Origin of the sequence: Maribrevibacterium harenarium (assembly GCF_006385675.1) — a bacterium.
GTDB lineage: Bacteria > Pseudomonadota > Gammaproteobacteria > Pseudomonadales > Marinomonadaceae > Marinomonas > Marinomonas harenarium.
On sequence record NZ_VFRR01000002.1, the window covers coordinates 113,925 to 203,701 of the forward strand.

The following is an 89,777-nucleotide window of genomic DNA, read 5'->3' on the forward strand; positions in this document are numbered from 1 at the left end:
GCTCTAATAAATAGCGAGAGCGCAAGTGCATACGTGAAGCGAGCTTCTTATCAAAAATAAAGCGTGTTGAGGTGGCAAATGAGCGTGCCAGTCCTGCTGCTAGGCGTACTTCGAAAAAACTGTCCTGCTGCTGTTTGGCAAAGCGCGCGGCAAAGCGATAGATGCGTTGAGCGGCGTCCATCATCAGGGAGCGGGTTCTGCCAGCTAGGGTTTGCAAACGATAAATAGAGACCATCAATACCGAGATATCTTGCACATAGTCAAAATAGCTGGAGCGATGTAAATCTATGAAATAAATGCGTTTTTCACTTTTATCGTAGATCAAATTATCGACGTTAAAATCACCATGAATCAAAACAGAGAACGGTGCTTGCCAGCGGCTCTCACGCCTCGCCACCTGTTCCATCAGTTCTTCAAAGCCTGCACAGCGATGTTGGCAAATAGTTAACACAGGTGTAAAAAACTCGGGATGAATGCGCCGACTATCTGGTAGGCGTTTTGCTAATTGCTGCATGAACTTGGCTTGGCTGCGCTCTTTGGTCAAAGTGGCTTGCCAGGTGCGTTCAAGAGTTTTGAACAGGGCTTTAAGGGCTTGCTGTACCCCAGCTTCATTGCCTTCTAGTAACAACGTTTCCAACGTCTTACCAGGGATATGTTCGATCAGTAGGGAGGATTGCCCATCACCGGGGGAGGCTTGTGCAAGCACATCTGGCGCAAGTGTTGGATCCACGCCTCGCCAGTGATTTACACCGGCCACTTCTTCAGTAATTTTATCGTGGGCGCCTTCTTTGTAGACGGCTAATACCTGCTGCCCATCGCTGTTTTTATGACTAATCGCCGCAATGGCGCTGCCGGAGCGAGTTAGCGCGAGACGACGAACTTTGAGATCGTCCAAATCATAATTGAGTGTCGCGGCGCTGCGGCGTAGATGGTCGTAGTTGTCGAGAGTAGCCACATGACCAAGATCGGTTTTGATTAAGCTTTCCCCAACCACCGCAAGCTGCTCTACCAAGCGTTTTAATGCGCTATTAATTAAAACGGATGCCAGTAAAACCCCATTGTCTATATCCTGTTTATGCTCAAGCGTTGTTTCTTGTACCTCGTTACAAAGGTTGATTAACTTTTGCGTTCGTCGCCCCAGTTTGATCCCTATGCGTCGTGGGTACTCCCCTAGCCCCACTTTGATGAGGTCTAGGGCACGGAGTATGCGGCGTATCAGTTTGCGGGCTGAGGTAGTTGCGGGGTGTTGGTAGTCCTGCTCTAAGGTGGCGTCGGCGATACCATCAAAACAAATTTGTGTCATGCGTGCTAAGTCGGCTCCCAGTTGACGCAATGTCGTAATACGCTGGGCGAAGGGGGTATTTGGCTTGCGCCTTTCTAATAACTGGGCGCACTGTAGATCGAGCTTTTCTTGCAAGGTACGGACATAGCCTTGGCGGCCACGAATACGGGGTAGCACCCCAGCCGAACTTCTTGTCAAAAAAAGTTCAACAAGCTGACAGTGCGTTTCCACTTCATTCAAGAGAAAATACAACGGTTCCTGAAGGCTGTGGTGGGGCTGAGGCAGCGACATGTTTTCCTTACCTTATGTTATGGTCTTCCACTATACCGAACAGATTGGCTCACAAGATGACAAATAGGTGACAGTCTGATGACGACCAATACGCAAAAGGACACCCCGATGACGCTTGACGCAACCACCCGTGAAACCCTGATCGCTATTGTGCGCGAAGCCGGCCGCGATATCGTGATGCCCTATTTTCGCCAGCTGGAAGGGCAACAGGTTCAGCAAAAAAGTGCACCGACCGACTTGGTCACCATAGCAGATCAGGCTTGTGAACGACAAATCAGTGCACGGATTGCTGCAGCATTTCCTGATTGGGTGATTGTTGGCGAAGAAGCGGTGGCAGCACAGCCAGAACATCTACAAGCCATCGCCAGTGCCGATATTTGCATCATTATCGATCCGATTGACGGCACTTGGAATTATGCCAACGGCCTGTCGAATTTCGGCACCATTCTCGCCGTAGTCGTAAAAGGGGAAACCCAGTTTGGCTTACTCTACGACCCCGATCACGATGACTGGGTTTACGCCCATAAAGCTCAAGGGGCCTATTTTCAACGCCCCGGCCAAGCACCAATCAAGCTACAGATTACCCCAGAAACGGATTTAAAAAGCCTAGTAGGTATCTTGTCATTACATGGATTTAAGGGAGAGCAGCAGCGCCATTTGGCATTGAGTGCGCCGTTATTCCAGCGCTTTCTGAGTTTGTCTTCTTGTCACGCCTACCGCCAAATTGCCCTAGGAATATTCCATTTCAATCTTAACTACCAACTCATGCCTTGGGATCATGCTGCGGGCGTGCTAGTACTACAAGAAGCTGGTGGTGTTGCCCGTACTTTAACCGGTGAGGACTATCACCCGATGCTCCATGATGGGCAGCTATTAGCAGCCCAATCAGAAGCCCAATGGCAGCAGTTGGCTAAGTTATTGAATCCCCGATAAAACATGAAAACTCTCTAATGCCCCAAAATGTCGCAGCTAAGACATAAAAGTGGGCGTTTTTTGAAAACCTATCATTTTTCATCATGGCATCCTTCTGTCTTATGTTCGACTTAAGAAAAAGACCCTTCCAGCAGATTAATCGTATTTAGTGGGTGTTAGTAGCACACTCTACTGCGATTGACCATATGGCCAAAGTAGGGGGTTTACCGCTTGCGACAGGGGCAATATTCACGCTGTTTACAAAAAAATATAATCCCGCGAACGTGTTGGCAATTTCGCCAAAATAGACAATTTATTGCGAGAAAATGATGAAAATAGGTATCCCTAAGGAAATCGAAGAGGGAGAACTGCGCGTCGCCATGACGCCCGCTGTGGCCGCTCGGGTCAAACAGCTGGGCTTTGACATCGCGGTCGAAAGCGGTGCCGGTGAGCCGGCTTCCTTCTCAGATGACGATTACCGTGCGGTAGGTGTAGAGGTGACCTCGGACACCAAATCCCTATGGCATGATTCTGACATCCTAGTGAAAGTGCGCCCACCTGTGGCGCACCCTGAATTAGGCTTTTACGGTATAGAACTGCTGCAAGAGCATCAAACTCTAATCAGTTTGCTGCACCCAGCCCAGAACAAAGCCAAATTAGATGAATTGGCCGCCCGTGGAACGAATGCCATCGCATTGGATGCGGTGCCACGTATTTCCCGTGCCCAAAAAATGGACGTGCTAAGTTCCATGGCCAACATCGCAGGCTACCGTGCAGTGGTAGAGGCAGCACAACACTTTGGTCGTTTCTTCACCGGTCAAATCACCGCCGCGGGTAAAGTTGACCCTGCTAAAGTGCTGGTGATCGGAGCGGGTGTAGCTGGTCTTGCTGCCATCGGTGCCGCTAAAGGCATGGGCGCAATCGTACGTGCTTTTGATACCCGTCTTGAGGTAAAGGAACAGGTTGCCAGTATGGACGCCGAGTTCCTTGAGCTTAATTTCGCTGGCGAAGACGGCAGTGGCGAAGGCGGTTACGCCAAAACCATGAGTGCGGAATTTATTGCCGCAGAAATGGCCCTATTTGCTGAGCAAGCCAAAGAAGTGGACATCATCATCACCACTGCTCTGATCCCAGGTAAAGAAGCCCCTGAGCTGATCACCGAAGAAATGGTGAAATCCATGAAACCAGGTAGCGTGATCGTGGACTTGGCAGCAGAATCTGGCGGTAACTGCCGTCTATCTGAAGCCAATAAAGTGATCAAGGCTCATGGTGTTACCATCATTGGTTACACCAACTTGCCAAGCCGTATGGCGGCCCAAGCGAGCCAGTTGTTTGGTACTAACATCTACCATTTGTTGACCGAGCTTTGTCCGAACAAAGACGGTGTTATCGACATCAATATGGAAGATGAAGTGATCCGTGGTGCAACGGTGGTGAAAGAAGGCAACATTACTTGGCCGCCACCAGCGCCTCGTTTGTCAGCAGCACCAAAAACAGACGTTAGCGAGCCGATCAAAACTCACAAAGACATAGAAAAAGAAGCAAAACAGCCGAGTGCGTTTGGCTTCCTTGTTCCTGTGTTGTTGATTGGAGCAGTGCTACTAGGTATTGGCTCTGTTGCACCAGCCGAGTTTATGGGTCACTTGACCGTATTCGTGCTGTCTTGTTTTGTTGGCTACATGGTGGTTTGGGGCGTCAGCCACTCGCTGCATACACCTTTGATGTCGGTGACGAATGCGATTTCTAGCATCATCATCATCGGTGCCCTCACCCAGATTTCCGGTGAGAGTCTCGGTGTATCCATTTTGGCGGCGTTAGCCGTGTTTATCACCAGTATCAATATCGTGGGTGGCTTCGCCGTGACTCACCGTATGCTGAAAATGTTCCGTAAATAGGAGAAGCGCTCATGACTTTTGGAATAATGACAGCCTCCTATATCGGAGCCAGCGCCCTGTTTATCTTGGCGTTGGGTGGCTTGAGCCACCAAGAAAGTGCCCGCCGCGGTAACATTTACGGCATCTTGGGTATGGCGTTGGCGATGGTGGTGACCATTGCTGGTGCGGTGAACGACAACTACCTGTTGCTTGGCTTGGGTCTTATCCCTGGTGCCATCATTGGTTATGTGTTGGCTAAACGCGTCGAAATGACCTCCATGCCGGAGCTAGTAGCGATACTGCATAGCTTAGTTGGCTTGGCCGCGGTATTCGTTGGCTTTGCTAATGCATACGGTCACGCTGAGTTTGACTCGTTAGTGGCGCAACGCATTCACGATGTAGAAACCTCTTTGGGTATCTTTATCGGTGCGGTGACCTTTACCGGCTCTTTGGTAGCTTACTTGAAACTAAGCGGCAAAGTAGACGGTAAACCGCTACAACTACCGGGTCGCCATGTCTTAAACTCCGCCATCGTGTTGGTGTCCTTGTACCTAATCGTGGAATTTGCAGCAGCAGGTGCCACTGACGGTATGACCTACCTATGGATCATCACGGTCTTGGCATTGGTATTCGGTGCTCACCTGGTGGTTGCCATCGGTGGTGCTGACATGCCGGTCGTTGTTTCTATGTTGAACTCCTACTCCGGTTGGGCAGCAGCGGCCATGGGCTTTATGCTAGGTAATGACTTGCTAATCGTAGTAGGTGCCTTGGTAGGCTCTTCCGGTGCGATCCTTTCCTACATCATGTGTCGCGCCATGAACCGTAAGTTCTTGAACGTAATCCTAGGCGGTATCGGTACCAAGAAAGTAGCGAGCAATGGCCCGGTAGCGGAAATCGAAGGCGAGATCGTCGAGATTCAAGCGGAAGAAGCAGCCAATGCCTTGCTAGCCGCGAAGGAAGTCATGATCCTACCAGGTTACGGTATGGCGGTGGCGCAAGCGCAGCACACGGTATACGAAATCACCAAGAAACTGCGTGAAAAAGGCGTCAACGTACGCTTTGGTATTCACCCGGTAGCGGGTCGTATGCCGGGGCACATGAACGTACTGCTTGCCGAGGCGAAAGTTCCTTACGATATCGTGTATGAAATGGACGAAATTAACGATGACTTCCCGAAAGTGGACGTGTCGATCGTTATCGGAGCCAACGACATCGTGAACCCTGCGGCTAATGAAGTCCCTGACAGCCCAATCGCGGGCATGCCAGTACTCGAACCGTGGAAAGGTAAACAAACCATCGTCCTCAAACGTGGCATGAGCCGTGGTTACGCCGGTGTTGAAAACCCATTGTTCTACAAAGAAAATACTCGCATGTTGTTTGGTGATGCCAAGCAAAGTGTGGATGCGTTGTTGAAATACATCTCTGAATAAGACTTCGCCCTTGGGTGAAGGAATACAAAAGGGCGCCGCGGCGCCCTTTTTAGTTGCCGTCTAATTGCGCGTCAATGATTATCCGTTTCCCTAAATCCGTTAAACGGTATTTTTGATGTCGCCGCTATTCCGACTGAAAACTGCCTTCTGCGGTTTGCAGTACAAAGGGCACGCCGGTGGCGCGGATGTAGTCGAGGGCGTTTGTGCCTTGGAGTTGGGTGAAGGTGGCGAGCATACCCGCTTGGATACAGTCATGGCCGATGACGGTGACGGACAGTGGCGCTGCGGTTATGGGGTAGCCAGTATGTGGGTTGAGGATGTGTCCGTAGCGTTTGCCTTGGTGTTTGATATGACGCTTAGTATCGCCGGAGGTGGCAACGGCACCATTGGCTAGGGTGATATGGCTGTGTTCACCGCCGTCGGTGTCCGCTTGTTCGATAGCGATGCGCCAAGGAGTTGTAGCGAGCTGTCCACAGCGTACCGCGATATCACCGCCGAGATTGACCAGCAAGCGATAGGTTTCGCTATTGGCAACCCCTTCGAGTAGCTGGCTCATGGCCCGCTCCACAGCGTATTCTTTACCGAGCCCCCCGAAGTCTAGCTCTATGCCGTTGGGTAGCATTAGGGTGCTTTGCTCAGGCAGCCATTGCAGACGCTGCCAGCCAATATAAGGCAACAGTTCTTCTACTTGGCTTTTTTCTGGAAACACATTCTGTCCATTAAAACGCCAGCACTGACGCAGTATACCCGAGGTGATATCGAACAAACCGTCAGAAAGCTGCCAAGCTTGATTAGCGAACAGCAACAGGCGCTGGGTTTCCGCGTCCACGTTCTGAGGCTGCCCACGTTGTTGGTGGAGCTTTGCCCACGTGTTGTCGGCTTCATAGCGGCTGTATTTATGTTCAATGCGCCACGCTTCCGTGATGGCGTTCGCGATCAAGGTTAGTTGCTCGGGGAGCGGCACTGCAATATCCGACAATAGGATTTCACAGGGGCTTGCCATGCAATCAAAGCGAGCCCGTAATATACCACTTTGTTCCCTCACCACCCGAGGCACTGGGTGCCGAGGGTATGTGGGGAGTATACCTTCCAATGAAAGTAGCCTATCGCTCACAATCTTGTTCCTATGATTGTCCGATAAATTAAAAATAATAGCCTACCGTGAGCATATAAGCCTGCATGCTAGGGTACAGATTTTGGCTAGTTAGCTTGCCAAAGCCATTGTCCCCTTTGCTAGTTTGCTCATACAGTGAGACCTTGCCATACAGCTCATTGCCAGAGGCAAACTTATAGCCTACCCGCAACGAGTAGGTCAGCGTATCCAGCTCTCCTAAACGATAATCCGCCGTAGCATAGGAGACGCTCTGGTAGTTGGTATTGGTCAGGTAGCGACGGTAAAAGTCCGCAGCGCTTTGCGTATACCAACGCACTCCTGGCTCAAAGTACAGGTGTTCAAAGCGTAGTCGGTACTTGGTATCTACCGTATGGGATTGAATACCCCAGTCGTCCCACATGTAGCGATAGCTAATGTTGAAGATATCTCGATTATCAAACTGATGTTTTGTCTGCCAGTACAGCGACTGCTTGACCCGGGAGTCGGGGCGCTTTTCGTAAACATACAGATTGCTACTATTGAGCTGGTAATTACCACCGTAATTGCTTCCAGCGGTGGTGTCGATCACGCTGAGAAATTTATAGGGATCGGTTAGATAGCCGGAGCTGTAGCTGAGTCCATAGTTGAATTGCATCAGCGTCTGACGATTTAATATCTGGGTGATGCCGACCATGCCATCAACTAGCAATTTGGTTTTGCCGTCATCCCCTTCACCGCCTTCGTGATCATCATCGTCATGATCACTATCTTCTCCATGGTCGTCATCGTCATCATCGCTATAGTTATTGGTGGTACTGATATCGCTAAGTCCTGTTGGTGCCCCACCTTCAGGGGAAACAATATCTAACCCCAAGCTAGTTGCGAGAGTAAGCGTGGTATTTTTTTGATCGAAATAACGGGACAAAGAGCCGTTACCGGAAAACGAGGCATAATCATGCTCCACTGAGCCATAGCCACCCAAAGAGTAGGCCCAATCCCGATCAATCGGTGCTACCCAATTCACCGACAAGGCTCCTCGGGTATCTTTGAAGCTAGGATCCAAGGGAGTGGTATTGGCGGCACTGGTGTACCCCGCTTGCCCAGAAGGTCGGGTAAAGGTTTGGGCAGTGGTGCTCGGAGTGGCGCCATTGGGTGATGCACCGGTAAGGGTATCCCCCACGACTTTGATCGACAAGGAGGTTTCAGAATCGATCTCTTGCTTGGCGCTAATAACTGGCTCGATGGCAGAAACGCGACCATCACTTTCTTGATAAAGCAAAGTCGCTACATCGAAGCTCCAGTCCGCGCTGGCGTTTTGGGCTGTTAAAGCACAACTAGCAGCAGCCAGTAGTGCCGCCACATCCTTCGGTGAGCGTTTGGAATTAGTTACAGCCACAGCCACCTCCTCCAAACCCTTGCCCGCCGGAGCTGGCTTCTTTAGAGAAGAAAATATGGTCATCGAGCCCCACTTCTACCCCATCACTGATCAGATTCATTTCTTCTTGGGCGAGCAAATCACGCTCCCAAGGTTTGACGCCGAGGTCACTACAGCCAGTGAGAAGTGCCGAGCTGAGTGCTAAGAAAGCCAGGAATTTCATAGGGTTACTCCGCTAGCAGGGCCTGAATGGCGGCTTCATAGTCATCAGTATCTTGCTGTCGAAACCCCACATGGGTCGCTCTAATGCGCCCTTGTCGGTCGAGTAAATAACTGGTCGGCATACCAATGACGCCAAACGCCTCCGGCATAGAGAAGTTCGTATCTAGCAATACAGTGAAGTTAGCGGGGAAATCATTAAGAAATGGGGTAACCAATGCGGCATCTTGGTCAAGGTTCACAGCGACTACCTTGAATCCTTGGTCTTGATACTTACGCTCCATTTGGTTCATCCAAGGAAACGACTCGCGGCACGGGCCACACCAAGAAGCCCAGAAGTCCAGCAACACGACTGTACCCCGAAAATCGCTCAGCTTGGCACTGTCACCCGCGACTGTTGGAAGTGACAGATTGGCGTTGGGGGCGGGTTCACTTTGACTTGCCGGAGTAAGGTTGGCGGCGGAAACACTCAAACTGGAACATATGGCCAGCATGGTAAAGGCGGTGCGAAGCCTAGAAAATGGGGACATAAAAACCTCCGGTTAGACAAAGTGACGAGTTATCACGATCAGGCTAGATACTCTTTCTTAACGGTTAATTAAGCGCTATTCAAAGAATATTAGTCGATTTTCGAGGTGGGTTATTTCCCTCCAAGCTAAGAATTCATTAAGACAGGGGGGCTCTAATCGGTCGAATTATTCGTCAAATAGTGGGGATGCCGATGAAACTTCTTTTTGCGTGGATTGGTGGCTGGCTAGTAATGTTAATGGCTAACAATGCTACTGCCGCTTTTCTACCTGCCAATGAGGCGTTCCAGCTCAGCCATTCTCAAACCCGATTGGAATGGACGATAGCACCGGGTTATTACCTATACCAAGAACGTATAGCGGTTTTGGATGGCGATAAAGCCCAGTTGCCATTGGTTTGGGAGACCTCAGCAGAGAGTAAAGATGACCCGAATTTTGGTCTAGTGCAGGTCTTTCACCAACGTGCCGCAGCACAAATTGACCTGAACAAGGCGACTCTGGCTTTTCCGGCAACGGTAAAAGTGCGTTACCAAGGTTGTGCCGATGAGGGCTTGTGTTACCCACCCCAGACGGTCACTTTGACCTTAACCGAGCCATCTACCCTAGAGATATCAGAAACTGTAGCTCCATCTCAAGAACAGGCACAAACCGGTGCGGTACAACCCAGCAAAGAGCGACTTTGGTGGACATTAGCTTCTTTCTTTGTGCTCGGGGTGGGGTTGTCGTTGACCCCCTGTGTACTGCCGATGATCCCGATTTTGCTCAGTATTATCACCGGTGGCAAAACCGCACCGACTCGCCGCCAGAGCTTTCTGTTGGCGTTGGCTTATGTACTGGGAATGTCGCTGGCTTACAGTGCTGCTGGCGTGTTAGTCGGCTTATTTGGTGCTCAGCTAAATCTGCAAGCGGCAACGCAATCTCCGTTGATTCTGAGCATTTTTGCGGGGTTATTTGTGTTTTTGGCACTGCCCATGTTTGGCGTCTTTAATCTGGATTTACCTTCTGGGCTGAAAAACAAGCTGAGCAATGTGGGCAGCAATAGTTCGGCTCCTTTAGTGGGTGCGGCAGTAATGGGAGCGATCTCGGCGATTGTGGTTTCCCCTTGTGTTACCGCACCGATGGCGGGAGCATTGCTGTACATCAGTACCACGGGAGATGCCTTGGTCGGTGGTTTGACCTTGTTTGCCTTGAGTTTAGGGATGGGCGTGCCACTGTTACTACTTGGTGCTGGCGGTAGTCGCCTGTTACCCAAAGCAGGAATGTGGATGGAGTTGGTGAAACATACTTTTGGCTTTGTGTTATTGGGTATCGCTTGGCTACTAATCACACGTCTGCTTCCTGCCCAAATCAGTGTGATGGGTTGGGGGGTATTACTGTTGGTTTATGTGGTACAAATCTGGCCAGAGGATTTAGCCACTACCGGAAAACGCATTGGCCGAGCCGTTGCCCTGCTGCTGGGTTTGTATGGATCGAGCTTACTGTTGTCTGCTCTGGCAGGTGCGCCGAGTTTGGTCACGCCATTAGGCTTTCTCACAGGTGGCGGTAATAGCCAAGTCGCGAATCAAGAGTTAACCGCGTCACTGTTTCATCGCACCGCGGACACGGCTGTGATTCAGCAGGCGATTGAGGCTCAACGTCTAGGTGGCAACCCGTTGGTGATAGATATCTATGCCGACTGGTGTACCAGCTGTCAGGAACTCGAACATCAAGTATTTAACACACCGGAGGCGCTTGCCTACCAAGGCAAAATCACCTTCTTACAGCTAGATATCACCGCCAACAGCCCTGAACATCAGGCTTTTCTACAGCGTCACAATCTCTTCGGTCCACCGAGCTTGTTGTTCTTCAATGGGGATACCCAACCAAAGGATAGCTTTCAAGGGGATATCCCCCGTGACCAGTTTCTTTCAAGGTTACAGGGGATGGTTCGTTAAAAACACTCTGGTGCTTGAGGTGGATTGTATTGCTCGGCATCAGACGCATCGGTTTCCGGGGTGCCCCATTGGCGGGTCAGGGGTAATACTCCTGACCAAACTGGCCAATCTTTATCTGCCTCATCATCTACCGGAGCGCCCTGGCGGACTTTGGCGCTGGCTTCATCGATTTTGATGCGCACCAAGGCCGTGGCATTAACCTCTGTAGCTGTCATGGGGCGCAGTTGATCCCAACGATTTGGGCAAAATTTGTCGACAAACAGCTTAAAATGACGGGCTTTTTCATCAAAGTCAGTAATTTCTTCGGCAATACCGAACAGTGTCACCGAGCGGTAATTCACCGAGTGATTAAAGGCTGATCGTGCCAATACTAAACCATCTAGCGCACAAATATTGATACATACCTTTTCCTCCGACTTAGCGGCACCATGGGCATTACGGGCTTTGCCGTGACCGTGCCAGTAAAGGTAATCTCCCTCGCGCCAGTGGCAGGTAGGGGTGACAAACACTTGCCCATTCACTTGCTGTCCAATATGGCACAGCATGGTTTCATCAATAATTTTGTGTACGGTTGTCTGATCATACAGGGCCCGTTTTGCTCCCCGTTTTACGGTACTGGTAGAAGTTTGTAGTGATGCGCTCATGGGTGGCTCCATTTAGTGTGGCGGCTAGCTTGAGTATCGAGCCAGTGTAGGTAATATTGGTTTTATAAAAAATGGCCAGATTTGTAAAAAATAACCAGTCCAGATTATGGCGGTAGCGCTTTTTTTGAGGTGATGATGTCGGCAGTGGGTCAGTTTGTGTGGAGCTTGGACGACGCAGCGGTAGATCGCACTGGTAAAAGGATTCCCCGTTTTCAGCAGCTGTATCAGCAAGTTTGCCAAGGGGTTGTCTCTGGTCGTCTACCGGTTGGCTGTCGCCTGCCGTCTAGCCGGGTATTGGCCCAAGAATTGGGCGTGTCCCGCAGTGTCGTAGTGCAAGCCTACGATCAACTGCTTGCAGAAGGCGTACTCATCAGTGTGGCGAAAACAGGCTTATATGTTGCCGACGGCCAGCCAATGGCCAAAGTGGCGCCGACGAAACTTCAAACTAACAAACCTGTCCCCCATACTAAGCTATGCCAATTCGACTCGGGTGCGGATGTTCAGATGTTCCCCAAACGGGAATGGGCTGCCAGTATGCGCCGGGCTTGGTTAAACCCCGCTTCGAGTGTGTTGACTGGGGAAGCTACCGGTGGATACGAGCCACTGCAGCGTGCCCTCAGCCAGTATTTACTCCAACTGCGCGGCCTGGAATGCGCCCCAGAGCAAGTATTTATCGTGGCTGGGAATCGCGATGCGCTCGCATTACTGCAACATACCTTGCAAAGAAGCGTGGCCCATTGGTGTATCGAAGACCCGTGTTACCCTCCGATACGAGCAAGCTTTGCCCAGCATCTTACCTTACCCATCGATACGGAAGGTGCACGACCACCGACTGGTTCCAGATGGGCGGCGGTACTTACTCCTTGTCGCCAATACCCATTGGGAATGGCTTATTCCTCCCTTCGGCGGGAGTTATGGCTTAACGCTTTAGCCGCTGAACAAGGCTTTATTATCGAAGACGATTACGACAACGAGTTTATTTACCATGGTAAGCCGCAAGTGCCTTGGTATCAGGTGGCGGCCTTGCGGGGCGTGGCTCAAGAGCGCATCTTTTATGTAGGTAGCTTATCGAAGGTGCTATTTCGTGGTCTGCGCCTAGGTTTTGTCGTGGTGCCCAAGTCTTGGGTAAGCCGGGTGGCCATGAGCCAACAACAGCTCGGTAACGCGGCTTCGTTGCCCTTACAACCGGTGGTAGCGGATTTTATTGAAACAGGCGCTTTTTACCGTCATTTAAATCGTATGCGACGCCACTATCTGCAAAAGCGGGACTACTTATTAGCGTTGCTAGAGCAGCACCTTGCCCCTTGGTTTACCTGGGAACGCCCCAGTGGTGGTATGCACTGCCTGATTTATCTGAAAAACGAATACGCCATCGAGTCGAGGCAAAAGGCTCTGCACCAATACGCTCAGCATCAAGGACTGCATTTATCCTGGTTGGCAGATCACTTCTCCTTGCCGGGGGAGCACCCAAAAGGCCTAGTGCTGGGCTTTACCGCCCCAAGCACCGAGGAGCTAGAGCAATGGGTTAAGCTGCTGGCGAAGGGCATGATAATTGCCTAAATCCAATTTTCTAGGCGTAATGCCGTAACTCGCTCAAATTCCCGAGTGTTGTTCGTGACGAGAATGAGACTTTCACTTCTCGCATGTCCAGCTATGTGTAAATCATTTACTCCTATTGGAGTGCCTTTGCGCTCCAATTCTGCTCGTATTTCACCGTAGTGTGCTGCGGCTTTTTGGCTATATTCCAGCACTTCTAACCTAGATACAAAATCCTCTACCTGTTGAAGATTGTGTTCCGGTTTGGAGCTTTTTTCTACACCATGAAGCAGCTCTGCAAGAGTGATTGAGCTGATACACATTTGCCCAGCATGTAAATTAAATACCCGTAAAGCTTCAATGGGACGACGCTTGATGACATAGATAACGATATTGGTATCAAGCATATATTTCAGCATTAAAAGGATTCCCTTTCTTGTTGATATTGTGATGATCTTTCCTCCATGAAGTCATCTGTCACTCTATCATCACTGAGAAAAAAACTGTCCCAAGTATTTTCCATTGGCGACAGAATCCGATCCTGCCCCACCACACGAACATTGACCTTTTTCACCTCATCGGGAAATCGAGAATCGGCTGGTAACCGAACTGCTTGAGTACGATTATTAACGAAAATAGAACCTACTGACATAGACGTCTCCTTAAGCTATATACATAAAGTATATAGCATGTTCTGAGGGGAGCGCTAGTTTGATTATTAACCTAATTCTGCTTATCCGTGAAACTTATTCGACTCACCAAGTGATTCAAATAGGCTGTTTAATTGCATCATCACATGAGTCGAATACTAGGCAGGCACTTGCTGGGTAATGCAGTGCAAGTTACCGCCGCCTAATAGGATTTCCCGAGCGGGAATGCCTTCTAGGCGATATTCTGGAAAAGCTTGAGCTAAGACAGCCGCTGCCGCACCATCTGTCTTGGCATCTAGTAATGGGTAAAACACTACTCCATTGCAGATTAAAAAATTGGCGTAGGAAGCCGCTAAGCGTTCACCAGCACGACGAACCATGCCGACGCTATCCTGTTGCTTCAATGGGTTATGGTTTGCTATTTGTACCCCATTTGCTTCCTCGGCAGTTAAATATAACGGTCCCGGCATGGGTAATTCGTGGACTTTCAGCGCTCGGCCTTGGGCGTCCTTTGTGGTGTGAAGGATTTCTAGTGCCGTTTGACTAATGGCGTACTGTGGATCGTTCAGGTCGTCACAGACGGTGAGCAGTACTTCGCCGGGGCGGGCAATATGCAATAGGTTATCTATATGGCCGTTGGTTTCATCGTTGTACAGCCCCTCCGGTAGCCATATCACCTGTTGAACTCCGAGATACTGTTGTAAATAGGCTTCGATTTGAGCCTGGTTCAAATGGGGGTTGCGGCTTGGGTGCAGCAGGCATTCGCCAGTGGTATAGACGGTGCCCTCCCCATCGCAATGGATGGAGCCACCTTCTAATATGAATGGCGCATCGTATTGCTGGAAACCGTGAAACTCTGCAATACGGGTGGCAACTTGCTCGTCATCAGACCAGTCATCATACAGGCCGTCCAACTCTCCGCCCCAAGCGTTGAACTGCCAATTCACAGCCCGGCGTTCGCCAGCTTGGTTTGTCACCATAGTCGGTGCGGTATCCCGTAACCAAGCATCGTTATAGGCCATGGGAACGAGTTCAATACGCCCTTGGGACAATGCGCTTTGATCCAGTTGGGTTTTGGCATTCTCGACTTCACTGGGCAAGATTGCCACTTTTACCGCCACAACCTCAGCAAGTTTGTCGATAAAGTAGGAAAATGCCTGCTGCGCGGGTTGCGCATTATGGCGCCAGTTATCGGGGCGTACCGGCCAGGCGATCCATACAGCTTGTTGAGCGGCATGTTCGCCCGGCATAGCGAATCCGTCCTGCTTTGGGGTGGTGAGAATGGTCATTAGCGATTCCCCTATTTGCCCGTCATTGACTGCAATGGGCCATAGTGCTCTGGGCGACGATCGCGGAATAACCCCCAGCATTGGCGTTGTTTGGCAATGGCTTCTAAATCGAAGCTATGCACAAGAATTTCTTCCTGGCGACGGCTGGCTTGCCAGATTAGCTCCCCTCGCTCATCGCAGATAAACGAAGAACCAAAGAAATCGAGGGATAAATCTCGATGTAGGGCTTTTTCGCTACCAATACGGTTAGAAGCGACTACTGGAATCACGTTGCTGGCAGCGTGACCGCGCATGGCGTTCGTCCAATGGGGCATGCTGTCCCAGTCTGGCTGGCTTGGCTCAGAGCCAATGGCGGTTGGGAACAGCAATATATCTGCCCCCATGAGCGCCATGGCGCGGGCAGTTTCAGGGAACCACTGATCCCAGCAAATCCCCACCCCCACTTTACCAAAACGGGTCTGCCAAACCTTGAAGCCCGTATCGCCGGGGCTGAAATAGTACTTTTCTAAATAGCCGTCACTTTCCGGAATGTGGGTTTTGCGGTAGACGCCAAGCAGTTCCCCACCCGCATCAATCATCGCCACGGAATTAAAACGCACCACACCGGCTTGCTCAAACCAGCTAAAGGGCAGCACCACATTTAATTCTTTGGCGAGGGCCTGAAAGCGGGCGAAGGCGGTATTTTCTTCGAGGGTAGTGGCGAGATCCAAATGGGATTCATGTACTTCGATACAGAAATAAGGAGTTTCAAACAACTCTTGAATCAAAATGATGTTAGCGCCTTTGGCAGCAGCAGAGCGAATCAGCTCTTCCGCTTTGGCGAGGTTAGCGGCTTTGTCCCAAGAACAGGCCATTTGAGTAGCAGCGACGGTTACAGTAGTCATAGATATATCCAAATATCAGTCAGGTGCCAAGACATTGTGGTTGGCTGTCGTTATTGGGAGGGATAATACCCTGTGACTCTAAAAACGGTATACCCCCACGGGGGTATGGTCGGCTACTATCAAGTAGACTACCTTTGACTTATCCAACCCTCTGATGGAAACAGTCTCTAACAGCCAAGAGCCCAAGCCGGAAACGAGCGGAGAACCGATTATGAAAACCAAAGCCGAGTGGCAAGCCCTACGGGATACCCTCACCTTCCCAAATCAAGCCTACATCAATGGGGCATTTGTCCCCGCTATTAGTGGTGACACTTTCCCTTGCATTAATCCCGCCGATGAAAGTCTGCTGGCCCAAGTGGCAAGCTGTGACGTGGCCGATGTGGATAATGCAGTAAAAGCAGCCACAGCTAGCTTCAAAAAGGGTGAATGGTCACAGATGGCCCCCGGTAAACGTAAACGTATCCTGCAAAACTGGGCTGACCTGCTGGAGCAACATCAAGATGAATTAGCTCTAATCGACACCTTGGATATGGGCAAATCCATTAGCGAGATGGTCAATATCGATGTGCCTGATTCCATTGATTGCTTGCGTTGGTCTGCAGAATGCATCGACAAGCTGTATGGGGAAATCGCCCCAACGAACCCCAAGAATTTGGCGTTGATTACCCGGGAGCCATTGGGTGTGGTGGCTATCATCACCCCTTGGAACTACCCCCTAATGATGGTGATGTGGAAGATTGCTCCGGCGTTGGCAGCGGGTAATAGCATCATCTTGAAACCGTCGGAAAAGTCCCCCCTAAGTGCATTGCGTATTGCAGAGCTCGCGACCCAAGCTGGGGTGCCGGATGGGGTGTTCAACGTGTTACCTGGCTTTGGCCATACGGCTGGCAAAGCCCTCGCCTTGCACCATGGCATCGGCACCTTGGCATTCACTGGTTCTAGTCGTGTGGCGGGCTTGTTAATGCAATACGCCGGGCAGTCTAATATGAAACGGGTCTGGCTCGAAGCTGGTGGTAAATCCCCGTGTTTAGTATTCGAAGACTGTGCAGATATCAAAGCCGCTGCTCGCGGTGCGGCCTCGGCTATTTTCACCAATCAAGGGGAAGTCTGCATTGCTTGCTCGCGCCTATATGTACAAAGCAGTATCAAAGACGAGTTTATGGCAGCACTGCTAGAGGCCGCTAAAACTTATGTGCCTGGCGATCCGCTCGATCCTGCTACTAAAATGGGGCCCTTAGTGGACAAAGCTCAGCTGGATACGGTCACTCGCTTTATTGAAAGCGCTATCGCCGATGGTGCACAACTGGCCTTGGGCGGTGTTCCAGAATATCAAGCAGGCAAAGGCTTCTACGCCAAGCCAACGATTTTCACCGAGGCCTCCCACGAGATGACCTTCGTGCAAGAAGAAATCTTCGGCCCAGTGTTGGCGGTAATGACGTTCGATACAGAAGAGCAAGCAATTGCCCTAGCCAATGATTCGAAATATGGCCTTGGTGCCAGTATTTGGACGGATAACCTCTCCCGCGCTCACCGAGTAAGCCGCCAGTTAGAAACTGGCATGGTATGGGTGAATACCTGGGGGGATGGGGATACCACGGTACCATTTGGTGGGGTGAAGGCCTCCGGCAATGGCCGTGATAAATCTTGGCACGCCTTAGAAAAATACACGGAAATTAAAAACACTTGGATTCGTTTGGGTTAAGCCTTGCCCAAACTAGTAACCACCCACCGAGGGTGAAGGAGTAACACCATGACGTTCCCGACACATGCAAATTCCTACTACGCGGCTTCTGCCAATGATAAGGCAGAGCGCCCGGTATTCAGTGGCGCTGCGGTTTGTGATGTCTGTATTATTGGCGCAGGTTTTACCGGTATTTCCACCGCACTAAGTTTGGTGGAACAAGGTAAAAGTGTCATCGTGCTAGAAGGTAGTCGCATCGGTTTTGGTGCGTCGGGGCGCAACGGTGGGCAAATTGTAAATAGCTTCAATCGGGACATTGACTACATCACCAAACATTATGGTGCCGAGATTGGCCGTAAGATGGCGGCCATGGCGTTCTCCGGTTCGGAGCTGATACGCCGTCGTATTGAGCAATACAACATCGACTGCGACTTGAAAAATGGTAACGTCTTTGCAGCCTGTAATACCAAGCAATTCAATGAGTTAAAAGAGAAAAAGCGCCTGTGGGAAGCCAATGGACACCAAAGCTTACAGCTGTTGGATCAGGACGGCATCAAGGCCTTTATTGGCAGTGATCGCTATGTGGGTGGTTTATTCGACCCCCTTGGTGGACACATTCAGCCTTTGAATCTGGTATTGGGTCAAGCTCAAGCGGTGGAAGCTCAGGGCGGCAAAATTTACGAGGCTTCTAAAGTCGTGCGTATCGAACATGGTACGCCAGTAAAAGTCGTGACAGAAAATGGTGGCACGGTGACGGCAGAGAAGCTGGTGGTCGCTGGTAACGCCTATGTGTTCGGGCTATTACCAGAGGTAGAGAGTCAAGCCATGCCCTGTGGTACCCAAGTGATTGCCACCGAGCCTTTAGCCCTTGAACTACAACAAAAACTGTTGCCAAAAGATACCTGTGTAGAAGACTGTAACTATTTACTAGACTATTACCGCTTGTCGGGTGACGGTCGATTAATTTATGGCGGCGGCACCACTTATGGTGCCCGTGATCCTGGCAAGATTGAGTCGATTATCGTACCTAAGATGTTGAAAACCTTCCCATTCCTCAAAGATGTGAAAGTGGACTACGCTTGGACCGGTAACTTCTTGTTAACCCTCATGCGTATGCCCCAAGTTGGAAAAATCGGCAACAACGTCTACTACTCCCAAGGTTACTCGGGTCATGGGGTGACCAATGCTCACTTGATGGGGGAGATCCTTGGTGAAGCCCTGATGGGCAATACCGAACGCTTTGACGTATTCGCTGCCTTGCGCCATTTCCCGTTCCCCGGCGGGCGCCTGTTCCGCGTGCCCTATACCGCTGTTGGCGCGGCTTATTACAGTATGCGCGACAAGTTAGGTATCTGATACTGGTCGAAATGCGCTTTTACCTGAGCCATCGGTGGGTAAATTGAGCGGTACACTATCCCCAAGCCAGTAAGCATAGGTGGTGTGCTCTTCCCAGTAATCGCCGGTGACGCCGTGAACAAACACGGTGAGCCCTTGGCGGTGCTGTTCTAACCAAGGAATGAAGTGGTCAAAGTCTGCTTTGGTAAAGCTGACTTGGCAGCTCCAGCGAGGGTGTGGCCCTACGAGCTTTTCGTGAAAGCGGCCCACGGGTAACGCAAGCTCTTGGCGGATCTGGTGGCACAATTGTGCTGCCAGATCACGGCTATCGACATCAAAATAAATGTGCGCATGATAAAGCTCATGCTGATTTATCGGGCGTTTCGATGGTGACATTTACACCTCTTGGGTAAGTGGCTGTAGATACCAGACCACATCTTGGGCCGCGGCGAGGCCACGCATACCACCAGGGATGTCTTCTCGTAGCAACTCCCGCAAGTGATAGGCAGCATCATAATGGCGGGCGACTTCATCGGCGCGTACCGAAAATGGTGGGCCTTGTACTAATTCTTGATCATATTCAAAGGTCAGCAATAATTGCGGTGCCATTTGCGTCAGAGTCATCAGGTGGTCGGTATATTGAGTGCGCAAAGATTCCGGTAGGGCTACCAATGCCGCACGGTCATAAACCGCATCGATAGGACCCAAATCTGCCGCGGTAAGAGCAAAAAAATCCCCTTGGTATACCGTAAGATCCTCATATTGGTAGCAGTTTAGCTCACCACATTGGCGGATTTTCGGTGTCACGCCTAATTCCTCAAACAGCTCGGTTACAGCAATCGGGCTGAGTTCAACGCCAATCACCCCGTGGCCTTGCGCTAGCAACCAGTGCATATCCAAAGACTTACCGCATAAAGGAACGAACACACGGCTGCCCGGTGCTAGGTTAAGAGTAGTTAGGTGTTCTCTCAGGGCGTCATTCACCTCAGCTTGGTGGAAGCCAATGTGTTTGTTTTCCCATTTGTTATGCCAAAAATCTGCGTCCACAAGGAATCCTCTGTTGTCTTTATTCTTAGGGGGCGGTTTTATTCCATTATAAAGGGTTTGCTAATGGATGTGGGCTGCAATCTCTGCTGGCTACTATTGGTTTTCGCGATATGCTCTCGGTGAATGACCAAAGCATCGCTTAAATTGGCTTCGGAAGTGACCGAGATTTTGATAACCAACAGTATTTGCCACTTGCTCTAACGTTCCAGTGCTGTGATGTAGTAGCCAAGCAGCCCGTTCAAGTCGCATTTTCTGGAAATAGGCCGAGGCGGTAAGCTGGAATTGCTGGAGAAATTTTCTATCTAACTGCCGGCGACTGATGCCGATACGGCGACTCACTAACTCCATATCCAAACTGTGGCCAAGCCCCTCACTTAGCAAAATGAGCGCCCGATAAACATGGCGGTCGGTTACGCTGGACTGTTGCTGCCACGGGGTAAATTCCAATGGATTACGGCGCTCCGATACCATCATATCCGCCAAACCTTTGCTGGCTTGCATGGGGTTCATAGTGTGCGCCAGTAAATATTCCGCCAGCTCAATTGCTCCCGTACCGCCACAGGCTGTGGTGATATTGCCATCGGTAACAAATAGTCCCTGCTCCTGCACCTGTACTTTGGGAAACAATTGCTTGAGCTGTGTTTGATGACGCCAATGTAGCATCGCCCGCTTCCCTGTTAAGAAGCCGCAAGCGGCCAGCGTAAAAACCGCATTGTCGATGGCAACCACATGGGTGTTGCGGTGGATTAACGGTTGTAATACAGGCAGCAGCTTAGGGGCGACTGTCAGGGCGGACTCACTGGTACGGCCACCAAACAGCACGACAAAATCAGCCTGACTTAGATCTAGGTCTGGGGTTAGCACTGGAATATCAATACAAGCCCCGCTACTGGCATAGAGTGGTTCATCGAGTAGCTTGCAGGAGTGCCATGTGCAATAGCGCTGGCGGCTGCGGTCATCATCGTCGGCACTGAAACGAAGTTTGTCGGTAAAGCCTGCATAAGGCAGTAACGTCACTTCGGGGAGCAAGAGTAAAACAAAATGCGGTGTCGTCATGATGTCTAAATACAGGCTAAAAATGTCTACTTAGGCTATCAAGAGTTTCACCCAAAGACACTAGCATAGAGCCATCTTTTTGTTGGGGTATGATAATGGATTTTGAACATTGGTTGGCTCTATTCGCTACTTGCGTCGCCTTGGCGGTGAGCCCAGGCCCTAGCTCTACCTATGCCTTGAGCACCTCTATTCGATATGGGCATCGGGCCGGTGTACGCGCCGTTATCGGTAGTGCGACAGGTTTCGCTAGTTTGATTTTTATCGCATTGGTTGGTTTAACCGCACTGGTCGCCACCCTGCCTTGGTTTATCTTGGGGCTAAAGATAGCAGGTGCCATTTACCTACTCTGGCTGGCAGTAAGCCTCTGGCGCCATGCCAAATTCCATAATGAGCCAGCAACGGGTATAAACCAGTGGCACAATACCAAGAAGCAGGCATCCACTCTGGTGCGTGGTTTTTTGATTGCTTTTTCAAACCCTAAAGTCGTGTTGTTTTGGTTGGCTTTTATTCCCTCCATCTTGCTAGTGGAGCAACTCGACGCATGGGATATTGTCATCGTGATTGCCACTTTTGCACTGGTGGAAGCCATCGCCGAATTGCTGTTGGTATGGCTTGGCGCCCGCGCCCAGCGTTATTTACAAAAGCATATGGCACTGATTGATCGGCTCAGTGCCGTGATCTTCACTATCTTTGCGATGATTTTGCTAACCACTTAGCGGTTTAGTTGCCAGATCCATGTGTCAGTCTGAAATGAATCGACTGTGTCGTCGTCTGCTCTCACGATCCCGTCGGCATCTGACAACCCATGGGGCTCGCTCCCCCATAGAATCGCTGAGGATTTCCATCATTGATATCGGAGCGACAAACATGTCTGATTTTATTACCGTTTTGCGTGAAACTTGCCCTACTCCAGTGGTAGATGCGACCAAATGGACCCGTATCGGCGGCGAGCCACACACGGTGAACCTAAACGCTTACCAATCTGCTGATGGCAGCAAAATCATGGGGACTTGGATCTGCACCCCAGGAAAATTTGAAGTGAACTACGACAAGTGGGAATTCTGCCACTTCTTGGAAGGATACTGCATCATCACCCCAGAAGGCGAAGAGCCAAAACACCTAAAAGGTGGCGATGTATTCGTTATCGAACCAGGTATGAAAGGGACTTGGGAAGTGGTTGAAACCGTTCGTAAGTACTTTGTATTTGCTTAATTTTTAGCTTATCCCTCGATTACAGGGGGTAGGTATCAAGTAGTAAAAGCTGGCGGCCGTATATTCGCGGTAGCCAGCTTTTTTTGTTGCTATCGTTGATTTTCAAGTCCATGCCATACCCTAAGGATAATGATGGTCTTGCAATGCAGAGAATAACGAACAATATATTTACCAAAAACAATATCACGAATTTCATCCGGTACTGGTGACATTTGAACCGGAGTGCCCATTTGAGGGAAGTCCAACAACAGTTCGATGCGAGTAACTAGTTCTGTCGCTATTCTTTTCGCTGATATTGGATTGTGAACTGCAATAAACTCTCTCAAGCGCTGTAAATCTTCAATAGCGTCAGCGGTATAGATGAGCTTCACTTATTAGACCTCGGAGCATCCAGTTCTTTTTCCGAGCCCCAGCTATTTAACCAATCGTGTACCTCAATGGCATCCACTAGCTTGCCGTTAGCTGCTGATTCCATTGCGTCCAAGGTTTGCCTCCAGCGTTCCTGCTCTAACTCCTGTTTGTCGATATATTCTGCTAGAGCTTGGCTGATAACCCAACCTTTGCTGCGCTGTAGCCTGCTTGCGATTGCCTCTAACTGCTGTTCAATATCAGCTTGTAAGCGAACAGTTGTAACACCCATAACAACACCCCAAAATTGAAAAAAACAATGTATTACATTGTAGTTAGCTAGGGTCTGAATAGCAATTTGGGGCTCTCAGCAAGGAGCCTGATGCTGAGATTAAGACAAGAGATCTGTCACTTATGTTGTAAGTGTTGCAAGAACAGGTTGAAGATATCCGCTTGGGAGGAGGTGCCGAGGCGGGTATGGATGTTTTTGCGGTGTACTTTTACGGTCTCGGCGCTGATACCTAGGTCATTGGCGATCGCTTTGGAGGAAAAGCCGCGCAGTAGCAGCCCGACGATTTCCCGTTCGCGCTCGGTGAGGCGGTCGGCGGCGAAGCTATCCAATGCTTGTCCCATGGCTTCCAAATTGTCTTCTTGCGTTTTCTCCCCAGTCCATCTCTGTCCTTGCAGTTGCCAAAACTGCTGTACTAGGGCTTCTAGCATGACGAAGAAGCGTTTCAATTGGTTTAGCTCTCGCTGACGGATTGGGCCACTGACTTGGTTGCGCCCTAGGGAAATGGCGCAGGTTTCTGTAGATGACAAGGGGATTAAGAGATTGGTCTCCTCCACTAAGCCAAAGTCTCGGTAACAGGTTTGGTAGTACTCGGTTTGTTCAAACTGGTCTGGCGCTAGTTGGGCGAGTCGGTATACCCCTTGGCAGGTGCCAGTTTCGATAGCGTTAAAAATAGGGTCCAAGACATAAGCATGGGCAAGATAGAAGCGTAAGGTGCTACTTTGCTCCGCTGGGTCTTGAGGGTGCAACAAAATGGGGCGTTTTCGAGGCCGGTAAATCACTACTACTATGGTGTCGAAGTCGCACCAAGTTGCCAGTACCGTTTCTAAGGCTCCTAGAAAACTGAGCTCCGTGATTTGGCGGGTTAGCGTTGCTAAGTCCTGCAATTCTGTTGTTGTGATGGTTGCCACACCCTACTCCTTTCCCCGTAATGGCGCTAAGTTGGCTTATAGCTTGCATTGTTTGTACCACAAGAACCGAATAATGTTTCGCTTTTTTGACGGTTAGCGTATATATATTTAGAAGTGCATACAGCAAACCGCTGGTATGTGGTGCTCAATTCAGTCAATCGACCACATCATTCTCGCACGTTTTTTGTTAGACACATGGTAGCCCCATGTGCAGCTCGGTGGGAGCAACCCACAGTGAAAGGGGCATTTTTATGTCGGACGCATTAACACAACACAATACAGAATTTGATTTATTCATCACGGATTTAAACGGTAATTTGCGGGGTAAACGTATCCCAGCCAGTGGCCTGAAACATGTTATGGAAGAAGGGGTTAAACTGCCTCGTTCGGTAATTGGTTTCGATAACTGGGGGGACGACGTACTCGACAACGGGTTGGTCTTTGAAACCGGTGATAGCGACGGTATTTGCTTCCCGGTACACAGCGCGCCGATCCCCGTGCCTTGGGCAGAAACCCCACGGGCGCAGCTATTGGCGATGATGTATGACGCCACCGATGGTTCACCGTTTTACCCAGATCCGCGCCAACTTCTGTGCAGTATTGTCGCCCGCTATAAAGAGAAAGGTTGGACGCCGGTTGTCGCTACGGAGTTGGAATTTTACCTGTTAGACGGGGAATCAGAAGCCAAGCGCCGTCCAACTCAGCCGGTCGTCAACGAGGGTAATGGTCGCCGCCTGAGTATGACGGACTGTTATTCCATCGAAGAAATGGATGGTCTAGAAAGCTTCTTTGCCGAAGTGCGTAAAGACTGTGAGGTTCAGGGCATCCCGGCAGATACTATCGTTTCGGAATTAGGTCCCGGTCAGTTTGAAATCAACATGAAGCACACCGCTAATGCGGTCGAAGCAGCGGATCATGCCATCATGTTTAAGCGCTTGATCAAAGGAGTTGCCCGGCGCCACGACTTCGGCGCTACCTTTATGGCGAAGCCTTATCCGAGAAAGAGTGGCAGCGGCTTCCATGTGCATTTCTCATTGCTCGATGAGCAAGGCAATAACGTTTTCAACGATGGCACCGATGAAGGCTCCTCTTTATTACAAAATGCTGTGGCTGGCTTGTTGGCCCATATGGCGGATTGTATGTTGGTGTTTGCGCCCCATATGAACTCTTACCGTCGTTTCCAAAATGGTGCCCACGCACCGACTTATGCCAGCTGGGGCTATGAAAACCGCACGGTTGCGGTACGTATTCCAGAAAGTGACGAAGACGCTCGTCGTATTGAACATCGAGTCGCTGGTGCAGATGCAAACCCTTATCTGGTTTTAGCCGTAGTATTGGCAGCTGCTTTGCATGGATTAGAAGCCGAATTGACGCCACCAGAGCCGATTACTGGGGATGCTTATGCGGCTGCTGAGGATTACGAACCGCTACCAAATCGTTGGGAATTAGCGACGGAAAGCTTCTTGGAAAGTGGCTTTTTGAATGAGTATTTAGGCCCAGAGTTTGTGCGCGTGTTTGGCGCGGCGAAACTGCAAGAACAACAGAAAATTTACGGTCGTATTTCTGATGTGGAGTATGAAGCGTATTTATAAAAAAATTGTTTACCGAAACCCCATCTCAGTATACAAATCGCAACTATTGATTTGCCACTGAGGTGGTGCCTCTAGGAGAGCCCTTAAATGAAACGTACTGCTTTGAGTTTGTGTGTTGCCGGTGTTTTTGGATGGTCTTCTTTAGCTGCGGCGGAAGACGTAGTAAACGTATACAACTGGTCGGATTATATTTCCGAAGGTGCCCTAGAGCAGTTCACTGCCGAGACGGGTATTAAGGTGAACTACGATGTCTACGATTCGAACGAAGCCTTGGAAGCTAAGTTAATGGCGGGTGGTTCTGGCTACGATGTGGTGATGCCATCGAACTCCTTCTTTGAACGTCAGGTAAAAGCGGGCGTATTCCAGAAGATCGATAAGAGCAAGTTAGCCAATATTGGGAATGTGGATGCCACCTTGGCATCGCAAATTGCCTTGCATGATGCAGGTAACCAACACAACGTACCGTACGCTTGGGGCACCATTGGCATCGGTTACAATACTAAGATGATCGAAGAGCGTCTAGGCACAGCCGATGTGGATTCTTGGGATCTGCTATTCAAGCCAGAAATCGCAGCCAAGCTGAAAGATTGTGGTATTGCGGTTTTAGACTCACCAGCGGAAGTCATGTCAGTGGTGAACAACTACCTTGGCCAAGATCCGAACTCGGAAGATACCAAAGTATTAGAAGCGTCAGCTGAGCTGCTTAAGGGCACCCGCGACAACATCAAATACTTCCACTCTAGCCAGTACATTGGCGATCTTGCCAATGGTGATGTGTGTGTTGCAGTTGGCTACAACGGCGATATTTTGCAATCTCAGGCCCGTGCGGAAGAAGCAGATAACGGCGTTGATATTCGTTACGTGATTCCAAACGAAGGTACTCTAGTTTGGTTTGACTTGATGGGTATTCCAGCGGATGCACCTCATCCAGAGGCAGCTCACAAGTTCATCGACTTCATCTTGAAGCCAGAAATCGCTGCCGCTATCTCTAACTATGTTTGGTACGCTGTGCCAAATACTGCTGCTGAGCCTTTATTAGACCCAGAAGTGGCTGAAAACAAAGGGGTTTACCCAACGCAGGAAGTAAAAGAGAAACTTTACGTGCAAGTGGCACATACTGCCCGTTTTGACCGTTCACTTACCCGTGCTTGGACAAACATCAAGACTGGTCGTTAACAGACCGGATTTGGGTATGAGCTGGCGGAGTGTTATGCTTCGTCAGCTCCACGTAACATTTTTTGCTAAGGTTGGGGCATGACGGACACCACTACTGCACAAGACGCTTCCCTCGCATTGCCAAGTTGGCGCCAAAAAGACGCCAAGCCACTGGTTCAAATCGAAGAAATTACCAAACAGTTTGGTGACTTTCGCGCGGTTGATGCGGTTTCCCTAGATATTTACGAAAACGAATTATTCTGTTTGCTGGGCGGCTCTGGCTCCGGCAAAAGTACCCTGTTACGTATGCTTGCTGGGTTCGAAACCCCAACTTCTGGGCGGATTCTAATTGACGGGGTGGATATGTCCCATATTCCGCCCTGGGAACGTCCGGTTAATATGATGTTCCAAAGTTATGCCCTGTTTCCCCACTTAACAGTCGAAGATAACGTTGCCTTTGGTTTGCGCCGAGAAGGGGTCAAAGGCGCCGAATTAAAACGCCGTGTGAGTGGTATTTTAGACATGGTGCAGCTGGGTCATTTGGCGCGCCGCAAACCTAATCAGCTGTCTGGTGGTCAACGTCAGCGGGTGGCCCTTGCCCGAGCGGTGGTGAAACAGCCGAAGCTGTTGTTATTGGACGAACCCCTTGGCGCGTTGGACAAAAAACTGCGGGAAGAGACCCAGTTTGAATTGATGCGTTTGCAAGAAGAGCTAGGCATTACCTTTATGGTGGTGACCCATGACCAAGAAGAAGCTATGACCCTAGCGACCCGTATCGGGGTAATGAACCAAGGCATCATTGTCCAAACCGCCGAGCCCCATGATGTTTATGAATACCCTAACAGTCGCTTTGTGGCCCAGTTCATCGGTAACGTGAACCTATTTGATGGGGTGGTCATGGAGGACGAAATTGACCGGGTAACGATTCAATGTGATGCCATCGAAGGCTTGGTAGAGATTGGTCATGGTATTAGCTGTGCACCAAACCAAGAAGTAGCCGTCGCGATTCGCCCCGAGAAAATTCGTTTAAGTCGTGAAGCTCCAGAGCAAACTACCAACCTTGCCAAAGGTATGGTGCTGGATATTGCTTATATGGGCAGCCAGTCTATTTTCCGTATTCGCTTGAACTCTGGCCAAGAAGTGCGTGTTACCCAGCCGAATATGTCGCGGGATACCAGTAACCGCATTATGTGGGATGAGCAGGTCTATCTTGCTTGGGATGCCTACAGCTGTGTGGTACTCACGTCATGATGGGGGCTAACGAATCCATCGTCCAGCCTCGTCGTTCGTTGCTGAGTCGCTTCGGCGAACTGCGTCTCGGGCGCACCGCCGTGATCTTGATCCCCATGCTATGGTTAGCGGCATTTTTCTTTATTCCATTTTTGGTGGTGTTCAAAATCTCCTTAGCGGAGGCAGCTATAGCGGTGCCGCCCTACTCCCCATTATGGGAGTGGGATGGCGACAATGCGTTTGGCACCTTGCGTATCAACTTTGGCAATTATCTGTTTTTGTTTGAATCACGCTTTTACTTGGATGCGTATTTAAGCTCTATCAAGATCGCTGCGATATCAACCTTGATTACGCTCGTTGTTGGCTTTCCGATGGCCTATTTGATCGCCAAAAGTCAATCGACGATGCGTACACTGCTACTGGCACTGGTGATTTTGCCGTTCTGGACGTCGTTCCTACTGCGTGTTTATGCCTGGATGGCGCTGCTAAAGAAAAATGGCCCGGTGAATGAAGTGCTGATGGCGCTGGGTGTGATTGATCAACCGTTGCAGATTCTACAGACCGATTTTGCAGTGTATCTCGGCATTGTGTACACCTATCTGCCATTTATGATTTTGCCCCTATACACCACATTGGAAAAAATGGACTTGAGCCTAATTGAGGCCGCTCAAGACCTAGGTGCCAAGCCCTATCAGTCGTTCTTCTTAGTTACACTGCCTCTAGCTGTGCCAGGGATTATCGCTGGCTGCTTGTTGGTATTTATCCCGGCCGTGGGTGAGTTCGTGATACCGGCGCTGCTTGGAGCCTCTGATACCCTAATGATAGGTCGCGTGTTGTGGGATGAATTCTTCCTCAACCGGGATTGGCCGTTGGCATCATCGGTGGCGATTATCATGCTGATCGTGTTGGTTGGCCCGATTATGTTTATGCGCAGCCGCAATAAGGAGGCCATGTAATGAAAGGTACCTCTTGGACATTGCGGCTTAGCGCCGGGGCCGGATTTGTATTTTTATACGCCCCCATCATTGCCTTGATCATCTACAGCTTTAACGAATCCAAACTGGTGACCGTTTGGGGAGGCTGGTCGATCAAATGGTATGTGGAGTTATTCCAAAACGAGCAAATCATGTCGGCAGCTTGGGTAAGTCTCAAGATTGCCTTTATTTCGGCGACGTTGGCCGCAGTTTTGGGGACGTTGGCCGGTTTTGTATTAAGTCGCTTCGGGCGCTTTCGCGGCAAAACCATGTTGGCGGGCTGGGTGACAGCCCCTCTAGTCATGCCGGAGGTCATCACGGGTTTATCCCTGTTGTTGCTATTCGTTGCCATGGAAAATATGTTTGGCTGGCCGGCAGGACGTGGCTTAACCACCATCGTAATTGCCCATACCACTTTCTGTTTGGCCTATGTGGCAGTGGTGGTGCAGTCCCGTTTAGCCACCTTGGACGACACCTTAGAAGAAGCGGCAATGGACTTGGGGGCGAAGCCCGTCACCCTGTTTTTCCTGATTACTTTGCCACTGATTGCCCCAGCTATTTTGGCCGGTTGGTTGTTGGCCTTCACCTTATCCCTTGATGATCTGGTGATTGCGAGCTTCGTCTCTGGGCCGGGGAACAGTACGTTGCCAATGGTGATTTTCTCTAAAGTACGTCTTGGCGTGACGCCAGAGATCAATGCACTGGCAACACTGATGATCGGCATTGTGATGATTGCGGTGATCGCGGCGGTATTTTTAATGCGCCGTCAACAGAAGCAAGTTGCTCAAGAAGATTAAGGAGCAGAACGGATGATGAAAATCGGCTTGTTAGCGGCGGGTGTCACCCCTGATGCGTTGCAACCCCAATACCCAACCTACGCGCAAATGTTTGCCTTGCAGCTGCAAGCCTACGAGGCCAGCTTTGAGTTTGTCACCTACGATGTACGCTTGGGGGAATTTCCGGCCTCCAGTAGTGACTGTGATGCTTGGCTGATTACCGGCTCCAAAGCCGATGCTTACGGTGACGAGGATTGGATTTTGCGCCTCTGTGACCTGATTCAAGACATCGACCGCAACGGCCAAGTATTAGTGGGTATTTGCTTTGGTCATCAGATCATTGCTCGGGCGTTGGGCGGCAAAGTAGAGAAATACCAAGGGGGCTGGGGTGTTGGCGTTCATCAATACCAAGTACAGCAAACCATCCCAACCTTACCGCAAACCCAGACCCTGTCCCTGTGTGCCTTCCATCAGGATCAAGTGGTTGAAAAGCCCGCTAAGCTCACCACCTTCCTTAGCAGCCCTTTCTGCCAACATGCCGGGCTGGTTTACGCCGATAAAATCCTCACCTTCCAAGGGCACCCAGAGTTTTCTAAGCAATACGAAGGGGACTTGTTGCAGCTCTATGCGGGAGTTACCGTACCGGATGACATTGTCGCCAAAGCGCAACAGTCTCTAGTGGAAAACAGCATTGATTCACCGCAGCTCATGGCGTGGATTGCGCAGTTTCTGAAAGGCACTCACTGATATCTTCAGCTAGTCCCGATCTTTGGGGCTGGCTTGTCTCACTTTTTTCCTTATGGTAGGGAATTTCACCCTTTTGGGTGAAGAACGACTCGACCAATCCGCTTACTCTCCTTATTTGATGCTTTGACCTGCCCCTTTCATCAACTAAAGGAAGATGACCATGATAAGAATGTTACTTGTCTCTGCTGCTGTGAGTGCAGTAGGGGCCTTCTCAACTCTCAGTTATGCAGAGGAAGTGTTTGACCCAAGTTCCGTCCCTTGTGCGCTATCCGCTGGTGATTTTAAAAAAATGTACGTTGGCACCATCGGAGATTACGAATGGAAAAAGGGACTGGCTCAAGTCAGCAAAAGCACCGGTTTTTATGATGTGCACAACATTACTCCTAACGGCAGCAATGCTTGTCAGGTGGAATTACAGCAACATCAATGCCTGACCCTATTTTTAGATGAGAATTGGGAAGATAAGTTTGGCACCAACTCTGGGGAGTTTAGTTGCGTCAATCTACGTACAGGGGAAGCCATCGCTGCTGGGGATTTAGCCTATCAAAATAGCGTGCAAGAGCGCATGATCAAGATGCGTTGCCCCCATGGGTCCGAGATATCAGACTGTAGCAATGATTCGAACAGCAAGCGTGGTAACGACTTCCGCGCCCAAGTGCTAGCACCGAATAATTGGGAAATGGAGTCGGTCTGCGCGGGGCATATTCGCGAGCCGCGTTACTTTAGCGGTGGCAAAGTCGGAGACCGAGCTTTGTGCGCAATTACCAATCAACAGGGGGAAGCCCTTTACAAGGTGATTATTCCGATGGAATACGCCCACAATCAGCCGCTCAAAAAACTCGATGGGGAAACGGTTTCCTATCGACCCAAAGCGGTGCAGGTCGACATGAGTGACCAAGGGGCGAAAGATGCTCTCTTTATGCCCGAAACAGCACTGGAAAGTATGGTAGAAGGCACACCAGAAGAAGTGCTCGCCATTACGTTGCGTTGTACTTCACGTATGTTCACCCTGATGGAACAAAGCGGCGAGGCAGAGGACAAGATTGAACAAGTGCGCCGCATCACGGCCGAGCGCATCAGCCAGTGGGGAAGCCAACGTAGCGTTGTTATTCCTGGCACCGAAGGGGCTGATCAAGCAGAACGTTTGTATCAATTAGCCGGGAACCACGCCCAGCGTTATGGTAACGTTGAAGGCCCAGCTGGACTAAAAGCCGATACGCAAAGCTGCATTCCGTTGTATCAGCAAACCGGCTTATTTTAACGCAGAGCATACGGCTCGTTGGCACAGCGGGCCGTTTGCAAGAGGGAAAACACTCGGGTATGAAGCCTAACTCACCATCTCAGTTTCTTAAAAGTCACCCCTTAGCCGGGCAAATTCGGCGCGAATTGCACCAGACTTTTATTCAGGAAATGGTATCACGCATGCCATTTTCGTTTCTGACGTTGATGGCCATTGGTTATTTTTTTAATGACGCCAATTCGCTTAGCGTGATGTCTATTTGGAGTGGCTTTGCCGGTTTAGTTGGGCTTGTCTCTTTCTTCGTGCTACGGCGTCACAAGCGCTTTTTAGACTCTCATGATGAATATACCTATGAGAGTTATCAACGCTGGCGCATGGCGGTCTATGGCATCGCTATTCTATGGGGCTCCCTATACAGCTCCGTGCCTTTGTTGTTTTTCCCAAATGCTAACGAGGTGGAAATCATCACCGTGGTGATTGTGTTGATCCTCAATGCGTCCATTCCCTCTATGACCAAGGGGAATGACCCTTGGGTCTACATCTTGTTTGTCGTTCCGGTATTTTCCTGTTTTACCTGGCAAATTTACCATTTGGGGGTAGAGCAATATTGGCTGCTTACCATCATGGTGCCTATCGCTTGCGCCAGTTTGGTATTGTTCAGTCTGATGACCCATAAAGACCAGATGGAGCATACAGCGTTGCGGATCCTCTACAAAGAATCCGAGTTAAAAGCGGTAAAAGCCAATCTAGAAAAAACGCGCTTTCTGGCGGCGGCCAGTCATGATTTACGCCAGCCTATGCAGGCAACAAGTTTGTATTTAGGTGCCATCCAGCCGGGACAAGTCAAAGGTGATGGTCAAATCTTGGTAAATAAAGCGAAGCAAGCCGCCATCAGTGGCAATCGCTTGTTAGACAAGCTGCTGGATATTTCAGCATTAGACGGCAACGGTGTACGGCCCAATATCCAAGCCCTATCTGTCCTGCCCATATTACAGAATTTAGCTGACGATTATGCGCTATTGGCTCAATCCAAGGGACTGCTTTTCGACGTGGATAAAGTGGATGTAAGGGCCTGCTTTGACGAGGAGTTTCTCACGGAAATACTACAAAACCTACTGTCTAATGCTTTCAAATTTACTGAGCAAGGCTGCATCAAAGTTCGCTGTGATGTACAGGAAAACGAGCTCAATATTCACGTCCAAGACACCGGTATAGGGATGAGTAAGGTCAGTCAAATCCATATTTTTGATGAGTTTTACCAAGTCCAGCAAGACGGAGCGCAGCAAGAAATTGGTATGGGGTTGGGGTTATCCATTGTGAAGCGTTTATGTGTTCTGCAAAACCTAGAAATCAGACTTGAATCTACAGTAGGCAAAGGAACGACCTTTACCCTAACTTTGCCTTTAGCGCCCTAAATAGGGAGGGGAATTTAAAGCAAATTCAATTCTTTAGCTTTGAGCAAGCAGTCGGTGCGGCTACTAGCGCCGAGTTTTTCGTACATCATACGGATATGGGTTTTGATGGTGTTCTCACTTAAACACAGCGTGTCTGCTACTTGTTTAGTGGTAGCCCCTTTTTCTAGTAGTTCTAAAATCGAGTATTGGCGTTCTGTAAGCAAAAGTTTTTGCTGTTCAAACTGGGCTAATTGCTTGGCATAGCGCGGCGTACACACCCAATCTTCACCATGTAAAATGCGGTCAGCAAAGCTCAAAATGTCCATCGCTTCCGATTCTTTGGTGATGTAGCCACGCACACCTAACTTGCGTAAAGCATCCGCTTGCTGTGGCTGGAAAATTGCCGAGCAAATCATGATTTTCTCAGCGCCCGCTTGGGTGAGGTGTTGAAACAAGTCGGTGCAACTAGTCTCTGGTATCTGTAGATCGAGAATCACCAGTTCGTACTCTTGGTGTCCAAGTCGAGCAATGACATCGGTTGCGGTGATGGCAATATCGACATTTAGTCCTGGACGTAACATGGACAAGGTGATCGCTAATGCATCGGCAAACATGGCATGGTCATCGACAACAAGCCAATTTCCGTTATAGGTATTCATGGGACGGGAAACATCCTTTTATTGATTGTTCCGAATATAAGGAAAAATTAATGGACGTCTAAATACTAGCCATAACATGTCCATGTGGCTATAAAAAAAATGAATCCATTTTCGAGCTAAGAATTAAGATGGTGGGAAAGCAAGCAGGCCAACATCCGCTTTAAGTCCTCTAAGGTAGCGTTGGAGCGGCGTGGGTTCTGGTTGACGATCACCAAAAAGCTACTGTGAGTGATTTCCAGATAGTGGCGAGCGATACGCTCCCGCTCCCGCGGGTGTTTGTCGATACCAAGGCGCTTAAACGCTTTGGCCATTTGGCTAATGACCAGCTCGTCATGGGTTTCATCTAGCTCTCGCAATTCCGGTACGGAAAACATGGCCTGAACCAAGGGTAAAATGGCCTTTTGCTGGCGATAGGTACGCAGGTTCAAGGCAACAGCTTTGTCGATAAAGTCCTCTAGGGGCATCGCTTCCAAAGGCCAAGTATGAATTTCAGCCATGACTTCGGCGATGCTATCCAGCCATTGTTTGCCCATGGCATAGAGAATGGCGTGTTTATTCGGGAAGTAGTGATACAAGGCACCGACAGATATGCCTACTTCTTTGGCAATTAGCGCCGTATTCATGTCGGCCAGCCCCATGGTCACCAAGAGCTCGCTCGTGACATCCAAGATTTCCTGGGTACGCTTTTTCGAACGTGACTGTACCGGGGCACTACGGGGTGCCGTGGGTTGCATGGTTTTCTTGTTGCCAGCTGCGCTCATATGGTGCTACCTGAAATAGTCTCTCTACCTAATGGTAAGTGATCGGTAGTAGTGCCTCTAAAGTGAGGTCAAGCATAGCACAGCCGTTAGGGGAGTCTATCTAGCATGGCGTAATAGAGCATGCCGGCGACTAAACCGGGCCAGCGCAGTAACGTGCCGCCGGGGAAGTCTCGCATCGGGATGTGTGCAAACACATCCATTTTTTCCATCGAGCCTTGCACGGCTTTGGCAAAGATTGCTCCAGCGTAGGTCGCCAGTGCCACCCCATGGCCAGAGTAGCCTTGGGCAACAAACAGGTTCGCCGAGTCGCGACGAATATCTGGCATACGGTTGAGGGTGATGGCAAGTGTGCCACCCCAAGCGTAATCGATCTTATAGTCGGCGAGCTCGGGGTACACCTCAGCCATATGGAGCTGGACAAAGCGGGCAATATCTTTGGGGAAGTTAGGGGAATAGTTTTCTCCGCCGCCCCATAACATGCGTCTATCTTCCGATAGGCGGAAATAGTTCACCACAAATTTGCTATCGGCCACGGCGACTCGATTGGGGTTGATACGGTCGGCGACTTCTTGCGGCAGTGGTTCAGTGGCAATAATAAAGTTATTGATCGGCATAATACGCCGTGCCGACGGCTGATGTAGCTTGCCCAAATACCCATTACAGGCCAGTAAAATCGCCTTGCAGCGCACTTTGCCATGGGCAGTAGTGACGCTTGGCGTTGCTCCATCTTCATAGCTAAGTACCGGGGAATGTTCAAATAGCTGGGCCCCGTGACCGCTTGCCGCTTGCGCCATACCTAGGACAAAGTTCAGGGGATGAACGTGGGCCCCGTCACGAAACAGCAGGCCCCCTTGATAGTAATCGTTACCTAACTGCTCTGTCATTTGTGGTGCATCTAGGTAGTCGACCGCATCATAGTTCAGTACTTGGTGGTGATAGTCCGCTTCCTCTTGCATGGCTTTGGCATGCTTAGCTTTATTGGCGGCATGCAGTACGCCAGGGGTGAGATGACAGTCGATTTGATAACGGGTTACCAGTTGTTTTACCAGTTCGACCGCATCCACCGAGCTTTGCCATAACTGATCGGCACAGTCTTTGCCTACCATTGGGATAAGCTCGTCGTGACCTTTATTATGTCCGGGGCACATCTGCCCACCGTTACGCCCTGATGCCCCCCAGCCAATCTGGTGCGCTTCGAGCAAGACAACCCGGTAGCCCGCTTCCGCTAAATGCAATGCGGCACTGACTCCGGTAAAGCCACCGCCAACGATACAAATATCGGTGTCACAATCCCCCGATAAACTAGGCAAGGCTGGGAATGGGATGGCACTGGCGGCATAGTAAGAGGGCGCGTGGTCTGTCAAAATCATCGTCCTCGCAGACTGGTGGGCGAAAAAACGGTCATCCGCTAATCAATAGTTGATTTTGTGGCCTGACTAAAATATGGTCATAAACCGAACATTTATTCGGATTAGTGCAAAGCATAAACAATTCTATCACCAGCGCAACCCGATATTGGCACAAAATGACCTATCACAGTAACAAGGTGAGTTATGACGGAACTTGAGGCGTTTTTTAGAGAACACGGTATTACCGAAGTGGAGTCCACGTTGCCGGACATGACAGGTAACGCCCGCGGTAAGTTCTACCCGACGTACAAATTCTTAGCAGAGCGCTCGGGGCGCATTCCAGAAACCATTCTGGTACAAAGCGTTACCGGCGATTGGGCGGATAATCACTATGATTTAGTGGACGCCAGCGACCGAGATATGATTTTAAAACCCGATCCAAATACAGTGCGCTTGGTGCCGTGGGCGGAAGAACCTACCGCTCAGATTATTAACGATTGCTACAACACCGCAGGCGAGCCACATCCATTGGCGAGCCGCAATATCTTGCGTCATATTCTGTCTTTGTATGAAAAAGAGGGACTAAAACCCATTATTGCGCCGGAAGTGGAGTTCTACCTCATTCAACCGGACACGGATCCCGACTATGAATTGAAGCCTGCCGCTGGGCGCTCCGGCAAACGGGAAACGTCCCGCCGCTCCTACAGTATTGATGCGGTGAACGAGTTTAACGGCATTATTGATACGGTCTACAGTTACTGTGAAGCTCAGAGCTTAGACGTGGACACCCTGATTCATGAATCGGGCGCCGCTCAGATGGAAATTAACTTTATCCACGGGGACCCCCTCGATCTGGCGGATCAAGTGTTTGTGTTCAAACGAACGCTGCGGGAAGCGGCCATGAAGCACGGTATCTACGCCACCTTTATGGCGAAGCCCATGAAGGACGAGCCGGGCAGCGCTATGCACATCCACCAAAGCCTAGTGAATGCGGAAACCGGTGCCAATGTGTTCAACGACAATGGACAGCCGAGTGAAATGTTCTATCACTACTTGGGTGGTTTACAACATTACACGCCCAATGCCATTAGTTTCTTCGCGCCAAACGTCAATTCCTACCGTCGTTTCTCCCCAGAAATGGCCGCGCCGATCAATATGAAGTGGGGCTTCGATAACCGCACCGCGGGCTTGCGCATTCCGTATTCCGTGCCAGAGGCAACGCGCATCGAGAACCGTTTCCCTGGTGCCGATTGCAACCCTTACTTGGCAATTGCGGCGACTTTAGCCTGCGGCTATTTGGGTATTAAGGAGAAGCTACGTCCTACTGAACCTACGGAAGGCAAAGAGCCGCCATCGGAATATCAGGAAGTGGAAATTGCCCGAACGCTGGAAGAGGGGCTACGCTTGTTAGAAGACTGTGATCCCCTTAGAGAAATCATGGGTGAGCACTTTGTGCGCGCCTTTGTGGGCGTAAAACGCAGTGAATTTGAAACCTTTAACCGGGTGATCAGCTCTTGGGAGCGTGAGCACCTGTTGCTCAATGTTTAACTCAAGTTGTAACGAGGTGACGACGGCTGACTCAGCCGCCTGATGAATGTATTTAACCCAAAAAGGAAGCGAACGATGACGATGAAAATGGCATCCCTAAAGCGTGTCTTGCCACTGGCAACGGTAGCTTGTGCAGTGAGTTTGGCAACATCCGGTGTGATGGCACAAACACTGAAATTCTACAATTGGTCGGATTATATCGCCGAGGACACCATCGACCGTTTTGAAGCCGAAACTGGCATTGAAGTGGTGGAAGATGTGTTCGACTCTAACGAAGTGTTAGAGGCCAAACTGCTTGCCGGTAACTCTGGCTACGATTTGGTAGTGCCAACCGCTTCCTTTATGGGTCGACAAATTCAGGCCGGGGTGTTTGACCCGCTGGATAAAAGCAAGTTACCAAACTTGAAACACATTGACCCTGAGTTGCTGTCCTATTTGGAAAATCTTGATCCCGGTAATACCCATGGAGTGCCGTACCTATGGGGTACTACAGGCATTGGTTATAACGTGGACAAGGTCAAAGAGGTCCTTGGCGAAGATGCGCCAGTGAATAGCTGGGATCTAGTGTTAAAAGTTGAAAACATGGAAAAGCTGGCCTCCTGTGGCGTCATGTTCCTCGATTCCCCAGATGAGCTTTACCCGCTGACCCTCAACTACCTGGGCAAAGACCCCAACAGCCGTGATGCCAAAGACTATGCCCTGACCAGTGAAGGGGTGCAACTACTGAAAAGTGTGCGTCCTTATGTTAGCCAGTTCCACTCCTCTCAATACATTAGCGCTCTTGCGAATGGCGAAATTTGTGTCGCTATCGGCTGGTCCGGCGACATCATCCAAGCCCAAGACCGTGCTATCGAAGCGGATAATGGCGTGAACATCGAATACAGCATTCCTGAGGAAGGCACGCAGGTATGGTTTGACATGCTGGCCATCCCCAAAGATGCCCAAAACAAAGACGCAGCCCATCAGTTTATCAACTTCCTGCTACGTCCTGATGTAATCGCCGACATCTCCAACTACGTGGCCTACGCCAATCCGAACTTGGATGCTATGGAACTACAAGACGAGGAGATTCAAACCAACGCGGGAATTTACCCATCGGCGGAGGTGCGCAAAAAACTCTTCGTGCAAAAACTACGTGCTCTGCGTACCGAACGTTTAATGGTGCGCCTGTGGACGGATATCAAAACCGGTCGCTAATTGCGCTAGCAAAATCTCTATCCAGCCCCGCGCTGGATAGAGACCTCTACTGACTCCCCGCTCATTTTTGGTGAAGAGCTCTAAAGTTCTTTGTCCCCGCTGCAACGGACTATCCCAATCACGCTGTTGCGATTAAACTTGCGCCACTTTTTAAAACACCAACCGTCCAATTGAAAGGAGTGGCACCATGTCACAATTTGAAAACGTAACCCTAGTGAAAGCCGCCAACATCTACTTTGACGGTAAAGTGACTAGCCGCACCGTGCTCTTCGCCGACGGCACACGCAAAACCTTGGGCATCATGATGCCTGGCGACTACGAATTCGGCACCGAAGCGGCTGAGCTAATGGAAATCATGGCCGGTGAAATGGACATCCTATTGGCTGGCGAAAGCGAATGGCAAACCATCAAAGGCGGCGAGTCCTTCAACGTACCAGCGAACTCCTCCTTCAAACTGCAAGTGAAAACCGTAGCGGATTACTGCTGTTCTTACCTGTAATTTATCTATCTCGGTTAGACCATAGAACCGATCCAGTTCACGGGGATTGGCGTATATGTCCTTGTTAATTGTTTAACAAGGACATTCCCATGCGTAGTTTTTTTTGGCTAGTAAGCAGCCTTATTCTTCTCACTGGCTGTACCACGGCACCGAAAGGCATCACGCCGATTACGGATTTCGAATTGTCTCGCTACCTTGGCACTTGGTATGAAATTGCCCGGCTCGATCACAGCTTTGAGAGAGGTCTCGCGCAAGTAAGCGCTAACTATAGTCTGCGTGAAGACGGTGGGGTGAAGGTGATTAACCGCGGCTTCAACGTCGCGGAGCAAGAGTGGGAGCAAGCCGAGGGTAAAGCCTACTTTGTGAAAGATCCGACTACTGGTCATTTAAAAGTGAGTTTCTTTGGCCCATTTTATGGGGCTTACGTCATTTTTGATTTAGATAGCGACTACCAACAAGCCTATGTTGCCGGGCCAGATCGATCCTACCTTTGGTATCTATCCCGTACCCCCATCGTGTCTGACGAAGACAAACAACGATTTTTGACGAGAGTAAAAGCCGAGGGCTTTGATACCAAGGAATTGATCTTTGTTGAGCAAACACCCCCCTAGTTTTTCACTTACTTCCCAACAGAAAATACGGTCCTTAGAACCTCACTTTGCCAATTAAAGTAAGGGTTGTAGGTCAGTCGAGCATGGACTTTGCCTTCCTCCTGATAACCCCAAGCGGAATACCAAAGCTCCGCACCATTTTCACAAGCTGCTGTTTGCGCCTCGTCTTGGCTGTTCCGGCAAATCTTCACGCTACCATCGCGCCCATACAAAGGGTTATCCGGCGCAAAGAGTACGCCCATATGGGAAAACTGGCTGATACGTTCTTCCGGTAAATAGTCGGATTTCACCAGTATACGCTCTGATTGCTGAACACCTTCTGGCAACTGCCCATACCAAATCAGGCGACTGCTTGGGTGGGGGAATTGGGTTTGAAAAACCTCCAAGAGATAGCCAGTGTCCAGTACGGAATCATGTTCAGACACCACCATCAATACCGGTCGATGTAAGGGCTGCTCCAGCAACTGTTGGGCGAGAGCGCTAGTTCGATGATATTGGGCAAAGCCATTGGTGGGCATGTTCATATAGCGCACGGGGGCAGGTAGTGTTTTACGCGCTTCGGGGTCGAGCAACCATGGCTTGAATGGCGCCAGTAATGGTGTAACCCATTGCAATGGCACACTGCTTTTAAAGCCGGGGGAAAATAGCGCCAGTCCAGCCACCTCTGGATGCTGTACCGCGTATTCCAAAATCAAATTGGCACCAGTCGAAAAGCCACCAAGGTAAATCGGCCCATCCACATCGGATTGCAAGGCTTGGGCTTGTTGATGCACCACGGCCAGCCAGTCCTCTGCTTTGACATCCAGCATATCCGCCGGTGTGGTGCCATGCCCCGGCAACAATATGGATCGGGCGAGGAAGCCTTGTTGTGCGAGCTCTGCGCCTAAATCGTGAAATGACCAAGGCGAATCCCCCAGTCCATGCATCAGCAAAATACCTTTGCTTGGCTTTTGCTGGTCATTGTGTCCTGTGGGCAGCCACTGCTGAGGCGCATTCCATAACACTTCATCGGACTTATTGGGTGACTCGGGGCGGCCGATTTGTAACTGTTTGATGGTGTCAGCTTGGTAGTTGGCGAATGCCACGGACGTGACCGGCTCAGAACGGGGCTCCAAAGACGAACAACCGCTTAACAGAGTGATGAATACACTTGTTACCACACCAACGAAGACACTACGGATCATAGGTTTTCCCTAATATTGCAGTTAATTACCAGGACCATCAGTATGCCTACTTGGGGATAGGATGAAACCGCTCAGCACAAGCGAAGTGCCGGTTGCAGAAAAATTCCTACTTTGTGATTTTACGCAGGAGTCATGAATATGGTTCAAGCGTAATTGGGGATGGTGTTGTCGAAGGGCTATTGGCTGCGTGCCCAAGTCGTCTACGATACTGAAGTCGCAGAGGAAGCACTGGCGGAGCAATTGCAACAAATTCGTCCTTGGCACGCTATGAAAGGAGCGAATTGACCGGGTTGAATATCCTGCTGGATGGAATCGTAAAATGTTCATGCAGCTAATAGCGTCACTTATTCTTCTTTAAATGTCGTATTTCCCTGCCTAGTAATTGGGTTCTGTCGCTAGAATAAAGTTCTTTTATGATTCCTTAGGAGTGCATCGTGGGCGATTCGGCAAAGTGGGTCTTTAGTATTCTGGCGATTGCGTTGACCTTTATCGGTTTTGTGCCCTATATGGTGTCGATTGTACGCGGCAAGACCCGTCCCCATGTCTTTTCTTGGGTAATCTGGGGGATTACCACGTCGATTATCTTTTTTGCCCAGCTTGAGGCCGACGGTGGAATTGGTGCTTGGCCCATTGGCGTATCCGGTGGCATTACTATCATTGTGGCCTTGTTGGCTTATTTAAATCGTGGGGATAACAGCATCACACGAGCCGATTGGCTATTTTTGCTGACGGCGCTTGCTTCCTTGCCCCTTTGGTATGTGACCCAAGACCCCACTACGGCGGTAGTGATTCTCACCACAGTGGATATGATTGGTTTTGGCCCTACCTTTCGGAAAGCCTATTACTTCCCTCGGGAAGAGAATGCGGTGTTTTTCTCTATGTTTGCGGTACGTAACTTCTTTGCTTTGTTGGCGCTAGAAAGCTACTCCTTAGCGACTATGTTGTTTCCGCTGGCGGTGAGCGTGGCTTGTACCAGCTTGTTGATTTTGCTCTTGGTACGTCGTCAGCAGTTGTCTCTGTCCCAATAAAACGCGATTTTCTTGCCCCATGTCAGTGCGTTTCAGATGATCTTGCCCGTCCGAAGGGCTTTTTGTTCGTCTCCTTTCAATATTGTGTCGTTTTTAGCCAACTGAAAATTCGTACAAGCGCCTATCGTGCAAGGTGCGTATTTCGAACAATAACAAACAGGACATCTCAACATGAGTAATAAAACTAACCGCGGTGTGGTCTACCAAGGTCCGGGCAAAGTAGAAGTTCAAGCCATTGCTTATCCTGAATTAGCATTGGGTAACCGCAAATGTGACCACGGTGTCATTTTGCAAGTAATCACCACCAACATCTGTGGTAGTGACCAGCACATGGTGCGTGGTCGTACGACTGCACCAGAAGGTTTGGTTCTAGGTCACGAAATCACCGGTCTAGTTATCGAAACTGGCCGTGATGTTGAGTTCATCAAAGTGGGTGACGTGGTTTCTGTACCATTCAACATCGCTTGTGGTCGCTGCCGTAACTGTAAAGAAGGCAAAACTGGTATCTGTTTGAACGTTAACCCAGCACGTCCAGGTGCGGCTTACGGTTACGTTGATATGGGTGGCTGGGTAGGCGGTCAAGCTGAGTACGTAATGGTGCCATACGCTGACTTCAACCTATTGAAATTCCCTGATTCTGAACAAGCAATGGAAAAAATTCAGGATCTAACACTGCTTTCTGACATTCTACCAACCGGTTTCCACGGCTGTGTCACCGCAGGTGTAGGCCCAGGTAGCACCGTATACATCGCTGGTGCTGGCCCAGTTGGTCTAGCGGCAGCAGCGTCTGCTCACCTATTGGGTGCGGCTTGTGTCATCGTTGGCGACATGATCTCTGACCGTCTTGAACAAGCTCGTTCATTTGGCTGTGAAACGATTGACCTACGTGAAGAAGGCTCAATGGAAGATAAGCTAGAAGCGATCCTTGGCGACCGTGAAGTTGACTGTTTCGTTGACTGTGTAGGCTTCGAAGCACATGCTTGTGGCTGTAACTCTCACGTAGAAGCACCAGCAACCGTATTGAACTCTGCCATGACTATCACTCGTGCGGGTGGTCAGATCGGTATCCCAGGTCTATATGTAACAGAAGACCCAGGTGCAGTTGACGAAAACGCGAAGCAAGGTGCTCTAAGCATGCGCTTTGGCTTGGGTTGGGCGAAGTCTCACTCATTCCATACGGGTCAGTGTCCAGTGATGAAGTACCACCGCGCTCTGATGCAAGCGATCCTATTCGATAAGCTTGAAATCGCTAAAGCGGTTAACGTACAAATGATTGGTCTTGATCAAGCTCCAGAAGGTTATGCTGACTTTGATGGTGGTGCGGCGAAGAAATTCGTTATCGACCCACACAACATGGTTAAAGCCTAATACCTGCCAGGTGCCGGAGTCATTCCGGCACCTTCTACCTTCCTTTGCCTAAATGATCACTCCTTGTCTTCTTGTTCCCCATTAGGATATTTGGAGGGTGAGCATTGAAACGCTCTGCGAAATTGCTTGTTAAAGTTTGACACGTCGTTGAAGCCACAGTTGTAAGCGATAGTGGAAACCCTTTCTCCGTCTCCCCCTGTTTGTCGTTGCGCCAGTAACTGACAGGCCATTTCTAGTCTTCTGGTAAGTAAGTAGTTCGTCGGCGTGGTGTTGATAATGGCAAACGCCCGTTGTAGGTGACGAATAGAAACATTTAAGTATTCAGCTACCCCATGGATGGTCAAATTGGGGTTCAAAAAATGCTGATCTATGTAAGCCATACCGCGTTTCAGTAACTGAGCACCATGGACATCGGCTTCAATATGTTTGGCGCTATCTTGGCTGTTACGTTCGTATAGCATGGAGCCGATCAGGCCAAAGATGGCTTCTTTCAGATAATGGCTTTGGGGCACGTTTTCTCGTACTTGAAAGGCTTTTGACAAGATGGCGGATACGGCAATTGAGCTATGATCTTCTTTCGGCAGAAAGATTCCCCCGCGGGCGAGCTTATCAAAGCGTTGTAGCATTTCTTGGCGAGGTAAGTGAACCGATACTTGGCGACTAAAACGTCCGAAAAAGGAAAACTCAGACGCGTAAGCGCTATCGATCAGGATCATATCCCCAGGCATGAGAATGCGAGCGCAGTCGTGTTGATTCATCAGGGCTTGCCCCTCTTCTTGAATAATCAAAAAGAAGTTATCGCCTTCATCTTGTGCCAATTCTTTCTTGGTGCGACGAATCGAGTTGAGGTCTTTGGCCACATGAGCTACTTCAAGATCTGCCAAATACTCGTGCTTGATTAGGCCTGTTATGTCCTGAGTATGACTGCGTGGCTCAATTTGAAAGGCACCGCAGATTTCATGTAGGTCTGCTTCAAAGTGCTCGACGGTTAATGTGCAAGACGGGATTTTAACCAACATCTCTATGCCTCCAAATGTGCATATAACGTGCTCAAAATATAGTGCCGATCGGCTTTTTTGTCGCTTAACACCAAGAAATTTGCCGTCATCTACCAAGTTTTGGGTATGAAAAACTATTTAATATGTTAACTATTCTAGTTCAACAATAACAATAAAAACCGAGCCTATCATGACTTGTAAGTTATGGATGACTGCAGCAGTACTCATGCAGCGCTGGTTTTTGCGAAAAGAGCAAATTTCACAGGCGATTGATAGCTAACACAGCGTTAGGTGCGATTGATCTGTGTAGTGTTCAACATGGGAGCAAAACAATAATGAAAAAAACAATTCTAGCTAGCTTAGTTGCAGTGGGTGCGATCAGTGCCACCAGTGGTGTTTATGCCAGTGATGCGGTTTGTGGTCTAAACAATGGTCAACCTGCGACCGGTAAACCAATTAAAGTTGGGGGCATTTTTGGTAATGCGGCTCCTGGCGACTTCTCTTCTGCGACAGATGCTGCCGCGGCCTACTTCAAATGTGTTAACGACAATGGTGGTATCCAAGGTCGTCCTATCCAATACATGGTCGAAAACGACCAATGGAACCCTGAGCTTGCGGCTCAAGCGGCAGCCAAACTCGTAAAAGACGAAAACGTGGTCGCGATGGTGGGTAACGCTTCTTTCGTTGAAATGAGCGTCAACGCCCCCCTATATGCCCAGAGCAATATCATGGCCATGGCGTCTGGTTGTGCCGCTTCTGAGTGTTTTGAAAGCTCTAACATAGTTTCAACGAACCAAGGTCCATTGCCGTCTTCCGTTGGTGCGGCAATGTACGCGGTGGAAGAGCTTGGCGCGACGAACGTTTCTTGTATCGGTATGGCGATCCCATCCGTTGGAAACTGGTCTTGCGGCGCGGCGAAAGACTACATGGAATCAAAAGGTCTATCTGGCTCTTACGTGCTACTGAATCCCGCTTCTCCGGATGTGAACTCTGCTCTATTAGAAGCGATTTCTTCTGGCGCTGACTCCATCTTGGTTAACCTACCTGCCGGTTTGGCGATTGCCTTCTTGGGCGCAGCAGAGGAGCAAGGTTTGGCGGATGGCTACACTTGGACTTCCTCTACTCCACTATACGATGCTTCTGTTCCAGGTGCCTTGGGCGAATACTGGGAAGGCAAAATGTTTATCAGTGCTGAGCTAACCACTATCGATGGTGACGGTGCCGATAACCAAAACTGGTTGAAAGTGATGGATAGCTACGCCAACCCACAAGACCCTCGTGATACTTTCTCTCAATCTGGTTACCTATCTGCGAAATACTTCGTGGAAACGCTAAACAAAATGGATCCAGCGAAGTTAGATGACCGTGCTGCGGTGACCGAAGCGATTCAAAACATCAATGGTTATACCTCTGACCTAACCTGCGGCCCTTACTACGTGGGCAAAGCAGATCGTCATATGCCAAACCATGCCGGTATCATGGTGGGCTTGAAAGATGGCGCCTTCCACGTCGTACGTGACTGCTTCGAGTATGAAGGTCCTTACTTCGAGCCCCTAAAAGCGGCTGAGAAGAAACTAGGTCTACGTTAATACTCCCCTCTAATCAGCCCGGCCACTTGGCTGGGCTGACCGTTATAAAGAAGTAAAAACATGGTGAAACGTACTACAAACCTTGTGGTAGCGCTGGCACTGATGGTGGCGGTATGCGCCTATCTTGCCTGGGGTAAACCTACCAATGTTGTGGGCTTGTTCGTCGTCTCTGGGATGGCGGTTGGGTCTTTGTATGCCCTTGGCGGCATTGGTCTGGTGGTGTTATACCGAGCGACCGGTGTATTGAACTTATCGAATGGTGCCATCGGCGCACTTGGGGTGATGTTTGCCTGGCAATTACAGCAATGGGACGTGCCACATGTGGCCACCTGGATTGTTGGTATTCTCACCACCACGGCTCTGGCTTTGATCTATGGGCGTTTGATTGCGCCGGGCTTGGCCTGGCGTGACCCGGTGGTAAAAGCGGTTGCCACGCTAGGCTATGCCCTGATTATCTTGGGCATGACGGCCTTTCTTTGGGAAGACGATGTGCGCAAGTTTGCGCTACCAAGCGACAAAATCGCATACATGATTTTGGGAATGCGGGTGACATTGACCCGACTGATTGTGATCTTGGCAGCGATTGGCATTGTGGTCGCGGTATGGTTCTACCTAAGTCGTACCCGAACCGGTCTAAATATGCGGGCACTGGCGGATAATCGGGACATTTCTGCCTTGATCGGCATTCCAATTGTTAAGACAGAAACCATCGCTTGGGGTATCTCTGGCTTAATCGCGGGTTTTACCGGCTTGATGTTTGGTGACCTTGTCCGTCTTGAGCCATTCGTCATCACCTTTATGGTGATCCCCGCTATTTCTGCGGCTATCTGTGGTCAGCTTAAGAATCTTGGCGTGGTGTTAGTCGCCGGGATCTGTATTGGTGTGATTGAGTCCCTGTTGACCCTTCATCCGTTCCTTAAATCTGTGCGCCCAATGGCGCCATTTGTGATCGCCATTTTAGTGTTGGTTTGGCTCCAGCGCGGTCGCATGAATTACTTTGCGGGGAATTGACATGAAGATGACGGTTTCTGCTCGCGTTGGCTTAATACTCGCGGCGCTTGCCTTTGTATTCTTACCAATGGTGTTGGGTGGGCAATGGATTAAGATCCTAATTTCCACCGGCTGTTTTATTATTGCCGCTTCCGGTGTGGCATTTATGTACTCGCGCTTGGGCATGGTATCCCTAGGCCAAGTGGCGTTGATGGGGGTAGGCGGGTGGGTCATGCTACGTATGAACCACGCGTTTCATTTACCATTTGAAGTGAATTTGGCGGTTGCTGGTGCGGTAACCTTGATGTTCGGTTGGCTACTAGCGATGCCGGCGCTGCGTATGCGCGGCTTGTATCTGGCCCTGATTACACTGATGGCAGCCGGTGGCTTAGAGGTTATTTTCTCCACATTCCGCTTTCCCAATGGCGGCGAAGGCTTTTGGGGTGTAATGCCTTCGGTTGCGGCACCGTTCCAGCGTCCGCTTTTGGCAACCGAAGACAGTGACTACTTGCGTTACATAATCTTCTGGATTGTGGCGGCGTTCTTGATTATCGAAATGCACATGCGTACTGCCCCAGGCCGTGCTTGGGCGATGATTCGCCGTTCCGAAGCAGCTGCTTACTCCTCTGGTGTCAATGTCGTTTATTACAAGGCGTGGGCGTTTGGTTTAGCCGGCTTTCTGGCAGGGATCAGTGGTGGGCTATTGGCGGGTGGTTTGGGGCTGCTTGACCCTGCGACGTTCCGCGCATCGGAATCCATTATGCTATTTGCATTGATGGTGGTGGGCGGCTCCCGCGGTTGGTTGGGCGTCATCATTGCCGGTATCTTATACCGTGTCGTGCCAGCATTGTTTAATGACTGGACCATTGATGCAGATTTGGCCTTGGTGATCTTTGGGGCGGCGTTATTGCACGCCATTATCACCGCACCGAACGGACTTTCCGGTCAGTTGCTTGACCTTATTGCCAAACTGAGTAAACGCACATGATTAAGCTAGATAATATTTGCGTCCAATTCGGGGGCGTCAAGGCATTAGACAATATCAACGCTGAGTTTTCTCAGCCGATCTCTGGCATTATCGGCCCCAATGGCGCCGGTAAAACCACCACCATGAACTCCGTTTCTGGGTTCCTAGATTACCAAGGCACCATCAGTTGGAACGGGGAAGTGATTGACGGCTTAAACCCCTTTAAACGCACCCGCTGGGGCTTACGACGCTCATTTCAGAAAGAGCAAATTGCCGATGATCTTACGGTGATTGATAACCTCAAAGCGTTGATCGACAACCTAGGAATCAAGGGGAGCCAGCGCAAACAAGACCTAGAATGGGCCATTGAGTCCATGGGCATCTCGGCGTTGGCCTACCGGGAAGCAGCCACCTTGAATACCTATGAGCGCCGCTTGACTGATTTGGCGCGTTGTATTTTGGGGAACCCTAAAATTGTTATGCTGGATGAGCCATGCGGTGGTCTCCAGCAAGATGAAACTGAGCGCCTTGGGGATTTGATTTTGAAAATCCCACAACTTACCAGAGCAAATACCTTGGTGATCGACCACGACGTGGATTTGATCGCGCGTATCTGTGCTGAAACCCTAGTGCTGGATTTTGGCAAGCCGATCGCCTTTGGTAAGACGCGGGAGGTATTGGCCAACCCGAAAGTAAAAGCAGCCTACCTAGGTGTGGAGGAAGTGGCATGAGCAGTCTGAATGTCAGCAATATTACTGTCTCCATCGGTGGTAAAGCCTATGTGAAAAATGTGTCCTTATCGGTAGAGCCGGGTAAAGTGACCGCGATTCTTGGTGCCAATGGGGCGGGGAAATCCGAGTTAGTGCTGGCTATTGCCGGTATGTTAGGTGTGGAGTCTGGTGAAATTACGGTTGCTGGTAAAACTATCAGCAACTGCTCCCCAGAGGTGGTGCGAGCCACTGGTGTCGCGGCCGTTCCTGAAGGTCACCGGGTATTAGCTTCCCTATCGGTGGATGACAACTTACGCGCTGCAGGTGCCTTACTTAGAAAGAGTGAGCTAGAAGACACGGTAACAGAGATTTACCAACTTTTCCCAGAGCTAGCAGAGCGCAAGCAGCAACAGGCAGGCACCATGTCTGGTGGACAACAGCAGATGTTAGCCATTGGCCACGCCCTGATGGCGAAGCCAAAGTTCCTGTTAATTGATGAAATGTCCCTAGGTTTGGCGCCTTTAATTGTGAAGCGCTTGGTGAAAACCCTAGAACAGTTAGTCGCGAAGGGGACTGGCGTCTTGTTGGTGGAGCAGTTTACTGAAGTGGCGCTCGCTATCGCGGATAGTGTCACTGTGTTGCGTAATGGTAGCGCCTGTTACTCGGGTGCGGCGCAGCAACTGCGTGATGATCCTAGCATTTTGGCAAATGCCTATTTATAGCGTTTGGTGCAGCAATAGAACCATCGTATTGGTGCGTGTTGCTAGCTTGGGAAAATGACTCCGTCTATTTTCCATACGGCCTTAGGGCCGTTTTTTTTGCTCCTGAAAAATAGTATCAAGTGAGCCTATATAAGTTTCACTTGATGTATAAAAAAGCAACAAATTTCATAAAACTGTTACAAAAATGAAATCAATTGTGCTAATACTTGATTGACCGTTTGATCAAAAAACATTGAAGCCCTGTTTTAGGCGCTCAAATGACAAACATAATTAAGGAGCAAACATGTCGATTTCCCGCCGTCAATTCGTCAAAGGTGCCGCTGCAGTCGGTGCCGTTGCTGCGACTCCCTTCTATATCAACAAGGCGATGGCCGCCAATAAAGAGCTGAAAATCTATGCTTGGGCCGGCTATATCACCGATGAAATGTTGGCCGACTTCAAAGCCAAGACTGGCATTAATGCCACCTTTACCCCTTACGGTACCAACGATGAGCTGATGAACTCGTTGCGAGCTACCGACGGGACGGGTTTTGACATCATAATGCCGACCGTAGACCGCGTACCGGGCTATGTGGATTTTGATTTGGTGCAGCCGCTAGATACCCGTCGCGTGAAGTGGGATGGTTGTTTAGACAGCGCCATGTCGGGCTCTGAAGTGGGCGGTGTGGTGAACGGCAAACGTTACTTTGCCCCATCTGACTGGGGGACGGAAGCCATTGCCTACCACAAGGATTATGCTTCAGTAGACCCGAAAAACCTAAGTTATGGAGACTTATGGAAGCCCGAGCATGCAGGTGGCGTGACCGTACGAGGCCACTCGGCGCTGGTTGGCATTGGCTTATGGCTAGAAAACATGGGCAAGTTGCCTTACCCATTGCTTGAGTCCTACAAAAACGAAACCGCCATGCGCGCTAACTTTGATGTTATTCTCAAAGAAGCGGTGAAAAACAAAGACATGATTGCCCAGTTCTGGTCTACCGAAAACGAAGCCCAAGGAGCGTTCCGTACCAACGGTGCGGTCATTGGCCAAACATGGGACAGCACGGCATTCAAACTCGGTCAAGAAGGTGAAAACATCGCATACGGCGCACCGAAAGAAGGGGCCCTGGCATGGATGGAAGGCTTCGTTATTCCGAAAAATGCCAACAACGTGGATGCGGTCTACGAGTTCATTAATTGGTACTACACTCCAGAAGCGGGCACCATGTTTGTTAAAGCCACGGGCTACAACTCCACCTCAAAAGGCGCAGCGGAGCTACTACCGGCTGAAACCAAGCAATTCTTCTTGGATTCCTACTCTGATCAGGACTTGGCAAACCTATGGTGGTGGCCAATCCAAGAACCTTGGTATGTGGCGCTGCGTAACGAATACCAAGATCGTTACCTATCTGCATAACGTTCAAATCCGAGTTAAAAAGGCCTGCTGGGGAACCAGCGGGCTTTTTGCATCTATTGCGAATTAAGAATAACGAATAATCGAGAGGCAACATGGACAGCAGCGTTCATTTAGATAACGTGGTCATGCAATTTGGTGATTTTACCGCCGTACAACAGATGGATTTGCTGATCCAATCTGGTGAGTTTTTTAGCTTTTTAGGGCCCTCTGGCTGCGGTAAAACCACTATTTTAAATATGGTGAGTGGCTTTCTAGAGCCGACCCAAGGGGCAGTTAAAATTGGCGGGCAAGATATGCGCGGTGTTCCGGCCAATAAGCGCCCAACCTCGATGATTTTCCAGAATCTGGCACTCTTTCCCCTGATGACGGTAGCGGAAAATATCGAATTCGGTCTGGAAGTTCGCGGTGTCAGCAAAGCGGAGCGCAGGAAAACCTCCGACCGCTTATTGGAGTTGGTCGCGTTAGAAGGCAGCGGTAACAAGAAAGTGTTGGAACTCTCCGGCGGTCAAAAGCAGCGTATCGCTATTGCCCGGGCTCTCGCGGTAGAGCCACAAGTACTACTGCTGGATGAGCCGCTGTCCGCCTTGGATCTAAAACTACGCCAGCATATGCGCACCGAGCTGAAAGAGATTCAGCGAAAAACCGGTATTACCTTTATCTACATTACCCACGACCAAGGGGAAGCCCTCACCATGTCGGACCGAGTGGCGGTTATGTCGGCGGGTAAGTTGCAGCAAGTGGATGACCCTATCGCTTTGTACCAAAACCCGAAAACTCCTTTTGTGGCGTCCTTCGTCGGCGAAAATAACGGAATCACCGGTAAAGTGCTAGAAAGTCATGCCGGGGAAGTGGTTATTGATGGGGGAAAACTCGGGCGCTTAGCCGGGCGTTCTGATACCGCGTTAGCCGTCGGTAGTACCGCCACGCTCTTTATCCGTCCAGAATCTTTGCATATGGGAGAGCAGTTTGAATTTGTGCTGCCTGTAACCTTGGACGAAGTCAATTTTGAAGGCTCTTACCTGACACTAAACAGTCTGGCAGAAAATGGTCAAAACCTCGCGGTACAGCTCCATGCCAATCAATATACGCCTGATATGAGTGCTGGATACCGCTTGCACCTTGGTTTTAATGCTCGAGATGCGGTGGTTATCGCCGGGGAGGCTAGCGATGTTTAGTCACCTCAAGCAACGCTTCGGCGCACCGCTGGCAGCTGGCATAATCGGTTTAATCGCCATTTGGTTGATCGGAATGGTGATTCTGCCACAGCTACTGATGGTGGATTACTCATTTAAACCGAACCTGCTGCCAGCCGAGATCGGTGGTCCAAAAGATAGCTACACGCTGGACAACTACATCACCTTGTTTGGCAACACTATTCACTTGGGTATCTTCTTCAAGACCATTTGGTCGAGTGTGTTGGTGACTTTTTTGACTTTAGTGGTCAGTTACCCAATCGCCTTTTATTTGGCAAAAGTCGCCACCCCAAGGCAGGCCGCTTTATTCCTGTTGCTGCTTATTATTCCCTTTTGGATCAACGAGATACTGCGTACTTTTTCCTGGTACATCATTTTGGCCTACAAGGGTCCGCTAAATGCGTTGCTACTAGAGCTCGGACTCATTACGCGACCGATTCGCTTTTTATCCGGTGATGGGGGCGTTCTCATCGGGATGGTATATGCCTACATTCTGTTTATGATTTTTCCAATTTATAACGCCATTGAAAGTCTCGATAGCAATCAAATTAAAGCAGCCCGCAACCTCGGAGCCGGTTGGGTTCGCACCCATTATCGGGTCATTATTCCCCATGCCAAACCGGGCATTGCCACCGGTTGTATCATGACTTTTATGCTGGCGGCAGGAAGCTATGCGGTCCCCGCCTTGCTCGGGTCGCCGGGAAGCCGCTGGTTTACCCAGATCATCTATAACTGGTTTTTCGAAGGCGGAGACTGGAATCAGGGGGCGGCCTATGCCTTCTTGTTGCTGATTATTTGTATTGGTTTCATCGGGCTGGTGATGAAAGTGTTTAAAGTGGGCTTGGGGGACATTGCACGATGAAATCCGAAACCTTGCTAAAATACGCGATCCGCTTCTATCTCGGCGTCTTTTTCCTGTATTTGTTCACCCCATTGATCATTATGGGCTTGGCTACTTTCAATGACAGCCGTTTTCCGACGGTATCCCCTTGGAAAGGCGCGACCCTAAAATGGTTTGACGCCCTAGCCCAAGATGGTGCCATGTGGGATGCCTTAGGCAACAGCATCATCGTTGCGGCTGGCGTGCTGATTGTCGCCGTTCCCATCGGTGTCAGTTGCGCTTTGTTTTTATCCACCGTCGAGGGGAAAGGTAAAACCTTCCTGTATTCCCTAATGATGTCACCACTGCTCACACCGGGGGTTATTGTCGGTATCTCGACCCTGATCTTTTGGCGTGGTTTGTCGGTAAATGGCGGCATTGTGCTGACGGTGATTGCACAAACCACCTTTATCGCTGCCTATGTGATGCTGATGGTATTGGCCCGCTTACAACGGTTTGATCGCACCTTGGAACAGGCTGCACTTAGCCTCGGCGCCAGTACTTGGCAAACCTTCACCCGTATTATGTTGCCTTACCTTAAGCCCGCGATCTTCTCCGCTGCGGCGATCGCCTTTTTACAATCCTTTGAAAACTACAACACAACCCTGTTTGTAAAAGGCTACGACACTACCCTGACGGTCTACATCGCCTCTAAAGTTCGCACCGGCTTAACACCGGCGGTAAATGCTTTGGGCTTGGTGATGATCCTACTCACGGTCGTACTTGCCGTGGTGTATGAATGGAAACGCCGGAGGGAGCAGGAAGGTTAATTTCATTCCGGTTTGACCCCCCTCCAAAGATTGATAATCTTTGGAGGGGGCATGTTTAGAGACCTGCTTTCAGCGGTTTCACCCCCCGAATCAGCAACCACAATGGCAGGATCACTTCACCGATAAAGGTGTAATCCGCCACCATTGGCTCCATCTCTGGCAGCAAGATCCAAATCCCCGTATCTGCTAGGTAACCCACGCCTGCTAACAACAATAAATAGCCAATAAAGCTAGGGAGATACGCCGCTTTAATAATGGCGTAACCCAGCGGCAGCAACCACAATCCCCAGAAGATATGGGCAATCATAATACCCCCTTCGTGGAGCTTTAGTAGCAGCGCCAACATCTGCACCTGCTGCCCATGGGTGAACTGACTAAATAGCTCTGGCTCAGTGGTAAGTAGCAATGCCGCAAAGCTAAATAACTCATTTACCAAGGCAATCGGCACGGCAAATGCTACACAGATAATAATCAGACGGGCATAAAACTCACTGGCAGGGCGCAATACCTTGTAGAGGTAATAGGCCAACGGCATCTGCACCATCTGAATGAGCAAAGCACAAAAAATACTGAGCCGCAGAGCGTCGCCATTTACCTGCAACACAGCAAACATCCCTGCCGGTGGCAATCCACCTAACAACATATCAGGGATATACAAAATCCCCATAACTCCTAGTGGTATCAGTAATAGATACAACATCCCCGCAATGCGGGCATCTTTTTGAATAGTAACGAAATTGGTCGACATAACTCCCCCCATTGGCTGTGAATAGGAGGAAGTCTAAAGAGAACTCACTCAAAAAGGATCTGGCAGGGATGTAGAATGGGTATGCAAAAATGTATGGCTAAACACTCCCCTCGGTCTCGATGACCAGTACACGAGCCTCTCCCCTCGGGTGAGCCACGTGTTCGGTGCCGATGCTGGCGTAGAAGATATTACCCACGTGCAGTAGGAGTGATGTAAAGCGGCCCTTTAGGTCGCCTTATGTCATTTCTTTAAAGACATCGTGCGCTAACGTGTTGAAAACGGCCAGAGCATCCTGCCAAGAGACAGGATGTTCCGCATATACCATAGGGCTGACATACTTATTGTACCGCTCTGCATATAACTTGTTATTCAGGAGCTGTTCTAACCCGAAACTCAGTTCGTCCAGTGGCGATTCGACTAATTGAGAGTGTTGATTGCCGTATTGTTGAATGTCAGCTTTGATGACTCTGCTAACGAGAGTCGCGAGCATTTTTATATTGGAAGGCTCGGCCATTTGGATGTGATAAGTGTCGTAGACATGCCTGATGAGCGCTTCGTCGTCGACTCGGTTTTGATTCCGACTGGAGCTGGCTGTTCTTCGTAGCATTGACACCAATTTCTCGGCTTGCGTGTCGATTATGGCGGCACAGTCCATTTCGATAGTTTGATCAGGTTGTGTTAGCACTTCCGAATAAATCGATTGGACACGTCTTTTTTCCGGTGGGCTAAGCGTCGTTGATTCAATCAACTCCAGCTTGATAAAAGGTCGAAGGCAAGGTGCTTGTTGGTGAGCCTGCGGATACTTTATTTCAAAGGCTGAATAGCGGTATTCATTTTTTATGTCAGGCGTGCCTTCTATTGAAAATAAACGGCTTTGTTCAAGCAGAAGCTCTACACGTTGTTTGACTTTCTTGCGAGCATTTCTGCCTGCGTTACGTGATGAAACATCTGGGTAGTTTGGCTTTGGCACCAGCTTGAGGTCTATATCCTCGGACATTCTGTATGTCTTGATGGCAGACTTTGCTAATGCCGTACCACCTGAAAATACTATCTGATGGTAGTCCAGATCAATGGTGGAAATCAGTTTTAGCAACTCGACGACGTAGTAATCTTTTTCGACAATGGCGGGGTTGCCAAGCCCTATGGCATCGGCAATATCAACGAAGAGAGAGTTATCGAAGTTCGTTGACACTCTGGCTTCCTACTTTGATCTTACGTGTAAAGCGGGGGCTGCTTGGTGTCACTTTTATCTTGGCAGGGATTTGAGTGCTATTACCCGAAAGGCTTGATTGCGATACTTCATCAACAGAGTATGCAACATTGAGTCTCTCAAGTGCTTCCATCATAACGCCATCTGAACCCGCTGGATTATCTGGCATTGGTTTACCCGTGATCCTATTTATGCGCGCTCTGACGTATAGTCCATAGCTGATTTTTATCAGTAAGCCTTCGCTAACAAGTTGCCTTAAACAACGTCCTACTTGGTCGTAATCGGCAATATCTTTAAAGTCTGAGCGCATGAACACAGAACGCTTCGAGCGCTTTACTCGATATTGTATTCTGCTTTGAATGGTCATGACATCACCTCGTTAATTCCGCCTATATAATAGACAAAAATACGACATTTCTCAAAAGCAAAAATACGACATTTAGATGTAACTGACTTGCAGTTTATCCACGTAGCCGGTGGCGTCAGAGATGTAGTTTTTTGCGTAACTATCTCCCTTACTAAACACTCCCTTCGGTCTCGATGACCAGTACACGAGCCTCTCCCCTCGGGTGAGCCACGTGTTCGGTGCCGATGCTGGCGTAGAAGATATCACCCATGTGGAGTAGGGTGGACTTTTCTTCGCCGGCGTCTTTGTAAAACATCTCCACCACGCCATCGAGCACCACAAACACTTCTTCCCCATCATTGATGTGCCACTTGTAGGGCTGATCAGTCCAATGCAAGCGGGTGGTGATGCCGTTCATATTGGCGATGTCTTTTGCGCCCCAAGCACGGTCGGCGGTGAAGTCTTTGCTGCGGATGATGTTCATGGCTTTCTCTCCATTGTGATGGCATCTGATACTAGGTCCACGGCGGCAAAAACGCCATCCCTACGTCAAATGACGTATATCCCTAGGGTATTTGGCGCATACCGCTTCTGCCTTGATTTTTGAATACTGGGTTTACTGACTCAGGGTGCTATTAGCTCCTACCCCTAGCATCTTGGGTTAGCCCATAACATCAAAATCACATAGGACGGCTTCAATCATGAAAATCAAATCTCTCGCGGCTGCGATTGCTCTTTCCGGTGCGACTTTCGTTGCGCTGCCTTCTATGGCAGCAGAAGACACCATCAAAGTCGGTGTATTGCACTCCCTTTCAGGCACCATGGCGATTTCTGAAACGACGCTAAAAGACACTGTCTTGATGATGGTGGAAGAGCAGAACAAGAAAGGTGGTTTGTTAGGTAAGAAATTGGAAGCAGTGGTGGTGGACCCAGCTTCTAACTGGCCGCTATTTGCAGAGAAAGCCCGTGAGTTGCTAACGAAAGATAAAGTTGATGTGATTTTCGGTTGCTGGACATCGGTATCGCGTAAGTCTGTGCTTCCTGTTATCGAGGAATTGAACGGCTTGATGTTTTACCCCGTTCAGTACGAAGGCGAAGAGTCGTCTAAAAACGTGTTCTACACAGGTGCAGCGCCAAACCAGCAAGCCATCCCAGCGGTTAACTACCTAAAAGAAGAGCTTGGTGTTGAGCGTTGGGTGCTGGCCGGTACTGACTACGTTTACCCACGTACTACCAACAAAATTCTGGAAGCTTACCTAAAAGACATGGGTGTCGCGGAAGAAGACATCATGATCAATTACACGCCATTCGGTCACTCTGACTGGCAGTCAATTGTGTCTGATATTGCGAAATTCGGTTCAGCCGGTAAGAAAACCGCTGTTGTATCTACCATCAACGGTGACGCCAACGTGCCTTTCTACAAAGAGCTAGGCAACCAAGGTATCTCGTCTGAAGACATTCCTGTAGTGGCTTTCTCTGTGGGTGAAGAAGAGCTTTCTGGCCTAGACACTGGCCCATTGGTTGGTCACTTGGCGGCTTGGAACTATTTCCAAAGTGTTGAAACAGAAGAAAACGAAGCCTTTATTACCCAGTGGAAAGCTTTCACCAACAATCCTGATCGTGTCACCAACGACCCAATGGAAGCGACTTATATCGGCTTCAATATGTGGGCAAATGCTGTGACTGAAGCAGGTACGACCGATGTAGATGCGGTTGAGCAAGCCATGATTGGCCAAGAAACGCCAAACCTAACTGGTGGTATCGCGGTGATGAATAAAAACCACCACCTGAGTAAGCCTGTTTTAATCGGCGAAATCCAAGACGACGGTCAGTTTGAAACCGTTTGGGAAACGGAAGGCGTGGTACCCGGTGATGCTTGGTCTGACTTCCTGCCTGGGTCAAAAGACCTGATCGCTGATTGGACGGATCCAGTGAAATGCGGCAACTACAACACCAAAACCAAAACTTGTTCTGGTCAGAACTACTAATTTGGCCTTATCCCAGGGTTAAAACTCGGCTCCTAGATAGCTAGGAGCCATTTTTTCAAGCCCCACTGACCAATCCTGGAGAATCACTTTGAAAGCATTTCTCTCTTTCTGTCTGTTCTTGGTGTTGGGCACATCATCTGCCTTTGCCATGAATAGTACGACTCAGTCACTCCTAGTAGAGCTGACCGAAACCAAACTATCTAAATTACCCGATTTAGTCGAGCAGTTAGAAACCCAAGGCGGGGAAGAGCTGTTACCGGTGTTTCGTGCTTGGTTGGCCGGTGATCTGCATTACCAAACATCCGACGCCACTTTGGTTGTAGAAGTTGAGGTGAATGGCGCGGAAACCTACCAAGACCCATTCAGCGGTGACATAGTAGCTGGTATCACCAGCAAAGATGTCAAAAAGATCAAAGTTAACAATAAGTTGCGCGGAATGTTGCGCGGCGTGATAGCACGAATTCAATTAACATCCAGCAATGCTACAGTCCGTGAAGGGGCCGTGCGTGAACTGTTGACGGAGCTGGATGACGAAACGGTAGCGACCCTAGAAAGTCTTTACCCTAACGAAGCCAATGCTGACGTGAAAGCCATGATGAGCACAGCGTTGGCACTCCATACTGCGCAACAAAAAGACAACGCGGTCAGCGTGCGTTTGGGCGCAATCGACCAACTTGGCGACAGTCTTGAAAACGATGTACGCAATGTCTTAGTGAAACTGCAAAACGATGGGAATGCCGATATTGCCAAAGCAGCGTCCAAGGCACTTGTGAGTATCAATCAGCAAGTCGAGCGCTACGCCTTAGTGGATCAGCTGTTTTTTGGTTTGAGCTTGGGCTCGGTATTGCTGTTAGCGTCCATTGGTTTGGCCATCACCTTTGGGGTCATGGGCGTGATCAATATGGCCCACGGCGAAATGATCATGTTGGGCGCTTACACCACCTACGTGGTGCAGTTGATCATGCCGAACTACATCGATTATTCCATTTGGGTCGCCATTCCAGCGGCGTTTTTGGTGTCCGGATTGATGGGTGTACTGATCGAGCGATTGGTGATTTGCCGTCTGCATGGCCGTCCACTTGAGACCCTGTTAGCGACGTTCGGGATCAGTTTGATCTTACAACAACTGGTGCGAACCATTTTCTCTCCCCTTAACCGCCAAGTTTCAACACCAAGTTGGATGAGTGGTTCGTGGGAAATTAACCCAGTGCTTTCGCTCACCTTGAACCGTCTATACATCCTTGCCTTTTCGCTGTTGGTGTTCTTGGCGCTGGTGTTGATCTTGAAAAAAAGCTCTTTGGGTCTAAACGTGCGCGCAGTCTCACAAAACCGCAGCATGGCCAAAGCCATGGGCGTGAAAACCGAATGGGTCGACGCCATGACCTTTGGTTTGGGGTCTGGTATCGCGGGGATCGCCGGGGTTGCCTTGTCCCAATTAACTAACGTCGGGCCAAACCTTGGTCAAGCCTACATCATCGATTCCTTTATGGTGGTGGTGTTTGGTGGTGTGGGTAATTTGCTCGGCACATTGGTCGCCGCCTTCACCCTAGGTATTGCCAATAAGTTCTTGGAGCCCACTACAGGTGCGGTATTGGCCGCCATCTTGGTGCTGGTCTTCATCATCCTCTTTATTCAAAAACGTCCTAAAGGACTGTTCCCACAAAAAGGGAGAGCCGCAGAATGAGCAAACTGATCAATTGGTTTTCAGAAGGGCGCTCATCGGGCAAATACACCTTGCCGTTCGTGATCCTTCTGCTGGCGGTGACAGTATTGGCTTCGGCTGCCAATTTGCTGTTACCACAAGACTCCGCCCTATATGTGAGCACTTACAGCATCACCTTGCTAGGGAAATATTTGTGTTACGCCATGTTGGCCCTCGCGGTGGACATTATTTGGGGCTACTGCGGTATTTTGAGTTTGGGACATGGCGCCTTCTTCGCCCTCGGTGGCTACGCCATGGGCATGTATTTGATGCGTCAGATTGGCGACCGTGGGGTTTACGGTAACCCGCTGCTGCCAGACTTTATGGTGTTCTTGGATTGGCAAGAGTTACCTTGGTTTTGGCTTGGTATGGATCAGTTCTGGTTCGCCATGTTGATGGCGGTGGTTGTCCCTGGACTGCTGGCGTTTGTGTTTGGTTGGTTGGCGTTCCGCTCGCGAGTGACTGGCGTGTACTTATCCATCATGACGCAAGCCCTAACCTATGCCTTGTTGCTGGCGTTTTTCCGTAACGAAATGGGCTTTGGCGGCAACAACGGTTTGACCGATTTCAAAGAGCTGTTGGGCTTCGATTTACAGGCAGACAGTACCCGCGTTTCGCTGTTCATCATTACCGCGCTGATGCTGGCCATCGTGTTGGTGTTGAGCCAACGTATCCTGTCATCGCGCTTAGGCAAGGTGACGTTAGCAATCCGTGATGCCGAAGCTCGCACCCGTTTCATCGGCTACCGCACCGAACGCTACAAAGTCTGGTTGTTCGTTTACTCGGCAGTGATCGCTGCGGTCGCCGGTGCTCTATACGTGCCACAGGTGGGCATCATTAACCCCGGTGAGTTTTCGCCTATTAACTCCATCGAAGTGGTGATCTGGGTCGCCGTTGGCGGTCGAGGCACCTTGATTGGGGCCATCATCGGCGCCTTGCTGGTCAACTACGCCAAAACCCGCTTCACCGCCATCATGCCGGATGGCTGGTTGTTCGCCCTTGGTGCCTTATTTGTCCTAGTGACCTTGTATTTACCCAAAGGGTTGATCGGTCTGTATGGCCAATTGAGCGCCAAACGCCGTCCCACTAAATCGGCTCAACAGGAGGCGCATTCATGAATCCATTTGATCAATCTCTGCAAGGCTTACGGGAGACGTTTCGCCGGGATCAGGTGTGGCCTTTCCTTACGCCGGAGGCGGCCACCAAGGTCGATGTATCGAACCAAATGATCCTGTATGTGGAAGGGTTAAATCTGAGTTTTGATGGGTTTAAAGCGCTAAATGACCTGAACTTGTATGTAAAAGATGGTGAACTGCGCTGTTTGATCGGTGCCAATGGTGCCGGTAAAACCACCTTGATGGATGTGATTACTGGGAAATCCAAGCCAGATTCCGGCTCGGTGTACTTCGGTCAAACTCATAACTTATTGACGAAAGACGAAGCTGATATTGCGCAATTAGGTATTGGCCGTAAGTTCCAAAAGCCGACCGTGTTTGAAGAGCAAACCGTGTTCGACAATTTGGAGCTGTCTCTCAAAACCGACAAACGCGTATTGCCAACGCTGTTCTCTCGACTATCCCCCAGCGAGATCGACCGCATTGACGAAGTGTTGGCCATCATTGGTTTAAAAGAACAACGCTTTATGAAGGCGGGCGCCTTGTCCCATGGCCAGAAGCAATGGCTGGAAATCGGCATGTTGCTGGTGTCCGATCCGCGTTTGCTACTGATTGATGAACCGGTTGCGGGCATGACCGCACAAGAGACAGAGCGCACCGCAGAGCTGCTTACCTCCCTTGCCGGTGAACGCACCGTGATCGTGGTCGAGCACGATATGGAATTTGTGCGCAGCATCGCCCGTACTGTCACCGTGTTACACCAAGGCTCGGTGTTGGCCGAAGGCACCATGGATCAAATTCAAAACAACAAAGACGTCATCGAGGTATACCTCGGCGAAGAAGCAGCGGAGGCATAACCATGATTTCGATGAAAAAGGTCAGTCAGTTGTACGGTGGCACGCAGATTCTTTGGGATTTGGATTTAGACATCGAGCCGGGTTCCATTACCTGCATCATGGGGCGCAATGGGGTCGGTAAAACGACCTTGATGAAGGCTATTATGGGATTGCTGCCGATTCAAAGCGGTGAGATCACCATGACCGGCGAACCATTGCATAAGCAAAGTGCTGAGCGCCGAGCCTACGCCGGTATTGGGTATGTGCCCCAAGGCCGCGATATTTTCCCCATGCTGACGGTGGAAGAAAACCTTCGCATCGGTTTGCCGGTGAAAGGCAAAAAAGAGATTCCCGAAAAAATCTTCGAACTGTTCCCAGTATTGAAAGAAATGCTGCATCGCCGGGGCGGTGACTTATCCGGCGGACAACAGCAGCAATTGGCCATTGGTCGTGCCTTGGTGCTGGAACCTAAAGTGCTGATTCTCGATGAACCTAATGAAGGGATTCAGCCCAATATCGTCAAACAAATCGGTGATGTCATTTTGAAGCTGAATGCCGAAGAAGGGCTGACGGTGATTCTGATCGAGCAAAAACTCGGTTTTGCCCGCCGTGTCGGTAAGGAATTTCGTCTGATGGAAAAAGGCCGCATTGTCGCCGCTGACAAGATGGAAAACCTCAATGACGACCTGATCAAACAGTATTTGGCGGTGTAGATGGCCCCAGATATTCTGACCGATACCCAATTAACAGCCATTGACGACGTGACATCCGCCAGTCAATGGCAAGCCTATCTGCGGTTAGGCTTCGTGCAAAATGCCCGTGGGACGGTGCTCAAAACCTGTGACCATAAGGGACCTTTGTATGTGCAAAAACCCTTCTACCCAGAAGGGAAAGACACGGCGCATGTGTATCTGCTGCATCCGCCGGGCGGTTTGGTTTCAGGTGACGAATTGGTTATTGAATCCAATCAAGTGGCGGATACCCATGTATTGATCACTACGCCGGGGGCTGGCCGTGTTTACAAAGCTCGCCCCGACCGCACCTTGCAGCGCCAAACCACGCGACTCAATGTGCCCGACCAAGCCATTATGGAATGGCTACCACAAGAAACCATTCTCTATCCCGATGCCAATACCGCGCTCAGCAACCAAGTCTTGTTGCATGGGAATGCTCGCTTTATTGGCTGGGAAATCACCTGTTTTGGCTTGCCTGCCAATCGGTTGGATTTCGGGGTCGGACAAGCGGATCAAACCTTCGACATTCGTCTCGATGGGCGCTTACGACTACGGGAGCGCTTGATCGTGAATCAACACAGCCAAGACATGATGAAAGCCATCGCCGGATTGCAAGGGAACCCAGTGAATGGGCTTCTGGTGGCTGGGCCGTTTATTCACATCAAAGACGACGTGATTACGACCCTGCGCCAACTATGTGAACTCGGAGATGGTTTGTCCGGCGTGACCTTAGTGGATGAGTTTGTTGTGGTGCGCAGCTTAGGCCACGACAGTGAGCAGATGAAACGCTTATTTAGTCAGTGCTGGCAGTGGTTACGCCCAGCATTAATCGAAAAAAACGCCTGTGCGCCGCGCATTTGGGCGACCTGAACCCATAGCCACCAACGTCAAAATAAAAGGGTGAAACGATGGAATTACTACCAAGAGAAAAAGACAAGCTGCTGGTGTTTACCGCCGCCTTGTTGGCTGAACGCCGCTTGAATCGAGGGTTAAAACTGAATTACCCCGAGGCCATGGCCTATATCACCATGGAAATTATCGAAGGGGCCCGCGATGGCAAGACCGTGGCCGAGCTGATGTCTTACGGCAAAACCCTACTCAGTATCGATCAGGTGATGGATGGAGTGGCGGACTTGATCCACGAAGTTCAGGTTGAAGCCACCTTCCCAGATGGCACCAAACTGGTCACGGTACACAACCCGATTAACTAAGGAGGCAACATGATTCCAGGTGAAATTCAGGTCGCCGACGGGGTGATCAATCTAAACGAAGGTCGCAAAACGCTGACATTGCGTGTGGAAAACACCGGCGACCGCCCGGTGCAAATTGGCTCCCATTACCATTTTTACGAAGTGAATCCGGCATTGGTATTTGAACGTGAGCAGGCCAAAGGCTATCGCCTCAATATTGCCTCTGGCACCGCCGTTCGTTTCGAACCGGGTCAAGGTCGTGAAGTGGAGTTAGTGGAATACGCCGGCACCAAAACCATCTATGGCTTCCGTGGTGAAGTGATGGGACAACTCACAGAAGGGGGCAACTAATATGGCGACCATGGACAGACACAGCTATGCACAAATGTTCGGCCCTACCACCGGCGATCGTGTGCGCTTAGGGGATACCGACCTTTGGATCCAAGTGGAAAAAGACTTCACGACCTATGGGGACGAAGTGAAATTTGGCGGCGGTAAAGTGATTCGTGATGGCATGGGACAAAGCCAAGTGACGAACGATATCGCCGTCGATTTGGTGATTACCAATGCCTTGGTTATTGATCATTGGGGGATTGTGAAAGGCGATGTGGGCGTAAAAAACGGTCGCATTTTCAAAGTGGGTAAAGCGGGTAACCCGGACGTGCAAGACAACGTGGATATTGTGGTCGGCCCGGGTACGGAAGTGATCGCCGGTGAAGGTTCGATTTTGACCGCCGGTGGTATTGATGCGCACATTCACTTTATCTGCCCACAACAAATTGAAGAGGCATTGACCTCCGGCGTGACCACCATGATTGGTGGTGGTACTGGCCCAGCCACCGGCACTAACGCCACAACCTGTACGTCGGGTCCTTGGTATCTTGGCAAAATGATGCAAGCCACTGACAGCATGCCCATGAACCTTGGATTCCTCGGTAAAGGTAACGCCAGTCTGCCAGACGCGCTCGAAGAACAGCTCGAAGCGGGTGCCTGTGGTTTGAAGCTGCATGAAGACTGGGGCACCACGCCAGCCTCCATTGATTGCTGTTTGTCGGTTGCGGAAAAGTACGACGTGCAGGTAGCGATTCACACGGATACCTTGAATGAATCTGGCTTTGTTGACAGCACCATCGGTGCCTTCAAAGACCGCGTGATTCATACCTATCACACAGAAGGAGCGGGCGGTGGCCACGCGCCGGATATTATCCGTGCCGCAGGCTATGCCAATGTGCTGCCTTCTTCCACTAACCCAACACGTCCTTACACCCACAATACCGTGGATGAGCATCTCGACATGTTGATGGTGTGCCATCACTTGGACAGCAATATTCCAGAAGACGTGGCGTTTGCCGACTCACGCATTCGTAAAGAAACCATCGCGGCGGAAGACATCTTCCACGATCGAGGTGCCTTTTCCATGATTTCCTCTGACTCTCAAGCCATGGGTCGTGTAGGGGAAGTGGTGACGCGGACTTGGCAAACTGCCCACAAGATGAAACAGCAATTCGGCCTGTTACCCGAGGATCAAGCCCTCGGTGCGGACAACTTCCGCGCGAAACGTTATATCGCCAAATATACCATCAACCCCGCCATTGCCCATGGTATTAGCCATGAAGTGGGTTCTATTGAACCCGGCAAATTGGCCGATCTTGTACTGTGGAAACCGGCGTTCTTCGCGGTGAAACCGTCCATGATCATCAAGGGTGGCATGATTGCCAGTGCGCCGATGGGGGACCCGAATGCCTCCATCCCAACACCACAGCCGGTGCACTATCGCCCCATGTTTGGTTCCTTTGGCAAAGCTTCGGCGGCGACCTCGGTAACGTTCGTTTCGCAAGCCGCGTTAGATAATGGCATCAAGCAAACCCTTGGGCTTGATCGTACCTTGGTGGCCTGTAAGAACACGCGCAACATCAGCAAAAACGACATGATCCACAATGCATGGATGCCAAACATTACGGTCGATCCACAAACCTATGAAGTTCGTGCTGATGGGGAATTGTTGACCTGTGAGCCCGCCGAAAGCTTGCCATTGGCGCAACTTTACAACCTGTTTTAAGCATGTTCGCAACGATCTGGTAGGAGGATCGCTATGTTAGATATTTACACCCGCCTTGGCACCCATTGCCATGATGAGATTTACACCACCGTGGTGTTGAGCCACGAACAACGGGAGCGAGGGCGTTTAAAGCTCGTGGGGGAAAATGGCGAAGACATTCGCGTGTTTCTTGAGCGTGGCAAGCCCTTGCTGGTTGGCGAGTACTTACGCTCTGAGTGTGGCAAAACCATTCGCGTAGACGGGGCGATTGAAGAGGTTGCCCACGCCAGTTGTGACGACTGGACCACGTTTGCCAAGGCTTGTTACCACCTTGGCAATCGCCACACCAAAGTTCAGGTGGAAGATCGCTGGTTACGGATCAAGCCAGACCATGTCTTGGAGGAAATGCTGCATCTGCTCGGGCTTGTCGTGAGCCATGAAGAGGCCATTTTTAATCCAGAATCCGGAGCCTATAGCCATGGCCATCACCACCACGGATAGGGCACTGCTGCGTTTATTGCAGCTGAGTAGCGTGAGCTTGCCGGTAGGGGGCTATGCCTTTTCTCAAGGTTTGGAATACGCCATTGATCAGGGCTGGGTAACCAAACCGGCTCAGGTCGAAAGCTGGACACAACAGCAACTCATGTTGTCCCTCGCGCGAGTGGACTTGCCTGTTTTGCGTTTGGCGATGGATGCCCATTCCCTTGGTGCTGAAGGATGGTTAGTGGAACTGAACGAATTGATCTTGGCTTGCCGGGAAACCAAAGAACTAAGGTTGACGGATACCGCCATGGGGGAAGCCCTATCGCGTTTAATGCGCAGTTTGGCGATTCCAACGCCGTTTTCCCGCTTAGAAGAGGTGAGCTTTGTGGTGTTGTTTGCCATTACCGCAAGCCATTGGCAAATCAAATACGAAACAGCGGCCTTGGGGTTTGCGTGGTCATGGTTGGAAAACCAAATCGCCGCGGCGACCAAGCTTGTTCCCCTAGGTCAGACCCAGGCCCAAATCTTACTGGGTCAACTGCAACCGGTATTGAGTGATGCCATCACCCAATCAAACAGCGTTGATCAAGATGACATTGGTGCAGGTCTACCGGCGGTTGCCATCGCCAGCTGTTTACATGAAACCCAATATTCGCGGCTCTTTCGCTCTTAACACTGTGTCAGTGCCGCAGTGAGAACAATCAGATAAACGTCTGAACCACAGATTTTGAGGAATAGAAAATGACGAAACCAAAACAAACATTACGCGTTGGTGTAGGCGGCCCAGTGGGGTCAGGTAAAACAGCGCTATTGCGTTCTTTGTGCGCGGCCATGCGCGAGCATTACAACATCGCCGTGGTCACCAATGATATTTACACCCAAGAAGACGCGAAATTTCTGACTCGTCATGAAGCCTTGGATGCGGATCGCATCATTGGTGTGGAAACCGGCGGCTGCCCTCACACAGCAATCCGTGAAGATGCATCCATGAACTTAGCCGCCATTGATCAGCTCTTAGATCGTCACGGCGAGCTGGATGTGGTGTTTGTGGAATCCGGTGGTGACAACTTAAGTGCGACATTTAGCCCAGAGCTTTCCGATCTGACCCTCTATGTGATTGACGTATCCGCCGGTGACAAAATCCCCCGTAAAGGTGGTCCTGGCATCACTAAGTCTGATCTCTTGATCATCAACAAAATCGATCTTGCGCCATTAGTGGGCGCATCTTTAGAAGTCATGGATCAAGATGCCAAAGCCCAGCGTGGTTCCCGTCCGTTTGTCTTCTCGAATTTGAAAGCGGCAAAGGGTTTGGATGAAATCATCCAGTTCATTGTGGCCGAGGGGATGCTTGAAGCGAAACAACTGCCACCGGCCAAGGCCGTGGTTTAACGCGATCGATACGAACTAGAACAGAGCCCCGGCGTTGGCAAAGTAACGCCGCCAATTACGTTAGGAGAGACACCATGAAAACCATGATGAAAGCGATTATGACAGCGAGCGTTGCGATGGCAGCAAGCGCGACTATGGCACACACCGGCCACGAACACACCGCCAGTTTTATGACGGGCTTTAGCCACCCTTTGGGTGGATTAGACCATCTATTGGCCATGGTGGCAGTTGGGCTATGGGCGGCAAGCCTTGGGGGCCGTGCGTTATGGGTCGTCCCAGCAGCCTTTGTCGGTACTATGTTACTGGGCGGTGCACTGGGTATGACTGGAATTGCCGTACCTTACATTGAGCAGGGTATTTCGCTCTCGGTTATTATTTTTGGCGCTTTGGTATTAGCTGCCAAACGTCTACCATTATTGGCTTGTATGACAATAGCGGGAGGCTTTGCGTTGTTTCATGGGGCCGCCCATGGTTTGGAAATGCCAAGTGATGCCTCCGGCGCGAAATATGCGGTAGGTTTTGCACTGGCTACCGCTTTGCTGCACAGTGCTGGAGTGGTCGTTGGGCAATGGATGGCACGTCTGCAATCGCCGCTTGTGGCGCGTATAACGGGTGCGATTATTGCGCTGTCTGGCATGGCACTTGCTATTGCATAACATGTTTCCCCGCGTAGAGCCATAACTTGGTATTATGGCCTTTTGAATCCTAACAGCGGGCGGTTACGCCCGTTGTCCTGTTTGAGCTCCTATGACCGCAGCCCAGAAAATATTCAAAGTACGCCGCCACTATAACAAGTGGGTCGCTGACCAAACTTTAGAGGATTACGCATTGCGCTATACCTCTAAGCAGGGTCACACCATGAGTATTGAGCGCATCGGGCATACCGCGTTAGGGGCGGCGGCGTTTCTTGCCTTAGAAGGATTGGCAGCGGTCATCACCCTTAGCTATGGTTTTACCAATGCTATTGCCGCTATCTTAACCGTGATGGTGCTATTTTTTATCACTGGCTTTCCCATCGCCTATTACTCCGCCAAGCATGGTTTAGATATTGATTTGCTGACCCGCGGCGCGGGGTTCGGTTATTTTGGCTCGACCATTACCTCACTGATCTATGCCACCTTCACTTTTATCTTTTTTGCCATTGAAGCGGCGATACTTGCCTCGGCATTGGAAGTATTACTGGGCATTCCTTTACCCCTTGGTTATGCCCTATCAGCGTTGTTTGTTATCCCTATCGTAACCCATGGCATTCGAGCGATCAGCCGCTTTCAGAATGGTACCCAGTGGGTGTGGCTGGTGTTGCAATTTGCTGCTTTGGGCGTCGTGGTGACACAGGAATATCAGCATTTTTCGGCTTGGACGCAGTTTACCCCCAGCCATTTACCGCAAGCATCAGAATTCGACTGGATACTATTTGGGGCGTCAGCGTCCGTGCTGTTTGCCCTAATGGCACAAGTTGGCGAGCAGGTAGATTACCTGCGCTTTTTTCCTAAAAAAACGGAACAAAACAAGCGACGTTGGTGGTTTTGGTTGATATTGGCGGGCCCTGGCTGGGTCTTTATCGGCACGTTGAAAATGCTGCTGGGTTCGTTTTTGGCCTACCTAGCGATCTCGGATGGCGCGACCATGTTACAAGCCACCGACCCAACCTATTTGTATCAGCGTATCTTTCTGTTTTTGACAACCTCGCCAACGACAGCGCTTATTTTAGCGGCGGTATTTGTGTTTATTTGTCAGATGAAAATAAACCTGACCAACGCCTATGCCGGCTCCATCGCATGGTCGAATTTCTTCTCGCGCTTGACCCATTCCCACCCTGGGCGCGTGGTCTGGCTGGTGTTCAACGTGACCATTGCCTTGTTACTGATGGAGCTGGGCATCTATCAAGCACTAGGCGCCATCCTAAGTGTATTTGCCATCAGTGCTGTCAGTTGGTTGGGGAGTCTTGCGGCTGACCTGTTAATCAATAAACCGTTGGGTTTGAGTCCAAACTACGTTGAATTCAAGCGTGCCCATTTGTACGACATTAACCCAGTCGGCACCGGCTCCATGCTGATTGCAACCGCATTGGGCTTGCTCAGTTATTTAGGTTTATTTGGCGACGTGGCCAGCAGCTTGTCTCACTTTATTTCGTTGGCAGCGTGTTTTATTTGCGTGCCGGTCATCGCTTGGCTGACCAAAGGAAAATATTACATCGCCCGGCAAAGCCCAGAGCTGGTGCCTTTGATTCAGATCGAGCAAGCCAAACACCCCCATAAAACTGTTACGTTGACCTGTGGGATCTGTGAAAACCCCTTTGAACGGGAAGACATGAGTTTCTGCTCTGCCTATCAGCAGCCGATTTGCTCTCTGTGTTGTTCTCTAGATGTACGTTGCCTAGATAGCTGTAAACCCCAGGCAAGTTTAGCGGAGCAAAGTGATTATTTCTTAAAGCTCTTTCTACCTAAGCGACTGGTGCGAGCCATTAGCTCACGGCTAGGCCGATTTGTTACCTTGTTGTTCGTCATTAATGTGATTAATGCAGCATTGATGATGCTCATTTATCGGCAAATGGACCCAGTGACAGCGAATGAGGCCGCCTTACTTGAGCAAGCTATGCTGGCATTGTTCTTTACTTTGCTCATTGTTTCTGGGGTTCTATCTTGGTTATTTCTACTGGCCCATGAAAGTCGAGTAGTGGCGCAAAAAGAATCTAATCGACAGACGCGAAAATTGATGCGTGAGATCGAAGCCCACCAAGAAACAGACCGAGCACTGCAAGACGCCAAAGAGCAAGCAGAGCGAGCCAATGACGCTAAAACTCGTTATCTTAGTGGCATAAGTCATGAATTACGCACGCCCCTGCAATCTATCATCGGCTATGCCCAGCTTCTAGCGGAGAAAGAAAATACCCCTTCGGGTCACCAAAATGGATTGGACATCATTCAACGAAGTGGCTTGTATTTGGCGGATTTGATTGAGGGCTTACTCGATATTTCCAAGATCGAAGCGGGGCGCTTTGACCTGTACCGCAATACGGTGGATTTGCCAAACTTGATAGACCAGTTGAATAGCATGTTCGCTATGCAAGCACGGGCTAAAGGTATTCATTTTCAAGCGAAAATCCTCGCGCCTTTACCCCATTATGTCGTCACAGATGAAAAACGGTTACGGCAAGTTTTGATTAATTTGCTGTCAAATGCGGTGAAATATACGCCAAAAGGGAATGTTTGGTTTGAAGTGAATTATCGTAACCAAGTCGCCGAGTTCGTCATTCGTGACACCGGTCTTGGCATTAAAGAGACACACTTACAGCGTATCTTTGACCCATTCGAGCGGGTACGGGACGTGAGTACAGCCAATCTTCCCGGAACGGGTTTAGGGTTAACCATCGTCAAGCTCCTAACCGAAATTATGGGTGGAGATATCCAAGCTAAGTCTATAGCGGGGGAGGGCAGCGAGTTTCGTGTGAGCCTCATGTTGCCTTGGGTGAGTCAAGGGGAAACGGGTGCACCGGTATCGAAAAAGATCGTTAGTTATCGTGGCTTCCAGCGTACCATTATGGTGGTGGACGATGACCCCGTGGTGCGTGGTCTGCTGGCGGATATTTTGGTGCCAATTGGCTTCAATGTCGTGGAAGCCGCTGATGCACAAGTTTGTTTAAATGACCTGGAAGGTTTGTCGCCGGACCTCTTTATCCTTGATGTGACTATGCCGGGAATGGATGGCCTGACATTGGCAAAAACACTGAGAAAGAAAGGCTTCACTACGCCTATTTTGATGTTGTCTGCCGATGCTCAAGAAAGTCGTCGTAAACCCGAAGAGCAGGGAGCCTTCAATCAATATTTGGTGAAGCCCATTAGGAATAGCGACTTGCTGGACGCGATACAGCAATGGCTTGTCGTTGAGTGGGTGTATCAGGAGTCAGAATCGAACCACTTACCGATAGGGGATGAAGTCGTTCCTGTGTTGGCCGATGAGCGCAGTCTCCCACCAGAACCGACGGATCAACAAGCGCTACCAGCGATACCGGATCATGAGAGTGTCCGTGAACTGCTGGCCTTTGCGGAAATGGGCTACAAAAAAGGCGTGCGTCGTGTGCTCGACCAGTTAACCGAGACGCGCATAATCCACGACCGGCATCTACAACAATTAGAAGACCGTTATCTGCGTTTTCAATTTGATGCTATCGCTGATTATTTAACCGAAAATCGTGGAATTTAGGGTTGTTTTCACCAAAATATTGCTATGCCAGACCGAATAGATAGGAATCCAAAGCCATGAGTGTTACCGAAAAAAGCGATATTGTATTAGTGGTTGACGACTCACCGGATGCACTAAGCCTGATCCATGACACCTTGGAGGCGGCCAACATGGAAGTATTAGTAGCGCTCGAAGGGCGGCAAGCCTTAACGATTGCCAAACGGATTCGCCCTGACATCATTTTGCTGGATGCTATCATGCCGAATATGGATGGGTTTGAAACCTGCCGAGCGCTGCAACAGGACCCCAACTTGTCCAGCATCCCTGTAATTTTTATGACGGGATTGAGTGACACCACGGATATCGTGCGAGGTCTTGAAGCGGGGGGAGTAGATTACCTCACCAAACCGATTCAACCGAATGAGCTGCTAGCACGTATGCGAGTGCATTTGACGAACGCCAGACGTGCTCATAACGCCCAAACGGCTTTAGATAGTATTGGGCAGCATTTGATGACCTTTAGTGACTTTGGCGGAATTGCTTGGGCGACTCCTCAGGCTCATGCGTTATTGGCCAAAGCTCGCATTACCCCTGCTTGGCAAGTAGAGCAACTTGCTCCCCAAGTGCGTAATTGGTTGGCCCATAAACCAGAAGAAGGCAATTGTCTAAAACTTAGCGGCTTGGATTATCCGATAGCGCTCAAGTTTATGGGGTACACCGAACAATCCGAAGCGCTCGTTAAATTGGAAGACGGAGATAGATTGACCGGCCCAGCCTTGTTACGGCAAGAGCTACAATTAACAGAAAGAGAGTCCGAGGTACTGCACTGGCTTGCAAATGGCAAAACCAATCGAGAGATTGCCGAGATTCTCGAAATGAGCCCGCGCACCGTGAACAAACACTTAGAGCAAATTTTTCCCAAACTGGGCGTCGAAAACCGCACCGCAGCCGCGGGGGTGGCGTTAAGACTGATTGCGTCAGCGGTGTAAACTTCACGCTAAGAGCGTTTTAGCCAATACCCCGGTTTTCTGTGGTTGTGCATGACGGCGACCACAAGAATCTGCTCATTCATTAGAGTGTAAATAACCGAATAGGGAAAGCGGCTGAGTATGTATCGCCGGTGGCTTTTTCCCATAGGGGGCCAAGTGTTCGGTAAAGCCTGTATGGAATGAAAGGCGTCTTCTAACTCTTCAATAAACTTGGTGCCTAGCCCGTTTGATTGGGCTTGATACCATTGAAATGAGTCACTGATTTCAAGTTTTGTATCTGGGTGAAAACGTAATGGCATCATTGCCCGGTAATGTCCTTTTTCATCTCTTCCCAAGTCAGTCCTTTCACTTGGTTGTCTTGTAGTTCTTTTGTTCTAGTTTCAGCAAGCTGCAACCATTTGCCTTCGATATCGGTGCTATTTTCCGCATCCAGCGATGACAACAAGCAGTGAGCGGCCACGGCCTTCTCTTTTGTGCTTAACGCATCGATGTTATCTAGCATGATTTTTAGGGCGTCAGACATAGCATGACTCCTTGTTTTCGGGAGAAAATATCACAAAGGGTAAATATAGCACTCAATTCTCTCGTGGGCATAGGCACTAGGCTGAATCGATAGTCTGGAACAGTGTTGGCAATATCGTGACATTTTCCCCACCGTTATGCCGATTTTCTTGTATAATGCCCGCACTTTTTTTCAGGTTTTTATAGAAGGTTAATTGTTATGAGTCTGCCACCATGCCCAAAATGTAGCTCCGAATACGTTTACGAAGATCAAGCGATGCTGATCTGCCCAGAGTGTGGCCACGAGTGGAACCCAAATGAAGTGGCTGTGGATGAAGATGCTTTGATCATCAAAGACTCCAACGGCAACTTGCTTGAAGAAGGCGATAAAGTCACGCTAATCAAAGACTTAAAAGTAAAAGGGTCTTCTATGGTGTTAAAAGTCGGCACCAAAGCCACCATCAAACGCTTCGTTGATGGTGACCACGATATTGACTGCAAAGTGGATGGTGCTGGCGATATGATGCTGAAATCTCAGTTTGTGAAGAAAGCGTAATTCCGATTTGCAAATTACATAGACAGCACTATAAAAAGGGGCGGCCATGAGGTCGCCCTTTTCTGTGGTCAGTAGCCTAACACCCCAATACTGCCTTTTGCTAGTAAACTCACCCCCGATAAAACCAACAAAATCATCGCTAATTGGCGTACGCGCTCCGGTGCAAAGGGCAGGGGAAAACGTTTGATTAATAGGGTGGTGATAAAAACAACAGGGAAGCCAATCGCGCTCCAGAGCCACATGTCGTGGGTGATTAAGCCACTGGCTCCGGTGATGCCAACCCGGATGATGCAGGTCAGCCAGAAGATGGTAAGTAAGGTGGCACGAATGGTTGCCAGTGACAAAGGCTGTCGATACATCAGGTAGGAGATCGGTGGCCCAGAGGTTGAGAATAATCCCCCCAGCACCCCGGCGATTGCGCCACACCACAAATAAGCTTGGTTGGATGCCAAGGGCTGATTGGCGGCCGGTTTAAACCAGCTCAAGGCGCAAGCAGCGATCAAGGTGGCACCTAGTAAAAGTTGTAGGCCAGCAATGGCGCTATTGCCAAGGTAATCTAATAGCCATACCCCCAAGCCAATCGCCGGGCCACTGGCGATAAAGAAAATCCCAATTTGTCGCCACAAGGCATGACGCCATAGACCGCCGATTAAACCAGTGGAGCTATTTACAAAGCTCAGTACACTGACCACAAAGGCCATCATTTCGATGGAGGCGAGGTTAAACACCGCCGCACCGCTCATCACTACTAAACCAAAGGCAAAGCCAGTGGTAGTTTGCACTACGGCTCCGATGGCAAAGATCAGCAAGAGCAATAAGTCGGTTAGATCGAGCATGAAGTCTCCGGCACAGGGATTTGGTTCATTGGGCGTATTGCCGTACTATCCACTCACTAAGTGATTTTGTCGAGGAGAACCCCATGTTGCATCAGTATCATCCGCTAGGATTTCAAGGTTCGCGTATTGCTCAGGGCTTTTGGCGGCTCACCGAATGGAATATGAGTGCTGAAGCGTTAGTGGCGTTTCTTGAGCAATGTGTCGAACTGGGTGTTACCACCATGGATCATGCCGATATTTACGGTGATTATCAGTGCGAAAAGCTGTTTGGGGAGGCCCTAGCACTGCGCCCAAGTCTGCGCGATAACATGCAGATTGTGACCAAATGCGGAATCATGTTGCCCAGCCAAAATCGCCCGGATATAACCAGCCATCGCTATGATCAAAGCGTTAGCCATATTATCGATAGTGTGAATCGCTCCCTTCGTAATTTACGGGTGGAAGAAATTGACCTGCTGTTATTACATCGCCCATCCCCGCTGATGGACGCGGATCATGTAGCGGAAGCGTTTGAGCATCTGTATACCGTCGGCAAAGTGAAACACTTCGGTGTGTCGAATTTCAGTCAATCTCAGTTTGATTTGCTGCAATCACGCTTAGAAATGCCCTTGATCGTGAATCAGGTGGAGCTTTCCCCGCTAGAACTGAAACACTTCAAAGACGGCACACTAGACCACGTCCAACAACATGCGGTCACGCCTATGGCATGGTCGCCGTTTGCCGGTGGTAATCTATTTAAGCTGGAAGAGGTCAACCCAGAACTGGGGCGAGTCATGACGCAGATTGCTGCACAGCACCATGCCACCATTGATCAAATTGCCATTGCTTGGTTGCTACGCCACCCCTCGGGCATTGCACCGGTGTTGGGTTCTGGCAAGATTGAGCGGGTACAAGCCGCCGTCGCTGCCCACGAAATGACGTTATCGGATAAAGAATGGTTTGAAATCTGGGTGGCTTCTCAAGGACACCCAGTGCCTTAATTCTCATCAGTTTGGTGAGATGAAGGAGCAGCCGCCTGCTTTTCTAACGCAATGGTCACCATGTGTTTAGGCTGAGCTTTGCTGTAAAGCCAGCCTTGGGAGTAGTCGCAGCCCAGCTCTAATAAAATCTGATGCTGGGCGGTAGTTTCCACACCTTCCGCTACTACTTTCATACCCAGCTCATGGGCCATGGCAATCGTCGCGGCCACTAGCTTACGGTCTGACTCGTCGGTAGTTAGGTCAGTGATAAACTCTCGGTCAATTTTTAGGATATCGAATTTATATTGACGCAAGTAGCTCAGGGACGAATAGCCAGTACCAAAGTCGTCCATGGCGAGGGAGACTCCTAGCGCTTCTAGTTCTTTCAGCACTTTTTCTACACCAGCGTAGTTCGACAGCATGACTCCTTCGGTGATTTCAAACTCGATGGTGTGACTGTTGAGATGGAAACGATGAATTAATGACTCGATGACTCCTATCAGCTCGTTGTTGCGAAATTGCACCGGTGATAGGTTGATCGCCATAGAAAATTGATCACTGACTAGGTGCTGCCATTGGGAAAGGGTTTCTAGGGATTCATTGAGAACAAAATAGCCGATATCTTCAATTAGGCCATTGCGCTCGACCACGGGAATAAACTCCGCCGGGGAAACAAACCCAAGTACTGGGCTGTGCCAACGTAGCAAGGCCTCTACCCCAGCGATTTGTCCATTTATGGTATTGATCTTCGCTTGGTAATAAACCTCAAATTCGCCATTTTCCAGTGCTTTGTAGATATGTCGTTCGAGTTCGAGACGTCTTGCCATACCTCGGTTTAGGCTGTCGGTGTAAAAACTGTAGTGACCGTTGCCTAATTCTTTTGCCGCATAGCAGGCCATCTCTGAGTGACGTAATAATTCTTCGGGGTCATTGCTGTCATTTGGATAAACCGCAATGCCGATACTGGCCGATAGCATCACCGCTGCACTACTGCCAAAGGGTTCCCGTTTGATGGTATTGATCAGCCTCTCTGCTTTGAGGGCTGCATCGGTTTCTTCGGTAAAGTCCTTTTGAATGATGAGAAATTGATTACCCGCAAGACGGCCAATGGTGGTGTCCTCGGATGTAGTTTGGCGCAAGCGTTGGGTGAACGCCTGTAGGATATTATCGCCCTCCCTTTGGCCGTATAGATCGTTTACCTTTTTGAAATCATCAATGTCAATTGTAAGTACAGCGATAGATCGCTGCTGCCGGCGCGCCAACCTTAAATCTTGCTGCAATCTATCGAGGGTTAGAAAGCGGTTCGGTAATGCGGTTAATTGATCAAAGTTGGTGGAGTAGGCCAGCTGAGTCGTACGTGTCGCGACCCGTCGGTTAAGAATGAGAGTCCAAACCCCAAACCCCACCACGAGTAGAATGGCCACGGTCGCCACCACCCACAACCAAGTGCGGTCTGGGGCTGGGACGTAATCGATGTTAATCCAGCGTTGAGCAATGGCAGCGCGTTCTTTTGCGGTAATAGTGGCAAGCCCCTTTTCCAGTATTGGGATCAGCTCGGGCCAATCATTGCGTACCGCAAAGTGAAGGTTTTGTACGTCGGTAGACACGGGGGCGGCGATCTTTAGGTTGGTAAGGTTAAGCTTACGAATCCAGTAGCTAGTCGCGGCGACATTGCCGATAAAGGCGTCCACCTCGCCCCCCGATAATGCCAATAAAGCCTCTTGCAATTGCCCATAGAGTACAGGCTTGAGATTGGTATGATCGGTCACATAGCCGTGATTTGAGGAGTTGCGTTGAACGGCAACTTGCATACCTTCGAGATCATTAACTCCCGCAATAAAGGGCGTATCGGAGCGCGTGATAATTACCCGATGAAATTGTAAATAAGGAGCCGAGAAATTGAGATAGCCCTGCCGCTCTTGGGTCTTACCAACCGCCGCTAGCACGTCAACATCGCCCCGGCGCACTCGATGCATCACGGTTTGCCAGTCGACATTTGGCACCACGACCATATTCAGTCCCAAACGCTGGTTTAGCAGTTTGACGTAATCGGACGCAATGCCTTTGTAAGCGCCTTCCTCGATGTATTCGAACGGTGCAAACTCCGGGTCTACTCCAAGGCGTAAGGTTTTGTGCTCATCGATCCATGCTCTTTCCTCTGCCGTCAGGGTAATGTCGACCAATTCCTCTAACAAAGACGTAGGCAGCCACTTTTCTCTCAGTTGCTGTAATTCCGCTGCTGGGATAGCTGCTAACGCCTTATCTAATATTCTGGCTAGAATCGGTAAATCTTGACGTACCGCCAGACTAGCGTTGGCATTATCCCGTTGGTAGAGAGCCGCATAGCGCAGATTGGCAATGAGAAATTTATTGCGATAATAATGGGCTGCCCCGAGGAAGGTAATGGCAGCATCCGCTTGCCCCACCGATACTGCCTCTAGGGCATCACGGATGGTATCCACATAGACTGGCTCAATCGTTGGATGTTGTTCCAGTACTTCGTCTACGTAGTGGTAACCTTTTACCAGTGCCACCTTGTGGCCGGGAAGATCCGCCCGAGTATAAATGTCTGTGCCCTGATCCCGGGTAATCATCACCAAGGATTTGAAAATATAGGGACGTGTAAAATGGAACCATTGCCGACGTTCTGGCTGATCAACCATGGTGGCAACAATATCGACTTCCTGTTGCTTACCTGCATCATACAAAGCTTGCCATTTGTAAGAAGGCAACACTTCAAAGCGAATACCAAGTAGGGTCTCGATACGGCCCATCAGTTCAACGGATAACCCTTCTAATTGTCCATCGGAATTCAAAAAACTGTAGGGGGGGAAATAGCCATCGTAAGCAACGGACACCACCGGATGCTCTCTCAGCCAAGCTTGTTCTGTCGCAGGCAAAGACAGGGGCGCGCTCCAACCCTTTGTGGTTGTAAGCAGTATGCAGAGTGTCAGTAGCAGATGGCGAAGTACATTGATTGGCATGGTGGCTCACTTTCCCTAATAAGCAGATAACCAGAGTCTACCAAGTTCAGGGTAAACCTATTGTTGGTTATTGTTTAATCGCAATGATTAAACCCTAGTTCTATTTACATAAAATTACCAACATCAACAAAATATCAGTAAGAAAATCCTTATTTGGCGGTATTTGACTTTCTGACGGGGTTGGCGCTAGATAGACGGCTTGTGCTTACATTTCTCTAAAGGAGCGAATAGCGTGTGTCGGTGGATGGCCTATAAGGGCCCAAGCGTGTACTTAGAACAATTGTTGTTTGAGCCGGATCATTCCTTGATTCACCAAAGTCTTTCCGCCCGTAAATCGGAAGTCACCGTCAATGCCGATGGCTTTGGTTTGGGCTGGTATGATGAGCGAGACGAGCCCGGTTTGTACCACGAAATCTTACCGGCATGGAGCGACTGCAATCTAAAGAGCTTGGCAAAACACATTAAGAGCCCCTTGTTTTTCGCCCATGTGCGGGCTTCCACTGGGACTTCAACCAACCGCAATAACTGTCATCCTTTTGGCTATGAAAATTGGCTGTTTATGCATAACGGTCAAGTGGGTGGCTATGAGAATTTACGCTGGTGGCTGGACCGGCAGCTACCGGAAGAGCTGTATCCCCACCGCCGCGGCGCGACGGACTCCGAAGCCCTCTTTCTCATGATGGTGGCTAATGGTTTGGCTGAACAGCCCGAACGAGCGATCCGCACTACATTACGTGCAGTGTATAACGAGATGCAAGCCCGCGGCATTGATGAGCCATTGCGCTTCACGAGCGTCTTGTCCGATGGACAACGACTTTGGGCGATTCGTTACGCAAGTGATCACCATGCTCCGTCTTTGTACATCAAAACCTTTGCAGATTATTTGGTAGTAGGCTCAGAGCCCCTAGAGCTATCCGGCGAAGGATGGGATTTGATCGAGCAAGATACCATCACCTGCATCGAGGCCATGAACTATCAGGTGATTCCACTACTACTATCCTAGCTGTCCGATAACCACTCGCTTCTTTGATTTAGCGTTTCTCTTCACGGAAAGTGTAGAGCTGCTTGGGACGGCCGCCAGTGTTGTAACTGAGGGACATGGTCACGGTGCCTTGTTCCTCTAAATATTCCAAATAACGCCGTGCGGTAATGCGGCTGACTTTCAGAGCATCTCCCACTTCTTGCGCCGAAAAGGGTGCGGTTAGCCCTTTAATATGTTCGATCATCGCGGTAAGGGTGATGGTATCGATGCCTTTTGGGGTCTGGCGGGTACGGTTTGGCACTTTGCGCAACAGGGCGTCGATCTGCATTTGATCCACTTCCCCTTGTTTTGTTAATCGCTGGTGAAACGCCGCCACATCATCCAGCGCTTGAGTCACCCGGGAAAAGCGCAGGGGCTTGACCAAGTAGTCCATGACACCATGTTGAATGGCTTGCGCCACCACATGGGCATCACGCTCGGCGGTGGTCATAATGACACTACTACTAACGCACAGAGAGCGTAGCAATGGCAACAAATCCATACCATTACCGTCCGGCAGGCTAATATCCAAGAGGATCAAATCCGGCATGGGGGCGAGCATCAGCTTAGCTTGTTCAATGGATTCTGCTGCGCCTATCACGCTAAATGCAGGGTGTTGATTCACGGCTTGTTCCAGCATGTAGCTAGCTTGTGGGTCGTCTTCGACAATCAATACCGTATAAATGCCCATGGAAGGCCTCTTAAGTCAGTTGGCGCTTATCAATATACACGCTAAAGGCGGTGGTCTGGTCCGGGGTGCGTTCCCAATCTAGACTACCATGGTAACGGTCGACGATACGTTTGACCAAGTACAGTCCCATACCATTTTGCTCGTCCCCTTGCTTGGAAGTGACGCCAAAGTCCAGCATACGCTCGGCGACCTCCGGCGCGATCCCGGCACCGTTGTCTTCCACCGTCATCATCACATGATTATTGCGGTCACTTAAAAATAGCACCACTTCCGGCGCAACTTGCTGGCGATTGAGCCAAGCGGCATACAAGGCGTTATCTACCAGATTACCAATCAAAGAAATCAGATCGTCATTGATGCCGGTGGCGTAATGGCCGAGGCGACTGTCGCTGTCCAAGATAAACTGTACCCCAAGCTCGCTGGCTTTGTTGTACTTTGCCATCAGCATCCCGGCGATGGGGCTGTTATCAATACCTTTCACCAAGGTACCGAGTAGGTGTTGGTGGCGGTCGCTTTCTTGTTGTAAATAGTCTATGGCATCTTGGTGTTGTCCAGCTTGTAAAAGCCCTGACAACACATTGAGTTTATTGCCGTATTCGTGGGTTTTCGTACGCAATTGGTTGGCGTAGGCGCGGGTTTGAATCAAGTCTTGCTCGATAGCCCCTTGGTCTTGCTGGCGGGTGAGTAGAATCAAATAGCCCGACTGTGGCGTGTGCAGGGAGAGGGGATAAACCGTGACCGAAAATAGCTCTTTGCCTAAGGCCAGACCTTGTTTGTAGGCTTGTTCTTGGCTATTGAGCAGCACCAATGACAAGGTTTGGGAGACTTCGACCAAGGGCCGATACAGTACGTTTTTCTCCGGCGTATCCGGGTAAAGCCACGCCATGGCGGTGCGGTTGATGGCAGTGACCAAGTGCTGGCGGTCAATGGCAATCACCCCTTCGCGGATACTGTCTAATACCAGCTCATTGGCTTTGAACTTTTCCACGATTTCTTCGGGTTCAAACTCCAAAAACGTGCGTTTGAGTTTGCTCACCAAGAGCATGGCCAGCATGACGGCACAGACATAGAGAAAGGCAATCCACAAAAGAGCGGTGCGATAATGGGTGTATAGCAGCTCGGTCACCGAATGGGTCAGATAGCCGATACTTACCGCCCCAATGACCTGATTGTCATGCACGATAGGCGCAAAGTTTCGAATCGCCCGGCCGAGGGATCCCGTATCGATACTGGTATGGGGAATACCCTGTTGTAGCGAAACCCACACATCGTCACCAATAAAGGCTTTACCTACGCGCTCAGGAATGGGGTGGCTGAGGCGAATGCCCTGTTGGTTGACGATGACAATAAAGGAAGCATCAGTATGGGCGCGTAATGGTTCGATTCGGTCCTGAAGACTGACATTGTGGCCTTGATTCGATTGCATGACCGCGTCGATCACATGCTGATCGTCGGCCAGCACTTGCGCCAATTCGATGCCTCGCTGACGTAAGCCTTCAAGATAGGTGTTCTGCACCATCACTACCAACAAAATGCCGCACACCACCGCGATCAGGGTGATGGTCACTAGAATGATGGCCGTTAGGTAACGTTTAAGGGTCATGGGGCTCGATGGCATGGCGATAGATCCCACATTATAGATAAGAACAGAGGAAAAGAGGCATCAGAAGGGGAGAAACTCCGCACCGGGGAGTCGTGGTGCCGATGCGAAGTTCAGAACAAAAACGGTGAACAAGGAGCGGTTATCCCGCCTTAGCCACCTAAAATTTGAATGGCGAAGGTCGCCACGATCAACATAAAGGCCCCGCCAATACGTGATGAAATCTGCGCAAAGGGCATCAGTTGCATACGCTTGCTGGCTGCTAAGACGGCAACGTCGCCGGTGCCGCCCATGTTAGCCATGCACAGACCGCCGGTGATCGCCGATTCAATCGGGTAGAAGCCCATCAAACGACCCACCAAGCCCGCGCCGACAACGGCACCGACTACGGTGGCAAAGACCATGACAAAGTACAGCGGCGTTAATGCTTCCAGAATTTTATCCAGATCCGTGTACGCCACACCAATGCCCACCAACAAAGCTGGCGTTAGGTTAGAGACCACAAACTTGTACCAAGCGTGTGCGGCTTGCTCCAGTGGTGCAGGCATTAAACCAGACACTTTGATCAAAGCAATGGAAAGGATCATCAGCGCGTAGGTGTGCATGCTGATCACTTGCGATAACAAGGTGCCCAAGAAGAACATGGAGATGGCAAGCAACGCGCCCATGCCCAGCTTAGTGACTTCTAGTGGGCCAGATGTGGTGTCTTCTACCATTGGCGCTTGGCCACGAATCAACTCGCCATTGCCGGTCCAGCTTGGTTTCCATTGACCGACTTTGTGTAGCACTCCGGCGATAACAATGGCGATGGCATTACCGATCGCAAGTGCCGGAACCATCACAGACATCAAATCCGCCGCATTCATGCCGGTACGACCAGACATGATTTCTACCAACGGCACGGCACCCGCACCCATGCCACCACCCATAATGGGTAGGGCGATCAGCATCACGGATTCAAATAGGTTTTTTCCAACGATCAAGCCAACAGCACCGGCGAAAAGGAAAGATACTGCCACGGCTCCCAAGATCACTGGGATGTATTTTAGCGCGGCCTTTTTCAGGGTATCCGTGCTCATGCCGAAGATGGAGCCGGTTACCAAACTCGCCACATAAAAAGATAGGAAGCCGCCGCTTTTGGTGAAGGTAGTGATTTGTTGGGTAATTTTGTCGTCCACAAAACCGCTGTGGAAAAGGTAAGACGAGCCGAAGATAACGACGATGGCTCCGCCACCAAAGAACTGGTTGATGATCGGCGTGCGATCACCGGCGGTATTGAGCAAGTAGCCCAAGATAACCATGATACCAAGGGCTCCGATCATGCCGCCGGGCAAGAGGTTGAGATACGCCGCGCAAAGAATGACAGCCGCTGCGAGGATGAGGATGATTTTACTGGCACGATGCTCCTGTGGCATCGCAGAGTCAGTTGCTAGCATAGGATTTACTCTCAGTTTGGAATTATTATGTGGCGCGCAGTCTACCAATCTGAAAGCAGGACAAAAGTACTCAGACTTTTTTGAAAGTAAACAAAGGTTTCGTAACTGTTGTAAGTGCAATGTCAGCCTTTTCCCGCATTTTCACGGGTTTCATTTAGCCGATCTGATACACTTTGCAGCATAGCAACCACTTCCGAAAAGGCTCTGTTGTGAACAACGAATTTACCCCTGTCGAAGCCATCGAAGCGTGGACTACACCGCTTTATATGACTCAGCTTGAAGACCATGAATTTCTAAAAGATGCTCTGCTTGCTCATGTGTATGCCTGCCGTGAGCAGCAGCAAACCGCCGTCGATAGCCATGTGGCGGTGACGGCGAAACATGCGCTATTTGAAAGTGAGTTGGACTTTCTGGAAAGTGACGTGCCGGAGGTGATGGAGCTGCGTCGACAAGTAGAAGAGCTCATTGCGGAAGTCGCCGCCGACGTGAACCAAGGCCACTGGCCAGAAGACTGCGAAGCCTATGCTCATGTGATCGAGTCGTGGTATCACGTGACCGAAAACGGTGGCTACCACGACGCCCACACTCACCCGAACTGTTCTTGGTGTGGCATTTACTACCTTGACCCCGGCGAAGCGGATCTAGGCACACGTAATGGGGTAAACCGCTTCTACGACCCTCGGGTCAATGCCAACCACTACGCTGATCCCGGCACCGCCTACCTTGGTGAAACGGGCTTTTGGGACTTTTCCCCCAAAGAAGGCCAAGTGGTGATCTTCCCTTCTTACCTCAAACATTCGGCGCTGCCTTACTTTGGTCAAAAAGATAGAGTTGTCATCGCCTTTAACTGCGTGATTGAGTTGGACTAGATAACTAGACCAATGTTTTCTGGGCAGGTAGGATGAGAAAAACTCTCAAAGGAGCCTAAGGTGTCTTTCGAACAACGACTTGAAAAAGCCCACGCCGAGCTGCAATCCCACGGTGTTTGGCTATCTAATTACAAACCGCCGGTATTTAGCTTGCTGCGGGCACTTGGTATCAAGGTCGCCCCGCCGTACTACCTCAACTTCCACCTGAACGCCATTATCCACTTCTGGTACTTTGCGCCGATTATCTTCCTCGCCATGTACTTTGGCATCCTAGGAGACGCCGGTGCGGGTGCGAAATTGGCGATGGATAAAGCTGCCTTCTGGGGCATCTTATATGGCCTTGGTATGTCACTGTTTTACTTAGTACGCCGCAAGCAGCTCAAACTGCGTTCATGGTCTGACTTTTCATAACTTTTTGAGGCTTTCAGGGGTGTAAATCCAGCAAAAGGGACGTTTCGGGTCAAAGTCTAAAATCCAAGGAAAATTATGGACAGTCTACTAGTTAATGCCATCAAGTACGCCTCGAGTGATAAAACGTCACCGCGAGAAAACTTTATTACCGAGGTGTTTGCCTGGCTCATTCGCAACGATACCCTGTTTGCTCAAGAGCTTTTGAACTTCATCACCGATAAATTTCCGAAAGACCGGGCGCTTCCCTTTCACCCAACAGTTGAAATGGACGTAGATACCCAGTTGAACTTCAATGGTGTTTTCCCGGATATGAGCTGGAAAAGCGTGTCTGGTGATTGGCAAATACTGTTTGAACACAAGATCTGGTCAGAGCTGCATGCCAACCAGCTGCAAAATTACCGCGACTACGCCGATAAGTTCTGCCCGCCCTACTTTATGGTGTTGATTACCCCAGACCGTGCTCAACATCGACAAAATCCTGATGTGGCATTGCTTTGGTCAGATATTGCCCATTGTCTTGAGCGCCTAGAACCATCAACAGAAATGCAACGTCATCGAGAAGAATTCTTGGCGCTGCTTGAGCATGTTGGTGTGCGCAAGCTTACGCCGATCAATCCGCTCGCCGTAAATTACTACCACGCGGCAAAGCGCCTTGAACAGCAATTTAGCCAGATTTGTCACCGAGCCATCAAAGAGTCTTGGCAGATTAATGAAATGGGATTGGGGTTTGAGTCACCAACCATCACCAATCCAAGGGGAGCGTCGAGGTATTCTCTATATGGGCGCATTGTTTTTAACTTCTGCACCTCCAACCCTGTTATCAACCAAACCGGACAATGGCTACCAGGGGTAGGGCTGGGCTTTATTCTAGAAGGCGAAGATATTGAGATGAGACCGGAGTTGGAAGCGGGGCCAGTTGCTGCCCTTATTCTCAATACCAATAAATCACTCCATGGTCACCTCAATCTAGATGGTCATTATCAAAACCTAGTGGCGGAACTGTCCTACAAGCTCACTAAGCAAACCCTATGGACACTCTACGATGGCACCAAAAAAGCATCCTACAACCGATGGCATCCCTTAGTGGTGTATTGCAACCTAAACACCCTCTTCGATGGGGCTGGCGATGTAGAAAGCCAATACCAACGCTTTTTAACGAGAATGCGGACGCTGTTAGGCTTGCTATTGTCCTGCCCAAGTTTCACGCCCTTTGTTCAGACTATGCAAAGGCAAACGATCCAGCAGTTCGCGCCGCCGGAAATGACCGACGCACTAGATAGTGAGCACCAAGACTAACGCTACCGCGGAGTATCATATGCCTAACATCGGAATATTTTGGTACGTTCAAGAGCGCGTTATAGGTCGTCGTTTGCCCTTTAAAAACGGTGAATGTGGTATTCCCGGGCTTTGGGATTCCCCTGATAATCATGTGGACTTTTGGGAGATATATCCCGCTGAAATTGGCGTTCCCGTAGCGTTGAGACAGACTGACTACCAGTCTGTCCCCCGTGGACGTGTTATCTACGATGAGCGTAAACGAGCGACACTGATTTACATGGATAAAAGTTTATTTGATGATGTGTCTAAACAGCGGATTAGAGCGTTTTTTCAGCTAGAAGGGCAAAAAATTATATGGCGCTGCGACCCTCACTATCGGGTTTTTTAGTCGGACTAACACTCGCGCCGAGTCACCTCTATGCAAACCGGCGCTCGATACTTGGGATGTGTAGCTCAACCTCTTGGTTAAAATGGGCTTCCAGCCAAACTGGTGTTTTGAAGTTATCTACCTCTAAATCGGCATCTAGATCCATCGTCTCGTCGTCCCACTCGAGATCATATTCCTCTCCATCGGCATCAACCTCGGTATCATCTTCCGGTTCGTCATAGTTGAAGTAAGAGGAATAGGCGCGCAGCCAGAGTTTGCGATCATCGGCGGTGATTTCGTATCCGGCTTTTTCTTCACTAGCCAAGCTTAAACGCTGGGGCGATGCCCAGCCACTTTTGCTCATTTTGGCGACAGTCACGATCAGGTGCGCAAAATGCGGCTGTTCACGAGCCAGTTCTTCATGCACTTCTGGTAGAAAAATCGTGTCTGCGATGGAGGCCTGCCAGCCTTTAACTTCCTTTACCTTTTGAACCGAGCCATACGGGTGGGAATGGAACGTGCCTACTAACTCGACATTTGGCCAGTATTTCCCCATAAAGGCTTTTTTGAATTGCATGGACTCGAAATCAGGGGTAACGCTGTCTTCATCGCGCAAGGCGGAGGTTTCGATGGTGGCATGGGTGACAATGATTTTTGCGGCAATGGTGTCTTTCGTTGGCACGACGTAGCCCCATAACAGGCCGAACGTCTCGATTCGGTCTCGCGCTTTAGTTCGCTTACTGGATCGGTGCTTGATCTCATAGGCTTCGATCGCCGCCATCATCATTTGCGCCACGGCGTGGTCTTCCACGTGAACAAGGGTTTTCATCTGATTGCCTTCTGATGAGAGATGGGGCGTTTTATACCATGGCTGAGAGAAATTCGGGGGTAAAAATTGGCGCCAAAATACAAATTTAGGAAATGATGGCAAAAGCAGGGTAAAGTGACATAAACAGAAGTAAAATGCGGATATCTAAACCAAATACAGAAGAAAGCTATAAGGAATTATTATGTCTAGTAAGGTGTACTGCGTTGCTCAGTTTTTACCCAAAGAAGGCCAAGAAAAAGCGCTCTTCAAAGTGTTACAAAGTCTAGAACCCAACACCTTGCGTGAAGACGGTTGCATCGAATACCGCGTTACTCGCCACATCACCAGCCCCTTTGCCGAAGGCAACAGCTTCCCTATCGCCTTCCACGAAGTATGGGCTGACATGGCTGCGTTTGAAGCTCACTGCCAACGCCAAGAAATCAGTGACTTCTTCCAGACTTACTGCCAAGCGGAAGACGGCCTCGCCGCCGATTGGAACGTCTGCATTTACACCGATGAGCCAGAAGACTTCGACGCATCGGTGTTTGAGTAAGTGAGCGAGATGTCGTGATTACTATTGGGGATCTTGGGCTTTAATCCGGCCTAGAAGCGTACTTAGCAAAGCTTGGTTTCGGGTAATCAAATAAGCAAAGTGTTAAGTGAACTCACTGATCCTCGGAGTATTTCGAGCAATGTGCACTTTCTCCAAGAAAGAGTAGGTATCTTCAAGTAATTGGGTTGGCATATTCATGCTTTTATTGAACTCAATACGGGTGGTGAGTGACTCAAACATATTGAATTTGTTGTTCATTACCTTGTTACCTTCTGCTGTCCCTGTCATATCGGTCATACTGCCATCATCGTTCACTTTCATCAGTGGTGGCGGTAAAAATGCGGAGCTTAGATCCGCTTCTCCGGCTTTTATCAGAGTATTCGCAACCGCCAAAGAGTCGTTATAGCTCATATTCTTTGGGTCAAAGGATTCTGCAAGTTCACGAATCAGCCCTTGATTAGGTGATGTGTTTGCCGTGCCTGTTGCGGCTGGTGGCATATTGCTGCCGCTCTTTTGGGTTGGCGTGATTGCCATGGCCGCTATGGAGCTTCCAATTTGCATACTGAGCCCTTGGTATCATGGATTAGAAACCGTTCTTTGCAAGGTACATGCCATTAGACTGATTCACCCTGCAGCTTGTCCTTACAATCAGTTACTCAAACGTTTCATTGCATCACGATAAACACTGCAACGTTGCGCCTAGTTTTTGCCATTCGTTGAGAGTGTTCTATGAGTTTTGGCACATGAATACGAAGACTAGTATCATGCATCTTGCCCATCTGGTCAGTTTAGGTCACAGTGTGGCTTTCTTATTCCTTTCTATCGATTGTTGCCTTTAGGTTGGGTTATGGCCAGTGTAGTTCGTTTGTTGATTCTTGCGGCGTTGTGGGGTGGCTCGTTTTTGTTTATGCGAGTCGCGGCGAATCCGCTTGGCCCCGGTGTGTTGATCGAAGCGCGGGTGGGGCTGGCAGCGGTGACGCTGTTATTACTGGCGCTGTATCTGAAAAAAGCCATCCAGTTTTGGCAATATAAGCGCCATTTCCTGATTTTAGGGGTGTTTAACACGGCGTTACCATTTGTGTTGATCGCTTATGCTGCGCAAACCTTGAATGCGTCTACCCTGTCGATTTTGAACTCCACGGCGCCAATTTGGGGGGCTTTGATTGGTGCGGTATGGACACGCACGCCGTTAACGCGCTCGGTATTATTAGGATTGGCGTTAGGTGTGCTCGGGGTGACGGTGTTAGTTGGAAAAGAAGCAAACTTGGTAGGAACAGATGCGATCTTACCCATGATCGCCAGTGTCAGCGCCGCTTTTTGCTATGGTATCTCGACCAACTACACTAAGGTCGCGCCGAAGTTAGAAGCGTTCAACAATGCCCACGGTAGCATGTGGGCGGCGACCTTGCTGATGTTGCCACTGGCCTTTTTGATTCCAGTGCGAGAAGCCGTCACCACAGAAGTGGCGGTGTCAGTGTTAGCCCTTGGAGTGCTTAGTACCGGCGTGGCCTATTTGATTTTCTTCCGCTTGGTGACCGACATCGGCCCGTCACCGACCTTGTCAGTGACGTTTTTGATTCCTGCCTTTGGGATTTTCTGGGGCTATCTCTTCCTCGATGAACCGGTGGGTTGGAACACCTTGATTGGCACTATCTTAGTGGTGTTGGGCACGGTGAAGGTCACCGGCTTCTCGTTCAAGAAAACCGTGGCAGCGGTGCAACAGTCAGAATAAAAAAGCCCCTTTGGCTAGGGGCTAAGTAATGCTTAATGTGCAGCAGTCAGCTGAATCACCCGATCACAGCGTTTGGCGATGAGGTCGGGGTCATGGCTTACCAGCATGATGGTGCAGTGGGTTTCCTTGGCGACTTCTACCAGCAGTGCGCTCACGTCTTGGGCTGTAATCGGATCAAGACGGGAAGTGGGTTCATCGGCAAAAAGGAATACTGGGTCGAGGAGAAGGGCGCGTAGCAAGCAAAAGCGCTGCAATTCCCCGCCGGAAACGCCGCTGGCGTTACGTTCCAGCAGCCCAACATCTAAACCAAGACGTGCCAGCAAGGGTGCGACCCGAGCCGGGTTCACCTTGTGGTGGCGGATCAGATCATCCAGCAGTACTTTAAGTGGCACTGCGTGGCTGACCGCTGCCGTCGGATCTTGGTAGAGCTTTTGCCAACGATGTGGCTCTTGTTTGTTTAGCCGTTCCTAGTTGTATGGAAAAATATTCCATATCGCCGGGCGAACAGTGTTCCCGGCTGTGAGTGCTCCAAGCTTACGCTCGGGCACTTACCCCCGAGGTATGGGACACCATCTTAGATTCTGCGCCTTCTGATTGCGCTACAGACCTAGATTGCTTTCGCTTCGAGAGTAGCGTTTCATACGCCACTGGTTTTCGAGCCACCTTCCTCCAATAAGACCATACGTGTTCTGTAGCCTTCCTTTCAGGTAGCCAAGAAGCGGTTTGATCCTCACGATTGGGTTGCTCGCGATAATTCTCTGAGCGCCGAGCAATGACCAGTGCTGCCCCTTGATGGGGCGTTAGGCCATAGCGCTCAGCAAACTTATGTTTGCCAATCTGACTGGTATAAGCAGGATTGACTTCTTTTACTTGTATGCC

Annotated in this window: 93 protein-coding genes and 1 pseudogene (1 of these 94 only partly in view); 57 read left to right on the top strand and 37 right to left on the bottom strand. The window is 50.0% G+C overall.

What is annotated here, in order from left to right:
• Nucleotides 1-1,480: the 5' portion of an aminoglycoside phosphotransferase family protein gene (locus tag FJM67_RS01785; protein ID WP_235889957.1), read on the bottom strand. It extends 71 nt beyond the left edge of the window; only the first 1,480 of its 1,551 coding nucleotides appear in the window; the start codon lies at nucleotides 1,478-1,480; its stop codon lies off the left edge, out of view.
• A 171-nt stretch (nucleotides 1,481-1,651) separates the two neighbouring features.
• On the opposite strand from FJM67_RS01785, the gene FJM67_RS01790 reads away from it, so the two are divergent.
• The 3 genes from FJM67_RS01790 to FJM67_RS01800 all read left to right on the top strand — a co-directional run bounded on the left by FJM67_RS01790 (nucleotide 1,652) and on the right by FJM67_RS01800 (nucleotide 5,789).
• Nucleotides 1,652-2,506 (top strand): inositol monophosphatase family protein, encoded by an 855-nt coding sequence (locus tag FJM67_RS01790; protein WP_235889958.1) that lies wholly within the window; start codon nucleotides 1,652-1,654, stop codon nucleotides 2,504-2,506.
• A 308-nt stretch (nucleotides 2,507-2,814) separates the two neighbouring features.
• The gene (locus tag FJM67_RS01795; RefSeq protein WP_140587057.1) at nucleotides 2,815-4,380 is read left to right on the top strand and encodes a Re/Si-specific NAD(P)(+) transhydrogenase subunit alpha; all 1,566 of its coding nucleotides are present in this window, start codon (nucleotides 2,815-2,817) and stop codon (nucleotides 4,378-4,380) included.
• A gap of 11 nt (nucleotides 4,381-4,391) precedes the next feature.
• Entirely contained in the window at nucleotides 4,392-5,789 is a 1,398-nt protein-coding gene (locus tag FJM67_RS01800; protein WP_140586967.1) for an NAD(P)(+) transhydrogenase (Re/Si-specific) subunit beta, read from the top strand.
• 124 nt (nucleotides 5,790-5,913) lie between these two features.
• Here the strand turns inward: FJM67_RS01800 and FJM67_RS01805 are convergent, their stop codons facing one another.
• The 4 genes from FJM67_RS01805 to FJM67_RS01820 are packed head-to-tail and all read right to left on the bottom strand — an operon-like array spanning nucleotide 5,914 to nucleotide 9,006.
• A complete protein-coding gene (locus tag FJM67_RS01805; protein WP_140586968.1) occupies nucleotides 5,914-6,903 on the bottom strand; it encodes an FAD:protein FMN transferase in 990 nt (329 codons plus the stop codon).
• Nucleotides 6,904-6,931: 28 nt separating this feature from the next.
• Nucleotides 6,932-8,278, bottom strand: coding sequence for a DUF3570 domain-containing protein (locus FJM67_RS01810; RefSeq protein ID WP_235889959.1), 1,347 nt, complete (start codon nucleotides 8,276-8,278; stop codon nucleotides 6,932-6,934).
• Nucleotides 8,265-8,480, bottom strand: coding sequence for a DUF4266 domain-containing protein (locus FJM67_RS01815; protein ID WP_140586970.1), 216 nt, complete (start codon nucleotides 8,478-8,480; stop codon nucleotides 8,265-8,267). Before FJM67_RS01815 ends, FJM67_RS01810 begins: the two co-directional genes overlap by 14 nt.
• Nucleotides 8,481-8,484: 4 nt before the next feature.
• Complete coding sequence (locus tag FJM67_RS01820; RefSeq protein WP_219845864.1) at nucleotides 8,485-9,006, bottom strand: TlpA family protein disulfide reductase; 522 nt, start codon at nucleotides 9,004-9,006, stop codon at nucleotides 8,485-8,487.
• A 191-nt stretch (nucleotides 9,007-9,197) separates the two neighbouring features.
• On the opposite strand from FJM67_RS01820, the gene dsbD reads away from it, so the two are divergent.
• Complete coding sequence (gene dsbD, locus FJM67_RS01825; protein ID WP_181161401.1) at nucleotides 9,198-10,937, top strand: protein-disulfide reductase DsbD; 1,740 nt, start codon at nucleotides 9,198-9,200, stop codon at nucleotides 10,935-10,937.
• Here the strand turns inward: dsbD and FJM67_RS01830 are convergent.
• Entirely contained in the window at nucleotides 10,934-11,581 is a 648-nt protein-coding gene (locus FJM67_RS01830) for a pyridoxamine 5'-phosphate oxidase family protein (RefSeq protein WP_140586972.1), read from the bottom strand. The genes dsbD and FJM67_RS01830 overlap by 4 nt on opposite strands.
• A gap of 144 nt (nucleotides 11,582-11,725) precedes the next feature.
• On the opposite strand from FJM67_RS01830, the gene pdxR reads away from it, so the two are divergent.
• Nucleotides 11,726-13,141: a MocR-like pyridoxine biosynthesis transcription factor PdxR gene (gene pdxR, locus FJM67_RS01835; RefSeq protein ID WP_181161402.1), complete on the top strand. Its 1,416-nt coding sequence runs from the start codon at nucleotides 11,726-11,728 to the stop codon at nucleotides 13,139-13,141.
• On the opposite strand, the gene vapC is transcribed toward pdxR, so the two are convergent.
• The 4 genes from vapC to aguB all read right to left on the bottom strand — a co-directional run bounded on the left by vapC (nucleotide 13,138) and on the right by aguB (nucleotide 15,940).
• Complete coding sequence (vapC, locus tag FJM67_RS01840; RefSeq protein ID WP_140586974.1) at nucleotides 13,138-13,536, bottom strand: type II toxin-antitoxin system tRNA(fMet)-specific endonuclease VapC; 399 nt, start codon at nucleotides 13,534-13,536, stop codon at nucleotides 13,138-13,140. The genes pdxR and vapC overlap by 4 nt on opposite strands.
• Nucleotides 13,536-13,769, bottom strand: a complete 234-nt coding sequence (vapB, locus tag FJM67_RS01845; RefSeq protein WP_140586975.1) for a type II toxin-antitoxin system VapB family antitoxin — start codon at nucleotides 13,767-13,769, stop codon at nucleotides 13,536-13,538. Before vapB ends, vapC begins: the two co-directional genes overlap by 1 nt.
• A gap of 156 nt (nucleotides 13,770-13,925) precedes the next feature.
• A complete protein-coding gene (gene aguA / locus FJM67_RS01850) occupies nucleotides 13,926-15,056 on the bottom strand; it encodes an agmatine deiminase (RefSeq protein ID WP_140586976.1) in 1,131 nt (376 codons plus the stop codon).
• Between the two features lie 11 nt (nucleotides 15,057-15,067).
• Nucleotides 15,068-15,940, bottom strand: a complete 873-nt coding sequence (gene aguB / locus FJM67_RS01855) for an N-carbamoylputrescine amidase (protein WP_140586977.1) — start codon at nucleotides 15,938-15,940, stop codon at nucleotides 15,068-15,070.
• A gap of 211 nt (nucleotides 15,941-16,151) precedes the next feature.
• Between aguB and FJM67_RS01860 the strand changes: the two genes are divergently transcribed.
• A complete protein-coding gene (locus FJM67_RS01860) occupies nucleotides 16,152-17,642 on the top strand; it encodes an aldehyde dehydrogenase (protein WP_140586978.1) in 1,491 nt (496 codons plus the stop codon).
• A 48-nt stretch (nucleotides 17,643-17,690) separates the two neighbouring features.
• Nucleotides 17,691-18,977: an NAD(P)/FAD-dependent oxidoreductase gene (locus FJM67_RS01865; protein WP_140586979.1), complete on the top strand. Its 1,287-nt coding sequence runs from the start codon at nucleotides 17,691-17,693 to the stop codon at nucleotides 18,975-18,977.
• Here FJM67_RS01865 and FJM67_RS01870 read toward each other — a convergent pair.
• The 3 genes from FJM67_RS01870 to FJM67_RS01880 all read right to left on the bottom strand — a co-directional run bounded on the left by FJM67_RS01870 (nucleotide 18,966) and on the right by FJM67_RS01880 (nucleotide 21,059).
• On the bottom strand, nucleotides 18,966-19,352 hold the full coding sequence (locus FJM67_RS01870) for a DOPA 4,5-dioxygenase family protein (protein WP_140586980.1): 387 nt from the start codon (nucleotides 19,350-19,352) through the stop codon (nucleotides 18,966-18,968). The genes FJM67_RS01865 and FJM67_RS01870 overlap by 12 nt on opposite strands.
• Nucleotides 19,353-20,003, bottom strand: a complete 651-nt coding sequence (gene tmpT / locus FJM67_RS01875) for a thiopurine S-methyltransferase (protein ID WP_140586981.1) — start codon at nucleotides 20,001-20,003, stop codon at nucleotides 19,353-19,355.
• A 93-nt stretch (nucleotides 20,004-20,096) separates the two neighbouring features.
• Nucleotides 20,097-21,059: a GlxA family transcriptional regulator gene (locus FJM67_RS01880; protein WP_140586982.1), complete on the bottom strand. Its 963-nt coding sequence runs from the start codon at nucleotides 21,057-21,059 to the stop codon at nucleotides 20,097-20,099.
• Nucleotides 21,060-21,154: 95 nt separating this feature from the next.
• Here FJM67_RS01880 and FJM67_RS01885 point away from each other — a divergent pair, with 95 nt between their 5' ends.
• Together FJM67_RS01885 and FJM67_RS01890 are read left to right on the top strand one after the other, a co-directional pair.
• On the top strand, nucleotides 21,155-21,775 hold the full coding sequence (locus FJM67_RS01885) for a LysE family translocator (protein WP_181161403.1): 621 nt from the start codon (nucleotides 21,155-21,157) through the stop codon (nucleotides 21,773-21,775).
• A gap of 151 nt (nucleotides 21,776-21,926) precedes the next feature.
• Nucleotides 21,927-22,271: a cupin domain-containing protein gene (locus FJM67_RS01890; RefSeq protein ID WP_140586984.1), complete on the top strand. Its 345-nt coding sequence runs from the start codon at nucleotides 21,927-21,929 to the stop codon at nucleotides 22,269-22,271.
• 89 nt (nucleotides 22,272-22,360) lie between these two features.
• On the opposite strand, the gene FJM67_RS01895 is transcribed toward FJM67_RS01890, so the two are convergent.
• The 3 genes from FJM67_RS01895 to FJM67_RS01905 all read right to left on the bottom strand — a co-directional run bounded on the left by FJM67_RS01895 (nucleotide 22,361) and on the right by FJM67_RS01905 (nucleotide 23,819).
• Nucleotides 22,361-22,642 (bottom strand): type II toxin-antitoxin system RelE/ParE family toxin, encoded by a 282-nt coding sequence (locus FJM67_RS01895; protein WP_140586985.1) that lies wholly within the window; start codon nucleotides 22,640-22,642, stop codon nucleotides 22,361-22,363.
• Nucleotides 22,639-22,911 (bottom strand): CopG family ribbon-helix-helix protein, encoded by a 273-nt coding sequence (locus FJM67_RS01900; RefSeq protein ID WP_140586986.1) that lies wholly within the window; start codon nucleotides 22,909-22,911, stop codon nucleotides 22,639-22,641. The genes FJM67_RS01895 and FJM67_RS01900 overlap by 4 nt, the downstream gene beginning before the upstream one ends.
• Before the next feature lie 116 nt (nucleotides 22,912-23,027).
• Nucleotides 23,028-23,819: a helix-turn-helix domain-containing protein gene (locus FJM67_RS01905; protein WP_140586987.1), complete on the bottom strand. Its 792-nt coding sequence runs from the start codon at nucleotides 23,817-23,819 to the stop codon at nucleotides 23,028-23,030.
• A 251-nt stretch (nucleotides 23,820-24,070) separates the two neighbouring features.
• Here FJM67_RS01905 and FJM67_RS01910 point away from each other — a divergent pair, with 251 nt between their 5' ends.
• The 8 genes from FJM67_RS01910 (at nucleotide 24,071) to FJM67_RS01945 (ending at nucleotide 32,948) form a co-directional block, all read left to right on the top strand.
• Complete coding sequence (locus FJM67_RS01910) at nucleotides 24,071-25,411, top strand: glutamine synthetase family protein (RefSeq protein WP_140586988.1); 1,341 nt, start codon at nucleotides 24,071-24,073, stop codon at nucleotides 25,409-25,411.
• Between the two features lie 87 nt (nucleotides 25,412-25,498).
• Nucleotides 25,499-26,587 carry a polyamine ABC transporter substrate-binding protein gene (locus FJM67_RS01915; RefSeq protein WP_140586989.1) on the top strand — a complete coding sequence of 363 codons (1,089 nt, stop codon included), beginning with the start codon at nucleotides 25,499-25,501 and terminating at the stop codon, nucleotides 26,585-26,587.
• A 78-nt stretch (nucleotides 26,588-26,665) separates the two neighbouring features.
• Nucleotides 26,666-27,817 (top strand): ABC transporter ATP-binding protein, encoded by a 1,152-nt coding sequence (locus tag FJM67_RS01920; RefSeq protein ID WP_140586990.1) that lies wholly within the window; start codon nucleotides 26,666-26,668, stop codon nucleotides 27,815-27,817.
• Nucleotides 27,817-28,752: an ABC transporter permease subunit gene (locus FJM67_RS01925; RefSeq protein WP_140587059.1), complete on the top strand. Its 936-nt coding sequence runs from the start codon at nucleotides 27,817-27,819 to the stop codon at nucleotides 28,750-28,752. Before FJM67_RS01920 ends, FJM67_RS01925 begins: the two co-directional genes overlap by 1 nt.
• Nucleotides 28,752-29,567: an ABC transporter permease subunit gene (locus FJM67_RS01930; RefSeq protein ID WP_140586991.1), complete on the top strand. Its 816-nt coding sequence runs from the start codon at nucleotides 28,752-28,754 to the stop codon at nucleotides 29,565-29,567. The genes FJM67_RS01925 and FJM67_RS01930 overlap by 1 nt, the downstream gene beginning before the upstream one ends.
• Before the next feature lie 12 nt (nucleotides 29,568-29,579).
• The gene (locus FJM67_RS01935; protein WP_235889960.1) at nucleotides 29,580-30,293 is read left to right on the top strand and encodes a glutamine amidotransferase-related protein; all 714 of its coding nucleotides are present in this window, start codon (nucleotides 29,580-29,582) and stop codon (nucleotides 30,291-30,293) included.
• Between the two features lie 160 nt (nucleotides 30,294-30,453).
• A complete protein-coding gene (locus tag FJM67_RS01940) occupies nucleotides 30,454-31,554 on the top strand; it encodes a hypothetical protein (RefSeq protein WP_140586992.1) in 1,101 nt (366 codons plus the stop codon).
• 161 nt (nucleotides 31,555-31,715) lie between these two features.
• Nucleotides 31,716-32,948 carry a sensor histidine kinase gene (locus FJM67_RS01945; protein ID WP_181161405.1) on the top strand — a complete coding sequence of 411 codons (1,233 nt, stop codon included), beginning with the start codon at nucleotides 31,716-31,718 and terminating at the stop codon, nucleotides 32,946-32,948.
• Between the two features lie 14 nt (nucleotides 32,949-32,962).
• On the opposite strand, the gene FJM67_RS01950 is transcribed toward FJM67_RS01945, so the two are convergent.
• The 3 genes from FJM67_RS01950 to FJM67_RS01960 all read right to left on the bottom strand — a co-directional run bounded on the left by FJM67_RS01950 (nucleotide 32,963) and on the right by FJM67_RS01960 (nucleotide 35,717).
• A complete protein-coding gene (locus FJM67_RS01950; protein WP_140586994.1) occupies nucleotides 32,963-33,586 on the bottom strand; it encodes a response regulator transcription factor in 624 nt (207 codons plus the stop codon).
• Nucleotides 33,587-33,702: 116 nt separating this feature from the next.
• Complete coding sequence (locus FJM67_RS01955) at nucleotides 33,703-34,347, bottom strand: TetR/AcrR family transcriptional regulator (RefSeq protein WP_140586995.1); 645 nt, start codon at nucleotides 34,345-34,347, stop codon at nucleotides 33,703-33,705.
• A gap of 86 nt (nucleotides 34,348-34,433) precedes the next feature.
• Nucleotides 34,434-35,717, bottom strand: a complete 1,284-nt coding sequence (locus tag FJM67_RS01960) for an NAD(P)/FAD-dependent oxidoreductase (protein WP_140586996.1) — start codon at nucleotides 35,715-35,717, stop codon at nucleotides 34,434-34,436.
• Nucleotides 35,718-35,900: 183 nt separating this feature from the next.
• Here FJM67_RS01960 and FJM67_RS01965 point away from each other — a divergent pair, with 183 nt between their 5' ends.
• The 4 genes from FJM67_RS01965 (at nucleotide 35,901) to FJM67_RS01980 (ending at nucleotide 39,551) form a co-directional block, all read left to right on the top strand.
• Entirely contained in the window at nucleotides 35,901-37,244 is a 1,344-nt protein-coding gene (locus tag FJM67_RS01965; protein WP_140586997.1) for a glutamine synthetase family protein, read from the top strand.
• Nucleotides 37,245-37,319: 75 nt separating this feature from the next.
• Nucleotides 37,320-38,441, top strand: a complete 1,122-nt coding sequence (locus FJM67_RS01970; protein WP_219845866.1) for an extracellular solute-binding protein — start codon at nucleotides 37,320-37,322, stop codon at nucleotides 38,439-38,441.
• Between the two features lie 187 nt (nucleotides 38,442-38,628).
• Nucleotides 38,629-38,940, top strand: a complete 312-nt coding sequence (gene ppnP / locus FJM67_RS01975; protein WP_140586998.1) for a pyrimidine/purine nucleoside phosphorylase — start codon at nucleotides 38,629-38,631, stop codon at nucleotides 38,938-38,940.
• A gap of 89 nt (nucleotides 38,941-39,029) precedes the next feature.
• Entirely contained in the window at nucleotides 39,030-39,551 is a 522-nt protein-coding gene (locus FJM67_RS01980; RefSeq protein WP_140586999.1) for a lipocalin family protein, read from the top strand.
• An 8-nt stretch (nucleotides 39,552-39,559) separates the two neighbouring features.
• Here the strand turns inward: FJM67_RS01980 and FJM67_RS01985 are convergent, their stop codons facing one another.
• A complete protein-coding gene (locus FJM67_RS01985; protein ID WP_140587000.1) occupies nucleotides 39,560-40,735 on the bottom strand; it encodes an alpha/beta hydrolase in 1,176 nt (391 codons plus the stop codon).
• Between the two features lie 159 nt (nucleotides 40,736-40,894).
• Between FJM67_RS01985 and FJM67_RS17850 the strand changes: the two genes are divergently transcribed.
• The 3 genes from FJM67_RS17850 (at nucleotide 40,895) to fdhA (ending at nucleotide 43,131) form a co-directional block, all read left to right on the top strand.
• The gene (locus FJM67_RS17850; RefSeq protein ID WP_268888253.1) at nucleotides 40,895-41,020 is read left to right on the top strand and encodes a hypothetical protein; all 126 of its coding nucleotides are present in this window, start codon (nucleotides 40,895-40,897) and stop codon (nucleotides 41,018-41,020) included.
• A gap of 149 nt (nucleotides 41,021-41,169) precedes the next feature.
• On the top strand, nucleotides 41,170-41,763 hold the full coding sequence (locus FJM67_RS01990) for a hypothetical protein (RefSeq protein ID WP_140587001.1): 594 nt from the start codon (nucleotides 41,170-41,172) through the stop codon (nucleotides 41,761-41,763).
• Between the two features lie 171 nt (nucleotides 41,764-41,934).
• Nucleotides 41,935-43,131: a formaldehyde dehydrogenase, glutathione-independent gene (gene fdhA / locus FJM67_RS01995; protein WP_140587002.1), complete on the top strand. Its 1,197-nt coding sequence runs from the start codon at nucleotides 41,935-41,937 to the stop codon at nucleotides 43,129-43,131.
• Nucleotides 43,132-43,187: 56 nt separating this feature from the next.
• Here the strand turns inward: fdhA and FJM67_RS02000 are convergent, their stop codons facing one another.
• Nucleotides 43,188-44,150 carry a helix-turn-helix domain-containing protein gene (locus tag FJM67_RS02000; protein WP_140587003.1) on the bottom strand — a complete coding sequence of 321 codons (963 nt, stop codon included), beginning with the start codon at nucleotides 44,148-44,150 and terminating at the stop codon, nucleotides 43,188-43,190.
• Nucleotides 44,151-44,464: 314 nt separating this feature from the next.
• Between FJM67_RS02000 and FJM67_RS02005 the strand changes: the two genes are divergently transcribed.
• The 9 genes from FJM67_RS02005 (at nucleotide 44,465) to FJM67_RS02045 (ending at nucleotide 53,346) form a co-directional block, all read left to right on the top strand.
• Complete coding sequence (locus tag FJM67_RS02005; RefSeq protein ID WP_140587004.1) at nucleotides 44,465-45,718, top strand: ABC transporter substrate-binding protein; 1,254 nt, start codon at nucleotides 44,465-44,467, stop codon at nucleotides 45,716-45,718.
• Nucleotides 45,719-45,778: 60 nt separating this feature from the next.
• A complete protein-coding gene (locus tag FJM67_RS02010; protein WP_140587005.1) occupies nucleotides 45,779-46,729 on the top strand; it encodes a branched-chain amino acid ABC transporter permease in 951 nt (316 codons plus the stop codon).
• A 1-nt stretch (nucleotide 46,730) separates the two neighbouring features.
• Complete coding sequence (locus tag FJM67_RS02015; protein WP_140587006.1) at nucleotides 46,731-47,696, top strand: branched-chain amino acid ABC transporter permease; 966 nt, start codon at nucleotides 46,731-46,733, stop codon at nucleotides 47,694-47,696.
• On the top strand, nucleotides 47,693-48,406 hold the full coding sequence (locus tag FJM67_RS02020) for an ABC transporter ATP-binding protein (protein ID WP_140587007.1): 714 nt from the start codon (nucleotides 47,693-47,695) through the stop codon (nucleotides 48,404-48,406). The genes FJM67_RS02015 and FJM67_RS02020 overlap by 4 nt, the downstream gene beginning before the upstream one ends.
• Nucleotides 48,403-49,107, top strand: a complete 705-nt coding sequence (locus tag FJM67_RS02025; RefSeq protein WP_140587008.1) for an ABC transporter ATP-binding protein — start codon at nucleotides 48,403-48,405, stop codon at nucleotides 49,105-49,107. Before FJM67_RS02020 ends, FJM67_RS02025 begins: the two co-directional genes overlap by 4 nt.
• A gap of 283 nt (nucleotides 49,108-49,390) precedes the next feature.
• Nucleotides 49,391-50,503 carry an extracellular solute-binding protein gene (locus tag FJM67_RS02030; RefSeq protein ID WP_140587009.1) on the top strand — a complete coding sequence of 371 codons (1,113 nt, stop codon included), beginning with the start codon at nucleotides 49,391-49,393 and terminating at the stop codon, nucleotides 50,501-50,503.
• 92 nt (nucleotides 50,504-50,595) lie between these two features.
• On the top strand, nucleotides 50,596-51,678 hold the full coding sequence (locus tag FJM67_RS02035; RefSeq protein ID WP_140587010.1) for an ABC transporter ATP-binding protein: 1,083 nt from the start codon (nucleotides 50,596-50,598) through the stop codon (nucleotides 51,676-51,678).
• On the top strand, nucleotides 51,671-52,558 hold the full coding sequence (locus FJM67_RS02040) for an ABC transporter permease (protein ID WP_140587011.1): 888 nt from the start codon (nucleotides 51,671-51,673) through the stop codon (nucleotides 52,556-52,558). Before FJM67_RS02035 ends, FJM67_RS02040 begins: the two co-directional genes overlap by 8 nt.
• On the top strand, nucleotides 52,555-53,346 hold the full coding sequence (locus FJM67_RS02045; protein ID WP_140587012.1) for an ABC transporter permease: 792 nt from the start codon (nucleotides 52,555-52,557) through the stop codon (nucleotides 53,344-53,346). Before FJM67_RS02040 ends, FJM67_RS02045 begins: the two co-directional genes overlap by 4 nt.
• A 55-nt stretch (nucleotides 53,347-53,401) precedes the next feature.
• Here FJM67_RS02045 and FJM67_RS02050 read toward each other — a convergent pair whose 3' ends face one another.
• From FJM67_RS02050 to FJM67_RS02065, 5 genes and pseudogenes are all read right to left on the bottom strand, one after another.
• Nucleotides 53,402-54,094, bottom strand: a complete 693-nt coding sequence (locus FJM67_RS02050; protein ID WP_181161406.1) for a DUF4386 domain-containing protein — start codon at nucleotides 54,092-54,094, stop codon at nucleotides 53,402-53,404.
• A 97-nt stretch (nucleotides 54,095-54,191) separates the two neighbouring features.
• Nucleotides 54,192-54,305, bottom strand: a pseudogene (locus tag FJM67_RS17720) (cupin); the annotation flags it as partial.
• A 24-nt stretch (nucleotides 54,306-54,329) separates the two neighbouring features.
• On the bottom strand, nucleotides 54,330-55,286 hold the full coding sequence (locus FJM67_RS02055) for a nucleotidyl transferase AbiEii/AbiGii toxin family protein (protein WP_140587014.1): 957 nt from the start codon (nucleotides 55,284-55,286) through the stop codon (nucleotides 54,330-54,332).
• Complete coding sequence (locus FJM67_RS02060) at nucleotides 55,267-55,671, bottom strand: DUF6088 family protein (RefSeq protein WP_140587015.1); 405 nt, start codon at nucleotides 55,669-55,671, stop codon at nucleotides 55,267-55,269. Before FJM67_RS02060 ends, FJM67_RS02055 begins: the two co-directional genes overlap by 20 nt.
• 151 nt (nucleotides 55,672-55,822) lie before the next feature.
• The gene (locus FJM67_RS02065; protein ID WP_140587016.1) at nucleotides 55,823-56,134 is read right to left on the bottom strand and encodes a cupin domain-containing protein; all 312 of its coding nucleotides are present in this window, start codon (nucleotides 56,132-56,134) and stop codon (nucleotides 55,823-55,825) included.
• Between the two features lie 217 nt (nucleotides 56,135-56,351).
• Here FJM67_RS02065 and urtA point away from each other — a divergent pair, with 217 nt between their 5' ends.
• The 15 genes from urtA (at nucleotide 56,352) to FJM67_RS02140 (ending at nucleotide 72,296) form a co-directional block, all read left to right on the top strand.
• Nucleotides 56,352-57,638: an urea ABC transporter substrate-binding protein gene (urtA, locus tag FJM67_RS02070; RefSeq protein WP_140587017.1), complete on the top strand. Its 1,287-nt coding sequence runs from the start codon at nucleotides 56,352-56,354 to the stop codon at nucleotides 57,636-57,638.
• Between the two features lie 148 nt (nucleotides 57,639-57,786).
• Complete coding sequence (gene urtB, locus FJM67_RS02075; RefSeq protein WP_140587062.1) at nucleotides 57,787-59,322, top strand: urea ABC transporter permease subunit UrtB; 1,536 nt, start codon at nucleotides 57,787-57,789, stop codon at nucleotides 59,320-59,322.
• Complete coding sequence (gene urtC / locus FJM67_RS02080) at nucleotides 59,319-60,458, top strand: urea ABC transporter permease subunit UrtC (RefSeq protein WP_140587018.1); 1,140 nt, start codon at nucleotides 59,319-59,321, stop codon at nucleotides 60,456-60,458. The genes urtB and urtC overlap by 4 nt, the downstream gene beginning before the upstream one ends.
• Nucleotides 60,455-61,312, top strand: a complete 858-nt coding sequence (gene urtD / locus FJM67_RS02085; RefSeq protein WP_140587019.1) for an urea ABC transporter ATP-binding protein UrtD — start codon at nucleotides 60,455-60,457, stop codon at nucleotides 61,310-61,312. Before urtC ends, urtD begins: the two co-directional genes overlap by 4 nt.
• Before the next feature lie 2 nt (nucleotides 61,313-61,314).
• Nucleotides 61,315-62,004 (top strand): urea ABC transporter ATP-binding subunit UrtE, encoded by a 690-nt coding sequence (gene urtE / locus FJM67_RS02090; protein ID WP_140587020.1) that lies wholly within the window; start codon nucleotides 61,315-61,317, stop codon nucleotides 62,002-62,004.
• Nucleotides 62,005-62,895, top strand: coding sequence for an urease accessory protein UreD (locus FJM67_RS02095; RefSeq protein WP_140587021.1), 891 nt, complete (start codon nucleotides 62,005-62,007; stop codon nucleotides 62,893-62,895).
• Between the two features lie 38 nt (nucleotides 62,896-62,933).
• Nucleotides 62,934-63,236, top strand: coding sequence for an urease subunit gamma (locus FJM67_RS02100; RefSeq protein WP_140587022.1), 303 nt, complete (start codon nucleotides 62,934-62,936; stop codon nucleotides 63,234-63,236).
• 9 nt (nucleotides 63,237-63,245) lie between these two features.
• Nucleotides 63,246-63,566 carry an urease subunit beta gene (locus tag FJM67_RS02105; RefSeq protein WP_140587023.1) on the top strand — a complete coding sequence of 107 codons (321 nt, stop codon included), beginning with the start codon at nucleotides 63,246-63,248 and terminating at the stop codon, nucleotides 63,564-63,566.
• 1 nt (nucleotide 63,567) lies between these two features.
• The gene (gene ureC / locus FJM67_RS02110) at nucleotides 63,568-65,274 is read left to right on the top strand and encodes an urease subunit alpha (protein WP_140587024.1); all 1,707 of its coding nucleotides are present in this window, start codon (nucleotides 63,568-63,570) and stop codon (nucleotides 65,272-65,274) included.
• A 33-nt stretch (nucleotides 65,275-65,307) separates the two neighbouring features.
• Nucleotides 65,308-65,754: an urease accessory protein UreE gene (ureE, locus tag FJM67_RS02115; protein ID WP_140587025.1), complete on the top strand. Its 447-nt coding sequence runs from the start codon at nucleotides 65,308-65,310 to the stop codon at nucleotides 65,752-65,754.
• The gene (locus FJM67_RS02120) at nucleotides 65,732-66,409 is read left to right on the top strand and encodes an urease accessory protein UreF (RefSeq protein ID WP_140587026.1); all 678 of its coding nucleotides are present in this window, start codon (nucleotides 65,732-65,734) and stop codon (nucleotides 66,407-66,409) included. Before ureE ends, FJM67_RS02120 begins: the two co-directional genes overlap by 23 nt.
• Before the next feature lie 68 nt (nucleotides 66,410-66,477).
• Entirely contained in the window at nucleotides 66,478-67,125 is a 648-nt protein-coding gene (ureG, locus tag FJM67_RS02125) for an urease accessory protein UreG (RefSeq protein ID WP_140587027.1), read from the top strand.
• Between the two features lie 74 nt (nucleotides 67,126-67,199).
• Complete coding sequence (locus FJM67_RS02130) at nucleotides 67,200-67,781, top strand: HupE/UreJ family protein (protein WP_235889961.1); 582 nt, start codon at nucleotides 67,200-67,202, stop codon at nucleotides 67,779-67,781.
• Nucleotides 67,782-67,872: 91 nt separating this feature from the next.
• Nucleotides 67,873-71,328 (top strand): hybrid sensor histidine kinase/response regulator, encoded by a 3,456-nt coding sequence (locus FJM67_RS02135; RefSeq protein WP_140587028.1) that lies wholly within the window; start codon nucleotides 67,873-67,875, stop codon nucleotides 71,326-71,328.
• A gap of 56 nt (nucleotides 71,329-71,384) precedes the next feature.
• Nucleotides 71,385-72,296, top strand: a complete 912-nt coding sequence (locus FJM67_RS02140) for a response regulator transcription factor (RefSeq protein ID WP_140587029.1) — start codon at nucleotides 71,385-71,387, stop codon at nucleotides 72,294-72,296.
• Between the two features lie 8 nt (nucleotides 72,297-72,304).
• Here FJM67_RS02140 and FJM67_RS02145 read toward each other — a convergent pair whose 3' ends face one another.
• Both FJM67_RS02145 and FJM67_RS02150 read right to left on the bottom strand, forming a co-directional pair.
• Entirely contained in the window at nucleotides 72,305-72,598 is a 294-nt protein-coding gene (locus FJM67_RS02145; protein ID WP_140587030.1) for a type II toxin-antitoxin system RelE/ParE family toxin, read from the bottom strand.
• The gene (locus tag FJM67_RS02150) at nucleotides 72,595-72,819 is read right to left on the bottom strand and encodes an addiction module protein (RefSeq protein WP_140587031.1); all 225 of its coding nucleotides are present in this window, start codon (nucleotides 72,817-72,819) and stop codon (nucleotides 72,595-72,597) included. Before FJM67_RS02150 ends, FJM67_RS02145 begins: the two co-directional genes overlap by 4 nt.
• Before the next feature lie 198 nt (nucleotides 72,820-73,017).
• On the opposite strand from FJM67_RS02150, the gene FJM67_RS02155 reads away from it, so the two are divergent.
• The gene (locus FJM67_RS02155) at nucleotides 73,018-73,353 is read left to right on the top strand and encodes a zinc ribbon domain-containing protein YjdM (protein WP_140587032.1); all 336 of its coding nucleotides are present in this window, start codon (nucleotides 73,018-73,020) and stop codon (nucleotides 73,351-73,353) included.
• A gap of 68 nt (nucleotides 73,354-73,421) precedes the next feature.
• Here the strand turns inward: FJM67_RS02155 and FJM67_RS02160 are convergent, their stop codons facing one another.
• Nucleotides 73,422-74,189: a sulfite exporter TauE/SafE family protein gene (locus FJM67_RS02160; RefSeq protein ID WP_140587033.1), complete on the bottom strand. Its 768-nt coding sequence runs from the start codon at nucleotides 74,187-74,189 to the stop codon at nucleotides 73,422-73,424.
• Nucleotides 74,190-74,272: 83 nt separating this feature from the next.
• On the opposite strand from FJM67_RS02160, the gene FJM67_RS02165 reads away from it, so the two are divergent.
• On the top strand, nucleotides 74,273-75,169 hold the full coding sequence (locus FJM67_RS02165) for an aldo/keto reductase (RefSeq protein ID WP_140587034.1): 897 nt from the start codon (nucleotides 74,273-74,275) through the stop codon (nucleotides 75,167-75,169).
• Here FJM67_RS02165 and FJM67_RS02170 read toward each other — a convergent pair.
• On the bottom strand, nucleotides 75,166-78,132 hold the full coding sequence (locus FJM67_RS02170; protein ID WP_140587035.1) for an EAL domain-containing protein: 2,967 nt from the start codon (nucleotides 78,130-78,132) through the stop codon (nucleotides 75,166-75,168). The genes FJM67_RS02165 and FJM67_RS02170 overlap by 4 nt on opposite strands.
• A gap of 265 nt (nucleotides 78,133-78,397) precedes the next feature.
• Here FJM67_RS02170 and FJM67_RS02175 point away from each other — a divergent pair, with 265 nt between their 5' ends.
• Nucleotides 78,398-79,135, top strand: a complete 738-nt coding sequence (locus FJM67_RS02175) for a class II glutamine amidotransferase (RefSeq protein WP_235889962.1) — start codon at nucleotides 78,398-78,400, stop codon at nucleotides 79,133-79,135.
• Between the two features lie 28 nt (nucleotides 79,136-79,163).
• On the opposite strand, the gene FJM67_RS02180 is transcribed toward FJM67_RS02175, so the two are convergent.
• From FJM67_RS02180 to FJM67_RS02190, 3 genes are all read right to left on the bottom strand, one after another.
• Nucleotides 79,164-79,844, bottom strand: coding sequence for a response regulator (locus tag FJM67_RS02180; RefSeq protein ID WP_140587037.1), 681 nt, complete (start codon nucleotides 79,842-79,844; stop codon nucleotides 79,164-79,166).
• 10 nt (nucleotides 79,845-79,854) lie between these two features.
• On the bottom strand, nucleotides 79,855-81,462 hold the full coding sequence (locus FJM67_RS02185; protein ID WP_140587038.1) for an ATP-binding protein: 1,608 nt from the start codon (nucleotides 81,460-81,462) through the stop codon (nucleotides 79,855-79,857).
• A gap of 134 nt (nucleotides 81,463-81,596) precedes the next feature.
• Entirely contained in the window at nucleotides 81,597-82,880 is a 1,284-nt protein-coding gene (locus FJM67_RS02190) for a 2-hydroxycarboxylate transporter family protein (protein WP_140587039.1), read from the bottom strand.
• 209 nt (nucleotides 82,881-83,089) lie between these two features.
• Here FJM67_RS02190 and FJM67_RS02195 point away from each other — a divergent pair, with 209 nt between their 5' ends.
• The 4 genes from FJM67_RS02195 (at nucleotide 83,090) to FJM67_RS02210 (ending at nucleotide 85,826) form a co-directional block, all read left to right on the top strand.
• Nucleotides 83,090-83,749, top strand: a complete 660-nt coding sequence (locus FJM67_RS02195; protein WP_235889963.1) for a TIGR02466 family protein — start codon at nucleotides 83,090-83,092, stop codon at nucleotides 83,747-83,749.
• A 60-nt stretch (nucleotides 83,750-83,809) separates the two neighbouring features.
• Entirely contained in the window at nucleotides 83,810-84,160 is a 351-nt protein-coding gene (locus FJM67_RS02200; protein WP_140587040.1) for a DUF6404 family protein, read from the top strand.
• A 75-nt stretch (nucleotides 84,161-84,235) separates the two neighbouring features.
• Nucleotides 84,236-85,456 carry a PD-(D/E)XK nuclease family protein gene (locus FJM67_RS02205; RefSeq protein WP_140587041.1) on the top strand — a complete coding sequence of 407 codons (1,221 nt, stop codon included), beginning with the start codon at nucleotides 84,236-84,238 and terminating at the stop codon, nucleotides 85,454-85,456.
• A 19-nt stretch (nucleotides 85,457-85,475) separates the two neighbouring features.
• A complete protein-coding gene (locus FJM67_RS02210) occupies nucleotides 85,476-85,826 on the top strand; it encodes a hypothetical protein (protein WP_140587042.1) in 351 nt (116 codons plus the stop codon).
• Between the two features lie 28 nt (nucleotides 85,827-85,854).
• Here FJM67_RS02210 and FJM67_RS02215 read toward each other — a convergent pair whose 3' ends face one another.
• Complete coding sequence (locus tag FJM67_RS02215) at nucleotides 85,855-86,634, bottom strand: hypothetical protein (protein ID WP_181161407.1); 780 nt, start codon at nucleotides 86,632-86,634, stop codon at nucleotides 85,855-85,857.
• 181 nt (nucleotides 86,635-86,815) lie between these two features.
• Between FJM67_RS02215 and FJM67_RS02220 the strand changes: the two genes are divergently transcribed.
• Nucleotides 86,816-87,166, top strand: coding sequence for a putative quinol monooxygenase (locus tag FJM67_RS02220; RefSeq protein WP_140587043.1), 351 nt, complete (start codon nucleotides 86,816-86,818; stop codon nucleotides 87,164-87,166).
• A 102-nt stretch (nucleotides 87,167-87,268) separates the two neighbouring features.
• On the opposite strand, the gene FJM67_RS02225 is transcribed toward FJM67_RS02220, so the two are convergent.
• Nucleotides 87,269-87,727: a hypothetical protein gene (locus FJM67_RS02225; protein ID WP_140587044.1), complete on the bottom strand. Its 459-nt coding sequence runs from the start codon at nucleotides 87,725-87,727 to the stop codon at nucleotides 87,269-87,271.
• Nucleotides 87,728-88,013: 286 nt separating this feature from the next.
• Between FJM67_RS02225 and FJM67_RS02230 the strand changes: the two genes are divergently transcribed.
• A complete protein-coding gene (locus tag FJM67_RS02230) occupies nucleotides 88,014-88,898 on the top strand; it encodes a DMT family transporter (RefSeq protein WP_140587045.1) in 885 nt (294 codons plus the stop codon).
• 32 nt (nucleotides 88,899-88,930) lie between these two features.
• Here the strand turns inward: FJM67_RS02230 and FJM67_RS02235 are convergent, their stop codons facing one another.
• Together FJM67_RS02235 and FJM67_RS17460 are read right to left on the bottom strand one after the other, a co-directional pair.
• Nucleotides 88,931-89,290: an ATP-binding cassette domain-containing protein gene (locus FJM67_RS02235; protein ID WP_235889964.1), complete on the bottom strand. Its 360-nt coding sequence runs from the start codon at nucleotides 89,288-89,290 to the stop codon at nucleotides 88,931-88,933.
• Between the two features lie 142 nt (nucleotides 89,291-89,432).
• The coding region (locus FJM67_RS17460; RefSeq protein WP_219845869.1) for a transposase at nucleotides 89,433-89,777 on the bottom strand (345 nt) is incomplete at its 5' end.

Coding starts and splice junctions, on each gene's coding strand:
- FJM67_RS01830 (WP_140586972.1), bottom strand. CDS start 11,581: ATGAGCGCATCACTACAAACTTCTACCAGTACCGTAAAACGGGGAGCA.
- urtC (WP_140587018.1), top strand. CDS start 59,319: ATGAGCAAACTGATCAATTGGTTTTCAGAAGGGCGCTCATCGGGCAAA.
- fdhA (WP_140587002.1), top strand. CDS start 41,935: ATGAGTAATAAAACTAACCGCGGTGTGGTCTACCAAGGTCCGGGCAAA.
- FJM67_RS02045 (WP_140587012.1), top strand. CDS start 52,555: ATGAAATCCGAAACCTTGCTAAAATACGCGATCCGCTTCTATCTCGGC.
- aguB (WP_140586977.1), bottom strand. CDS start 15,940: ATGACTACTGTAACCGTCGCTGCTACTCAAATGGCCTGTTCTTGGGAC.
- vapC (WP_140586974.1), bottom strand. CDS start 13,536: ATGCTGAAATATATGCTTGATACCAATATCGTTATCTATGTCATCAAG.
- FJM67_RS01870 (WP_140586980.1), bottom strand. CDS start 19,352: ATGTCACCATCGAAACGCCCGATAAATCAGCATGAGCTTTATCATGCG.
- FJM67_RS02205 (WP_140587041.1), top strand. CDS start 84,236: ATGGACAGTCTACTAGTTAATGCCATCAAGTACGCCTCGAGTGATAAA.
- FJM67_RS02140 (WP_140587029.1), top strand. CDS start 71,385: ATGAGTGTTACCGAAAAAAGCGATATTGTATTAGTGGTTGACGACTCA.
- FJM67_RS02220 (WP_140587043.1), top strand. CDS start 86,816: ATGTCTAGTAAGGTGTACTGCGTTGCTCAGTTTTTACCCAAAGAAGGC.
- aguA (WP_140586976.1), bottom strand. CDS start 15,056: ATGACCATTCTCACCACCCCAAAGCAGGACGGATTCGCTATGCCGGGC.
- FJM67_RS01955 (WP_140586995.1), bottom strand. CDS start 34,347: ATGAGCGCAGCTGGCAACAAGAAAACCATGCAACCCACGGCACCCCGT.
- FJM67_RS02035 (WP_140587010.1), top strand. CDS start 50,596: ATGGACAGCAGCGTTCATTTAGATAACGTGGTCATGCAATTTGGTGAT.
- FJM67_RS01915 (WP_140586989.1), top strand. CDS start 25,499: ATGAAACGTACTGCTTTGAGTTTGTGTGTTGCCGGTGTTTTTGGATGG.
- FJM67_RS01965 (WP_140586997.1), top strand. CDS start 35,901: ATGACGGAACTTGAGGCGTTTTTTAGAGAACACGGTATTACCGAAGTG.
- FJM67_RS02165 (WP_140587034.1), top strand. CDS start 74,273: ATGTTGCATCAGTATCATCCGCTAGGATTTCAAGGTTCGCGTATTGCT.
- ureC (WP_140587024.1), top strand. CDS start 63,568: ATGGCGACCATGGACAGACACAGCTATGCACAAATGTTCGGCCCTACC.
- FJM67_RS02050 (WP_181161406.1), bottom strand. CDS start 54,094: ATGTCGACCAATTTCGTTACTATTCAAAAAGATGCCCGCATTGCGGGG.
- ppnP (WP_140586998.1), top strand. CDS start 38,629: ATGTCACAATTTGAAAACGTAACCCTAGTGAAAGCCGCCAACATCTAC.
- FJM67_RS01790 (WP_235889958.1), top strand. CDS start 1,652: ATGACGACCAATACGCAAAAGGACACCCCGATGACGCTTGACGCAACC.
- FJM67_RS02145 (WP_140587030.1), bottom strand. CDS start 72,598: ATGATGCCATTACGTTTTCACCCAGATACAAAACTTGAAATCAGTGAC.
- FJM67_RS01935 (WP_235889960.1), top strand. CDS start 29,580: ATGATGAAAATCGGCTTGTTAGCGGCGGGTGTCACCCCTGATGCGTTG.
- FJM67_RS01795 (WP_140587057.1), top strand. CDS start 2,815: ATGAAAATAGGTATCCCTAAGGAAATCGAAGAGGGAGAACTGCGCGTC.
- FJM67_RS02030 (WP_140587009.1), top strand. CDS start 49,391: ATGTCGATTTCCCGCCGTCAATTCGTCAAAGGTGCCGCTGCAGTCGGT.
- FJM67_RS02105 (WP_140587023.1), top strand. CDS start 63,246: ATGATTCCAGGTGAAATTCAGGTCGCCGACGGGGTGATCAATCTAAAC.
- FJM67_RS02010 (WP_140587005.1), top strand. CDS start 45,779: ATGGTGAAACGTACTACAAACCTTGTGGTAGCGCTGGCACTGATGGTG.
- FJM67_RS01950 (WP_140586994.1), bottom strand. CDS start 33,586: ATGAATACCTATAACGGAAATTGGCTTGTTGTCGATGACCATGCCATG.
- FJM67_RS02135 (WP_140587028.1), top strand. CDS start 67,873: ATGACCGCAGCCCAGAAAATATTCAAAGTACGCCGCCACTATAACAAG.
- dsbD (WP_181161401.1), top strand. CDS start 9,198: ATGAAACTTCTTTTTGCGTGGATTGGTGGCTGGCTAGTAATGTTAATG.
- FJM67_RS02120 (WP_140587026.1), top strand. CDS start 65,732: ATGGCCATCACCACCACGGATAGGGCACTGCTGCGTTTATTGCAGCTG.
- FJM67_RS01985 (WP_140587000.1), bottom strand. CDS start 40,735: ATGATCCGTAGTGTCTTCGTTGGTGTGGTAACAAGTGTATTCATCACT.
- FJM67_RS02150 (WP_140587031.1), bottom strand. CDS start 72,819: ATGTCTGACGCCCTAAAAATCATGCTAGATAACATCGATGCGTTAAGC.
- FJM67_RS01820 (WP_219845864.1), bottom strand. CDS start 9,006: ATGTCCCCATTTTCTAGGCTTCGCACCGCCTTTACCATGCTGGCCATA.
- FJM67_RS02215 (WP_181161407.1), bottom strand. CDS start 86,634: ATGAAAACCCTTGTTCACGTGGAAGACCACGCCGTGGCGCAAATGATG.
- FJM67_RS17850 (WP_268888253.1), top strand. CDS start 40,895: ATGGTGTTGTCGAAGGGCTATTGGCTGCGTGCCCAAGTCGTCTACGAT.
- FJM67_RS01815 (WP_140586970.1), bottom strand. CDS start 8,480: ATGAAATTCCTGGCTTTCTTAGCACTCAGCTCGGCACTTCTCACTGGC.
- FJM67_RS02190 (WP_140587039.1), bottom strand. CDS start 82,880: ATGCTAGCAACTGACTCTGCGATGCCACAGGAGCATCGTGCCAGTAAA.
- FJM67_RS01980 (WP_140586999.1), top strand. CDS start 39,030: ATGCGTAGTTTTTTTTGGCTAGTAAGCAGCCTTATTCTTCTCACTGGC.
- FJM67_RS02180 (WP_140587037.1), bottom strand. CDS start 79,844: ATGGGCATTTATACGGTATTGATTGTCGAAGACGACCCACAAGCTAGC.
- urtA (WP_140587017.1), top strand. CDS start 56,352: ATGAAAATCAAATCTCTCGCGGCTGCGATTGCTCTTTCCGGTGCGACT.
- FJM67_RS01885 (WP_181161403.1), top strand. CDS start 21,155: ATGGATTTTGAACATTGGTTGGCTCTATTCGCTACTTGCGTCGCCTTG.
- FJM67_RS02130 (WP_235889961.1), top strand. CDS start 67,200: ATGAAAACCATGATGAAAGCGATTATGACAGCGAGCGTTGCGATGGCA.
- FJM67_RS02210 (WP_140587042.1), top strand. CDS start 85,476: ATGCCTAACATCGGAATATTTTGGTACGTTCAAGAGCGCGTTATAGGT.
- FJM67_RS02005 (WP_140587004.1), top strand. CDS start 44,465: ATGAAAAAAACAATTCTAGCTAGCTTAGTTGCAGTGGGTGCGATCAGT.
- FJM67_RS02060 (WP_140587015.1), bottom strand. CDS start 55,671: ATGACCATTCAAAGCAGAATACAATATCGAGTAAAGCGCTCGAAGCGT.
- FJM67_RS01970 (WP_219845866.1), top strand. CDS start 37,320: ATGACGATGAAAATGGCATCCCTAAAGCGTGTCTTGCCACTGGCAACG.
- FJM67_RS02020 (WP_140587007.1), top strand. CDS start 47,693: ATGATTAAGCTAGATAATATTTGCGTCCAATTCGGGGGCGTCAAGGCA.
- vapB (WP_140586975.1), bottom strand. CDS start 13,769: ATGTCAGTAGGTTCTATTTTCGTTAATAATCGTACTCAAGCAGTTCGG.
- ureG (WP_140587027.1), top strand. CDS start 66,478: ATGACGAAACCAAAACAAACATTACGCGTTGGTGTAGGCGGCCCAGTG.
- FJM67_RS02170 (WP_140587035.1), bottom strand. CDS start 78,132: ATGCCAATCAATGTACTTCGCCATCTGCTACTGACACTCTGCATACTG.
- FJM67_RS02040 (WP_140587011.1), top strand. CDS start 51,671: ATGTTTAGTCACCTCAAGCAACGCTTCGGCGCACCGCTGGCAGCTGGC.
- FJM67_RS01865 (WP_140586979.1), top strand. CDS start 17,691: ATGACGTTCCCGACACATGCAAATTCCTACTACGCGGCTTCTGCCAAT.
- FJM67_RS02025 (WP_140587008.1), top strand. CDS start 48,403: ATGAGCAGTCTGAATGTCAGCAATATTACTGTCTCCATCGGTGGTAAA.
- FJM67_RS02095 (WP_140587021.1), top strand. CDS start 62,005: ATGGCCCCAGATATTCTGACCGATACCCAATTAACAGCCATTGACGAC.
- FJM67_RS02155 (WP_140587032.1), top strand. CDS start 73,018: ATGAGTCTGCCACCATGCCCAAAATGTAGCTCCGAATACGTTTACGAA.
- FJM67_RS01930 (WP_140586991.1), top strand. CDS start 28,752: ATGAAAGGTACCTCTTGGACATTGCGGCTTAGCGCCGGGGCCGGATTT.
- FJM67_RS02015 (WP_140587006.1), top strand. CDS start 46,731: ATGAAGATGACGGTTTCTGCTCGCGTTGGCTTAATACTCGCGGCGCTT.
- FJM67_RS01945 (WP_181161405.1), top strand. CDS start 31,716: ATGCCATTTTCGTTTCTGACGTTGATGGCCATTGGTTATTTTTTTAAT.
- urtE (WP_140587020.1), top strand. CDS start 61,315: ATGATTTCGATGAAAAAGGTCAGTCAGTTGTACGGTGGCACGCAGATT.
- FJM67_RS01800 (WP_140586967.1), top strand. CDS start 4,392: ATGACTTTTGGAATAATGACAGCCTCCTATATCGGAGCCAGCGCCCTG.
- FJM67_RS01860 (WP_140586978.1), top strand. CDS start 16,152: ATGAAAACCAAAGCCGAGTGGCAAGCCCTACGGGATACCCTCACCTTC.
- FJM67_RS02000 (WP_140587003.1), bottom strand. CDS start 44,150: ATGTTGGTTAAAATCCCGTCTTGCACATTAACCGTCGAGCACTTTGAA.
- FJM67_RS01960 (WP_140586996.1), bottom strand. CDS start 35,717: ATGATTTTGACAGACCACGCGCCCTCTTACTATGCCGCCAGTGCCATC.
- FJM67_RS02185 (WP_140587038.1), bottom strand. CDS start 81,462: ATGCCATCGAGCCCCATGACCCTTAAACGTTACCTAACGGCCATCATT.
- FJM67_RS01940 (WP_140586992.1), top strand. CDS start 30,454: ATGATAAGAATGTTACTTGTCTCTGCTGCTGTGAGTGCAGTAGGGGCC.
- FJM67_RS01920 (WP_140586990.1), top strand. CDS start 26,666: ATGACGGACACCACTACTGCACAAGACGCTTCCCTCGCATTGCCAAGT.
- FJM67_RS01910 (WP_140586988.1), top strand. CDS start 24,071: ATGTCGGACGCATTAACACAACACAATACAGAATTTGATTTATTCATC.
- FJM67_RS02100 (WP_140587022.1), top strand. CDS start 62,934: ATGGAATTACTACCAAGAGAAAAAGACAAGCTGCTGGTGTTTACCGCC.
- ureE (WP_140587025.1), top strand. CDS start 65,308: ATGTTAGATATTTACACCCGCCTTGGCACCCATTGCCATGATGAGATT.
- FJM67_RS02230 (WP_140587045.1), top strand. CDS start 88,014: ATGGCCAGTGTAGTTCGTTTGTTGATTCTTGCGGCGTTGTGGGGTGGC.
- FJM67_RS02160 (WP_140587033.1), bottom strand. CDS start 74,189: ATGCTCGATCTAACCGACTTATTGCTCTTGCTGATCTTTGCCATCGGA.
- FJM67_RS01925 (WP_140587059.1), top strand. CDS start 27,817: ATGGGGGCTAACGAATCCATCGTCCAGCCTCGTCGTTCGTTGCTGAGT.
- FJM67_RS02225 (WP_140587044.1), bottom strand. CDS start 87,727: ATGCAAATTGGAAGCTCCATAGCGGCCATGGCAATCACGCCAACCCAA.
- urtB (WP_140587062.1), top strand. CDS start 57,787: ATGAATAGTACGACTCAGTCACTCCTAGTAGAGCTGACCGAAACCAAA.
- FJM67_RS01900 (WP_140586986.1), bottom strand. CDS start 22,911: ATGGGTGTTACAACTGTTCGCTTACAAGCTGATATTGAACAGCAGTTA.
- urtD (WP_140587019.1), top strand. CDS start 60,455: ATGAATCCATTTGATCAATCTCTGCAAGGCTTACGGGAGACGTTTCGC.
- FJM67_RS02065 (WP_140587016.1), bottom strand. CDS start 56,134: ATGAACATCATCCGCAGCAAAGACTTCACCGCCGACCGTGCTTGGGGC.
- FJM67_RS01890 (WP_140586984.1), top strand. CDS start 21,927: ATGTCTGATTTTATTACCGTTTTGCGTGAAACTTGCCCTACTCCAGTG.
- FJM67_RS01880 (WP_140586982.1), bottom strand. CDS start 21,059: ATGACGACACCGCATTTTGTTTTACTCTTGCTCCCCGAAGTGACGTTA.